Origin of the sequence: Mesorhizobium sp. M1142 (assembly GCF_040318565.1) — a bacterium.
In the GTDB taxonomy this organism is placed as follows: Bacteria; Pseudomonadota; Alphaproteobacteria; order Rhizobiales; family Rhizobiaceae; genus Mesorhizobium.
In genome coordinates this window covers 1-114,210 of the sequence record NZ_JAMYMK010000009.1, presented here as the reverse complement: position 1 = coordinate 114,210, position 114,210 = coordinate 1, and the positions used below count along the sequence as shown (strand labels likewise).

Here is a 114,210-nt window from a genome sequence, read left to right as displayed (position 1 = left end):
GAGGCCATCCTCCAGAACTTCAGTGAAGTTCCAGCGTACGATGCCCGCACGGTCGATTAGGAATTGACCGACAAGCTGCCCCTGGCCGGAAGCCATCGCCTGCTGATCGGCTCCCGTAATCTCATATCCTTCCTTCTTGTTAAGAAACTCGTACATGGCCATGACGTCCATAGGCTCGGGCAACTCGCCCGGGAGATGGATCCGGATCGCCATGACCGTGTCCATCCCGACCTCGCGCAAGCCGAAGGCACGGTGCGAGGCCCGCTCCGGGTCGGATGCAGCGATAAGATCGGGTGCCGGGTGGTAACGGAAATAGAGCCGCGCCCGCTCGACTGGCGTATTGACCACCGCCAGGCATTCGACGCCTTTCTCACGCAGGGCCGGCTTAAGTTGCGCCATCGCCGCGACATGGCGCCGGCAGAACGGACAGTGCAGGCCTCGGAACAAACCGATCAACAACGGGCTACGGCCTCGAAAATCATCGAGCGCGATCTTGCCTTCGCGTGAGATCGCATTGAGCACAACATTCGGTGCCCGGTCGCCCGGCTGCAGCGGGCGGTCAACACTACTGCTCGTGGACATGGACAACCTCCTCGCCCTGGGTCAGTCAGGGAAAGCAGCACACCCAGCGTTTCGGAGGCGATCAAGTTGCCGGGGGCGAAAGCTTCCTGTGCCAAGGCAATAGCTTTCGACCTCTGCCATATTGCCGAGGTCGAGATTACGCGTGTTGCAAGCTCATCATAACACGAAAAATTCATCTGCGGGTCGCCGCCAAATGTGGTGAATGACCTCACGCGAGCGCACTGCCAAATGCTCTTGCGCTGAAGGTCAGGTTCCCGACCTCGATTTGGAGGTTCAAGTCTGCAACGCACAAGGTCGTCAACGGGTCGGTTCCGGACGATAAGCGAAGGTCCGCTCCTGAAAAGCGTCGGGAATGTCTGGAAATGGCGCAACAACGATGTCCAAGATGGTCGCCGGCAACGTCCGCCATCGGGCAACAGCGAAGATCACCTCAACGGCCCATGGGGCGCGAAGCTGCCGATCATTAGTATTTCCGCGCGCTAGTCGCCAGTCCTGCGATCGCGGCTTGCGAAAGAATAGGCGGGGGCGGGCGAGGCCGCTATTCTGCGCTTGATTGCATCCGTCCTCGACGCTCTGACACAAGATCGAAGCGTAGGGAAAAATCGCACGCCGGCATGCAAAATCGCGACTTGGCGTAGAAATGAGCGGCCCGAGACATAGGTGACGATTTGTACCGGACACATAGGTAACACTTTTCGGTTTTTGCCGGGAGGTGTTGATGCCGTGGAGAGAGTGTTCGGTGATGGAGGAACGTCTTCGCTTTGTGGCTCGCCTGCTCGACGGAGAAGGCATGAGCGCGGTGTGCCGGGAGTTCGGGATCTCGCGCAAGACCGGCTACAAGATCTTCAACCGCTACAGGCAAGAGGGGTTGGAGGCGCTTTGCGACCGCTCGCGGCGGCCGGTACGCTATGCCAACCCACTGCCCAAGCAGATCGAGCGGCTGATCGTCGAGAGCAAGCGCGAGAAGGCGAACTGAGCGAGTGGACAAATTGTCCAGACGGCCCGCTGCCTCACGGTCGGTGGCGGGCTTTATCTTGTGGCAGAAAAGTCACGCAGCTTGAAAATGCCGAGCTTCAACCGCTGCGAGCTTTATTATCCAGCTGAGCGAGGCGTACCCTCGTCGAGGGGCAAAAAGGGGACGCTGCCTCTGAGACTCCTCCGAACTCGCGCCCGCTGCCTGCCTATTTCTTCTGTGAGCATGGCCACGCCGCGAGAAGCGCATTGTGGACGATGCCAGGACCGGCCATGTGACGGATTTCTGGGTGAGCAGCCAGGTAGTTGCAGGTAACATCCTCCACTTGTTTGGAGGAAGCACCAATTGGCACACAAATGAACCGCCTCGGGATAACGTTTGAGCCAGTGGCATCATCTATAACGCATACTGACACCTTGGACATCAGCGATTGCCATAGCGTAGCCCCGCACCAGGACACGACTCCCAGCCGATCCATTGGTGCAGAGCTCGTTCAATGCGTTGCCGTCTTCGAAGTATTCAGCAAGCGCTGAAGGTGCGTACGCACTTATCGCGAGAAGCGCCAATGCCAGCGTTGCTGAATAACCTACCATCGTCTTCATACTGGCACCGGTGTAAGACCGGCTGGGTATTCATTGTAGCCGTCTATCTTGAACTCGAACCCTGTGAGGGCCTCGAAGCCTTCCGCAGCATCGTCAACGTGCTCGAAGCCGCGGCCCAGCTCCTTCCACATGTCGCGGCCTAGTTGCCGCAGATCTGGATTGTTCGCGGACCGGACAGAGTGCAGCCACACAAAAAATCCGACGGCGAGCTCGGGTCGATTTTTGGCCTGGAGATCCCTGATCAGTTGCCCGATTTTCAGCGCAAGCGCGGGCTCCTGCATTTCGCACAGGGCTGGCTCAAGCAGGTTCCAACCTCTCGTTTGGGCTACCAAATTCCTGTGGTTGGTCGCGCAGGCCACGATCATACCGACCTCGGAACCATCCATGGCTCGAAGTCGGCCGACAAACTCCTCCAATTCACGCTTCTGAACGTTCGTCGACCAGCCAAGAACCTTGTTGCCCAACCAGCCCATGATCCCCTCCCAAAGTCCCGGGGCGATAGTGGCAGGAAGGCGCAGGAATGCAAGGAGTGCTCAAGCTTCTGGCGAATAGTCCTCGGGGTGCACCAATTTGGGTGAGGAGAACCACAGGTCTCTGAAGGCGACCAGGGGCAGCGTCCAAGGCTCCCATTTGTCCATGGCGCGCAAGATGAACAGGCCAGCTTCGAAGGCGACCAAAGCGCGCGTTTGTTCAGGCCTATCATGCTTGAGCCAGTCTCGCGTCTCGTTGAGACGCCGGATCCAGACTTTGTTTTCCTCGATAGGGCGAGATCGGTTATCCCGAATGGTCGTCCAAAGGCCGCCCGTCTTCTCAGGCCCCATGTCTTCAGCAGCTCCCGCCAGTGTGACAGTGACGGCAAACTGCCCAGCGTGGAACGCAGCAATCGCGGCTTCGATCTGTTGAACCGCTGCTTCGTGCTTGGTGACCGTGAAGACCCGGTAGAAAGGCCGCTTCTCTCGCATCTGTAGCCCTAGGTGTAGCCCAGTCAGCCAATCGCGCAAAACTGCGGAACTCGAAAACGCCTCTAAGCCTTTGAAATTATTGGCTCCCCGGGCCGGATTCGAACCAGCGACCAACCGGTTAACAGCCGGTTGCTCTACCACTGAGCTACCGGGGAACAGAGGCTCTTGCGTGAGTGGGGCAGCCTATAGCAAACCCGTTTCGGCTTTGCAAAGAAGCATTTCGCATTTTTTCGACGCTTTTTGGCGCGGGGCATCCTGGCAGTGGCCGGCAAGCGCCCTCATATGAGCTGTCTCTCGCCTGTCACGGAACGGAAAAGGCCGTTGCGGCTTTCTCCGGGTGATGGTGGTGCTACTGAAGCAAACGGATCGATATTTCACATGACGGCAATGAGCGACGACCAGCCACCGGCCCGGAAAATCTCGGTCTTCGGCCGCCAGTTCACCATGCCGCGCTCGCGCGGCCTCCGGATTGCGATCGGCGTCGTGCTGATCATCGGCGGCATTCTCGGCTTCTTGCCGATCCTGGGTTTCTGGATGGTGCCGATCGGATTGCTGGTGCTCTCCTACGAATTCGCGTTGGTGCGCCGTCACCGGCGCCGCTTCGTCGTCTGGTGGGAGCGACGCCGCCGGCCGGATTGAGGTTGCCCTGCTGACAGGCGGGAAACAGGGCAATTGTTTGAGAGCGGCGTGGTCATCACCGAGGCTGGTCGAAACAGCTTTCCAGGCGTTCGCAGAGCTCCTTGAGAACGGCGGTAGCCGATGCCAGCCGCGCCCGGTCGCGCGGCGGCAGGCTGTTTGCGCCTTCTATGCTGAGGCGATCGATGGCATAGCGCACAAGCTCTGCAGACTGCGACAATCCGCGCGGTGTGCCGTCTTTCGTAGCTGCTCGACCCATGGCGGAACCCTTCTTTCTGCCCAACGTGGCCGCCGGTTTCGGGTTCCTGTCGCCGAGGATCATCCTTAACGATAAGCTAATATGTTATTGCTAGCATGGCATTGCATTGATAAGCAGTGCCTCGATGTCGGAAGAACCGTTGGGAATGCATGGTGGCCGCTTGACGGCATTTTCGCCGCAACCTATTGGAGCCGGGTGGAACGCCGGGAGCAATGAGGCCTCGTGGCGGAGTGGTTACGCAGAGGACTGCAAATCCTTGCACCCCGGTTCGATTCCGGGCGAGGCCTCCAATGCCCGAGCTCCCGCGCGTCAGCGCCAGGGGGCTTCAGTTCCGGTCGAAACAGCCGCGGCCTTTGCGCGGCAAGCGGATGGTTGGAACATGAGCGCTGATTTTGCCGAACGCCGGGTGAAGATGGTCGACGGCCAGATCCGCACCACCGACGTGACCAGCGCACCGCTGCTCGAGGCTATGCTTGTCGTGCCGCGCGAGGCCTTTGTTGCCCCCGGCCAGCGTGACCTTGCCTATATCGACGAGGACATCCGCATTGCCGATACGGCCGATGGTCCGCGCTATCTGATGGAACCGTCGCCATTGGCCAAGCTGATGCAGCTGGCCGATATCGGCCCAAGCGATTCGGCACTCGATGTCGGCTGCGGCACCGGCTATGCGGCGGCGATCCTGTCGCGGCTGGCAAGGTCCGTCGTCGCGCTGGAAAGCGATCCGGCGCTGGCCGAGACCGCCACTTCGACGCTTGCTGCGCTGGGTTCCGGCAATGTCACCGTGGTCCAGGGACCGTTGCCGCAAGGCCATGCCGCCAATGGGCCTTACGACGTCATCTTGATCGGTGGCAGCGTCGGCGAGGTGCCGGCGGCGCTGTTCGACCAGCTTGCCGAAGGCGGCCGACTCGTCGCCGTTGAAGGGCAGGGCAATTCGGGCGTAGCCCGGCTTTTTTTTAAGACTGGGGGGGTTGTAACGGGAAGACGCGCATTTAATGCGGCAATTAAGCCACTACCGGGATTCGAACGCATTCCCGCCTTCGAATTCTGAGTGATTTTGCCTTGCAGCGAAGGCGTTGTCATGATCGCTTGCGTTTGAACAATCGTTGCTGATCTGCATAACCGGGCGTTTCTGGGGCTTTCAGCGGGGGAACGATAAAAAACGCGGCGCCGGCTGATCAGAAGGAGAAGCCAGCGTGGCGCAGTTCCCGTGCAAAACGAATGAGGGAATATAACGTGCCGTCTGTACGCAAGTTGCTTTTTACCGCCGTCCTCGTTTCGGCGACCGCGCTTTCTCCATTGGCCGCCTCGGCCGAAACCATTCTCGGGGCGCTGTCAAAAGCCTACCAGAACAATTCCTCGCTTAATTCTTCGCGCGCCGGCGCCCGCGTCACCGACGAGGGCGTTGCTATTGCCAAGTCCGGCTACCGCCCGACCATCACCGGTTCCGGAAGTATTGATTATACCGCCAGCCACAGCAACCGGTTGCACCGAAACATCTCGATAACCACCGGCAACTTCGGCGTCGAGATCGATCAGACGCTGTTTGACGGTTTTCAGACCAGGAACAATGTGGCGGCCGCCGAATCGCGGGTCCGCGCTTCGTTCGAAAGCCTGCGCAACGCCGAAGAAAACACTCTCTTCAACGCGGCAAGTGCCTATATGGACGTTATCCGCGACCGTCAGGTCGCCGTGCTGACCGAACAGAACCTGCAATTCCTGACCGAGCAGGCGCGTGCGGCGCGTTCGCGCTTCGAGGTCGGCGAAGGTACGCGCACCGACGTCGCGCAAGCCGACGCCCAGCGCGCCTCCGCGGTGGCGCAGTTGAGTGCCGCCCGCGCCACGGCGCTGGCAAGTGCTGCGACCTATCGCCAGGTCGTCGGCGACGAGCCGGGCAAGCTCAGGCCGGCTGCGCCGGTGTCGAAGCTGTTGCCGTCGAGCCTCGATGCGGCGATCGCGATCGCATCGGCCGAGCATCCGGCCATCCTCGCCACCGCGCATCTGGTCGACGCGGCGGCGTTTTCGGTGAAGTCTGCCGAAGGCGCGCTGCTGCCGCAGCTCTCGGCGTCGGCGGGTGTTTCGAGTGCCATTCGCGGCACCGCGCCGGGCTCGCTCTCCTCGACACAGGATGGCGTAACCAATTCGGCGAACATCGGCGCGACACTGACGATACCGATATATTCCGGCGGCCGCACTTCGGCACTGGTTCGCCAATCAAAGGAATCACTTAGCCAGGCCCGTATCGAGGTCGATGTCAGCCGCGACACCGTGCGCCAGGCTGTGACCTCCGCATGGTCGCAATACACTGCCGCGCAGCAAAGCGTCACGGCCAATCGGCAGGTGGTCGCAGCCGCACAGCTTGCCCTGAACGGCGTCATCGAGGAGCGCAATGTCGGCCAGCGCACCACGCTCGACGTGCTCAACGCGCAGGCGACCCTCATCACCGCCAAGATCAATCTTGTCAGCGCCGAACGCGATGTGGTGGTGGCAAGCTATGCCATCCTCTCGGCGGTTGGCCATTTGTCGGCAGACCGCCTTGCTCTCAACGTGACGAAGTACAGGCCGGAAGAGCATTACGACGCCGTCAAGGACAAGTGGATCGGCCTGCGCACGCCGGACGGCCGCTGATCGCCAGGCCGTGTCTTCAGCCCGCGCTCGAACGACGCGCGGGCTCCAACTCCCGACCCTAATCTGTTGAAATCCGAGATGTCGCCAGATTGGGGATTCTCGCAAGGCGTTCCGTCGGTTACGCTGTTGCCATGATTCGAATCCGGCATTGCCGGACAGGAAATCTGAGAACGAGTCACAAGGGCGGCGGATGTGACGATGGCGACGGCGAGCAGCGTACAGCGCGAACCTTCCATGGAAGAGATACTGGCTTCCATCAGAAGGATCATCGAGGACAGCGATACCGGCCGCAAGCAGCCGGGCGAAGCAGACGAGCTGCGCCAGGATCTGCAACCGGCACCGGCAGCCGGACGCACAGCGGAGGCGGATGCGTTCCGCTCCGAACTGCGCGGCGGACTGGAGATCGCCAAGCCGGCCACGCGGGCCGAGGTGCAGCCAACGGCCGCATCAGTTATTGAGCGCCTGGAAACGCCGCTCCGCCCCGGCCCGGTAAAAGCACCGGTGACGCTGGCTGAGGTGAACGCCGCTCCCGCACCGGCTGCAAAGCCGGATCGGCCTGCGATGGCCAACGCTGGCGAGACGACCGACACCATCATTGCCGATTGGCGGCGCGAGATCGCCGCGGTCGGCGACGCGATGGCCAAGCCGGAGCGCGCCGAGCCACCCCGGACGCCGGACGCCGAGCCGAAAGCCGAGGTTTTCGAGGACGAGGCGACTGCTGGACCTGCGCCGGAGCATTCGGAAATTGGGCCGGAGCTTTCGGAGGGCGGCCCGCAACCTTCGGAACTCGGCCCGGAACCTTCGAAAATCGACCTGGAATCTTCGAAAATCGGCCCGGAATCTTCGAAAGTCGGATTGGCGCGTCCGGCGGCGAGCGAGCCGCCGCCCGCACGCCCGGCGATCCTTTCGGAGCATACGGGCCGGCAGGTTGCCGCCGCCTTCGGCGAGCTTTCCGACGCGTTTGCCAGCCGCAGCAAGAAGACCTTCGACGAGATGGCTGAAGAGATGCTGCGGCCCATGCTGCAGGACTGGCTGGACAACAACCTGCCGACGCTGGTCGAGCGGCTGGTGCGCGAGGAAATCGAGCGCGTCGCGCGCGGCGCACAATAGCAGTTCGGAGGAAACGCCGCCGATAGGCGGCTCGACCGGCGAATTGTCGAAGTCGGCGCTGCCCCTCATCCGCCTTGCCGGCACCTTCTCCCCGCATAGTGAGCGGGAGAAGGGATTGGCCGCAACCTGGGGCGCCTTTTCCGCAACGTTTGTGATTGGCGAAAGCTTCGGTACAGGCGTCTTTCTCCCCGTCACCATACGAGGAGAAATGCCCGGCAGGGCAATGAGGGCGGCGCAAACCTGAAGCGATTGCCTTGCAACATTCAGTTGCGCGAGTTGCACCGAACCATCCCGGCGCTATCTATTGGCCATGCCGCCGTTGCGGTTGACTTGGCAACAACCTTCCGATTTACACCGGACCACAGATTCCGGACAGCGCGGACCGTTTTCCCATGCTCGAAAAGACCTACGACGCCAAAGCCGTCGAGCCGAAGATTGCCAGGATCTGGGAAGAGGCCGACGCGTTTCGGGCCGGCGCCGGGGCCGAGGAGGGGGCTGAAGCCTTCACGATCGTCATCCCGCCGCCGAACGTCACCGGCTCGCTGCATATGGGCCACGCGCTCAACAACACGCTGCAGGACATTCTGGTGCGCTTCGAGCGCATGCGCGGCAAGAACGTGCTGTGGCAGCCGGGGATGGATCATGCCGGCATCGCCACGCAGATGGTGGTCGAGCGCCAGCTGATGGAAAAGCAGATCCACCGCCGCGACCTGACGCGCGATGAGTTCATCGACAAGGTGTGGGAGTGGAAGGCAGAATCCGGCGGCGCCATCCTCAACCAGCTGAAGCGGCTCGGGGCCTCGGCCGACTGGAGCCGGGAGCGCTTCACCATGGACGAGGGCCTGTCCAAGGCCGTGCTCGAAGTGTTCGTGACGCTCTACAAGGAAGGGCTGATCTACAAGGACAAGCGCCTTGTGAACTGGGACCCGAAGCTGTTGACCGCCATCTCGGATCTCGAGGTCGAGCAGCAGGAAGTCAACGGCAACCTCTGGCACTTCCGCTATCCGGTCGAAGGCATGACCTTCGATCCGGAAAATCCGAAGACCTTCATCACCGTTGCGACGACCCGGCCGGAGACGATGCTGGGCGATACGGCTGTCGCAGTCCACCCCGACGACGAGCGTTTCCGGCATCTTGTCGGCAAGAAACTCATCCTGCCGATCGTCGGCCGCAGGATCCCGGTGGTCGCGGACGAGTATTCCGATCCTGAAAAAGGCAGCGGTGCGGTCAAGATCACGCCGGCGCATGACTTCAACGATTTCGAGGTCGGCAAGCGCCACCGGCTGCCGGCGGTCAACATCCTCGCCGTCAATGCGGCGGTGAGCCTCAAGGACAATGAGGACTTTCTCGCCGGGCTGGAAGTGACGCCGGAGCACCAGGCCGTATGGGACAGCCTCGACGGCCTGGACCGTTTCGATGCGCGCAAGAAGATCGTCGAGTTGATGGAGGCGGGCGGCTTTCTCGAGAAGGTCGAGCCGCATCGCCACACGGTGCCGCACGGCGACCGCGGCGGCGTGCCGATCGAGCCGTTTCTGACCGACCAATGGTATGTCAATGCGGCGGAACTGGCCAAGCCGGCGATCGCCTCGGTGCGCGAGAGCCGTACCAATTTCGTGCCCAAAAACTGGGAAAAGACCTATTTCGACTGGATGGAGAACATCCAGCCCTGGTGCATTTCGCGCCAGCTCTGGTGGGGCCACCAGATCCCTGCCTGGTATGGGCCGGACGGGCATGTCTTTGTCGAAAAGACCGAGGAAGAGGCACTCGGTGCCGCCGTCGAATATTATCTGGCGCTGGAAGGGCCGTGGAAGGCCTGGGTCGAGGACAAGCTCGAGAATTTCCAGCCTGGCGAGATCCTGACCCGCGACGAGGACGTGCTCGATACATGGTTCTCGTCGGCGCTGTGGCCGTTCTCGACGCTTGGCTGGCCGGATCAGACGCCGGAGCTGAAGACCTATTACCCGACCGACGTGCTGGTGACCGGTTTTGACATCATCTTCTTCTGGGTCGCCCGCATGATGATGATGGGCCTGCATTTCATGGATCAGGAGCCGTTTCATACCCTCTATGTCCATGCGTTGGTTCGCGACAAGAACGGGCAGAAGATGTCGAAGTCGAAAGGCAACGTCATCGATCCGCTCGAGCTCATCGACGAATACGGCGCCGATGCGCTGCGCTTCACCTTGACGGTGATGGCAGCGCAAGGGCGCGACGTTAAGCTCGATCCGGCCCGCATTGCAGGTTATCGCAATTTCGGCACCAAGCTGTGGAACGCGACGCGCTTCGCCGAGATGAACGAAGTGGCGCGCGACGACGATTTCTGGCTGCAGGACGCCAAGCTGGCGGTCAACCGCTGGATCCTGACGGAGCTGACGCGAGCCGCGCGCGACATAACCGACGGCATCACCTCGTATCGCTTCAACGAGGCGGCGGGTGCTGCCTACCGGTTCGTCTGGAACCAGTTCTGCGACTGGTATCTGGAACTGCTGAAGCCGGTGTTCATGGGCGCCGACGAGGCCGCCAAGGCCGAGAGCAGGGCATGCGTGGCCTTCGTGCTGGACGAGATCTACAAGCTGCTGCATCCGATGATGCCGTTCATGACCGAAGAACTGTGGGCCGAAACCGCCGGCGAGGGCAGGCAACGGCCGTCGCTGCTTTGTCATGCGGCTTGGCCGTCGCCCGACTTCGAGGACGAGGCGGCCGCCGCCGATATTAACTGGCTGGTCGATCTCGTCTCCGGCATCCGCTCGGTGCGTTCGGAGATGAACGTGCCGCCGGCGGCGATCGCACCGCTCGTGGTGATCGGCGCCAACGAAACGACGCGCGAAAGGCTCGAGCGTCAGGGCTCGGCCATCAAGCGTCTGGCGCGGGTCGGCGACATCTCGCTAGCGGAGGCGCCACCCAGGGGATCCGCCCAGATCGTCGTCAACGAGGCGACCATCTGCCTGCCGCTCGGCAGCCTGATCGACCTTGCCGCCGAGGCAGCGCGCCTGCACAAGGAGCTTGCCAAGGTGACCGAGGAAATAGCGCGGCTCTACAAGAAGCTGTCCAACGAGAAATTCGTCGCCAACGCGCCGGAAGAGGTAGTGGAGGCCGAGCGTGAAAAACTCGCCGAATATCGCGAGGCGCAAGAGAAGCTTTCGGTGGCATTGGCGCGGGTGCGCGATGCGGGCTGATCAAACAAACCGGGCCGGCTGGCCGCAATAGATTCGCCGGTCACGAATCTGCTTTCCAGCTAGGCCGCCTGCCACGAAAACAGGCATTCCGCAGCGTAAATCTTGAGGCAAACTGAATGTTTTTGCCCCATTGTTGCCATAATGTAACAATGGCCGGCTGGGCAGGCAAAATTCCCTGTTCCCTGGTGATTTAGGCGGTTTTACCAAGTTTTCTCGTCGATTTGCATTGAGGCGGCCATTTTCCTGCCTCGGTAAGAAGGCCGACACCTTGTCGGAAATGCGGTCCGCCAAGGTATACATGTACGCACGGCGAATTCGTTGTTGCGCCGTTAACCTGAATTGGTTCTAGCTTGATGCAAGGACATTTCGGGGAGGAGATTCATGTGTTGTTCGCGTCTGAAAGTGCTGCTGGGCGCGGGGGCTTTTTCGCTGGCTTTTGCTGGGACGGTGCAAGCCGGGGGCTTTGACCGGGGCGGCGTCAACATCGACCAGCTGTTCGACGCGGCGCCATATTCGTTCGATGCGGGCGTCACCTATGTTTCGCCACAGCGCAAACTCAAGAATGTGCAGCGTCTCGATGGCTCGGGTTTGTCGACATCGGCGGTGGACGTTGGTGGCGATTATGCGGTGCCGCATGTCGGTATCAAAGCCAACATCTTTGAGCCCGTAGACTGTCTTGCCACCTATACGAGACCGTATGGTGCGGACGCGAATTTCGGCCTGAACAACGCCTATTCGCCGACAGCGGTCAAATACGCCGTCGACACAGACGATTTCGGTCTCACCTGCTCCTATAAGGTGAACGTCGGCAAAGGCGCCATACGATTCATCGGCGGTGTCTCCTACCAGCAGGTAGACGCGTTTCTTTCCCGTCAGACACTGCTCGCCTTCGGCAATACCGGCCTCGGCGTCTTCAAACTATCCGACGAGGCATGGGGTTGGCGTGCAGGCGCAGCCTATGAGATCCCCGAGATCGCTCTGCGCGCCAGCCTAATGTACTCTTCGAGCTACAAATATGACGGGCTGTCGGGAACCGTCGACACGACCGGCTTCAGGGGCGCCTTTCCAGCGGATCTGATTCCCGGCTCTACCGGCGTGTACCCAGTCTCGGCGTCGGCTGAGATACCTCAAGCTCTGGAATTCAAGCTGCAGAGCGGCATAGCTCCTGGCTGGCTGGCCTTTGGTTCCGTCCGCTGGCAGGAGTGGAGCAAGCTTGGCGTCATTGCCATCAATGGCGTGCGCAGTCCGGTAACCGGTGCTCCCTCGCCCGTTTCATTCGATCTGCTTTATCGCGACGGCTGGACGGTCACCGGCGGCATCGGTCACAAGTTCACCGATCAATTGTCGGGCGTGGTTTCGCTGACCTGGGATCGCGGCACCTCGACGACCTCCGGCTATCAGTCGGATACCTGGGCCGTGGCCAGCGGCGTCTCCTATTCGCCGAACGACCAGATCGAGGTCAGGCTCGGCGGCTCGATCGGTGTGCTGACGAGCGGGTCATCGACTTTCAGCGGTGTCGGCGACGAGGCAAATGCCGTCACCTACACTTACGACAACGACCTGCTTCTCGCCGGTTCGGCTTCCGTTAAGATCAAGTTCTAACTACGGATTTTTAAAACGACAAAACGGCCGGGCACTGCCCGGTCGGTTCGTTCGGCGCTCGTCCGGCATTCGGCGGCGCAACAATTGCCCCCAAGATGTTCGCTCCTGTAATTGTGACGTTTTGGCAACAGTTTCTGAACAACCCTCGCGCCACCCGGCCGCCCGGGAACATTGCCCATTTCCCGCCATAAACGCGGCGCACCTCGAATTTGTCTCGGGACACGCGCCAAAAGGCTAGGCGAAGAGGCAGGCCGCACCGCCCGCGGCAAGGACGAGTATGGACACCAGAGCGATCTCCAAGGCCAAGCTGCCGAGCCGCCACGTGACCGTTGGTCCCGAGCGGGCGCCGCATCGCTCCTACCTCTATGCTATGGGGCTGTCGGCGGCCGAGATCGCGCAGCCGCTGGTCGGTGTCGCCAGCTGCTGGAACGAAGCCGCACCCTGCAACATCTCGCTGATGCGCCAGGCGCAAGTGGTCAAAAAGGGCGTGGCGGCGGCCAACGGCACGCCACGCGAATTCTGCACCATCACCGTCACCGACGGCATCGCCATGGGCCATCAGGGCATGAAGTCGTCGCTGGTGTCGCGCGAGGTCATCGCCGACTCGGTCGAACTCACCATGCGCGGCCATTGCTACGATGCGCTGGTTGGATTGGCCGGTTGCGACAAGTCGCTGCCCGGCATGATGATGGCCATGGTGCGCCTCAACGTACCGTCGATCTTCATCTATGGCGGCTCGATCCTGCCCGGCAGCTACCGTGGCCGGCAGATCACCGTGCAGGACGTGTTCGAGGCGGTGGGCCAGCACTCGGTCGGCACCATCAGCGACGCCGAGCTGCTCGAGATCGAGCAAGCCGCCTGTCCTTCGGCCGGCTCCTGCGGCGCCCAGTTCACCGCCAACACCATGGCCACCGTCGCTGAGGCCATCGGCCTGGCGCTGCCCTATTCCTGCGGCGCGCCTGCACCCTACGAGATGCGTGACCGCTTCAATTTCGCTTCCGGCGAAAAGATCATGGAGCTGATCGCAAGGAACATCCGCCCGCGCGACATCGTTACCATGGAAGCGTTGGAAAATGCCGCGACCGTGGTCTCGGCCACCGGCGGCTCGACCAACGCGGCGCTGCATCTGCCGGCGATCGCGCACGAGGCCGGGATAAAGTTCGATCTTTTCGACGTGGCCAGGATATTTGAGAAGACACCCTACATCGCCGACCTCAAGCCGGGCGGCAAGTACGTCGCCAAGGACATGTTCGAGGCCGGCGGCATTCCGCTCTTGATGAAGACGCTGCTCGACCATGGCTACCTTCATGGCGATTGCCTGACGGTGACTGGCCGCACTTTGGCCGAAAATATGGAACATGTTTCCTGGAATGACAGCCAGGATGTGGTCCGTCCCGCCAACAGGCCGATTACCCAGACCGGCGGGGTCGTGGGCTTGAAGGGTAACCTTGCCCCCGAAGGCGCGATCGTGAAGGTCGCCGGCATGACGGAGCTGAAATTCTCGGGTCCGGCGCGCTGCTTCGATTCGGAAGAGGAATGTTTCGAAGCGGTTACGCATCGCAACTATAGGGAAGGCGAGGTTCTCGTCATCCGCTACGAGGGTCCGCGCGGCGGCCCGGGCATGCGCGAAATGCTGTCGACGACGGCGGCTCTCTACGGCCAGGGCATGGGCGGCAAGGTGGCGCTCATCACCGACGGGCGTTTTTCGGGCGCAACGCGCGGTTTCTGCATCGGCCATGTCGGGCCGGAAGCGGCAGTGGGCGGCCCGATCGGGCTGCTTAGGGATGGCGACTTGATCTCGATCGATGCGGTGAACGGCACGATCGAGGTTGCATTGTCCAAAGCCGAACTGGCGTCGAGGGCAAAGGCATGGAAGGCGCGCACCACGGACTATCAGTCGGGCGCGATCTGGAAATACGCACAGACGGTCGGATCTGCCCGCGACGGCGCGGTCACCCATCCCGGCGGTGCCAAAGAAACACACTGCTATGCGGACATCTGAGTTGTTGAGGTCGTCTGTCCTTTCGGCACTGGTTGCGCTCGCCACGTTTGGCGCGACCTTGGGCGCCGTCGGCCAGGCCATGGCCTTCGACGACAAGGTGTTCGACGACAAGACCGGCGTGAAGCCGCAGTCGAGCCCGTGGGCGGTGTTCCAGTTCGGCTTTTCCGCCTACAAGAACGGCCATAAGGAGCAGGCCGCGGAAGCCTATAAATATGCCGCGGAGAACGGCCAGATCGGCGCCACCTGGAAGCTTGCGCGCATGTATGCCGAAGGCGATGGCGTGGCGCGAGACGACTACGCGGCGTTCAAGTTCTTCTCAGAGATCGTCGACCAGGATGTCGAGCCCGGTTCGCCCGAGGAAAGCTATGTTTCGGACGCACTGGTAGCGCTTGGCGACTATCTGAGGAAGGGCATTCCCGGCAGCCCCGTCGAGGAGAACGAGGTTGCGGCCCAGGAATATTACATGCGTGCCGCCGCCAACTACCGCAATCCGAACGCCCAGTTCGAGATGGGCCAGATGTTCCTCAAGGGTGAGGGCGGCGTCAAGGCCAGCGTCAAGCAGGCCGGACGCTGGTTCCAGCTGGCGGCCGAAAAGGGCCATGCGGGCGCGCAGGCGACGCTCGGCAACCTGCTTTTCCAAAGCGGCAAGATCGTGCGGGGGCTGGCGATGATGACCGCGGCGCTCGAACGAGCCTCACCTGCCGACCAGCCATGGATCCGCGGCATGCAGGAAGAAGCGTTTGCCGCCGCCGGCGAAGCCGACCGCCGCACCGCGATCTCGCTGGCCGACGACATCCTCACCAAGGGTGGCGGCGACCAGTAGGCCGGCAGAAAGATCAATTCTCGTTCGGTTCCGCCGGCATGCCGCTGGGCGCCGGCGTGTTCTCCGGGCAGCCATCCCGCTGCTTTGTCCAGGACGTGTTGTTGAGCACCATCTCGCAACGGGCGAGGTAGCTTTGGCCGGCAGGCGTCAGGCAGGCGACCCGGCCGATCTGGAATGATTTGCCGTTGGCAAGGCACTCTGCATCGGCAAAAGCCGGCGTCGCCACCGCCATCGCAAGCGCGCAGCCAATCGGGCAGAGTGCAAATCGAGTAGTCATGGGAACCCCAGCCACCATGATGATTTCCCATCAAGCGCGCGATTTGTGGCGATAAGAGGTCAACTTATCAATGTTTATCAATGTGCCGCCGGACAGCAGGTCCGGTCAGGCCGGCCGCAGCGCCAGATCGATCGCCACCGGCACGTGGTCGGAGGGTTTTTCCCAGGCGCGCACCTGCTTCTCGATCGAAGCCGAGGAAAACCAGTTGGCGGCTTCGGGCGACAGAAGCAAATGGTCGATGCGGATGCCGTTGTTCTTCTGCCAGGCGCCGGCCTGATAGTCCCAGAACGTAAAGACGTCCGCGGAGTCGGTGACGGCACGCACGGCTTCGGTGAAGCCGAGATTCTTCAGCCGCCGGAACGCCTGCCGCGTCGCGGGCTGGAACAGTGCATCGCTTAGCCAGTTTTCCGGATATTTCGCGTCGATTGGCTCGGGGATGACATTGTAGTCGCCGGCCAGGACCAGCGGCTCTTCCAGAGCAAGCCGCTCCTCAGCCCAGCGCTCAAGTCGCGACATCCAGGAAAGCTTGTAGGAGAACTTCTTCTCGTCGTCGATCGGGTTGCCGTTCGGCAGATAGATCGAGGCAACGCGCAAGGCGCCCTTGTCGGTCGAGAACACGCCCTCGATGAAACGCGCCTGTTCGTCGGCATCGTCGCCCGGCAAGCCGCGATTGACCTCATCGAAACGCAGCTTCGACAGGATGGCGACGCCGTTGAAGCCTTTTTGGCCGTAAGTCTCGACATTGTAACCGAGCGCCTCGATCTCGGCGCGAGGAAACTGCTCGTCGACCGTCTTGATCTCCTGCAGGCAGGCGATGTCGGGCGCGCTTTCCGTCAGCCAGTGGGTCAAATTGCCGATGCGGGCGCGAACGCCGTTGATGTTCCAGGTGACGATTTTCATGGCGGCCTCGATAGGCTGGTGATCCGGAGACTAGCGATCCGGTGGATGACGTTCGACAAGGCCGATCGTATTGCCTGCCGGGTCCTTTAGGAAGGCCATCCATTCGCTTTCCCCGGCCTGGCCGAACAGGCCTTCGGTGTCGCGATGAACGAGCGCCGGCGGCGCGGTGAAGGGGATGCCGGCGGCCTTTGCCGAAGCGTGGAATTCTTCGAGGCCCGATATATCGAGATAGACGGTGCCGGCCGACAGGCCGTCGGTGAAAAGCAGGCGCACGTCACCGGCCAGGATGAAGGCGATGCCCGGCGGGTCGAAACGCGCGTGCAGGCTCATGCCGAGCACTTCGCGCCAGAACGCCAGCGTCGCATCGAGGTCGCGCCCGGCGGAAAGCGCGACCTGACGGACCGCGCCGATGATCGGCATGATCTAGATGGAGAAGCTGGTGCCGCAGCCGCAAGAGGCGACCGCATTGGGGTTTCTGATCTGGAACGACTGGCCCATCAGATCGTCGACGAAATCGATCACCGAGCCGCCCATATAGACCAGCGACAGGTCGTCGATAAGTACGGTGGCGCCGTCCTTTTCGATGGCGACGTCGTCGTCATTGCGCCTGTCGACCAGATCGAACTTGTAGGAAAAGCCGGAACAGCCGCCGCCCTCGACCGAAACGCGCAGCGCCGTCTTACCGGCTTCGCTCGCCACGATCTTGGCGATCCGCCTGGCGGCGGCGTCGGTCATCTCGACTTTCATGGCGGTCTTGGCATCAGCGCCCATGGGCGTCACCTTGCTTTCGGTTTTGTATGATAGGTATGAAGCGCGACGGGGCAAGTCAACTGCGGCATACGCTATGACCAACGAGTTGGGCGACATCGGATTCGGCTATCGGCCGCGCGCGGCCTATGCCAGCGACCCGGCAAAGTCGCGCGGGCGGCTGTACGATGAGGTGGAAAGCCCGACGCGCACGCCGTTCCAGCGCGACCGCGACCGCATCATCCATTCGACGGCGTTCCGCCGGCTGAAGCACAAGACGCAAGTGTTCGTCGCGCACGAAGGCGACCATTACCGCACGAGGCTGACGCATTCGATCGAGGTCGCGCAAATCGCACGCGCTCTGGCGCGGGCACTGCGCGGCGACGAGGACCTGGCCGAGGCGGTGGCCCTGGTGCACGACTTCGGCCACACGCCCTTCGGCCATACCGGCGAGGACGCGCTGAATGAGAAGATGGCCGCCTGGGGCGGCTTCGACCACAATGCGCAGTCGCTGCGCGTGGTGACGCGGCTGGAGCGGCGCTATGCCGAGTTCGATGGGCTGAACCTCACCTGGGAAACGCTGGAGGGGCTGGTCAAGCACAATGGCCCACTGACCGATGCCAAGGGCAAAGGGCTGAAGGGGCCGGTGCCGCAGGCAATCCGCGACTATTCCGAACTGCACGACCTCGAGCTCGACCGCTTCGCCGGTATCGAGGCGCAGTGCGCGGCGATTGCCGACGACATCGCCTACAACACCCACGACATCGATGACGGCTTGAGGGCAGGGCTGTTGACGCTGGACATGCTGGAGGGCGTCTCGCTGCCGGGGTCGATCCTCAAGGGCGTGCGTCAGCGCTATCCGGCGCTCGATGACGTACGCACCGGCCACGAGCTGATGCGCCGGCAGATCACCATCATGGTCGAGGACGTGATCGTCTCGACGACGGCCAATCTGGCGCGCATCAAGCCCGACAGCGCCGAAGCGGTAAGGGCGGCCGGCGAGACGATGGTGAGCTTCTCCGCCGAAACGGCCGTATCGGAAAAGGAGCTGAAGGCCTTTCTTTACAAGCATCTCTACCGGCACGCGGACGTCATGCGGGTGCGCGCCGATGCCGACCAGATCGTCAGGGACCTGTTCGACGTCTATTTCGCCGATCCGCGCGCCATGCCGGATGGCTGGCGCGAAGGGCTCGACCGGGCAGAGGACCGCGTCAAGGCGCGCAGTGTTGCCGATTTCCTGGCCGGCATGACGGACACTTATGCGCTCAAGGAACACAGGCGTTTGTTTGACCATACGCCGGATTTGAGCTAGGGCGGGCTCGATTTTGCCGGCCAGCGAGCCGGATCCCTGCAAAACCGTCAGAGCCACAGCAATGAACATCTTCGCCGATTTCAACGCGCGAATCATAAAGGCCGTCGAAGCGCTTGATTTGAAAGACAAGGATGGCGCGTCGCCGGACCTGTCGCGCATCGCTGTCGAGCCGCCGCGCGATGCCAGCCATGGCGACCTCGCGACCAACGCTGCCATGGTGTTGGCCAAGCCGACCGGCCAGAATCCGCGCGCGCTGGCAGAAAGGCTGGCCGAGGGGCTGCGCGCCGACGAGGATATCGCGGCCGCCGAGATCGCCGGCCCGGGCTTCGTCAATCTCAGGCTCAAGGACGGCTTCTGGCAGGCGCATCTGACGGCGCTGCTCGGCGAAGGCCGCAATTACGGCCGCTCGACGATCGGCGGCGGCAAGAAAACCAATGTCGAATATGTCTCGGCCAACCCGACCGGGCCGATGCATGTCGGCCATTGCCGGGGTGCCGTGGTCGGCGACGCGCTGGCCAATCTGATGGCCTTCGCCGGTTACGACGTGACCAAGGAATACGTCATCAACGATGCCGGTTCGCAGATCGACGTGCTCGGACGCTCGGTCATCCTGCGCTACCGCGAAGCGCTCGGCGATGAGATCGGCGAGATTCCGGCCGGGCTTTATCCAGGCGACTATCTGATTCCCGTTGGTCAGGCGCTGGCCAGCGAATTCGGCCGCTCCCTGCTGCAGATGCCGGACGAAGAGGCGCTTGCCATCGTCAAGGACAGGACGATCGATGCGATGATGACGATGATCCGCGAGGATCTGGCGCTGCTCAACGTGCATCACGACGTCTTCTTCTCCGAGCGGACGCTGCATGCCAACAATGCGAAGAAGATCCGCTCGGCGATCAGCGACCTGACGCTGAAGGGCCACATCTATAAGGGCAAGCTGCCGCCGCCCAAGGGCGAGAAGCCGGAGGACTGGGAGGACCGCGAGCAGACGCTGTTTCGCTCGACCGCAGTCGGAGACGACATGGATCGGGCGCTGGTCAAGTCGGACGGCACCTTCACCTATTTCGCCGCCGATGTCGCTTACCTCAAGGACAAGGTCGATCGCGGTTTCGTCGATCTGATCTATGTGCTTGGCGCCGATCATGGCGGCTATGTGAAACGGCTGGAAGCGCTTGCCCGGGCGATTGCCGGCGACGAGGTCAAGCTTACCGTGCTGCTTTGCCAACTGGTGAGGCTGTTTCGCGCTGGCGAGCCGGTTCGTATGTCGAAGCGGTCGGGCGAGTTCGTGACCTTGCGCGAAGTGGTCGAGGAGGTCGGCCGCGACCCGATCCGCTTCATGATGCTCTATCGCAAGAACGACGCGCCGCTCGACTTCGACTTCGCCAAGGTGACCGAGCAGTCGAAGGATAATCCCGTATTCTACGTGCAGTATGCCTCGGCGCGCTGCCATTCGGTGTTCCGGCAGGCGAGCGAGCAATTGGGCGAGGCCATGTTCGACCGCAACCAGCTGGCCGCCGAAGTGGCTTTGCTGACCGACGAGGGTGAGATCGGCCTGATCAGGAAGCTCGCCGAATATCCTCGGCTGATCGAAGCCGCGGCCCTCGCGCTCGAGCCCCACCGGCTGGCATTTTACCTCTACGAACTCGCTTCCAGCTTCCACGGACACTGGAACCGCGGCACCGACAATCCCGACTTACGTTTTGTTAAGGTTAACGACCGACAATTGACGCATGCCAGACTAGGGCTGGTGCAGGCTGTTTCGGACGTTTTGACGTCCGGCCTGACGCTGATCGGAGCCAATGCGCCCACCGAAATGCGTTAGGTTTGAGTAAAAAACCTGTCACCTTTTGCCCACATTGCGCTGGTAAGGGCCAACCCTACGCGACGTCCATGGCGTCCGAATGAGTGCGAGTTCGGGAACAATAATGGCAGACAGAACCCAGCTGAGAGCAGCCGACCACAACGACATCGCCAACGATGATCCGTTCGCGGAACTGACCAGGATCATGGGGTTCGACCCGCGCCAGCCGGTCAAACCGCAAACGCCGGCCCAGCCGAAAACCGCTGCCGCCGAACCGTCGGTGGGCGAGGGCGATTTCGAGATCGATCTCGAGAAGGAGTTGATGGGCGAATTCGGCGCCGACGCCAAGGACAATGCTTTCTCTGTCGAGCTTCGCGAGCCGGCACCCGAACCGGCTACCACGGATGAGATGGAGGACGCGCTTGCCGCCTCGTTCGACCAGGATTTCGCGTTCGGCGACAGTGCGGCGGATGATGGTGCTGCTGTTGCGGCCGCTCCTGTTTCCCCCGACGAAATTGCCTCCGGCCCCGAAAGGGCATTCGCTCCCGCTGTCGAGCCGGAGTTCGACGAAGAGTTCGATAATGCCGTCGCCGGCTCGCTCGAAGACGTGTCGCCGTTCGAGGACGACCTTTCGAGTGACGACGACCCTGCCGCCTCGCTCGACCAGGAATTTCGGCTCGACGACGACGTGACGGGCGAGGACGCGGTGACGGGCGATGAACCGAGGACCGCAGCCGAGGCGATCGAGCCGGTCGACCAGCCCGCCTTCGACCCCGCCTTGGACCATGAGTTCGACGACGCCGTGGCAAGTTCACTCGAAGACGAGCTGATGCTCGAAGAGCATGAGCCGATGGAGCAGGCGGTCGCCGTTGAAACGGCGGCGCAAGCGGCCGCGCCTGCGTTCGATGCTGAGTTCGACGACGCGGTTGCAAGCTCGCTCGAAGACGAGCTGATGTTCGACGAGCAGGAGCCGGCTGATAACGCCGCCCCGGTATCGCCGGTTGAGGCGGCCGATGAGAATTTTGCCGGCCATGCCGATGATGATGTCGACATGGACTTCGACGTTCGTGCGAACGAGCCTGCCGAAATCGAAGAACCAGAGTTTATCGAAGAGCTGTCGATCGAAGAGCCAGAGGCCGCCCGGCTTTCCGGCACGGCCGCTGAAGCGGCGCTCGACGACGATTTCGATCTGAGCTTCGACGATGCGCCTGCCGAGCACGCCGAACAGCCCGTAGCGCAGGTCGTTGCAGCCGAACCAGCGGCCCAGGCCGCCGCCGTCGTCCCAACGGCCCCAGTGGCCGAGGAACGCAGCCTGGAGGACGAACTGAACGCGCTGTTGGGTGCGATGAGCACACGGCCGGCACAAGCGGTCAACGAACCTCAGACAAGCCAGCAGCCTGCTCAGCAGCCTGCCCAGAAGCCCGTGATGGCTGTTCAGCAGCCCATCGCGCCGGTAATTCAGAAGCCAGCAGTGGCTGCCGAACAGCCAATGGCGGCGGTCAAAGATGCCGCCAACGACCCGGTGCATGCTGTCGACGAGCTGGATTGGGAACTCGACGAGCACGAGCCCGCTGAGCCGCAGCAGTCCAGTGCCGCCGATGACGCCGATCTTGGCAGTGTCCTCCTCGATGAGCTTGAAGGCGAGGATTTCGGTGTTGAAGCCGCTACCGGACCTGCGGGTGATTTAGACAACGATGCGCTCGACGCCGACTTCGCCAGGAACATCGGCCTGGATCATGATTCGGCCGACAAGAGTGCGGCAGCTGCTGCCGAAGAAGACCCGCTCGATGCGCTGAACTGGCTGACGACACGCGCCACGCCGCCCGAGCCGGCCCGCTCGTGGAGCCGCGTGACGCCGGTCGCACAGCCTCAACCCGCTTTTGCAAGCCAGCCGGTGGCTTCGGCGCGTCCGGCACCACCGCCGCAGCCGGCTGCAACGCCGTCCTATCGGGCCGCACCGGTCGAAGAGAGGCCGTCCTATGAAGGCCAGGTATCCCGTGAAGATAGGTCATCCTATGAAGATCGGCCCGCCTACATGGAAGCTGCGCCAAGCTCGCATCAACAGCCTTCCGCCTATGACGAGATGCCCGATGTCGAGACGGTCGACGTGCCCGAGCGCGTCGTGGCGCTGGCGGACGATCTCGACATTCCGGAGCTCAACTTCGACGATGACGAGCCGGTGGCGCCCGCCTACGACGATCTCGATGCCGATTTTGCCAGCCTTCTCACCGAAATGAATGCCACGGATATAGCGCCGGCCCCGGTGCGCAGTGCTGGCTATGACGATGAATACGATGCCGGCTTCGCGTCTGGCTACAAGCAAGATCGCGGCGAGACGCGCGCCTATGGCACCAAGCCTGCGGAAGCCCCTGTCAGCCCGGCAGCCGCTTCCTATGCGGATGCAGCGGACGGTTTCGATCTGGGCTCGTTGCCCGGCGGCCAGCCGGTTTCGCAAGCCGACGATTTCACCTTCGATGAGCTCGACTACGATCCCGAACTGGACGAGGAGATGTCGGTTCCCGGCCTCGCCGAACGCGAGGCCGAAAGGCAGCCGCGCAGGCGCGGGCTGCTGATAGGTGCGGTGGTCGGCGCCGTTGCGATCGCCGGCGGCCTTGGCGCCTTTGCGTTGACCCTCGGCGGCAAGAGCGGCGGCGATGCGCCGGTCATCGTCAAAGCCGACAACAGGCCGATCAAGATCAAGCCGGAAAATCCAGGCGGCACTGTCGTGCCGAACCAGGACAACAAGGTTTATGACGCTGTGGCCAAGGGCGCCAAGCCCGCCGAGCCGGTTCAGCAGAAGCTGGTCACCAACACCGAAGAGCCTGTCGACCTGAAGGCCAACGAACCGGAGAGCCGCGTCGTCGATCTTTCGCCCAATGACCCCGATGCCGCAGACGATATCGACGCGCTCGGCACCGAGGCGTCTGATAGCAATGCGTCTGGCACCAACGCGCGTGACACCAGCGCGCCTGACACCAATGCGCTTGGCACCGCGGCTGGCGATACCGTAGCCGCCGCACCGGCGCCCAAGTCCGAGGATCGCATCGCGCAGGTTCTGCAGGAGGCCGAGAAGGGTGCCGAGACCGTCGCCGTTGCGCCGCGCAAGGTACGGACCATGGTCGTGAAACCTGACGGCTCGCTGGTGGCGCGCGAAGGTCCGGCGCCAGCCGCCCCGCAGATGGCTGCTGCCGAGCCGGCCGATCCGGCGCCGCAGCACGTGGCTCCGGCCGCCCAGGCCGACGCCGCTGCGCAGACCGGCACCGTGCCCCTGATCGACCAAATGACAAGCGACCCGAAGATTGGCGACCCGAAGATTGGCGACCAGCCGAGTGGCGATCAGGCGAGCGGCGATCAGGCCGAAACCTCCAAGCTGCGGCCGGCGCCCAAGCCCGAGACAAAGGCTGAAGCCCAGCCGTCAGCCAGCAAGCAGTCGGCCACCACCCCGGCCACGGTTCCGGTGGCGCCGCAGCGCCCGTCCGACCAGCCGGTCGACGTGGTCGGCGAGGTCAAGCCCGATCAGGTTGCTTCCATCGATCCGGCCGCGGCCGGCGCTGGTTCTTGGTCGATACAGATCGCTTCGCAGCCGACAGTCGAAAGCGCCCAGGCGACTTACCAGGATCTGCAGCGCCGCTACGGCAGCGTGCTTTCCGGCCGCACCGCCAACATCGTCAAGGCCGAGATTGCCGGCAAGGGCACCTTCTACCGCGTCCGCGTTCCGGCGCAGTCTCGCAACGAGGCGATCAAACTGTGCACCAGCTACAAGGCCGCCGGCGGCAATTGCTTCGTGTCCCACTAGCGGCACCAAAGCCCCTCGAAAAGCCGGCGCCCGCGCCGGCTTTTTTGCGTGAACGGAAACCTTTGGAGGCAATTGCGGGCGATTCCCTTTGTCGTCGCGAAGCTCTAAACTGTTCCGCATGACCGAATCAAAATCCATGATCCTCGGCTGCGCCGGGAAATCACTGAGCCGCGACGAGATCCGATTCTACCGCAACGAATGCCCGTGGGGCTTCATCCTGTTTGCGCGCAATATCGGCGAGACCGAGCAGATCCGCGATCTGGTCGCCGCCATGCGCGACTGCGTCGGGCGTGCGGACGCGCCGGTATTCATCGACCAGGAGGGCGGCCGCGTGCAGCGCCTGCGGCCGCCGCTGGCGCCAAACTATCCGGCTGCCGGTGCACTCGGCGCCTTGTGGCGCGACGACCATGACGCCGGCACCCGTGCCGCATGGCTAATGGCGCGGCTGCATGCCTTCGACCTGCTGCGCTACGGCATCACGGCGGATTGCCTGCCGGTGCTCGATGTGCCGATCGAGGGCGCCAGCGACGTCATCGGCGCGCGCGCCTATGGCAAGGAGCCGCGCGCCGTCATCGAATTGGGTCGCGCCGCGGCGGAAGGCCTGATGGCAGGCGGCGTGCTGCCGGTGATGAAGCATATTCCCGGTCATGGAAGGGCCTTCGCCGATACGCATTTCGAACTGCCCACCGTCGATGCCTCGATCGGCGACCTGCAGCGGCATGATTTTGCGCCATTCAGGGAGCTCAACCATTTACCGATGGCGATGACGGCGCATGTCGTCTATAGCGCGATCGACCCGAAGAACCCGGCCACCACATCCGGCAAGGTCATCGAAAAGATCATCCGCGGCGAAATCGGCTTCGACGGTCTGTTGATGAGCGACGACACTTCGATGAAGGCACTTTCTGGGGATTTCCCGTCAAAGGCGGCCGCTATCCTTGCGGCGGGCTGCGATCTGGTCCTTCACTGCAACGGCGTGTTCGAGGAGATGGCCGGCATTGCATCGCGAACGACCGGCCTTGAAGGCAAGTCGTTTGAGCGCGCGGAGCGGGCGCTGACCTATACCAGGAACCGTGACGTTGCGGACGAGACCGAGATTCGGGCCGAATTTGCCAGTTATTTCGACGCGGTAGCCTAGCATCAAAGGAAGCTAAGTGGCGGAAGCATTGGACCTGAAGGCCGGCAAGGCCGCACCGATGGACCGCTTGTGGGCCGAGAACGACGATTCCCGGCTGACCGGCGATCCCGCGTTGGTCGTCGATGTGGCCGGTTTCGAAGGTCCGCTCGATCTTCTGCTGCATCTTGCCCGCAATCAGAAGGTCGACCTGTCGCGCATCTCGATCCTGGCGCTGGCCGAACAGTATCTGGCATTCGTCGAGAAGGTGAGGGCGCTCAGGCTGGAGCTTGCCGCCGACTATCTGGTGATGGCAGCGTGGCTGGCGTTTCTCAAGTCGAAGCTCCTGATCCCCAAGCAGCCCGGCGACGAAGGCGAAAGCGGCGAGGAACTGGCGGCGGTGCTGCAGTTCCGGCTGAAGCGGCTGGAGGCGATGCGCGACGCGGCGGCACGGCTGGTCAACCGCAACCGGCTCGGACGCGACGTGTTTGCACGCGGCATGCCGGAGATGGTGATCGTCGAGAGGCGCAATGCCTATTCGGCCTCGCTCTATGACCTGTTGACCGCCTATGCCCAGCAGCGCCAGAAGCAGGCGATCACCAATGTGACGATTGCCAGGCGCGGCGTGTGGTCGCTCAAGGATGCGCGCGACGTGCTGACCAGGCTGATCGGGTCGCTGCGCGACTGGACGGCGCTCGACAGTTTCCTGGTCGAATATCTGGCCGGCCCGGAAGACCGGCGCACCGCGGTTGCCAGCTCGTTTGCCGCGACACTGGAACTGGTGCGCGAAGGCAAGATGGAAATGCGGCAGGACCAGGTGTTCGCGCCGCTTTATCTGCGCGGCCGCGCCCAGGCCATCAAGATAGTCGAGGTGACATCATGAGCGAACGCGCCAACGCTTCGATCATTCCGTTCAAGGTCGAGGACGACGCCGAGCAAGGCGCGGTCGCCGAGAATCCGGCACAAAATCAGGGGCAAAATTTGTCGCGGAATCCTGGCGAGCGGCTGCATATGGCGGAGGCCGTACGGATGGCCGAGGCGATCGTATTCGCCAGCGCCGAGCCGGTCAGCGAAAAACAGCTCACTTCGCGACTGCCCGACGGCATCAACATTGCCGCGGCAATGGCCGAACTGCAGCAGATCTATGCGCGGCGCGGCGTCAATCTGGTGCGCGTCGGCGATGCGTGGGCGTTTCGCACCGCCGGCGACCTCGCCTTCCTGATGAGCCGTGACACGGTGCAGCAGCGCAAACTGTCCCGCGCTGCCCTCGAAGTGCTGGCGATCATCGCCTACCACCAGCCGGTAACGCGCGCCGAGATCGAGGACATCCGCGGCGTCGAGACGTCAAAGGGGACGCTCGACACGCTGATGGAGACCGAATGGGTGAGGATGCGCGGCCGGCGCCGCACGCCCGGCCGTCCCGTCACCTATGGCACGACCGATATTTTCCTCGACCATTTCGCGCTGGAGGAGATACGCGATCTCCCCGGCATGGAGGAATTGAAGGGTGCGGGGCTGCTGTCCGGCCGTATGCCGTCGAATTTCTCGGTGCCGCTGCCGCCGGCCGATCCCGATGCGCTCACCGACGACGAGGATCCGCTGACCGATATCGACCTCGAGGAACTCGGTCTTTTGACGCCGCGCGTCACGGAAGATTGAGCCGAGCGCCATCTTAAAGCCACAGGCAGGATGGAACTGCGCCGATTGGTAGCGGGCCGCCGTGCCGAAAGTGCGTGACTTCGGCGACTCATTCATGAACTCTGTCGCAGTTCTGTTTGAATCCGAACCCGAAAGCGCATAGATCAGCGTCTGGGAAACCGTTCGAGAGAGATTTGCTATGGGTTCATTTTCGATTTGGCACTGGATGATCGTTCTGGTGATCGTGCTGCTGGTCTTCGGCCGCGGCAAGATCCCCGAGCTGATGGGCGACATGGCCAAGGGCATCAAGAGCTTCAAGAAGGGCATGGCGGACGACGAGACTGCCGACGACAAGCGCACCGTCGAACACCGTGCCGACGAAACCGTTTCGGTACCGAAGGAAAAGGCCAGCAAAAGCTGAGCCCAAACTTTAGTCGGAACGTATAGCCATGTTCGAAGTCGGCTGGACCGAGATGCTGGTGATCGCGATCGTCATGATCGTGGTCGTCGGGCCCAAGGATTTGCCCAACATGCTGCGCACCTTCGGTCGCACGACGGCGAAGCTGCGCGCCATGGCTTCCGATTTCCAGCGGCAGTTCAACGACGCGTTAAAGGAAGCCGAACTCGACGACGTCAAGAAGTCGGTCGATTCGCTGAGAAGTCTCAATCCGGCAGCCGAGATCAGGAAGCAGCTCAATCCATTCGAACAGGCCGCCGCCGACGTCCGTTCCGGGGTCGATGCCGTGATGAAACCCAAGCCGGCCGTCGATGCCGCCGCTTCGACGGAGCAGGCAGCCGAGCCGCTGAACAACGGCGCAACGACGATGCCGGGCGTCAGCCCGCCGGAGCCGACGCCGGCCACGCCGATTTTTCCGGCGATGACGGACGAGTCCGTCGTGGCGCCGGCCGTGCAGGCGCAAACGGCTGCAGCGGCAGTGCCGCAAAAAGCATCTGCGGCAAAGAAGAAGCCGGCGCCCGTGAAAGCCGCGGCCGCCGCGCCGGCCAAGCCGGCAAAGACCGCTGCGCCAAAGGCCGCCGCAAAAGCTGAGCCGAAACCGCAGTCGTCAGCAGCGAAGAAGCCGGCGGCAGCAGCGAAGAAGCCGGCCGCCAGGAAAACGGCGGGAGCCGCCAAGTGAGCGTTTCGGACAAGGAAAAGGACGAGATCGAAAAATCGTCGGCTCCGCTGATGGAGCACCTGATCGAGCTGCGCCGGCGGTTGATCTGGTCGATCGGCGGTTTTTTCGTCGCCTTCCTGGTCTGCTTCTTTTTCGCCAAGCGGCTGTTCAACCTTCTGGTCATTCCGTTCAAATGGGCCACGCAATGGGCCGGGCTCGACCCGCACAAGGTCGAGCTGATCTATACGGCGCCACAGGAATTCTTCTTTACCCAGGTCAAGCTCGCCATGTTCGGCGGCATGGTCATAGCGTTTCCGCTGATCGCCACGCAGATCTACAAATTCATCGCGCCCGGCCTCTACAAGAACGAACGCAATGCCTTCCTGCCGTTCCTGATCGCCTCGCCGATCCTGTTCCTGATGGGCGCGTCGCTGGTCTATTTCTTCTTCACGCCGATGGTAATGTGGTTCTTCCTCGCAATGCAGCAGACCGGCACCAATGACCAGGTGCAGATTTCGCTGCTGCCGAAAGTGTCCGAATATCTCAGTCTGATCATGACGCTGATCTTCTCCTTCGGCCTGGTGTTCCAGTTGCCGGTGGTGACAAGCCTGATGACGCGGGTCGGCATGCTGTCGTCCACGGCCCTTGCCGAGAAGCGTAAATGGGCGATCGTCATCGCCTTCGTCGTGGCGGCGGTGCTGACGCCGCCCGACCCGATGAGCCAGATCGGCCTCGCCATTCCGACGATCCTGCTCTACGAGGTCTCGATCTGGTCGGCCCGGTTGATCGAGCGCAGCAAGGAGCGCGACCGTGTGGCCCGCGAGAAACAGGACGCCACCGAAGAGGTGGCCGACAAGCCGGCGGACGCGTCATCGACGTAGGTTCGGTTGAAGCGGACAGCATCTTTCTTCCAGCCGCTGCAACTTTGTTCTTGCTTTGTGCCGGCAGCTATGCTACTAATTTGGCTATGGTGCCAATTGGCTCCAAAAACCCGCCCACTCAGGGCGGGTTTTTTGTTTCTTCCTTTTGAAGTTCCGGTGTTGCCGCCTGAGGTCGGCGGGACAGCGCCCCCCTCTGTCCTGCCGGACATCTCCCCCACTTGGGGGGAGATTGGCAACTTCGCCGATGGCTTGCTTTTTCAGCGCCGGAGATTGGCGAAAGCCGCAGTGACGGCCGATCTCCCCACCCGTGGGGGAGATGTCCGGCAGGACAGAGGGGGGCGCGAAGGAACTCTGCCTTGACGCCTTGCATCGATGCGGTTTACCCCCTCTGGCCTACTCAAGGACGAACAGACCATGCTTGACATCAAATGGATTCGCGACAACCCGAAGGCCCTTGTCGAAGCGCTCCAGAAGCGCTCGTGGTCGGCTGAGGATGCGCGGTCCACGGTCGACGACTTGATCGCGGCGGATGAGGCGCGGCGCGAGCATCTGACCGAGCTGCAGGCCAGACAAGAACGCCGCAACGCCGCCTCGAAGGAGATCGGCAATGCCATGCGCTCGGGCGACGCCGCTCTTGCCGAAAGGCTGAAGGCCGAGGTCGGCGAGATCAAGGCCTTCATCCAGAATGGCGAGGCGCGCGAGCGCGAGCTCGACAAGGCGCTGAACGATGTGTTGTCTGTGCTGCCAAACGTGCCGTTCGACGACGTGCCGGTCGGCAAGGACGAGCACGACAACGTCGTCAAGCGCGTCGTCGGCGAGGTGCCGACGCGGCCGAACTGGGTGAAGGAGCATTTCGAGATCGGCGAAGCGCTCGGCATGATGGATTTCGAGCGGGCAGCACGGCTTTCCGGCTCGCGCTTCACCGTACTCAAAAGCGGCCTGGCGCGGATGGAACGCGCGCTCGGCCAGTTCATGCTGGATCTGCACACCACCGAGCACGGCTATGTAGAGATCCAGCCGCCGTTGATGGTGCGCGACGAGGTGCTTTTCGGAACCGGGCAACTGCCGAAATTCGAGGAGGATTTATTCTTCGTTCGGCACGGGGACGGCAGGCTTGGCCTGATCCCAACCGCCGAAGTGCCGCTCACCAATCTCGTTCGCGACGAGATCACGCCGCACGAAAAACTGCCGCTGCGCTATACGGCGCTGACGCCGTGCTTCCGCTCCGAGGCGGGCTCGGCCGGGCGCGACACGCGCGGCATGCTGCGCCAGCACCAGTTCTACAAGGTCGAACTGGTGTCGATCACCGACCAGGAGACTTCGGTTGCCGAGCATGAGCGCATGACCGAATGCGCCGAGGAGGTGCTGAAGCGGCTCGGCCTGCCGTTCCGCACCGTGACGCTGTGCACCGGCGACATGGGCTTTGGTGCGCGCAAGACCTACGACATCGAGGTCTGGCTGCCCGGCCAGAATGCCTATCGCGAGATATCGTCGTGCTCGGTATGCGGCGATTTCCAGGCGCGGCGCATGGACGCCCGCTACAAGGACAAGGACGGCAAGGGCAACCGCTTCGTCCACACGCTGAACGGTTCGGGCACCGCCGTCGGCCGCGCTCTCATTGCCGTCATCGAAAATTACCAGAACGAGGACGGCAGCGTAACCATTCCTGAAGCGCTTCGGCCTTACATGGGCGGTCTGGAAAAGATCGAATCGACATAATGCGCATCCTTCTGACCAACGACGACGGCATCCATGCCGAGGGCCTTGCATCACTCGAACGCATCGCGCACACGCTGTCGGACGACGTCTGGGTGGTGGCACCGGAACAGGATCAGTCCGGCTATGCGCATTCGCTGTCGATCTCGGAGCCGCTGCGGCTCAGGAAAATCGGCGAAAAGCACTTTGCGGTGCGCGGCACGCCGACCGACTGCGTCATCATGGGCGTGAAGAAGATCCTGCCCGAAGCGCCTGACCTGATCCTGTCCGGCGTCAATTCCGGGGCCAACATCGCCGACGACGTCACCTATTCGGGCACGGTCGCCGGCGCCATGGAAGGCGCGCTGCTCGGCGTGCGCTCGATCGCCATCAGCCAGGCCTATTCCTATGTCGGCGAGGACCGCGTCGTTCCCTACGAGACCGCCGAAGCGCTGGCGCCGGCGCTGCTCGAAAAGCTCGTCGCCATGCCGTTGCCGGACGGCGTGCTGCTCAACGTCAATTTTCCGAATTGTACGCCGGAAGAGATCGCCGGAACTGTGGTTACTTCGCAGGGCAAGCTGGTCCACAGCCTGTGGGTCGACGAGCGGCGCGACGGGCGCGGCTTGCCTTACTACTGGCTGCGCTTCGGCCGCGAGCCGGTCGAGGGCAAGCAAGGCACCGACCTCCATGCCTTGCGCAATCGGCTGGTGTCGGTGACGCCGCTGCAGCTCGATCTCACCGCGCATGAAATCCGCGATCAACTGGCCAAGGCGCTCGCATGAACTCAAACCACGCTGCAACGGTCGACGAGCGCGAAGGTTTCGCTGCCTTCCTGCTTCGCCTGCGCGGCAGGGGCACGGTGCCGAAGGCGCTGATCGCCGCCTTTGAGGCGACGCCGCGGCGCGGCTTTCTGTCTCCGCATTTTCACTCCATAGCCTGGTCGGACCGTATGCTGCCGATCGAATGCGGCGAGGCCATCGAAGGCGCCGACCTGCAGGCGGCGGTGATCGCGGCACTTGCGATCGAGCCGGGCAACCGCGTGCTCGAGATCGGCACCGGGTCGGGCTACACGGCGGCGGTGATGTCGCGGCTTGCCGCGCGGATCGTCACCATCGACCGTTACAAGACGCTGGCCGAACAGGCCCGGCAGCGCCTTGAGGCACTCGCCATCGGCAATGTCATCGTGCGTCAGGCGGACGGTTCCAACGGACTGGCCAACGAAGCGCCGTTCGACCGCATCGTTGCCTGGGCGGCCTTCGACAGCCTGCCGCGCTTTCTCCTCGATCAATTGTCGAGCGGCGGCATCGTCATCGCGCCGATCGGACCCGACGAGGGCGAGCAGGTGCTGGCCAAGCTTACCAAGGTCGGCAGCCGCTTCGAACGCGAGGATATCGGCCTGGTGCGCCTGCAGCCGATCCTGCACGGTGTCGCCGCAGTGATCTAGGCTGTGTCGATATTCAGGTGAGGTCGGCCTGCAAATGGCGGTTTCCTCCGCTTCCGGTGCTCATGTACCCAAAAGTACGCTCCGCTCCGGTTCTCGGAACCTACCATTTTCGGCTCGGCCTGACCTGAATCTCGGCACACCCGGCGCCCGGATCCTGGAATATTTTAAGAAAATTTGCGCCTGATTCTACAGGTTTAACCGACCGGTAACATTAACGCGCTTTAATCACACTCAGTTGTACCGGGTCTGTGCGGGTTAGTGCGATGCAATTCAGTGTTTTGAAGGCAAACGGACGCAATCTGGCGCGTGGCTGCGCCGTCCTCATGATCGCAGGCGCTGCGACGGGGTGTAGTTCCCAGGTGGCGCGGTTCAACAGCGTCGACGACGTGTTCACCGCCTCGACCAACAACCAGCGCGCCATCATCGACAAGCAGGATGCTGCCCAGCCCTATCCGGGCGATGTTGCGGCCGCGCCGATCGACGGCAGCCACACCCAGTCGGTCAGCCGCTCAAGCCTCGAACCGGTCACGGCGCAGCAATTGCCACCGCCGGCTCCCGCCCTGGCACCTGCCGCCCGGCCGGTGCGTACCGCTGCCGCGCCGGCCCTGGCGCCTGCCGCTCCTCGTGTCGACAGGACGGCAACCGGCACCGTCGCTCCGGCGGCAAGGCCGTTCAAGAACGCCGAGCCCGACGCGCCGCGCATGGCGACGGCCGCCGGCGCGCCGCATGCAACCGAGATCGTCGTCAAGGACGGCGAGACCATTTCCGGCCTGTCACGGCGCTACGGCGTGCCGGCCGATGCCATCATGAAAGTCAACGGGCTGAGCGCGACCAAGGGGCTGAAGACCGGCCAGAAGCTCGTCATCCCGGCCTATGCGTATTCGAGCAACGGCGCCGCGCCGAAAGTCGCCGACGCCAAGCCCGCGAACGGCACCAGGCACGACCAGCCGGCCGAGGCGCCGGCGAAGGTGGCCGTGCTGCCGCAGCAACCGAAGCTCAGGGAAGGCAAGTCTGCCGCGCAGGTGGACGCCTCGGCTGCCGCGAGCCAGCCGAAGGATGGAAAGACTGCGGCGAAGGTGGCTTCGGCGACGGCCAAACCGGCCGGTACCGGCGGCACTTACACGGTTCAGCAAGGCGATACGCTGTCCGCCATTGCCAGAAAGACCGGCGTCGGCGTCGTTGCGCTGAAGCAGGCGAACGGCATGCAGGATGGACTGCTCAAGATCGGCCAGACCCTGAAAGTGCCGGCAGGCGGAACCGCTGTCGTCGCCGGCGTGAAGCCGGCAAAGGTCGATCCGGTGACGACGGCTACCACCCAGCCGCCGGCCAAGGCCACGCCGACGCAGACGCTCGCCTCCTACACGCCGCCGAAGAAGGATGCGAAAGTCATCCAGCAGGCCGAGGACGACGATGCGGTGGCGCCGGACGCGACCGGCATCGGCAAGATGCGTTGGCCGGTGCGCGGCCGCGTGATCTCAAGCTTCGGCGGCGGCAAGGACGGCGTCGACATTGCCGTGCCCGAGGGGACGCCGGTCAAGGCGGCTGAAAACGGTGTCGTCATCTATGCCGGTGACGGCCTCAAGGAATTCGGCAACACGGTGCTGGTGCGGCACGAAAACGGTCTGGTCACTGTCTACGGCCACGCCAGCTCGATCGAGGTGCAGCGCGGCCAGAAGGTCAAGCGCGGCCAGGAAATCGCCCTGTCCGGCATGAGCGGCACCACCGACTCGCCGAAACTGCATTTCGAAGTGCGCAAGAACTCGGCGCCGGTCGATCCTTCGACCTATCTCGAATAGACGACGAAAAGCGATTTGCGGGCCACCTGACCTTCAGCCCGCCGAGGAAGTCCGCTTCGCAAGGTGCGGGCTTCTTCTGCTGTTAGCCCTTGAGCGGCTAATCCTTCAGCGGCTTGCCGAGCCTGCCAGCCAGGTCCTGGGTGAACTGCCAGGCGACGCGGCCCGAACGGCTGCCGCGCGTCGTCGCCCATTCCAGCGCCTCGGCGCGCAGCGTCTCGGGATCGATGGCGAGATCGTGATGGCGGACATAGCCGTCGATCATGTCGAGATATTCGTCCTGCGAACATTTGTGGAAGCCAAGCCACAGGCCGAAGCGGTCCGACAGCGAAACCTTCTCCTCGACCGCTTCGGACGGATTGATCGCCGTCGAGCGCTCATTGTCGATCATGTCGCGCGGCAACAAATGCCGCCGGTTCGAGGTGGCGTAGAAGATGACGTTGGCCGGGCGGCCCTCGACGCCGCCTTCAAGCGCTGCCTTCAGCGATTTATAGGACGTGTCGTCATGGTCGAATGACAGGTCGTCGCAAAACAGGATAAAGCGGAAGGGCGCTGCCTTCAGCAGGCTCATCAGCTTCGGAAGCGTGTCGATGTCTTCGCGATGGATCTCGATGAGCTTGAGCGGCAGGTCGAGCTTGGTCGAAGCGTTGACCGCGGCGTGCACGGCCTTGACCAGCGACGATTTGCCCATGCCGCGCGCGCCCCACAACAGCACGTTGTTGGCGGCATAGCCGGAGGCGAAGCGCTCGGTGTTGTCGACCAATATGTCGCGGACGCGGTCGACCCCGCGGATCAGGCCGATGTCGACGCGGTTGACCTTGAGCACCGGCTCCAGATAGCCGGGATCGGCCTGCCAGACGAAGCAATCGGCGTCGCCGAGGTCGGTTTGCGGCACCGGCGGCGGCGCGAGGCGGGCGATCGCCTCGATCAGACGGTCGAGCTTCTGGCTCAGGATATCGATGGTGCTGTCGGTCATCTCTTGTCTTTTTGTTCGCATTCGGGACGGTGCGGCAGGCCAACCTACCTGATTTCAGCGGTTTCGAAACTCGTCCCAAGCATTTGTTCGGGCATCATCTTTTGCGAAAACCGAGCGTCGCTTTTCGGGATCACCCTCTAACACGGCTCACCAGGCCGGAAAAGCAGCCGATTTGCCCGGCCGCGCAGTTGCATTGGCAACGTTACCGACTATATTCCGGCCAAATTTGGCGGGGCCGTCAAATTCCCAGAACGGTTTGCGGCTGTTTTTAAAATTCAGGAGTACCTCGATGTTCGTGACACCGGCATACGCCCAAGGCATCGGCGGGGACTCGTCCGCAATGTTTATCCAGATCGTGCCGTTTGCTCTGATTTTCGTGATCATGTATTTTCTGATCATCCGGCCGCAGCGCACGCAGCTGAAGAAGCGCGGCGAGATGCTGGCGGCGGTTCGCCGTGGCGACACCGTCGTCACCGGCGGCGGCTTTGTCGGCAAGGTGACCAAGGTCATCGACGACAACGAGCTCGAGATCGATCTCGGCGGTGGCACCAAGGTGACGGCGCTGCGATCGACGATCGCCGACGTGCGCGTCAAGGGCGAGCCGGTGGCGAACCAGAACGCCAAGAAATAACCGAATTGTCGGCGGAACGATCCGCGGGCAGGGCTCTGACGAACGACGGCATATGTTCCACCTTTGGCGCCTGAAGATGATCCTGAAGTGGCTTGCCTTGGCCGGCACGGTTGTCTTCCACGCGACTAATATCTTCGCCGCCGGTTTGCATACCACGCGACCCGAATGGCTTGCCGAAAGCCAGTCAATAGTTGAAGCAAGCCAGCAAGATGGTCCACACATCCTGCTCAGGTTGGATGTGACCGACGTGATCGAGGGCCGGCTGAAAGCGACACGCGACGAGGTCCGGTCGCTGCTACGCGAAGCAAGGATCGGCTATACCGGCCTTGCCAGTTCGGCTCGGACCGTTCAGGTGCACATAACAGATCCGGCTCAGCTTGACCTCGCCAAGGCGGCAATCAAAACGGTGACCGATCCTGTCGCGGACAGCGGCGTCCAGGAAATGACCCTGGACGACAGTGAGCCCGGCCTGCTCAAATTCACCGTAACGGATGCAGGTTTGAAGTATCGAACTTCGGCCGCGCTTGCACAGTCGGTTGAAGTCATCAAAGATCGTATCCGCGACCTGGGCGCCACCCACCCGGTGGTTCGGTCAACGAATGAAGACGGCATATTGGTCCGCACGTCGGGCGTTGCCGATCCGCAAAGGCTAGGACAAATTCTCACCCGGCCCGGTCACCTGAGCTTCCAACTCGTTGATCTGTCGATGCCAGTCGACGAGGCAATCAGCGGCCGCCCGCTCGTCGGCTCGGCGGTTTTTTATTCGATGGACGATCCTCCGGTTCCCTACTTGATCGAAAATCGGGTTATCCTTTCAGGTAAAAATGTGCTGGATGCGCAAGCAACCCGCAATTTGGCGACCGATGAACGCGTCGTCTCATTCCGGCTTGATTCCCGGGGTACGGCGCGTTTCAAATGGGCTACGACGCAATATATCGGCAAGCCGTTTGCGGTTATATTAGACGATAAGGTTATTTCGGCGCCTGTTATCCGAGAGCCCATTGAAGGCGGCACCGGTCAGATATCGGGAAATTTCACCGCTGAAAGCGCCAATGACCTCGCCCTGCTGCTGCGCACCGGCCCCTTGCCAGCAAGATTGACAATCGCCGAGGAAGCACGATAGGGCCGGCCGTGGTCAGAATTAGAAATATGCCCGCAAACCGACCGATGGCGGAATGCTGCCGCTTGTACGCCTGAACGGATAAGAACTGATGCTTTATTTTTCGCGCTTCAAGATGATCCTGATCTGGCTGGCCGTGGCCGCCACAGTGGTCCTCGCTGCGCCCAACCTTTTTTCCGCCAGCACGCTGGCCAAGTTGCCCGACTGGGTGCCGAAGCGGCAGATGACGCTCGGCCTCGACTTGCAGGGCGGCTCGCACATCCTGCTCAGGATGGATCCGAACGATCTGATCAAGGATCGGCTGGAGACGACGCGCGACGAAATCAGGACGCTGCTGCGCGATGCCAAGATCGGCTATACCGGCCTTTCCGGAACGGGCCGCACGGTGCAGGTCCGCATCACCGATCCCGCACAGATCGACGCTGCCAAGACAGCCTTGAAACCATTGACCAATCCGGTGGCCGCAGGCCTGTTCAGCGGCGGCTCCATCCAGGAGATGACGCTGGATGATTCCGAGCCCGGCCTGCTCAAATTCTCCGTCACCGATGCGGGAATCAAATATCGCACCTCGACGGCGCTGACGCAGGCGATCCAGGTTGTCGAGCGTCGTGTCAACGAACTCGGCACCACCGAGCCGATCGTGCAGCGCCAAGGCGACGACCGTATCCTGGTGCAGGTGCCTGGTCTGCAGGATCCGCAACGGCTGAAGGAAATTCTTGGCCAGACTGCCAAGCTGACCTTCCAGATGGTCGACCAGTCGATGCCGGTGCAGGATGCGCTGAACGGCCGCCCGCCGCCGGGATCCTCGGTGCTGTATTCGCAGGACGACCCGCCGGTTCCGTACCTGATCGAGAACCGCGTCATCGTTTCCGGCGAAAACCTGGTCGATGCCCAGGCGACGTTCAATTCCCAGACCAACGAGCCGGTTGTTTCGTTCCGGTTCGATTCGAAAGGGGCGCAGCGGTTCGGCCAGGCGACGGCACAGAATGTTGGCAAGCTGTTTGCCATCATCCTCGACAATCAGGTGATTTCGGCGCCGCAGATCCGTGAACCGATCCCGGGCGGCACCGGACAGATATCGGGGAATTTCACCGCCGAGAGCGCCAACGATCTCGCCGTGCTGCTGCGCGCCGGCGCCTTGCCAGCGACGCTGACGGTAATCGAAGAGCGGACGGTGGGGCCGGGACTTGGCCAGGACTCCATCCATGCCGGCAAGGTCGCCGGCATCATCGGGTCGATCCTGGTGGTGGCATTCATGTTCGTCGCCTACGGTTTCCTCGGCTTCCTCGCCAACATCGCGCTGGCGGTGCATGTGGCGATGATCGTCGGGCTGCTGTCGCTGCTTGGAGCGACACTGACCCTACCCGGTATCGCCGGTATCGTGCTGACCATCGGCATGGCGGTCGATTCGAACGTTCTCATCTATGAACGCATCCGCGAGGAGCGACGTGCCGGCCGCTCGGTCATTCAGGCAATCGATACCGGTTTCAGCAAGGCGCTGGCGACCATCGTCGATTCCAACGTGACCTCACTGATCGCGACCGTGGTGCTGTTCTGGCTCGGAACCGGGCCGGTGAAGGGCTTTGCCGTCACCTATGCCATCGGCATCCTGACCACGGTCTTCACCGCCTTCACCTTCACACGCCTGCTCGTGTCGATCTGGCTTCGCCGCGCCCGTCCGAAGGAGTTGCCGCGGGCGCCTGTGACGTTCATTCCACCAGGCACGAAAATTCCGTTCATGGGTATCCGGCGCTGGACGTTCACACTGTCCAGCGTGCTTTCGGTGCTGTCGGTCATCGGCTTCATGACCATCGACATAAATTACGGCATCGATTTCAAGGGCGGCTCACTGATCGAGGTGCAGTCCAAGGTCGGCAATGCCGATCTGGCCGACATCCGCGGCAGGCTGACGGAACTTAATATCGGCGAGGTGCAGGTTCAGCAGTTCGGCGAACCGAACGACGTGCTGATCCGCGTCGGCACGCAGGCGGGCGGCGAGAACGCTGAGCAGACCGTCATCGACAAGGTGCGCGGCGAGCTGCAGGATCAGTATGATTTCCGCCGCGTCGAAGTGGTGGGGCCGACGGTCTCGGGCGAGCTTGCCAAGCAAGGCACCATCGCCATGCTTATCGCGCTGCTCGGCATCCTGATCTATGTCTGGTTCCGCTTCGAATGGCAGTTCGCGGTCGGCGCCATCGTTGCGACCGTGCACGACGTGGTCATGACGATCGGCTTCTTCGTTATCACCGGCCTGGAATTCAACCAGTCGTCGCTGGCGGCGATCCTTACCATCATCGGTTATTCGCTCAACGACACCATCGTCGTCTATGACCGCGTTCGCGAGGATCTGCGAAAATACAAGCGAATGCCGCTGCCGCAACTGCTGAACAACGCCATCAACGAGACGCTGTCGAGGACGACGCTGACCTCGGTGACGACGATCCTGGCGTTGCTGGCGCTGGTGCTGTTCGGCGGCGAGGTGATCCGCTCGTTCACCATGGCGATGCTGTTCGGCGTCGTGTTCGGCACCTATTCGTCGATCTTTATCGCCGCGCCACTGCTTATCCTGTTCAAGCTGCGGCCGCAGGCCACAGCGTCCGATGAGGAAAAGCCGGTGGGCGGCGGCAAAGCCATAGCTACCTGACGGCTTGCCTCAAAAGTGGCCAAGGGCATCGTCATCCGCGAGGCGCATTTCCCGGGCCGCGCACCGATCGAGGCTTACGGCAATGGCGGTTTCCGCTTTGCCGACATGTCGCATCGCGGCTCGCTGCTGTGCCTGCCTTCGGGCATCTATGGCTGGGAGCCGGCCGATCCGTTGGCGCTGACGGCAGCGGATTTCGCCAAGCTGTTCAACGAGGCCGCCAAGGTTGAGATCCTGCTGGTTGGCAGCGGCAAGGATCTGAGACCATTGCCTGCCGCGCTGCGTACGGCACTGAAAGAAGCGGGCATTTCCGCCGATCCGATGTCGACGGGGGCGGCGGTGCGGACCTATAATGTGCTGCTGGCGGAAGATCGCGCCGTGGCCGCAGCGCTCATCGCCGTCGACTGACGTGGCCGAAAACACCAAACTCGTCATGGAGACGGTGCGTGCCGCCGACCATGACCGCTATCTCAGCGTGCTCTATGCGCCCGAGAACAAGCGTGACGCGCTGTTTTCGCTCTATGCCTTCAACGCCGAAATCGCCGGCGTACGCGATCGCATCCACGAGGCGCTGCCGGGCGAGGTGCGGCTGCAATGGTGGCGCGACGTCATCGCCGCCGAAGAGGATCGGACTCAGATCGGCCATCCCGTGGCGGACGCGCTGAGGACGGCGATTTCCGCTCACCGCCTGCCTAAGGCCGCTTTCGACAATATGCTCGAAGCGCGCATCTTCGATCTCTATGACGATCCGATGCCGTCACGCACCGACCTCGAAGGCTATTGCGGCGAGACTGCCGCAGCACTCATCCAGCTTGCGGCGATGGTGCTCGATCCGGTCCAAGCGCCGCGCTTTGCCGATCTTGCCGGCAGGGCAGGTTGTGCGCAGGCGATGACCGGTCTCCTGCTTCTGCTGCCGCTGCATCGCAAGCGGGGACAGTGCTTTGTCCCGGCCGATATTTTGGCTGCGGCGGGATCGTCGCCGCAAGAGTTCGTTACAGGTGACGGCGGGCCGGGCGCGGAACGCGCGGTCGCCGCGATGATCGCGCTGGCACGCGAGCATCTTTCCGCTTTCGAGCAGGGGGCGTTCGCTCTGCCGGTTTCACTGCGCCCGGCCTTTCTGCCGCTGGCTCTGACGCGCGCCTATCTCGACCAGATGGACGGCTCCCGCCATTCACCGCTTGATGGCGCGGTACGGCTTTCGGCCTTGCGCCGGCATTGGCTCTTGTTCCGGCGTGCGACGCAAGGCTGGCCGGCTGTGTGAAGGCTGATTGCTAATGAGGAAATCCGGCCTGCGGCGAGCATCGGCCCGGCTGAGTAGTTTCCATCATGATGGATCACTTGATCCGCCATCGCGCATCAGCATTTCATAGTCGCGACCGCCATAGAAGATGTTGACGATGCGGACGACATCATCGTCGACAACATAGGCGGGTGATAGCCGAGTGCTCGAACGGCACCGTTCGCAATCCTGGCGCAATGTCGCCGCGCGGCTGGCCGCCACGCGGTGCATTGCCGATGTTTTGACATCGATCTTCGATGCGCAGGACGATTTCAATGCAACGTCAGGATTTCCACCAGTCTCAACAATATGCCGGAAAATATCGGCCAAATTATTTTGGGCGTCTTCGCGATATTCGACCTCAAGGCGCCGAATCATCGGCGCGGCTCGAATACTGCGCGACGAATTCCCTAAGACGGGCACGAACTTCTTCGCCTGAAAGGTTTGGCCTTGTGTCCTCGATCGAGGCCTTCACGCGCGCCCGGATCGAGGCCATGCGCTCGGCATGTTCTTCCTCTTCGCGCTGGAAGGCGCGAAGAGCCGCGCGGACGACCTCGCTCGCCGATCCGTAGGAGCCGTCCTCGACCTTTTCGCGGATCATTCGCGCCATGGCGGGTGTTACGGTGACGGACGGTTTCTCAGCGGATTCCATGGGATTTGGCTCGCGATACAAAGTAGGATATTATCCTACTTCTCCGCCGCGAAATCCGCAAAAACCGAGATCTATTCCGCAGCTTGCGCTGTTGCAGGCAGCCCCAGCCATTCGCGGCAGTCGGCGAGCGCGCGCGATGTCACCGCGTGCCGCTTGGCGACCGTCTTGTCCTTGCCGCGCAGCCGCTTGCCTTCGATCTTTGGCGCCTCCACGGGCGGGAACAGGCCGAAATTGACATTCATTGGCTGGAAAGAGCGCTTTCCCGGCTCGTCGTCAGAGACAATATGGCCACCAGTGATGTGGTTGAGCAGCGCGCCGAAAGCGGTGGTCAAGGGCGGCAGGGACGGCGCATGGCCAAGCCTTTCGGCGGCGGCGAAACGCCCGGCGAGCAGGCCGATGGCGGCACTCTCGACATAGCCCTCACAGCCGGTGATCTGGCCGGCAAAACGCAAGCCGGGCCGCGACTTCAACTGCAGCGAAGCGTCGAGCAGCGTCGGCGAATTGATGTAGGTGTTGCGGTGCAGGCCACCGAGGCGGGCGAATTCGGCGTGTTCCAGCCCGGGAATGGTGCGGAATATGCGCACCTGCTCGGCGTGCTTCAGCTTGGTCTGGAAGCCGACCATGTTATAGAGCGTGCCCAGCGCATTGTCCTGGCGAAGCTGAACGACGGCATACGCCTTTACAGACGGATTATGCGCATCGGTCAGTCCCATCGGCTTCATCGGCCCGTAGCGCAACGTCTCGACGCCGCGCTCGGCCATCACCTCGATCGGCAGGCAGCCGTCGAAATAGGGCGTGCCTTCCCACTGCTTGAATTCGGTTTTCTGGCCGTCGACCAGCGCCTGCACGAAGGCAAGGTACTGCTCCTTGTCCATCGGGCAGTTGATGTAATCCTTGCCGGTGCCGCCGGGGCCGACCTTGTCGTAGCGCGACTGGAACCAGCAGATGTCCATGTCAATCGTGTCGAAATGGACGATCGGCGCGATGGCGTCGAAAAAGGCGAGCGCGTCGGCGCCGGTCGCTTCCGCGATCGACTGGGCGAGCGACGGCGCGGTCAGTGGACCGGTGGCAACGATCGCCTGGTCCCACTCCGCCGGCGGCAGGCCGGGCACTTCCTCACGCTGGATGGTGATGAGCGGGTGGGCTTCGAGCGTTCTGGTCACCGCTTCGGAAAACCCGTCGCGGTCAACGGCAAGCGCACCGCCGGCCGGCACCTGATGCGCGTCGCCGGCGCTCATGATCAGCGAACCGGCGAGCCGCATTTCGGCATGCAGCAGGCCGACGGCATTGGTTTGCGCATCGTCGGAGCGGAAGGAATTGGAACAGACGAGCTCGGCCAGCCCGTCGGTCTTGTGCGCGTCGGTACCGCGGACGGGACGCATTTCATGCAGGACAACGGGAACGCCGGCTTCGGCCGCCTGCCAGGCGGCTTCGGAGCCGGCGAGACCGCCGCCGATGACGTGAATGGGATTTTTGCTCATGAGCGCCGAAATAGTCGCTTGGCGCAAGGATTGCAATTGCATGGCTGACGGGGGAAGCCGCCCCAAAAACAACAACACCCGCCGGGGGAGGAGGTCCGGCGGGTGTCGTTTTGTTGGTCGATCCTCGGGAGGAGGTGAAGATCGACCGTATTCGTCATTGCCGGGGAGGAGGTCGGCTTTGACGAAATTCTTTTCGCCATTTGAAGGGCGCGAAACCCTTTTAGAAACAACCTGGAAACAGCGCCCGCCGGGGGAGGAGGTCCGGCGGGCGCCGTTTTTGTGGTCAACCCTCGGGAGGAGGTGAAGGCTGACCGTATCCGTCAGGGTCGGGGAGGAGGTCGACCCTGGCGAAATTCTTGTGGTTAGATCGCCCTGCGGGCGACCATCTTGATCTCGTCGCGGACGATGCCGAGATCGTTGAGCTGGCGGTTCGACAGGCGACCCAGCTCGGTAACCGTCTCGCGGTAGACGCGCCAGTTACGATAGTTGCGGATCAGGTTCATTGTCGTTCTCTTTTCAAAACTGGTTCGGACCATTTGCGGCCCGAAGGATTAGACCGACTTGCGGGCGACGTAGTGAATGTCGCTGCGGCTGATGCCGAGATCGGTCAGTTCACGGGTGCTCAGGCGGCTCAGCTCGGACACGGTGTCCCTATAGCGGCGCCAGTTGCGATAGTTGCGGATCAGGTTCATGGTAGTCTCGTTTCGTCTTTCTTTCGGATCATTCCGTCTTTGTGTGCACCGTGAAAATAGGTGGGGTCATATCGATTTAAAAGCGCTATTGGTGCATGGCAGCAATGCAATTTGTGCAATGCAACATTAACGCGCGTCCGGTTTTCCGCCCAGATCGGAAAAATGCCGTTAGGTCAAACGCTTGGCCGGACAAGCTAAAAGGACCAAGCAGAGGGGAGGGGCATGGCGGGCTATTCGTCACGGGTCAGGTCGGATATCGCACGATGGCAACAGGCCGGCCTGATCGATGCGCCGACAGCCGTTGCGCTGACGCGCGACGTCGAGGCAAACGAACGCAAATCGCTGAGTTTCGGCTCGATCCTGGCGATGATGGCGGCGCTGCTGTTCGGCGCCGCTATCCTCATCTTCATCGCCGCCAACTGGGAAGTCATCCCGCGGTTGGTGCGGGTCGCGGCACTTTTTGCCGTTATCCTTGCCGGCTATGTCGGCGGGGCGGTGCTGAAGATGCGCGACCATGCGGCGATCGGCGAGGCGCTGTGGATCGTCGCGGCAGCAGCGTTCGGCGGATCGATCGCGCTGATCGGCCAGATGTATCATTTGTCGGGCGACGAGGCCTCGGCCTTGATCACCTGGGGCGCCGGTACGGCGCTGGCGGCGGTGGCGCTGCGTTCAAACCCGCTGACCGTCGCTGCCGTCGGCATCGCCGATGCCTGGCTGTTCCTGAGAGGGTTCGACTACTTCCGGCGCACGGAATTTCCGCATCTCTTCGTGGTCATGGCGCTAATTCTGTTCGCCGTTTCGTTCTGGACGCGCAGCCAGGCGGCGCGCCACCTGATCATCCTGTCGGTCCTTTTCTACCTCGTGCTGTTGGCCATGGAATATGACACGCTGCACGTCGCCATCCCGCTCGTTGCCGCATCGGTGCTGCTTTTTACCGCTGCGATCTTTGCTGCCGGGCCGGTCGAGAGGGTTTTGCAACTCGGCGGCAGGTTGCCCTTGCACGCGCTGATCGGCTTTCTCACCGGCCTGGCGATGATCCAATTCGAACTGGCGGATGAAAGCAGCTACAATGGCGGCTTCGCCATTGCCTCGGCTGTTGCGCTGGCCGGCATCGTCGCGGCGATCGTGCTGGGCGGCCGCGAGAGCCGGGGACTGCGCTGGGTTGCTTATGCGGGCTTCGCCTTCGAACTCGCCATCATTTATGTGGTGATGCTGCAATCAATGCTCGACACGGCAGGCTTCTTGCTTGCGGCGGCGGTACTTCTCGCCGTTCTTGCTTTCATTATCATCCGCATAGAAAAGCGCATGAACGCCTCGAACATGACAGGAGCGGCGGCATGATGACCGGCAAAAGACTGATCATCTCGGCGCTGGTCCTGGCGCTCGTCCAGATCGGCTTTCTGAGCTGGATCATCGCCGGACGCGCGGCGATCCTGCGCGATGGCAAGCAGGTCCTGCTCAGGGTCGAGCCGATCGATCCGCGCGATCTCTTGCGCGGTGACTACATTCTGCTCGGCTACGATATTTCGCGCATACCGGTGAAACTGATCGGCAACATTCCGGCCGGCAAGCTTTCCAGCGAGGAAACGTCGATCGTGGTCAGGCTGAAGCAGGGCGCCGATGGCTATTGGGGGCCGACCGCGGCTTGGTTCGGGCAAGCGCCGGCGCCGGCAGCATCCGGTGAAGCCGATATCGTCGGACACGTCTCCGAGGGCTGGGATATCAGCCAGGGAGCAACGACGATCGCGCCGGAGTACGGCATCGAGCGCTTCTATCTGCCGAAAGGCGAGGGGATAGCGATCCAGAACGACATGCGGGTGCGGCCGTTCGGCATCCGCGTGGCGATCGCGGCCAACGGCACGGCGCAGATCAAGGCGCTGGTGGACGGCGACAAGACACTGTTCGAGGAGCCGCTTTATTAGATCGCTACTGCCTTGCCAATGACCCTCCTTCGCCAGGGCTTCGGAGGAGCTTCGAGTGGCCTGCCACCCGAAGCTCGAAGAGCGAAGGGTGGTGCGGATGAAGGGACCAACTGGACCAATAAAATCAATCACCTGAGCGCGAACGCTGTAAAACGGTACTGTAAATCGACCCGCTGATATAACCGTTGCTATATTTCATAGTCTGACGTTTTCACCCTAAAAGTGAAAGCAATATCAAAGGCTTACGGGAATCTCTTCCTAGACTTTCGGGCGGCGCGCCAGTATGATGATGTCGCGGCCCTAAAAGCAAAAGGCCGCCCGGCTCGCAACCGGACGACCTTGATTTTTCAACACAAGAAAGAATAGCCGTGACTATACATCATAGCATCTCGCAAGTGCAAGCCCTAAATCTCGACCTTTCCGACATCCTGGGCGATGTCGTCCCGCAAATCACGACCAATTTTGAAGCCGCACTCGACCTTGCAAGGCGAGGCTTAAACGTCTTTCCAATCACGTTGAAGGAGCATGGCGGCTGGACGCCAATCCTAGGCTGGCAAGAGGCAGCAACGTGCGACCTGGCCAAAGTGCGCGCTTGGTGGCAGCGCGAATATCCAGGCGCCCGTGTCGGGCTGCCAACGGGCAAGAAAAACGGCATTGTCGCATTAGATATCGACCGCAAGAACGGCAAGGATGGCTTCGCGGCGCTTCGCGCATTGGGTTTCGATTCCGATGCGTTATCGCCTGTCACGACGCGCACACCCAGCGGCGGCGCGCATTTGTTTTTTGCTTATAGTGACGGCCTGAAAAATTCCGTCAGCAAGATCGCGACCGGTCTCGACGTACGATCTGAAGGCGGGTTTGTCGTCGCGCCCGGCAGTTTCAAGGACGGGACGCGTTACGATCCTATCGGCGCGACTTTGGGCGAAGCTGATCTTCCCGCATTCCCTGACACGCTGCGACCGGTTGCCGAGCGCGAGCGCGATCCTGTCGACGTGATAAAGACCGCCAGTGAGCAACAGCGGGCATGGGCCGAATCCCACCTAGCGAAGCTAGTTGACGACCTGGGCGAGATGGGCGACGGCGACGGCCGCAACACGACCTTGAATGACGCTGCCATGTGGGCAGGCGGTGCAGCTGCGCATGGTATGATCGATCGCGAGTCCGCTTCTGCCGCCCTATGGGCCGCGTGTGAGCGCAACGGCCTGCGGCGGCGGGAATTCGAAAGCACGTTCGAAAGCGGATGGGAGGCCGGCTTACGCAAGCCCATTGGCGATTTCCCGCGCGAAGTTTTGGCCGATGATTTTGACGACTTGCCCGACGATCCTAACAACCTCTCCGACATCCTGGGCGACGATCGGAAGCCGGAATCATATGCGCTGGACGAAGATGGAGTCATTCGCGCCTTCACCACTCGCCACAAGGGTGAACTGCTTTTCGATCACCACGCTGGCCGCTGGTTTCGATTCGACGGCAACGTGTGGCGCCGTGAAGAAACAAAGTTGGCGCATCACTATGCGCGCGCACTGTCGACCAAGTTCGCAAAGGCTGATCCCAAGGCAAAGGCGCTGAATCGCGTATCGACATGGGAAGCGATTGAACGCGGCGCGCGGACGGTGCGGGAATTCGCTTGCACGTCCGACATCTGGAATCGTGATCACTGGCTGCTAGGCACACCGGGCGGTACTGTCGACCTGCGCACCGGGCGCTTGCGTCCAGGCAGGCCAGATGACCGCATCAGCCGCCTTACTGCCGCCGCGCCTGTCGATCTGGCATCATTCGACCCGACGCGCCACTGCCCGCTATGGATGAGCTTCCTCGACCAGGCGCTAGGCGGCGACGCGGCGGCTATCCGCTTCCTTCAGCAATGGGGCGGCTACAGCCTAACCGGTGACACGCGGGAGCAAGTCTTGCTCTTTGTTTATGGGCCGGGCGGATCAGGCAAAGGAACGGCGATCAACACCATTGGCGACGTGCTGAGCGAATATGCCGTCAACATCGCAATGGAAACGCTCACGGCCGCGAAACACGATCGCCATCCTACTGAGATCGCGCGGCTTCACGGCGCACGCATGGCGCGTGCCTCCGAGACTGAAAAAGGCCGCGCTTGGGCTGAAAACAGGATCAAGACGCTAACCGGGCAAGACACGGTGACGGCGCGATTCATGCGCCAAGACGATTTCGAATTCATGCCCGAATTCAAGCTGACGATCTTCGGCAACAACCGCCCAAGTTTGCGAGATGTGGACGCGGCTATCCGTCGCCGCTTTATGGTGCTGCCGTTCGATCACCCGCCCGCAAAAAAGGACGTGACTCTACCTGAGCGGCTTAGGGGCGAATGGTCGGGCATTCTCTCGTGGCTGATACAAGGCTGCCTCGATTGGCAGCGCAATGGCCTTGTGCGACCCGCTATCGTAGATCGTGCGACCGACGACTATTTCGCCGAACAGGACACGTTCGGGCAGTGGGTAGCCGAGTGCTGCGAGACTGGCCCACGCGTGGCCGATAGCGCGTCAAGCCTGTGGGATTCGTGGCGCATGTATGCTGCGAGCAACAGCGAAGACCCGGGCAGCAAGAAACGGACATTCCCCGAGACGCTACAACAGCGCGGCTTTGAGAAGCTGGACGGTGAGCACGGCATTCGCGGAAAAGGTTATCGCGGCATCCGCGTGATCGAACGTGATCCATTTACGGAGGCTTGAAACATGGGAAATGCGATCATTCCTAATCTGCCTCTACTGCCTCTACTGATCCGGTTAACGCGCTACGCGGGCGCGCACACACATAAGGCCCTCATACGGATGACTGGAGGCAGTAGAGGCAGAATCGATCCTGTCCCATTTCCCTCGGCGCGGGTCCCTCCCATGGGCGGCCCGGTGCGGGGGTCTCAGACCGCGAAAGAAATCTCTCTGCAGAAATTTTCACAATTGGATTGCCGAAATGGAATACGATCTAACTGACCTCTTGGGCGACGACCCGCCCACATCTGCCGGCCTTCCGGTGACGGTTCACGAAAGTCAACTTGCCGGCTTGCTCGGGATTTCCCGGCAGCGCCTGGCGGACCTCGCTCGCTCAGAGATCGTCATTAAGACAGGTCGTGCGGAATACGATCTGCCGGCTTCAATCAAAGCCTATTGCGCGCATCTGCGCTTGCACGCTGGCAGGGCCGGCCGCCCGAGCGAAGGCGGCGACGTGCTGAAGGCTGAGCGCTTGCGGCTGACCAAGGCACAGGCGGAAGCGCAAGAGGCGAAGAACCGGCTAGCAGCCGGCGAGACGGTCAGCGCCGCAGCCGTCAACCGCGAATGGCAAACGATCCTGCGGGACATCCGGGCTGCCGTCCTGGCAGTCCCTAGCCGCTACGGCGCAACCATGCCGCACCTGACGGCAAACGATGTTGCCGCGCTCGATCGTGAGATACGGGCCGCGCTGGAAGGTCTCGCCAATGGAAACGCTTGATCGCATCCGGCGCGAGGCGCTGGAAGTCCTGCGGCCGCCCGTGCACATGCCGCTGGCCGACTGGATCGAAAGCAACATCTTCCTGCCGTCGACCGCTTCCGCCACGCCTGGCAGGATGCGCTTGTACGCCTATCAGCGCGGCATTTGCGAGGCGCTGGACGATCCCGAGACATCGGAGATCGTGATCCAGAAATCAGCCCGTATCGGCTTTACGGCGCTGCTAGCTGGCTACGTCGGGCACGTCGTCTCGACTGCACCCGCGCCAATTCTCGCAACGCAACCGACGACCGACGACTCCCGCGCTTTCAGCGTCGACATCGAAGCACTGTTTGAAGCTTCGCCCGCAATCCGGGGGCTAATTTCCGACGACGCGGACGAGTCGGGCCGCTCGACCATGATGCGGCGGCTGTATCCAGGCGGGAGTCTGGAATTCCTGTCAGCCTCCAGCCCGCGCGCTTTTCGCCGCAAGCTGGGCAAGGTGATTATCGCAGACGAGGTGGACGCCTATGCTCCGACCGAAGAAGGTTCAGTGTTGGACCTCTTGCGGATGCGCAGCCAAACCTACCGCGACCGGAAGATGGTTTTCGGTGGCACCCCGATTTTCGATCATGGGCCGGTCACACGGCTTTATGACGCGTCCGACAAGCGCATTTTCGAAATTCGTTGCCTGTCCTGCCGAGAGCACTTCGAACTGAAATGGCAGCATGTGTGGTGGGATGAGGGTAAGCCGGAAACGGCTCATGTTATCTGCCCGGAAAATGGATGCATCATCGAAGAAAAACACAAGATGCAGGCGGTACAGGGAGGCCGCTGGCGCGCAACGGCGCCGGAAGTGACAGGACGGGCCGGCTTTCGCATCAACTCGCTTGTGAGCCCGCATTTCAACGCTCGCTGGTCGACGCTGGCAGCGGAATTCCTGCAAGCCAAGCGGACACCCGAAACGCTGCAGACGTTCACCAACCTTGTCTTGGGCGAGCCGTGGCGCACGGAAGGCGAGGACTTTGACGAGCATGAACTATTTGGCCGGCGCGAAGCCTTCAGTCTCGAAAGCCTGCCCGATGACGTTTTGTGGATCACTGCCGGCATTGACTGTCAGGACGATCGGCTGGAAGCCGTCATTTGCGGCCATGGGCAGACCGATCTGCACATACTCGACCATCGCGTTTTTTGGGGCAATATCGACAGCGATGCGGTTTGGTCAGAACTGGACTCGATGTTGCGCGAGACTTGGAAGCATCCGCGCGGTGCAACGATCGGAATCAGCGCGGCTTGCGTCGACTCGGGTGACGGCGGGCATACTGAGCTAGTGAACGCCTTCACACGGCCGCGCTTCGGCCGGCGCGTCGTGTCGATCAAGGGCGTTTCAGGCTTCTCCCGTTCCTTCCTGCAAAAGTCTGGCAGTCAGCACCTTTGGCTGGTCGGATCGGATGCCATCAAATCGAATTTGTTTGCCCGGCTATCACGCGCTACGGGAGTACGATTCGGCGAAGACCTGCAGCCGATCTATTTCGAGCAATTGACTTCGGAAAGGCGCGTTGTGCGCTATACCAGGGGGCAGCCGGTGGCGCGCTTTGAGCGCAACAAAGGCGCCCGAGCCGAGTCCTTGGATGCGACCGTCTACGCATGGGCCGCGCGACTGCTGATAAATCAGAATGCCGAGCGGCGCGGCGAGGAATTGCGTTCTCTTGCCGCGCCGAAGAAAATGGTATCCGTGATTCGAAGCAAATGGTTGAACGGCGAATAAAATTCGTCGGCGAAAGAGGAGTAAAATCTATGGGAACCACGACCTACTTTGACAAAACAGTCGCTGACTGTGCCACCGACGACAAAGTATCAATTGACGTTGGAACATGGAACTTTGCAGGCAATGGTCCCCAAATGTACTTGAATTTGGACGGGAAAAGCATCACTTTTTCCCATAAGGATGCTGAAGAATTTTGCGACGCTATCTCACGTATTGCATCATACCTAACATACCCGAGATGATCTTGGGACCAATCTCCCGGAAATCTCGAACATAAACCCGACAGAAAAGCCATCTTCGGCAGCAGCGGCCACGCGGATTTCTCGCACCAAGCGCGGCAAGTCGCCTGTCGCGGCGCAATCTTCGATCAACCGGGCCGCGCGCTGGCAACCAAGTTTGTTTTCGTCTGCATAAGTGATCATGGAAGTAACTCCGTTTCAGTTGTTTCAACGGAGATACGCTTAGCAAATCGAATTGTTACAATGAAATCAAATATTTATCACGTTTGACGTGAGATTCACGTTTGAAACGTGAAATTTAGTGCACCGTATTGCGGATATATCGCCCGCTTGCACCAAGCCATTCAACTAGGCTTTTCGGCGCCTCGTAACCGTGCATCACGAAGAAATAGGCAATTGCTTTCGTGATTATTTCATCCGACGCCTGCATTGCCTTACCTTGGCGATAGATGCTCATCACTTCGTCGCGCTGTTGATCTTCGCTAAGCATTTCCAATCTTCCTGGTTTGAGGGGGAAGCCGGCTTGGAGCAGAAGGACTCCGGCCGGCTTCCTTGTCAGCGTCCGACTTCTCAGGATCGTCGCCGACCGCGCCAAGCGGGAGATGAAACCAACCCGGCGCCACTACTGAATTCGATAGGCGGGCAAAAGCTCGACCCCTTTGCCCGCCCTGGCTCATCAAACCGGTTGGACGCCGGTTCGACTGTGAACTTAAGTATAACTGCCGAACTTGTCAACAGTTATACTTTGCACATTAAAATTGAAACCGTTCACATTAAAGTAGTAATTCAAAATCTATTGTGCAAATCTATAGTTGTGTCTATATGACTCAATTATGAACTTGACCATCAAAGACCTTGCAAGCGATATCGCTTTGGCCGGCGTGCATGTCGAGACCGCCCGGCATCGTATAAGCAGTTACGCCAAGGACGGCCTTATCTGCGGCCGGCGCGAAAAGCCGAATACATCACCGACGATCTACAAGCCGGTTGATGCTGCTGTGGCTGTAATCCTCTCAGCACTTCAAGATTGCGGTGTTGCCGACCTCGACCTGCAACGCGACGTGGCAATCACGGCTTATCCTGGTATGGAACGCTGTCTATCGGGCTTGGCGCGCGGCGAAAGCTGGTCGCTGGTCGTCAACGTCCTCCGCTGTTCGCTGGGGATTTTCCGAGACGTTCACCTCATCCGACACGACCAACCTGCCGGACTCGCATTGCCCGTGGAATTCACCCCGCGCGGTGCAATCGTCATCGTCCTGGACGAGATGGTTAGCCCTGTGGTCCGACGCCTATCTACCCAGAAAGGTCATTAGTAGTGCTCGCGCTCACCTACGAGGAATATCGGGCCACACAGCCCTGCTCGAATGGCTTTCGAACAGTTGTGCAAGCAATGGGCGGCAAAGATCATTGGGGAAGCAATCGGCGCACTTTGCGGGACATGAAGGATGCAGGAGTCCCTCTCGATAATGTACTTTGGTTGATTTCCAGGTGTGCTATTATCAAAAGAAACATAGATGTGAGGTTGCGTTATATTGGGTGGATAACGGATTTTGTCGAACAAGAAATAGAGCCCTTTAGGGGCGATATGTCTGAAATTATCTACTTGGCACGCGCGTACGCTAACAATCATAAACTGTGCATACCGCTTCTCAGGCGCGTGGCGCCGTTTGCTCACAAACCTCGCATCTTTTTGAGCGGGTCCCCCTCTGTCCCAGAGGCGCGCTTCTATCTGGCTGCTAGGGGGATGCTGGCAATGTGGCAGCGTATCTCTCGCGAGTCCGTAGAGCGGCAAGCCTACGACCGTCTGATCTTGTGGTTTGAAGATGATCTGACGAATTGTACGCGCGTAGACACCTTGGAGGCGTGTCTATGAGCTTTTTTGATCGCTTCAGGAAACGCACGACCGCGTCAACGGCTGTCCGCATGTATGAAGCCGTCACCGGCGCGAAGAACCGCTTTGACACCGGCCGTGCGACGTTCAGCACCTATGCGAGCGAAGTCAGCGCAGCACGTGGCACTGTTCAAGGCCGCGCCCGTCACAAGGCGCAAAACAACGCGCTTGCCCGCGCCGCGAAAGAGGCTTGGAAGACTGCCGTTGTCGGGCCTGGCTTGATCCCAACAAGCCAACATCCTGACCCTGCAGTGCGGGCCGCGCTGGACGCATCTTTCGCGAAATGGGCCAAGCGGGCTGACGTGACGGGCCGCAGCAATTTCGGCACGCTTACGGCTAACGCTGTCGGCGACGAGTTCATTGACGGCGAGGCGTTCGCGCGCTGGGTCGGCGACCAGCTTCAGGCAATCCCGGCCGAGCAAGTGGCGATGGATTTGACCACGATGCTTTCCGATGGCCGGCAAATCGTCAACGGCATCGAAATTGACGGCGACGGGCGAGTCCTCGCCTATCATATTCACCCGGCGCGCCCGACTGATGTTTTCGCAACCTATGCGCCGCCTGTTCGTGTCGATGCCGAAGACGTGTTGCACCTGGGCCAGTTTGCAACCGGCTCTTATCGGGCCATATCGAAATTCGCCCCGGTCTTGCTTCGCCTCGATGCGCTCGACTCGCTCGAAGACGCTCAGGCGATGAATGTCAGAATGGCTGCGCTCTTGTCCGTCATCTTGACGAATGAGAACGACACCAGCGCCGACGATCCGCTGCAGGAAGGAGCCGGGCTTGCCCCCGGTGCAATCCTGAAAATTCCAGGCGGTTGGAAGGTCAACAGCACGGCGCCGCAGCAAGCCCAACAGTCGGCCGAGCTTGTGCAGCACATGATCCGCACCATTGCGGCCGGCCTGGGCATTCCGGTTCATCTGGTCGACGGCAATCTGACCCAAGCCAATTATTCGAGCCTGCGCGCCGCGCTGGTGAGCTTCCGGCAGACGATCGACGCCTACCAATTCAATGTGCTGCAGCCTTGCTGGCTTGATCCCGTCTGGCGTCGTGTCGCAACCGCAGCCGTCTTGTCTGGCGAGATCGCCGCAAAGATCGACGACGACCTTTTCGCGGTGGAATGGATTCCGCCCGCTCAGCCTTGGGTCGATCCTGAAAAGGATCTGAAGGCGCAAGTTCTCGCGATCGACAACGGCTTGATGAGTCGGAAACAGGCTGTAGCAGCCCAGGGCTACAGCATCGAAAAGCTGGACGCGGAAATTGCCGCTCATCCCGCGATCACCAGCCCCAAGCCCCAAAAGGAAACTCAACAGTGACCGTGCAGCTTACAGGCGACCCGCGCAAAGCGGCGCGCATCATCCTACCGCCTCGCAACATTCGCGACGATGGCGAGAAATTCAGCCGTTCAATCACCTTCGACGGCTCGACTCTGAACGAAGATACTTTGACCGTTCCGGTTGTCTTCGCGACCTCGACTCCCGTCATGCGCCGCGACGCAAAAGGGCCGTACCGCGAAGTTCTTTCAATGCGTGGGCTGCGCATTCAGGACGGCGAAGATTATCCCCTTCAGTTGGATCACGATACGTCATCCCGTTCGACGGTCGGGCGCGTTCACAGCGTGAAGATCGAAGGCGACAAGGCGCTGGCGCAAGCCCGCTTTTCCGCTGCCGACGACCTGAAGCCCATTCGCCAGCGCGTGGCAGACGGGACGCTGCCGCACCTTTCGGCCGGTTACATCGTTCATCGCTGGGCCGAGTCCGTGGACGCCAAAGGCGTTCGAACCAAAACCGCCGTCGACTGGTCACTGATCGAAGTCTCTCTAACGCCAATCCCGGCAGACCCAAATTCCAGAATCCAAAGGAGCACTGAAGAAATGGAAGACGACATCATTGAACTGACCCCGGCTCAGCGTCGGACCGAAATCCGCGTCATCGGCCGCGCGGCCGGTATGAAAGCGGAAGAGATCGACGACATGATTGATCGTGATCTTGATCCCGTTGCGGCCCGCGCCGAGGCGTTCGAACATATGCAGACGCGCCAGGCGCCGCGCATTCGCGTCGTCGCTTCCCATGACGACCCGGCGGCGATCACGACTCGCGCGTCGGACGCCTTGGCTTTCCGCATGGGCGGCGTTGCTGAACTGCCGGCAGCTTCCCGCGAATTTGCCAATATGTCGATGCTCGACATGGCACGCGACTCGCTCACTCGTGCCGGCGTATCCGTTCGCGGTCTCTCGACCGACGAAGTTTTGCAGCGCGCCTCGCACGGCACATCTGATTTCCCACTCGTGGTTTCGAACGCTGCCAACAAGACCCTCATGGGCGCCTATCAGGCGGCCGAAAGCCCTCTGAAGACGGTTGCACGGCAGCGCACGCTTCCGAACTTCAAGGAGTCGACCTCGATCCGCCTGGGCGGCATGGGCCGCCTGGAGGAACTGAGCGAGCACGGGGAAATCAAGGCAACGTCGCGTGGTGAGACGGGCGAAAAGATCAGCCTTGCCACCTATGCCCGTCGCTTCGATCTGACTCGCAAGCTCATGATCGATGATGATACCGGCGCTTTCGGCGACATCGTTGCGGCTCTTGGGCAGGCAGCGGCGCAGACCGAAGCCGATTTGCTTGTCAGCCTGCTTCTCGACAATCCGGCGATGGCTGACGGCGTGGCAGTCTTCCATGCAAACCATGGGAACCTGTCGACCGGCGCCGCGCTCGCTGAAGCTTCACTCTCGGTTGCTCGCCTCGCCCTTCGCCAGCGCAAAGACCTGGATGGCAAGACGCTGATTTCGGCCACTCCGAAATACCTGGTTGTCGGGCCGGAAATCGAAACGGCCGCTGAAAAGCTGCTTTCGGCAATTCAGGCAACCAAGACCGACGACGTGAACCCGTTCGCCGGCAAGGTGAGCTTGCTTGTGGAGCCGCGCATTGCAGACGACCAATGGTATGTCTTCGCCGATCCCGCGCGCCTTGCCGGCCTGCAGTACGCCTATCTCAGCGGCGCTCAGGGGCCGCAGATTCAGCGACAGGAAATGTGGGACACGCTGGGCGTATCGTTCCGCGTCTTCGAAGACTTCGGCGGCGGCTGGGTTGACTACCGGGCAGCGCAGAAGAATCCGGGCGTCTGATCATGTCGGTTCTGGCGAATCTAGGGGAGTGGCGCGACCGGCTGAAGGAAGCCCGTTACTCGGGCATCCGGAGCGTTCGCGACTCCAACGGCGAGGAAATCACCTACCGCAGCGACGGTGAAATGAAAGCCGCGCTGGCGGCTCTCGAACGCGAATGCGAACTGGCATCGGGTAAGCGCCCCGCATCGATCGTCTATCCAACTATGTCGAAAGGAATCTGACATGAAAAACTACATTCAGCCTGGTCACGTGCTGACCATTCCGGCCGCTGCCGTCACTGTTTCCGGTGACGTTGTTGTCGCCGGCTCGATCGTCGGCATTGCTGCCGGCGCCGCCGCCATCGGCGACGACCTCGACCTTGCCTTGGGTGGAGTCTATGAACTGCCCAAGGTCTCAGCGCTCGCAATCGCTGTCGGCGACAAGGTGTACTTCGACGCGGCAACCAAACTGGTCAACAAGACGGCAGCCGGTAACACGCTGCTTGGCGTTGTCGTCGCGGCGGCTGCCAATCCGAGCGCTACCGCGCGCGTTCGGTTCAACGCTTCTTTCTGATTTCAAGCCAGAAGGTCGGACAAGTCATTGGCGAGTCCGGCCTTCTCATGCTTGCCCAGCAAATCGCTATACCATTGCATCATGCTGACGCGAGTCGTCCATCGTTCGCCTCGGTCATAGGCTGATCGTATGGCGTCGTCGGGCGCATGGGCCAGTTGGTGCTCAATCGCTTGCCCATCCCAAACCGGGCTTTCGCTTTCATTCAGGATCGTTGAAGCCGTAGCACGGAAGCCGTGAACGGTTGCGCGTCCGTGGTATCCGCAGCGGTAAAGAGCAAAGAGCAGGCAATTTTCGCTTACTGGTTTCTTAGGGTAGGGGCCGGGTAGCACCCATTCGCTGCCGTTAGCCAGTTCGCGCAACCGCAGGAAGATTGCCTTGGCCTGCTGGCTGAGCGGCACCTTAAATTCCCGCTTCATTTTCATGCGGTCGGCAGGGATAGTCCAAACGTCTTTCTTGAAATCGAATTCCGACCATTTGCCGAAACGTATCTCGTCTGTTCGAACAAAGGTGTGAGCGACGGCTTTGAGGCCGAGCCGCGTCGACTCTTCCATGGGCGTCTTGGTCAGTCTGACAAAAAATTCTGGCAGTTCTGCTTCCTTAAGCGCTGAGCGATTGTTGCCCTTGGGAACTGGCTTCAAGACGATGCCAAGGCTGGCAGCGGGGTTTAACTCGATATGTTCTGAGGCAATCGCAAACTCAAAGATGGACCGCACCATTTGGTGAATGCGCCGCGCCGTGTAGGTGGCGTCCCGAGCTTCGATTGCCTTTAGAGGTTCAAGGACGGCTTTGGGCTTGATGTCGGCAATGGCCGTGTCACCTAGCGCCGGCAGTATGTCATCTTCAATGCGTTTCCAAATGCGCCGTGAGTAACTAGTTTTCCAGCCTGGCAGCTTCGCTTTGAACCATTCCCGTGCGACCGCTTCAAAGGTGGGGCGGCTATCTCCCGGCTTCGCGGCGGGGTCAATCCTGCTTTCAATTTTCCGCTTCAATTCGTCCCGCAAGTCGCGCGCACGGGCGAGGCTGATATCGGGGTAGGGGCCGAAATTGGCCGTCTGTCTCTTGCCGTTAAAGGCGTAGTCTTGGCGCCATAATTTTGAACCGTTGGGCTTAACGAGCAGAAATAAACCTTGCCCATCGGTCAGATTCCATGGCCTTTCGCGAGGCTTCGCCTGTCGGCACTGATTGTCTGTCAGTTTCATATCGAGTCCCCAAAATACAGCGTCGACCGCAGATTTACAGCACTTGACGCTGTAATCAACCGGGACGCATGGGGATGCATGGTTCCCTGTTCGTTCACCTGTGATCCACTTAAGCGTTGAAAATATTCACGTTTTCTGTGAATTTCAGGGGAGGAAATAGGACAGAAAAGAGTTGCTGGTGCGGATGAAGGGACTCGAACCCCCACGCCTTTCGGCACTGGAACCTAAATCCAGGGCGTCTACCAATTCCGCCACATCCGCATTGCCCGGCCAATCCCATGTAGCCATCATTCTGTCAATGTCAGAGCCCACATCGGCATCATTGGCCGGAATGCAAAGATGGTTGAAAATCGGCCGCGCCTGTGACAAAAGGCGTGTCGAATGTGACGGGACGCGACGATCCGCTTCTGCAGAATGTGATAAGAAGTAGGAAAAACAAAGACTTATTCACATTTTGGAGCGTATTTCTGGAGGATTTGTGCCGCGCTGAGCGGACAGATCGCCAAGTCCCGCACCAAAAGCCATTCCCGGCAAGATCATACCGGCAGGCTGTAAACGGCAGGGGCCGTTTGACGGCCTCATTGGTGGAACAAAGGTTTTATGATGCAGGTCACCGAAACGCTCAACTCCGGTCTCAAGCGCGAGATCAAGATCACCGTGCCGGCTGGTGACATGGAAGCCAAGCTGATGGCGCGGCTCTCCGATGCCAGGAACAAGGTCCGCATCAACGGCTTCCGCCCCGGCAAGGTGCCGGTGCAGCATCTGCGCAAGGTCTACGGCAAATCGTTCATGGCCGAAGTGGTCAACGAGATCCTCAATGACTCGACCCGTTCGATCATCACCGGGCGCGGCGAAAAGGCTGCCATGCAGCCCGAAGTGATCATGACCGAGGACGAGAAGGAAGCCGAGAAGATCCTGGCAGGCGGTGCCGACTTCGAGTTCCGCCTGAACTATGAGGTCATTCCGCCGATCGAGATCAAGGATTTCTCCGACATCAAGGTGACGCGCCAGGTGTTCGACGTGCCGGATGAAGAGATCGACGAGCAGGTCAAGCGTGTCGCTGAATCCGCCCGCACTTACGAGCCGAAGACCGGCAAGGCCGCCGAGGGCGACCGCGTGACCATCGATTACGTCGGCAAGATCGACGGCGAAGCCTTCAACGGCGGCGCCGGCACCGATCAGCCGCTGGTGCTCGGCTCGAAGGAATTCATCCCCGGCTTCGAGGACCAGCTGGTCGGCAGCAAGGCCGGCGACGAGAAGCAGGTCACGGTTACCTTCCCGGAAAACTACCAGGCGACGCATCTGGCCGGCAAGGAAGCCACTTTCGACGTGACCGTCAAGGAAGTGTCGAAGCCCGGCGAACTTGAGATCAACGACGAGATGGCCAAAAACCTTGGCCTGGAATCTCTGGAGCGCCTCCGCGAGGTGGTGCGCGGTCAGATCGAGAACCAGTTCGGCTCGATAACGCGCCAGAAAGTCAAGCGGCAGTTGCTCGACCAGCTCGACGCTGCCTACTCGTTCGAGGCGCCGTCCAAGCTCGTCGAGGCCGAGTTCAACAACATCTGGAACCAGGTCAATCGCGATCTCGAAGCTGCCGGGCGCACCTTTGCCGACGAAGAGACGACGGAAGAAGAAGCGCGTGCCGAATATATGCGGCTTGCCGAGCGCCGCGTGCGTCTCGGCCTGGTTCTCGCCGAAATCGGCGAGAAGGCCGGCGTCACCGTGACGGACGAGGAACTGCAGCGCGGCCTGTTCGAGCAGGTACGCCGCTATCCGGCCAACCAGCAGCAGGAAGCCTTCGAATTCTATCGCAACAATCCCGAAGCGCTGAACACGTTGCGCGCGCCGATGTTCGAAGAGAAGGTGGTCGACCATCTGCTCGGCCAGATTTCGGTCACCGATGTCAAGGTCAGCAAGGAAGAGCTGCTGGCCGACGACGAGGATACGGAGACAACCAAGGCCAAGCCGGCGAAGAAGGCGGCTGCGAAAAAAGCGGACGCAAAGAAGGCCGACGACGACGCCGAAGAACCGAAGAAAAAGGCCGCGCCGAAGAAGAAGGCCGCCAAGGACGCTGAATAACGTTCCTGCTGAATTCCGAAAGGCCGCCTTCTCGAGGCGGCCTTTTTCGTTGTGGCGCAGACGCAACGGATTTCACGTATCTGGCGGTCGAGGTAGCGATACGAAACTTTGATGATTATCTGCGCTGGGTTGCGAAATCGCAGCGGTTGTTGGAGGCATCGTTGAGACAGTTCTTCGGTATCGGAAGCGTGGCGGCGGCGTTCCTGCTTGCGTCGGTCTGCGGCAGTGCCCAGGCTGATACGGTTCTCGCCAACTGGCGGTTCGACAAGAGCAGCGATGGCCTTGTCACCGCCTCGCTTTACGCGACCAACAAGCTCATCACCGGCGGCGGCGCATTGAGCTACAGCCCGGTTTTGACGATCGCCTGCCGGACAGCCGGCGAACCGCGTTGGAGCGAATGGCTGCAGCTGAGCGACACCGTTTCCGCCAGCCGAACCATCGCCATGTCGGTGACTGTCGACCAATCCGCCAAGCTCAACGAAAGCTGGTCGGTCGGGCCGCACAGCAAGATGCTGGTCCGCGACGGTGCTGACGGCATCAGGCGACTGATTTCCGCGGACCGGCTGCTGCTGTCCTGGCGGTTCGGGCTGCTGTCGGGGCGCGGCAAAGCCGAGTTTGACCTCGCCGGAGTTGAAGAGGCGGTCGGCCGGATCGCCGCCACCTGCAACACCAAATTGCCTTGAGCGGATTGTCCGCATTAATCCATTGCATGATCGAACTCTACCTGCCGGCCGGGTTCCGTGGTATGTAGGTGCCGCAACTCCAGGCAGTGGATATCCGTTCTGCCATTCAAGAGCGCATGCCAGCGGACTAAAGGTGGGCCTGCGCAGGTCAGCCAGGGCAAATTGGCGATCAGGGAGGAAATGCCATGCGTGCCATTGTGTTTTTTATCGTAATGTCCGTCGCCACCGTCATTGCCGGCCCCTCGCGGGCACAGGATGCGGCGGCGGGTGAGAAGGTCTTCGCCAAATGCAAGGTCTGCCACGTCGCAGACAAGGACCAGAACAAGGTCGGTCCGTCGTTGAACGGCGTCATCGGCCGAACGGCCGGCACGCATCCAGGGTTCAGCTATTCCAAGGCCATGACCGAGGCCGGCAAGTCGGGCGTCAAATGGGACGAAGCCACGCTGACGACCTACCTTCGCGATCCCAAGGCGATGGTCAAAGGAACGAAGATGGCGTTCGCCGGCCTCAAGAAAGACGAGGACATCGCCAATGTCATCGCCTACCTGAAGCAATTCTCCAAATAGCGCGGCTCTTCCGCCGGATCTTGGTATCGCAAACAGGTCGAGGCATAGCCTCGGCCGCAATCTGCCGGCAGTGTCGGTGGTGAGGGCGGCTCGTTGCAAAAAAGACATTGGCCGGCTAGGCTGCCGTTCCCATCGGTGGTCGTCTGAATGTCGACTGAAGAAAGCCGTCTCAAGGATACCGGCATCCGCCTCTCGGAGGCGACGGCGGGCGATTTCATTGCGCTCTTGAAACCGCGGGTCATGGCGCTTGCCGTGTTTACTGCCTTCGTCGGCCTGATGATGGCGCCCGGCGTGATGAATCCAGTTATCGCCGTAATCGCCATCGGCGCAATCGCGGTTGGAGCGGGAGCCGCCGGCGCGCTCAATATGTGGTACGACGCAGACATAGACGCCTTGATGTCTCGCACGTCCAAGCGACCAATTCCGTCCGGTCGCGTCACGCCTGGCGAAGCTCTCGGCTTCGGTCTGGTGCTTTCCGCACTGTCGGTCATGACGCTCGGCGTGTTGGTGGGGTGGCTCGCCGCATCGTTGTTGGCGTTCACCATCTTTTTCTATGTCGTTATCTACACAATGTGGCTGAAGCGCTCGACGCCACAGAATATCGTCATAGGCGGCGCGGCAGGTGCCCTTCCTCCGGTGATCGGGTGGGCGGCCGCAACAGGCGCAATAGGCATTGAAAGTCTCATTCTGTTTCTGATCATTTTCCTTTGGACGCCGCCTCATTTCTGGGCGCTGGCCCTTTTCAAGGTCGGCGACTATGCCGCGGCGGGCATCCCGATGATGCCGAATGTGGCCGGCCAGCACTCGACCAGAAAACAAATCTTCGCCTATTCGTTGCTCTTGGCGCCAATCGGCGTGCTGCCTTGGGGCTTCGGCTTCGCGAGCGGATATTACGGCACTGCTTCAGCCGCGTTGGGTGCAGGTTTCATTTGGCAGGCTTGGAAGGTTCTCGTCGCCGACAAGGAGATGAAGCCGGCAAAGGCGCTGTTTGCGTATTCGATTGTCTATCTTTTCGCAATATTTGCGGCGTTGCTTGCCGACACCATTGTAATGCGAGTGATCGCTTCAGCCGGCTATTGACTCCGGCTCAAAAAATCACGTTGGCAGAGCACAAAATCCCAGCAACAGCAGAATAACGACGCCAAGGCCGAGTATGAGAACTGTCCTTCCGTCCATGACCTTCACCTTCGACTAGAAGAGCATATCGAAGAACCACGTCCGTAGCTAGTCGGGCTACCCGGGACCTCCTACTCCCGGGCCTTCCTACAAAGCGCGACAAGTCCCCCGCATGAGAGTATATTGATCATGGTGCAGGTCGCGGTTTGCGTGGGCCAATCATGCAGAACGGCAGCACCGTAAAACGCGACCTTACCGGACCTGGTCTGGAGGAATGGTCATGGCAAGCTTTCACGTGATAGCAGGCGCCAGCGAGACGCTGGAACACACCAGAATTCGAAAAATCGGTGTCTCCGATCTTTTTGATGCGCTCAGGCGTGGCGTCGATGATTTCATGGTCAAGCCGTCGCACATCGTATTTCTCTGCCTGATCTATCCGATTGCCGGAGTCGTGCTTGCTGTCTGGACATCAGGCAACAACACGCTGCCGTTGCTGTTTCCGCTTGTGTCCGGCTTTGCGCTGATTGGTCCGTTCGCGGCGATCGGCCTCTATGAGATCAGTCGGCGGCGGGAAGCCGGGCTCGACGCCTCGTGGAGACACGCCTTTGAGGTCAGGAGTTCTCCAGCGCTGCCGGCTATTGCAGCGGTCGGTGTCATGCTGCTTGCGATCTTCATCGCCTGGCTTTTGACGGCCCAGATATTTTACCAGACCCTGTTCGGACCGGCGCCGCCGCAATCGCTGTCCAGCTTCATCAGTGAAATATTCGCCACGGGACGCGGCTGGACGCTCATCATCCTGGGTCACGCCATCGGCTTCGTGTTCGCGGCGGTTGTGTTGTGCACCACGGTCGTCGCATTCCCGTTGTTGCTCGACCGCGATGTCGGCGCCTACGAAGCCATCCACACCTCGGTGCGCGTTGTGCTGGCCAACCCGATCGTGATGGCGGTGTGGGGCCTTATTGTCGCCGTCGCCCTGATCATCGGATCGCTGCCAGTGTTCGCCGGGTTGGCAGTCGTGCTGCCGATCCTTGGCCATGCCACCTGGCATGTTTACCGGAAAGTTGTGGAATCGCCGCCGGCGACCAGACCGTGAGCTGAAAAAATGCACTCTGCCCGCACCGGCGAAAGTGCCGGTGCGGGCAGGGTGAGGCAGAGCTTTCAATAGGCGGGGTGGCTGAAACGGGCTTGGCGCGCGTCCTTTGTCAGGTCGCGGAAATCTTTGCCGCTCACATGCACAAGCGTCTTGTGGTCGCCGCCCTCGAAATAGATTTCGGGAGCGTCGCCGAGGCTTTCATCGAGAACCACCGGCACATCATAGGCAGCGCCGATCGGCGGCACAGCGCCGACGTCGCAATCGCCGAACAACGAGACCACCTCGTCTTCGGAGGCAAGTCCAAGAGGCTTCTCCATGACATCCTGCAATGTCGCGAGTTCTATCCTGTGCGTGCTTGGAACCACGGCGAGCGCGTAGCCACGGTCGTGGTGAACGACCACCGATTTGGCCATTATGCTGCCGGGCACATGTGCCGCAATGGCGGATTGTCTGCTTGTCGCGGTGCGGTGATGCTCGACGGTGTCGTAGGAAATTCCTTTCCTATCGATGAAGTCCTTCAGTCTGTTTGCGATGGTCATCTTGGGCGCCCCTTGCTCGTGTTCGCGACGCATGTGGAAACGCCGGCATCGCCTGTCGTTTCCGATATCAACAGAAATGGACCAGCCATGGATTGTTTCAAGGCTAAGCCTCAAGGACCGGACCGCGTGGATCCGGACTGCATGTCAGGGCCCGGCCCCGAAAAACGCCATTCGGGTGAGCAGCGTGTAGTCCGCTTCGAAGACCATCATCGTCACGAACACCAGCACCAGCACGGGCGGCAGGATGATCGCATATGTCAGCGCCAGCCGTTCCCAGGCCATGTGCATGAAGATGGCGACGATCAGTCCGGCCTTGAGCATCATGAAGATCAGGATCAGCGACCATCTGAGATAGCCATGGAGACCGAAATAGTCGACCAGATAGGAGCAGGTGCTGAGGATGAACAGCCATGCCCACACCACCAGATAGAGCTTGATCGGGTGCTCCTGATGAACCTCCGCCGGGGTAACGCCGGTCGTCGTCGCATCATGCCCATGGGCGCTGTCCAGTGCGTGTTGTCCCAGGCCGTTTGCGGTTGCTTCAGCCATGTCCTGCCTCTCACCAAAGATAGAAAAATGCGAAAATGAACACCCAGACCAGGTCGACGAAATGCCAGTAGAGCCCCATGATTTCGACGTTCTCGTAGCGCCCCCTCCGGCTGGTGAAGAAGCCGGGCCGTCCGACGTCGAAATCCCCGCGCCAGACCTTTCGCGCCACGATGATCAGGAAGATCACCCCGATCGTCACATGCGTGCCGTGGAAGCCGGTAATCATGAAAAAGGATGCGCCGAACTGTGCAGCGCCCCAGGGATTGCCCCAAGGCCGCACGCCCTCGGTGATCAGCTTGGTCCATTCGAAGGCCTGCATGCCGACGAAGGTCGCGCCGAGTGCTGCGGTCAAGAGCATCAGGACTGCCGTCTTGCGGCGGTCGCGGCGGTAGCCGAAATTGACCGCCATGGCCATCGTTCCGCTGCTCGAGATCAGCACGAAGGTCATGATGGCGATAAGGATCAGTGGAATGTCGGAGCCGCCGATGCGCAGGGCGAAAACCTCGCTCGGATTGGGCCACGGCACGCGTGTTGAGATACGCGCGGTCATGTAGGAGAGCAGGAAGCAGCCGAAGATGAACGTGTCGCTGAGCAGGAAGATCCACATCATGGCCTTGCCCCAGGACACGTTTTTGAACGCCCGCTGATCCGAGGACCAGTCGGCGGCGATGCCTTGCCAGCCTGCGGGCCGCGGCTCTGTTCGGCCGATGTGGGCCAGTGTCGTCTCTGCCATCCGCCCGTTCCTCCTAGGTCAGCAACCCTCGGCAAATGTCGATTAAAGTCGAAGCCCAGCCGGCCAGAAGCGCAAAGATGGCGAGCCAGACGAAAAGCAGGAAATGCCAGTACATCGCGCACAGCTCGACACTGAGGCGAAGCCGCTGCGGCTGCGCTCCGTTCCAGGCACCGACGCTCGTTCTGCCCAGCCCGACCAGTCCTCCCAGTATATGCAGGCCATGCATTCCCGTTAGCAGGTAGAAGAAGCTGTTGGCCGGATTGGATGCCAGAAAATAGCCGTCCGCACTCAGTTCCCGCCATGCCACAAGCTGTCCAATCAGGAAGACGAGCGCCGTGAGTCCAGCTGTGGCGAGGCCGAGCCTGACCATGTCCACTTGACCCTTGCGCGCCGCGAGCGAAGCGCACTGTATCGCAATGCTGCTCAAGACCAGTACGCCGGTGTTAAGCCAGAGCAGGGGCGGGATGGGCAGAGGCCGCCAATCCGACAGCGCCATGCGCATGAAGTAAGCACTGGTGAACAGCGCGAACAGGCAGCCGACGACGGCAAGGAAGACGCCGAGACCGATCTTTGCGGTCGGCAGCGCCGATCGGTCCAGAGCGACAAAATCCCCGGCCATGCTTTGCTCGAGCCACGGCTTCGTCATTAGCCGCTGATGGGAAAGCCACCACCCAGCAATACCGGCGATCACGAGCAGGAAGACCAGGATTACGCTCATGCCGGCTCCCTGGAGGGCGCGAAGGAGCCCGGAACGTTTTGTGGTATGAAGTCCTCCTTGGCTCCCGGTACGCTGTAGTCATAGGCCCAGCGATAGACGATCGGCAAATCCTTGCCGAAATTGCCGTGGGCGGGCGGTGTTTGCGGCGTCTGCCACTCGAGCGTCGTTGCCCGCCACGGATTGCCGCCAGCCTCACGGCCATGGCGGATGCTCCAGATGAGGTTGAACAGAAACACAATCTGGGCAAAACCGACCATAAAAGCCATGATGCTGATAAACGAGTTCAGGTGGTGGGCCGATTCCGTCATGATCGTCATGTCGGTCAATTCGTTGTAGCGCCGCGGCACGCCCATCAAGCCGAGATAGTGCATGGGAAAGAAAATCAGATAGGCGCCGAGAAAGGTGATCCAGAAGTGGAACCGGCCCAGTGTCTCGTTCAGCATCCGGCCGGTGACCTTTGGGTACCAGTGGTAGATCGCCCCGAAAATCACGAGGATCGGCGCAACCCCCATGACCATATGGAAATGGGCGACGACGAACATCGTGTCCGACAGCGGAACGTCGACGACGACATTGCCGAGAAACAAGCCGGTCAGCCCGCCATTGACGAAGGTAACAATGAAGGCGAGGGCGAAAAGCATTGGAATGGTGAGGTGGATATCGCCGCGCCACAGCGTCAGCACCCAATTGTAGACCTTGATGGCGGTCGGAACGGCGATGATCAGTGTCGTGGTGGCGAAGAAGAAGCCGAAATAGGGATGCATGCCGCTGACATACATATGGTGCGCCCAGACTACGAAGCTCAACGCGCCGATGCCGACGATGGCCCAGACCATCATGCGGTAGCCGAAGATGTTCTTGCGCGCATGGGTGCTGATCAGGTCGGACACGATGCCGAAGGCCGGAAGCGCAACGATGTAGACCTCCGGGTGGCCGAAGAACCAGAACAGATGCTGGAACAGGATCGGGCTGCCGCCGCCGTGCTGCAACTGTTCGCCCATCTCGACGATCGCCGGCATGAAGAAGCTGGTGCCGAGCGCCCGGTCGAGAAGCATCATCACGCAGGCGACGAACAGCGCCGGGAAGGCGAGCAGCGCCATGACGGTGGCGGTGAAAATACCCCAGACAGTGAGCGGAAGGCGCATCAGCGTCATGCCGCGCGTGCGGCCCTGCAGCACCGTCACGACATAGTTCAGGCCGCCCATGGTAAAGCCGACGATGAACAGGATCAGCGAGACGAGCATCAGGATGATGCCCCAGTCCTGGCCGCCTGGCGTACCGGTCATGATCGCCTGCGGCGGATAAAGCGTCCAGCCGGCACCCGTCGGTCCGCCGGGCGCGAAAAAGCTCGACACCAGAACCAGCACGGCCAGCAGATAGATCCAGTAGCTCAGCATGTTGACATAGGGAAAGACCATGTCGCGAGCGCCAACCATCAGCGGGATCAGGTAGTTGCCGAAGCCGCCGAGGAAGAGTGCGGTGAGCAGGTAGATCACCATGATCATGCCGTGCATGGTGATGAACTGGTAGTAGGCTTCCGGGGTGATGAAATCGAATGTGCCGGGGAAACCGAGTTGCAGCCGCATCAGCCAGGAAAGCACCAGCGCGACCATGCCGATCGCTGTCGCCGTCGCCGAATACTGGATGGCAATGACCTTGGCGTCCTGCGAGAAAACGTATTTCGTCCACCAGCTGTGCGGATGGTAGAGTTCCATTTCCGCGACTTCGGCCGGCGGTACCGCATCTGCAGGTGTGATATCGACCATAGGAACACCTCCGTGCCCTTTTCGGCCAAGCCCGACAGTTCGGGCCTGCCGCACATTTTCAATCCCGACGGCGCACCGTCGTTTCGGTTTCCTACTCTGCCGAGCCCATCTGTTGGGGCGCGGACAGCTGCGCAAAAGTCTGCTGCTGGCCAAGCCACGCCAGATAGTCTTCCTGCGTATCGACCATGACCACGCCATGCATCATCGGATGTCCCTGGCCGCAGAGTTCGGCACACAGGACCTGGAAGGTTCCGGTCTTGGTCGGAGTGAACCAGAAATAGGTGACCGAGCCCGGGATCATGTCCATCTTGGCGCGGAATTCCGGCACGTAGAAATCGTGCAGCACATCGATCGAGCGGAGCAGCATCTTGACCGGTTTGCCAACCGGGAGGTGCAGGTCGGCCGCTTCCACTACGACATCGTCCTGGCCGTTGGCATCGGTGGCGATGACGCCGAGTGGATTTTCAGCGTTGACGTCGCGAGTGTCGGATGTGCCGAGCTTGCCGTCCTTGCCGGGCAGGCGGAAACTCCATTGCCACTGCTGGCCGACGACTTCGACCTCTGTTGCGTCGCTTGGAACGTTAACGAACCGGCTCCAGACGAACAGGCCTGGAACGAGCAAAGCCGTGACGCCAACCGCGGTGACAACCGTCAGCCAGGATTCGAGCCGCCTGTTCTCAGGTTCATACGCCGCCTGATTGCCTTCCCGATGACGGAAGCGGAAGACGCAATAGGCCATGAAAAGAACCACGGCGGCGAAGACGACGCCGGTGATCCAGAAAGTTATGATAATGGTGTTGTCGATATAGTCCCAGTTCGAGGCAATCGGCGTCCACCACCATGGGCTCAGGAAGTGGAACAACACCGAGCCCACGACTATCAGAACGAGTACAAGCGCAACGGCCATGTCCCGGTTCCTCCCGGTATTCCAAGCGGCGCAAGCCGTCCCGGGAAATACCAAGTGCATCATAACTTGATTTGCGATGAAAATTCTAGAGCCGGCTGTGGGAAGGGCAAAAATACCATTTCGCGGCGCTGGCGGTCCTTCGGTCGAAGCGGCAGGCAATGGCGAGCACACCGAATGCGCTTGGCAGAACCACGGAACGGCGATCGTCGGGGATCCCTTCCACCTGCTCGACCGACAGCTCGACGAAGGGAGCGGGCCACTTTATTGGCCGGCAGATGTCATCCGCCAAACTGTGTTGCCGACATCGTCGGCTATGAGCAGGGCCCCGGTTTTGTCGACAGCCAGGCCGACAGGCCGGCCGCGCGCCTTGTTGTCCTTGTCCAGGAAGTCGGTCACCACGTCGGTAGCGACGCCGCTAGGATGGCCGCCGCTGAATGGTACGAACACCACCTTGTAGCCATTGAAGCGCGTGCGGTTCCAGCTGCCGTGTTCGCCAACGAAAGCGCCGCCGCGATATGCCTCGGGGAGGCTGTTTGCCGTATAGAAGGCCAGTCCCAGAGGGGCGACGTGGGAACTCAGCGCATAGTCCGGAACGATCGCTTTCGCGACCAGGTCCGGACGCTGGGGCATGACGCGGGGATCGAGATGCTGGCCATAATAGCTGTATGGCCATCCGTAGAAGCCGCCATCCTTTACCGACGTCAGATAATCCGGCACGAGATTGGGGCCGAGCTCGTCGCGCTCATTGATCACTGCCCAGAGCGCCCCGGTCTGCGGCTCCCAGCTCAGGCCGTTTGGATTGCGCAAACCGCTGGCGAAAATGCGCGACTGGCCGGTGGCCCTGTCCACCTGCCAGATGGCGGCGCGGTTCTTCTCGGCCTCGATGCCGTTTTCGGCGACGTTGCTGTTCGAGCCGATGCCGACATAGAGCAGCGAGCCGTCGGGGCTTGCCACCAGGCTCTTCGTCCAATGGTGGTCGATCGGGCCGCCGGGCAGGGCGGTTAGCGGCGTTCCGGGCGCGGTGATCTTTGTGTCACCAGTGTTGTAGGGATAGCGGACGATGGAATCGGTATTGGCGACGTAGAGATCGCTTCCCACCAGCGCCACGCCGAAGGGCGAGTTGAGGTGGTCGAGGAATACGCTGGTCAGCTCCGGCTTGCCATCGCCGTCGGCGTCGCGCAGCAGCGTAATGCGGTTGCTCGGGCCGCTGTCGCCGCCCGAGGTGACCCAGGACTCGATCCAGCCCATCACCAAATCCTTGGGCCGTTTGATCGGTTCGCCGCCAGGCGCCTTGGACTCAACCACCAGGACATCGCCGTTGGGCAGCACATAAAGCGACCGCGGATGCTGCAAGCCGTTGACAAAGGCCTGGATCTGCAGCCCCTGCGCGACTGTCGGCTTTTCGTCGTTCTTCCATCCGACCACGGAAGCGAGATGCATGGGCGGGAAGAAATATTGGACCGGCTCCGGCAGTTTTGGATTCGGCCCTATCTGACTGCTGGGGTCCGGGTCGTTGCCGCTGCACGCTGCAAGAGTGATCGCCGCAGTGCAAATGAGCACGGACACCGTGATGCGCCTGGTCTGACTGATGGAGCTTGCTGCGCGTATCAATCCGCCACTCCGACGTGATGCCGGTAAACCATGGACCAGCCCAGCCAACCGGTGAAGATAAGGATGAGCACGACAACCGCCGAGAGGATCAAGCCGGTAGGAACGATGGAGGTCCATGCATCGCGGGTGTGCACGAGCATGTTGATGATGGACAATGCCAGCGCCAGCAGATTGCCTAGCACGTGCGGCAAGGCGGGGGGCTGTGCTCTTACCAGCGGATTGGCCAGGAAATCGATCAGCCCCGCGATCGCTGCAAGGCAGCCCATGATCACGCCGACGGTAACCAGCCAAGCGGAGAAGTCAGCCCACATCATCTCCGCTGTTCGCCAGTAGGCCAGATCCGTCAGCAGGGTGCCGACGAAGCAGGCGATCGGAAACGGCACCAGCATCGGATGAACGGGATGTCCTGCAATCCTGGCCGTCGAACGCGGATTGTCACCGACCATGATGCGCCATCCTTCTTGGTTCTCGTCCAGACAACCGCCTACCCGGCCTCCGGCGGCTGTTGCCGAGAGGCCGGCAGACGACCGATCGATCTGTCAGGCCCAAAAAGGGCGCTGGCTGGCTGCGCCTGCTAGGCGGCCGACTGGGTCGGCGGGTTCTGATACATCATCCAGAGCTCGATCGCCGCCAGCACCGCGACCAGAATGCCGATCACGACATGCACGGTCATCGCCGTTGTCGCCTGGAATCCAAGCACCCAGGGCGATACGAGAACCCACAGCCCGACGACCAGGTTCACCCACTCTTCCCACACGGCAAATGCTGCGAGGGCGGCAACCGACAGCACGACGATCAAGATTCCGCTGCCGAGGGCGTTCTGCGTCTGCGGGCCTGCCGCAAACGTGAAGATCCAGGGAGAGAAGAACAGAATTGCCCCAAGGATCAGGTTGGCTACGTCACAGAGCCTGGCGTTTGTCCACTGGTTCATGGCATCCTCCATAGGGAGCGTTTATGGCTCCCGAGTTCGGCAAGGTGGTGCCTGAGTTCGGCGAGATGCGCCCGAAGCCGCTCACTCCGTGTCACGGTAGTGCCCTGCCCAGCTGGAATTCGCATCTGGCGGTACTCCAGCCAAATCCGGCTATCTAACTGAATTCCGGGCTTTATGTTCCATTCGGCACCGGCACGCCTGGATCACTTGGTGGTGATCGAGCGATCCAAAGCTGCCTGTCAGGGGGCGGCGGGGCGGCGGCGCGTAGCTCATTCTGTCTTTTTATCGAGCCGGTGAAACATTTCTTATGGATCGCAGTTCTTGGATCCAGAGGAGTTGAATAAGGGCAACCTGCTTGCACGGGAGGAGCACGGAAGGCACAACTATAAATACGCTCTGCATAGAATACTTCGCAACGAGAAGCTCTCGCTTGTCTTGGTTGCCGCCGAAGCTTGTTTGAAAGACGGCGGTCGCCGCCGAAAAGATTTTCTAAATGAAAATAGCCCAGATCGCGCCACTAACCGAATCCGTGCCGCCCCGAACCTACGGTGGAACGGAGCGAATTGTTTCGTATCTGACCGAAGAACTTGTCCGACAGGGCCACGAGGTGACGTTGTTCGCCAGCGCCGATTCTCGTACCTCAGCCGAGCTGGTGCCGTGTTGCGACGTCGCGCTGCGCCTGAATCCCAGGGTCCAGGACGGTGGTCCGCACCACGTCATGATGCTTGAACGGGTGCGCCGGCGAGCCGATGAATTCGACGTTTTGCATTTCCACGTCGATGTTCTGCACTTCCCCATCATTCGGGATTTTGCCAGACGAACGGTTACCACGCTTCACGGCAGGCTCGACCTGCCCGATCTGGCGCAACTTTATGCTATGTTCGACGATGTTCCCCTGGTCTCGATCTCCTTCGACCAGCGCCGGCCCGTGCCGCCAGTCAATTGGATTGGAACCGTGCATCATGGCCTGCCACGCGATCTTCTGCCATTCCACCCGAACACCTCTGGCTATCTTGCGTTTCTCGGTCGCATCTCGCCGGAAAAGGGGCCGGAAGCGGCCATAGAAATAGCAGTGCGGGCGGGGTTTCCCCTGAAGATCGCCGCCAAGATCGACAAGGTGGACCAGTCGTTCTGGAAGGAAAGGGTCGAGCCGCAAGTGCTGCGGCATTCGAACGTGGAGTTCATTGGCGAAATCGATGAGCGGCAAAAGGCGGATTTTCTGGGCAATGCGAAAGCGCTTTTGTTCCCGATCGACTGGCCGGAACCCTTCGGGCTCGTGACGATCGAAGCAATGGCCTGCGGTACGCCGGTGATTGCGTTCCGGCGTGGCGCCGTCCCGGAGATCATCGATGACGGTGTGTCCGGATGGATCGTGGATACGGTGGAGGAAGCTGTGGGCGCGCTCCGGCGCATAGACTGCCTCGATCGCGCACGAGTGCGGCAGACGTTCGAGAAGCGGTTCACGGTCGAGCGCATGTGCAGCGATTATGTGGCACTCTACCGAGCACTCACGAACGGCACGGCGGGCGCAGGTGCCCCCACAAACGAACTCTCCCGAAATGTCGCGATGGTGGCTGTGCCGGGCTGAGGAACCGACAATCCACATGCAGACCACGAGGATGGCGTCAGGTGCGCCTGCAGGGTCTTATTGCCAAGCGCGGCGACTGCGCCAGAAGCCTTTGATCTGCGGCAAGCGTTCCAGAAGCTATGGTGTCCGCGAATGGTGGCAAACTGCCGCCCGGTCCGGATTGACGCGCGATACTTTCGCTGCAAAGGTAGTTTAACGACTTGTTTACCATGCGTCAGTCAGGGGTGGGGGGAATTTGGAACGGTTTTTGGGTGCGAACCGCCTTAATTGGGATGATCGGGCCGAACTGCACTCGACCGACACAACGGGCAGCTACCACATCGAGAATGTGCTGGCCGGCGGATCCAATCTCTACGAGCTGGAAACGCGCGAGGTCGGCGATATTGCCGGCAAGGATATCGTCCACCTGCAGTGTCACATCGGCCTCGACACGATCAGCCTGAAGAATCTCGGCGCAGGCAGTGTGACGGGGCTCGACTTTTCACCGGCGGCGATCGCGGCGGCGCGGGATTTTGCTGCGAAGGCAGGCACCGACGTGCGCTTCGTGGAAGCGCCACTGTTCGAAGCGGTGGAAGCGCTCGGTCGGACCTTTGACATCGCTTACGTTACATGGGGCTCGGTAAACTGGCTGGACGACGTTTTCCGTTGGGCGCGGGTGGTTGCCGACCTCCTGAGACCCGGCGGCCGTCTCTACATGGCCGAGGGCCATCCATTGATGTTTCAGTGCGATCGAAAGGCCGCGGCCCTGGAATTGAAGCACGACTGGCGAACGCCGATAGCTCGACCGCTCGCCTGGAACGAGGAACTGACCTACACCGGCGATGACCGCATCTTGAAGCATCCTCGCTATTATGAATGGATCCACCCGATCAGTGACGTGGTGAATGCGCTGATTTCAGCTGGTCTGACGCTCGATTTTCTCAATGAGCATGACACTGTTTCGTGGCAGCACTTTTCATTTGCCGTGCGGGCCGGCAAGGATATGTACGGCCTGCCAGAGAACTCTCCCAAGATACCGATGGCCTATTCCATTGGCGCGACGAAGCGCAGCATCGGCAAGATACCATACCTTGTGTCTCCCAAGGCGATCGAGGGGCACTAGTCCAGGTCGACGCTCCTGAGTACTCGGGTCGGAGCGTCGAAGTTTGCAATCGCTCGCGCTCCTCGATCTTCCGAAGGATCGCCGGCGCCAGCGCATCTCAACTCAATCAGTGGGACCATGTCAGTGGAAGTCGGCAGCTGGCTCCAACCGCTCGGGCCTGCAGCATCAGCAACGGGTCGGAAAGCGCAAAGCTCTAAGGAGCGTGAAGGTGACATTAAACATTGAAAGCTAATGTTTCCTCATCGGGTCGACCCGGGAACCTGAAATGGCACTTGAGGAATCGCCTATTGGCTTTTTTCCGCGCTAAGTTCGGCGGCATCAAGGAGGTCGTCTTTTCGTCGGCAAATATTCCGGCGGCGATCGCGCTTGTCGTCATACTTATCAGCGCCGCGTTCGCGGAGCACCAGAACAAAGTCGTCTCGGACCAGGCCGTCCGTGCGGACGTGTTGACCAAGGTCAATCTCATCCGCGCCAAGCTCGAAGGCAATATCAACGGAAACCTTCAACTCGTGCGTGGATTGGTCGCCGCCGTCGTGACCGAGCCTTATATGGGACAGCAACGCTTCGCCTCGCTGGCGAGCAATCTATTTGGCGCCGACTCGCAATTGAACAATATTGCCGGCGCGCCCGATCTGGTCGTTTCCCTGATGTACCCGATGGAGGGTAATGAGCAGGCGATGGGCCTGGACTACCGCAAGAACGAGCGGCAGCGTGCGGCTGCGCTGAGGGCGCGAGATGAACGCAAGCTGGTGCTTGCCGGTCCCGTCGAGCTGAAGCAGGGGGGACAAGGCTTCATCGGCCGCTTTCCGGTTTTCGTGCCCAGCGCGGGCAACACGGAAAGGTTCTGGGGCATTATTTCAGCCGTTGTCGACGTGCAGCGCCTTTACAAAGCGAGCGGCATGCTTGACGACGATCTCGGGATCGACGTAGCGCTGATCGGCAGGGACGCCCTCGGTCACCGAGGTGGTCAATTCTACGGCAATGAGGAGATCAGCAAAAGCGATCCGGTGACGGCTGACGTTTTGCTTCCTTCCGGCTCGTGGCAGCTCGCTGCCATTCCCGAGAACGGCTGGCCTTCGACGCCAAGTAACGCATGGTTGTTGCGCGCGATCATGGCGACGGCCGGGGCCTTGGTTGTGTTCCCTTTCCTGGTCACTGGTCGTCTGATAGGCGAAAGACAGCGCAATTATGCGGAATTGCGCCGATTGTCACGACGCCTCGAACTCGCTCTGGAAGCTTCGGCTATCGGGGTTTGGGAACACGATCTCGCGACCAACGAGCTTACATGGGATGAACGCGTCAATGAAATATATGGCAAACCAGCGGGGGAGCACCGGGGCTACACAGACTGGGCGGGAGCGATCCATCCAGATGATCTGGCTGGCGCCAACGCAGATTTCGATACGGCGGTGGCCAGCGGACGACCATATTTGTCGGAGTACCGGATTGTGCGCCCGAATGGCGAGGTCCGTCATGTCCGGTCCAAGGCGATCCTTTACCGGGCCACAAACGACACCCCAAAAATGATCGGCGCGGAATGGGACGTGACTGCCGACGTCCTGCTGAACAAGGATCTGGTTCGCGCAAAACAGCTGTCGGAGTCGAAAAATGCAGAACTCGAGTCGGCCAAGGCGCGCATAGAGCACATTGCGCTTCATGACTCGCTGACCGGCTTGCCCAACCGGCGTTACCTCGACCAGGTACTGGAAGACTACGCGGCAAACGCCAGGCGCTCAGGCGGGCGTGCGGCACTGCTTCACATCGATCTGGATCGGTTCAAGCACATCAACGATACGCTGGGCCACGCCGCCGGTGACGCGATGCTGGTTCACGCGTCGACAGTCCTCAGATCGAAGGTCGGCGACGAAGGATTCGTCGCCCGCATTGGAGGAGACGAATTCATCGTTCTGTGCGTGGTACGCGACGATACCAAGCAACTGGCGCTGCTTGCCGATCGGGTCATCAGCCAGATGCGCGAGCCCGTCTATTATCAGGGCCACCGGTGCCGTTTTGGCGTCAGCGTGGGTATAGCTGTCGACAACGGAAAAGATGTCGAAGCCAAACACCTGCTGGTGAACGCAGATATCGCGCTTTACCGAGCAAAGAGCCGAGGGCGCAATCGATACGAATTCTTCACTGACGCGATGCAAAGCGAAATCGTCGATACAAAACGGATTGCCGACGAAATTCTCGGCGGCCTCGAGCGCAACGAGTTCATCCCGTTCTACCAGCCCCAATTTGACGCAAAGACGCTCGAAATCGTTGGGGTTGAGGCGCTGGCGAGGTGGCAACATCCAGTAAAGGGTATTTTGGCGCCCGACATCTTCCTGAGGATTGCGGAAGAACTGAACGTCGTCTCGATCATCGACCAAGCCATATTGAAGCAATCGCTTTCGGATTTCGAAGAGTGGTCCGCTGCAAAACTTAACATTCCACGGGTGTCGGTCAATGTCTCGGCGAGGCGCCTTCAAGACGAGGAGCTTATCAAGAGCCTGCGAGAACAAGATATCAAGAGAGGAACAGTTTCGTTCGAGCTTGTTGAGTCGATTTTCCTGGACGAGAACGACGATCTTGTCACGTGGAACATCGAGCAAATAAAAGAACTGGGGATTGACATCGAAATAGACGATTTTGGTACCGGCTACGCTTCGATGGTCAGTTTGCTGAAGTTGCAGCCGCGCCGGCTGAAGATAGATCGGCAGCTGGTCACCCCAATCGTCAAATCGCCGCAGAGAAGGCAGGTTGTCTCGTCGATCATCGAAATCGGCAAATCGCTGGGTATCGAGGTCGTGGCGGAAGGCGTCGAGACGATGCAGCACGCACGGCTACTCAAGGGCCTGGGCTGCGACATATTGCAGGGTTATGCCTTCGGCCACCCGTTAGACTCCGAGGGACTTAAGACATTTGTCCGATCGCGGCGCCTGCGCACGGCCAGCTGAGCCTCGGCGCCAGAATTTATCGAGCCGACCGCCTTGAGGTTGCGGTACATAGGCGCACAGCGGACAAAGCTGAAAACAACGCCAAACCTCAGATCAGCAGCAGGCCCTTCATGCTGGAGTGGCCTTTCCTGCCGATGATGATGTGGTCGTGAACGGCAATGCCAAGCGGTTTGGCCGTCTCTATGATCAGCTTGGTCATCTCGATGTCGGCGCGCGACGGCGTCGGGTCTCCCGACGGATGATTATGCGCCAGAATGATCGCCGTGGCAGAGAGCTCCAGGGCGCGCCTGACCACCTCGCGCGGATAGACCGGTGTGTGGTCGACGGTGCCGACCTGCTGCACTTCGTCGGCGATCAGCGCGTTTTTCTTGTCGAGGAACAGGATGCGGAACTGCTCGCGCTCCTCGAAGGCCATCACCGACCGACAGTATTCGAGAACCTGCGTCCAGGTCGACAACAGCTCGCGGCCGGCGATCTCGCCGCGCGCCATGCGTTGCGCCGTTGCCGCAACCACCTTGAGGTCGAGCGCCACCATCGGGCCGATGCCCTTCACTTCCTGCAGGCGCTCGACGGGCGCGCCGAGGACCTCGGCCAATGTACCGAAGCGTGCCAGCAAGGCCTTGGCGACCGGCTTGGTGTCGGCGCGCGGGATCAGCCGGAACAATAGAAGCTCGAGCAGTTCGTAGTCGGGGAGGGTGTTAGGACTGGCGGCGAAGCGCTCGCGCAAGCGGTCGCGATGGCCGAGATAATGCGGCTTGTCGGCGGCCACCGCCTTCGCGGGCGATCGCACCGGCCTTTCGGGAAAGAAGGCCCGCTCGTCGTCGTCACCGTTCATGGCTGCCCCACCCAGCATTTGCCGGGCACGGTAACGCCCCGATCTGCCAGACACTAGGCCCGCAGGCCGGGGCGGTCGAGGTTTTTTGGCGACAGCGTGAAGATCTCGCAGCCGGTCTCGGTGACGCCGATCGTGTGTTCGTACTGCGCCGACAGCGAACGGTCGCGCGTCACCGCGGTCCAGCCGTCCGACAGCACTTTCACATGCGGCCGGCCGAGATTGATCATTGGCTCGACGGTGAAGATCATGCCCGGCCGCATCTCGACGCCTTCGCTGGCGCTGCCGTAATGCAGGATATTCGGCGCGTCGTGAAACAGCCGGCCGACGCCGTGGCCGCAGAAATCGCGCACCACCGAGCAACGCTCGGCTTCGGCGTAGGTCTGGATGGCGGCGCCGATGGCGCCGGTGCGGGCGCCCGGGTTGATTGCCGCGATGCCGCGCATCAGGCACTCATACGTGACTTCGAGCAGCCGCTCCGCGGCACGCTTGATCGTGCCCACCGGATACATGCGTGAGGAGTCGCCATGCCAGCCGTCGAGTATATAGGTGACGTCGATATTGACGATATCGCCATCCTTCAACGGCTTGCTGTCGGGTATGCCGTGACAGACGACGTGGTTGATCGAGGTGCAGGATGATTTCGTGTAGCCGCGGTAGTTGAGTGTCGCCGGAAGCGCGCCATGGTCCATGCCGAACTCGAAGACGAAGCGATCGATCGCTTCGGTGGTGACGCCGGGCGCCACCATCGATACCAGTTCGTCGAGGCAGCGCGCGGTGAGATCGCAAGCCTTGCGCATGCCGACAAAGCCTTCCTCGTCGTAAAGACGGATCTGGCCGGTGTTTCTGAGCGGTGCCGTGGCGGCGTCGAGATAGGTGACCATTTTTGTCCGTCTTGCAGGGATGCGAGGGCTGGATGAGCCCCCGCCAGAGAAATCTCCCCAGATTTGGCACTGGAAGGCGCAAGGTTCAAGGACGAACTGCCGGCGACGACCGAAGACCGGCGATATTCAGGTCTTTGGGGCACTCTCCTTGCCTGTAGCTGCCCATGCTCCCGACCGGTTCATTTGGCTACCGCAGTGACGACACATTTCTAGGCGAGAAGTCGGCCCAAGCATGAAGCCGCCACGGCAACTTTTTATGCCGAACGATGTTGCTGCGGGGGTGTCGGTTCGGGAGAGGTCGAATGGACAGACTGCAATTTGCGGTGCCGGTGCGTATCGCGCCTGTGCCCAGCCAGCCGGTCGAGGAAATCTACAGTGTCGAGCAGGCGCTCGATTTCCTGCAAACGTGGCCGGTTCGCCGGAAGGGGCCAACCTACCAGGCTGCGTTCAATGCCTGTTTTGGCGCCACGGTGGACATCGTCGAGACCGAAGACGCATGGCGGGCCTTCATGGCCTTTTGCCGGGTGAGCGGCCTGCTTGCCAGGGACATGATGGTTCCTCCGCGCAAGCGCGGCGGCGAGGCGAGGGGACTGCGGGCGTAGGGAGCCCTCGGCACATCCGCAGTTTGTCTTCGCCCCTTTGCTGACACCCCCATCAGAGTGGGTGGGGTCCGGCCAGGTTTGCCAGCATCACGCTGGCGATAGACATATGCCAAGTTGAAATTGCTGGTACGCCCAAGGGGAATCGAACCCCTGTTACCGCCGTGAAAGGGCGGTGTCCTGACCGCTAGACGATGGGCGCGCTCAGATGTGAGCGCTTATAGTTGCGTCGCGACAAACCGGCAACCCGTCTGCCGCCGGCTGCGACAACTTTTTTCCTTTGGCTCCAAACCGCGTCTTTCCGACAGCCAAGCTGGTTTTGCAGCATGCTGCAACGTCGCCGAGGGGACTTCGCTGTGGCCGAAGAACGTCTCCCTAACCGCGCCTGCGGCAACGCCAGTTCCAGTCGCGCTCGGGGCCGACATCGACATGGACGGATTCGGTGTGGCAGTAGGTGCCGACGCCGCCGCGGCCCGGCATGGTGCGGATGTAGCTCGCCAGTTCCCACTTCGAGACGCCGGGGACCTGGATGTCGGCAGCGGCGCAGTACATGTGCAGCGAATTCTTGGCGCCGTTGGCGCGGCGGTTGCGGGCCGGGTCGCGATAGCCGGAGGTGACCGTCATCTTGCGGCCGTAATGGCCTTCGATCGTCTTCAGCACGCGAACCAGCGACGGCTTCAAGCAGGCGACATCGACGCTTTCGTTCTGTTTCAGGAGGCCGTTGGGCGCGAGCCTGGCGAGGCCGGCGGCGGAGGCGACCTGGTAGGCACCACCCGAACCTTCGTCTTCGTTGAGATCGACGTCGCTCTCATCGTCGAGGCCGGATTTGCGCTTGATCTCGAACAACGCCGTCTGGCGCACGCCCGGCAGCGCATCGGCCGTGAAATGGCTGGTATCGCCGGTCGACACCAACTGCACCGGCTTTTCAGCCGGATTGGCCGAGGCCAAGGTAACGGTGGGTTTCGCCGCAGGCGTCGCCTTGGCCTGCACGGCCGTTGGCTGCCCGCCCGATCTGCTGTTGGCCGGCGATGCTGCCGAAGCGGGGGTGGCGCTGAACAGCGAGGCTAGGAAGTTTTTCTTCGGTGCGTAGGCCTGTGGCTGCGGCATCTCGCCGGCGGTTACATAGACCGGGTTGTTCATCGCCGGCGCGGCGGCCTTGGCGTCGGGCTTCGATGCATCAGCACTGTTTTGTGCCACGGCCTGTTCGGCCGTCTGGGCGTTTGGTTGCAGCGGCTGCGGCGTGTGTCCCGCGATCGTCTCGGCTGCCGTTGGAACGGCGATCGGGAAGCCGGCATCGGGCTTGGCCCCTGGCTTGGCTATTGGCACATAGGCGACCTGCTCGGGAAGGTTGGCGTCACCGTCGGCATTCATCGTCATTTGTGCGGTTGTCATCTGCGACGATAATGCGGCCGTGCTGGCCTGGGGCGCACCGGCGGCCGTGCTGATTTCGGTAGCCGAGGTATTGTAGCCTGGCATGCCGACCGACATGGTCGGGTCGCCGGCCGAGGTGCAGGACGCCAGGAGCACCGAGAAAAGCGCCGCCACAATGGCGCGGCTTTCTCCCTTCGCGAGGCGCGATCCTGCTGATCTCAAAACAAAATTCCCCCTCGATATCCGACCGGTTCGTCATTGGCGCGGCGCCGAAACGTCTCGTCGAAATGACCCTTGTTCCCCGAACCGGAAACGAGACCTGTGTCAAATCTGCAAGCCTCAAAGTAATTTGGCGGCTAGAGGATGAATCAAGGCTGCTCAGGGTTGACGGCACCATTTCGCCCGCTTTTGGCGGCGCGTCAACTCACCACACATTACAGATGGTTACACGCGCACCTTGACATAGGTGCCGGGGGCTTCGCCTAGAACTTGCATGTGCTCGCCCGGTTTGCGGGCCGGAACGCGGGTATTGTCCTTGGCTTCGATCCAGCGTTGCCAGTGCGGCCACCAGGAACCGGGGTGGGCTGTGGCCCCGGCGAGCCATTTGTCAAAGTCGCCGGCCGGCTTGCCGCCGGTCCAGTATTGATATTTCTGCGCCGCCGGCGGATTGACGACCCCGGCGATGTGGCCGGAGCCGGCCATGACGTAGTCGACCTCGCCGCCGAAATATTTCGAGCCGAGGAATACCGATAGCGCCGGCGCGATGTGGTCCTCCTTAGAGGCGAGGTTGTAGACCGGAATGGTAACGTCCTTCAGCGAAACCGTGCGGCCCGCCAGTTCCATCATGCCTTGCGAGAGCCTGTTCTCGAGATAGCAATTGCGCAAATAGAAGGAATGGTTGGCAGCGCCCATGCGGGTCGAATCGGCATTCCAGTAGAGCAGGTCGAAGGGCAGGGGATCCTTGCCGCGCATGTAGTTGTTGACGACATAGGGCCAGATCAGGTCGCCCGAGCGCAGCATGTTGAAGGCGGTCGCCATCTTGGTGCCGTCGAGATAGCCTTTCTCGTTCATCGCCTTCTCGACGGCCGCGACCTGCTCCTCGTCGACGAACACTTTTAGATCGCCGGCATAGGTGAAATCGACCTGGGTGGTGAAGAAGGTGGCGGATTTGATGCGGTGGTCGCCTTCCTGCGCCATCAGCGCCAGGGCCGCCGCCAGAAGCGTGCCGCCGACGCAATAGCCGATGGCGTTGACCTGCCTTTCGCCGGTTGCCTTCTCGATCGTGTCGAGGCCGTATTGCAGGCCCTCCCTGATATAGGCCTCCCAACTCTTGGCGCCGTGCCGCTCGTCCGGGTTGATCCAGGAGATTACGAACACGGTGTGGCCTTGCTCGACCGCCCAGCGAATGAAGGATTTTTGCGGGTTGAGATCGAGGATGTAGTACTTGTTGATCCATGGCGGGCAGATCAGCAGCGGCCGTTTGAGCACGGTGTCGGTAGTCGGCTCGTATTGCAGGATTTCGGCGACGTCGCTGCGGCCGACCACCTTACCCGGCGTGGCGGCGAGATTCTTGCCGATCTCGAAGGGCGAATAATCTGCCTGCCGCAGCTTCAGGTCACCCTTGCCCGCGGCGATGTCCTCGGCGAGCATCTTCATGCCGCGCACCAGGTTTTCACCGTTCGAGGCGACAGTCTCGCGAAACAATTCCGGATTGGTCAGGATGAAATTCGACGGCGAGATGGCATTGGACACCTGCTTGACATAAAAGCCGGCCTTGTGGCGGGTATGCTCGTCCAGGCCGTCGGCGTGCTCGACCAGTTCGGCCGCCCAGCGCGAGGTGACCAGATACGCCTGTTTGAGGAAATCGAAGAAGGCGTTGCGGCCCCATTCCGGGTCCTGGAAACGCTTGTCGCCGCGCTCGGGCTTGACCGCGTCCTCGGCGCCGGCGCCGACGCGCTGGACAGCATTGGCCCAGACGGTCATGTAGCCGGAAAACAGCCGCGTTTGCGCCTCCAGCGCGCGCTGCGGGTCGGAGAGCCAGTACTCGGTGAGCTTGGAGAACGTCTTCACCATGTCGACGACCGGCTCGGCGACGTGATCGCGTACCTCGCCCTTTTCCCGCGGCTCGGCCCATGCCGAGGCGGCTTTGCCGGCCTGCTCGATCATGCGGGCCATGTTCAGAGCGAAGCGTTCCGGGTCCTTCACCAGATATTGCTCGACGGTCGAAGGTTGGTCATCTTCCGCTTTGCCCGAATCGGGTGTTTTGGCCATGGTTCGCGGGGTTCCTCCCGAAGCGTTTTGTTGACATATTACCATGGGATATCGAACAGGGTCCAATGTGCTCTAACCCGGCCGCCAGGAAAACAATATGACGATTAATATTGGCAAGAACGTTTTTTCCGGCACTGGTCGTTTTTGCCGCATGGCGCTCGTCATGTTGACGATGGCCGGTTGCACGAGCAGCAACATGGAAGGTGCGGCGCCCGCCACCGGCCTTGTCGGCGCGAAGGACACCGGTTCCTATCCAAACCTGAACATCCGGCCGCAGGTGGCGGCCGAGCAATTCACCGACGAGGAAAAGAACGCCAAGCTCGCCCAACTGAAGGCCGAGAAGCAGAGCCAGGCCGCCAAGGGCGGCGGCGTCAAGGTTGCGGACCAGGCAGCGCTGGACCAGCTGGCAAAAAAACACGGCGCCGAGGCGCTGAAGCAGATCGAAGGCAAATGCGACCCCGCTCTCGACCCTAGTTGCAAATAAGCTTATACGCGCGACCGCAACCTCACTGTCTGGAACTGCCATGGAAGAATTTCACAAGGTCCGCCGGCTTCCGCCCTATGTCTTCGAACAGGTCAACCGGCTGAAGGCCAGCGCCCGTTCGCGCGGCGCCGACATCATCGATCTTGGCATGGGCAATCCGGACCTGCCGACGCCCAAGGCCATCGTCGACAAATTATGCGAGGTGGTGCGCGATCCGCGCACGCACCGATATTCGTCGTCGCGCGGCATTCCGGGTCTGCGCCGTGCACAGGCCAACTACTATGCCCGCCGCTTCGGCGTGAAGCTCGACCCGGACAGCCAGGTGGTGGCGACGCTCGGCTCGAAGGAGGGCTTCGCCAATATGGCGCAGGCGATCACCGCCCCCGGCGACGTGATCCTGTGCCCCAATCCGACCTATCCGATCCACGCCTTCGGCTTCATTATGTCGGGCGGCGTCATCCGCTCGCTGCAGGTCGAGCCGGACGACGGCTTTATCCCGGCCCTGGAGCGCGGCATCCGCCATTCGATCCCGAAGCCGCTGGCACTAATCCTCAATTATCCGTCCAACCCGACGGCACTGGTCGCTTCGCTCGATTTCTACAAGGAGGTGGTGGCCTTCGCCAGGAAGAACGACATCATCATCCTGTCGGACCTTGCCTATTCGGAAATCTATTTCGACGGCAATCCGCCGCCTTCGGTGCTGCAGGTGCCGGGCGCCATAGACGTCGCCGTCGAGTTCACCTCGATGTCGAAGACCTTTTCGATGCCGGGCTGGCGCATGGGTTTTGCGGTCGGCAATGAACGGCTGATCTCGGCGCTGACGCGGGTGAAATCCTATCTCGACTACGGCGCCTTCACGCCGATCCAGGTGGCGGCGGCGCATGCGCTTAACGGCGACAGCGCCGACATCGCCGAAGTGCGCGACGTCTACCGCAAACGCCGCGATGTCATGGTCGACTCCTTCAGCCGTGCCGGCTGGACCATTCCCGCACCGGCGGCATCGATGTTCGCCTGGGCGCCGATCCCGGAGCCGTTCAAGCACCTTGGCTCGCTTGAGTTCTCCAAGCTCCTGATCGAGCACGCCGACGTCGCGGTGGCGCCGGGCGTCGGCTTCGGCGAGCATGGCGACGATCACGTGCGCATCGCGCTGGTCGAAAACGAGCATCGGATCCGGCAAGCGGCGCGCAACATTAAGCGCTTCCTCGCATCCAGCGCCAAGCAGCCGAATAATGTCGTACCGCTCGCCGCGCATCGCTGATCTTATACACATCGACCGAATTGTTGAGGGGCGTCGCCGGACATGGCTGAAGCGTTGCGTGTTGGAATTGCCGGCCTCGGCACCGTCGGTGCGTCTGTGGCCCGTGTGCTGCGCGACAAGGCGGCCGAACTGACGCGGCAGTGCGGACGCGACATCGTGGTGTCGGCGGTTTCGGCCCGCGATCCCAAACGCGACCGCGGCGTCGATCTTGGTACGGCACAGTGGTTCGACGATGCCGTCAAGATGGCGCAGATCGCCGAGATAGATGTCTTCGTCGAGTTGATCGGCGGCGACGAAGGCCCGTCGCGCTCGTCCGTCAAAGCGGCGCTCGAGGCCGGCCGACATGTCGTTACCGCAAACAAGGCATTGCTTGCCAAGCACGGCGTCTCACTGGCCGAGATCGCAGAAAAGAGGGGTGTGCTGCTCAACTACGAAGCGGCGGTGGCAGGCGGCATTCCGGTCATCAAGACGATGCGCGAGGCGATGGCCGGCAATTCGGTGACCCGCGTTTTCGGCATTCTCAACGGTACCTGCAATTATATTTTGACGCGCATGGAAGCCGAGGGCCTGTCCTTTGATGCCTGCCTGAAGGATGCGCAACGGTTGGGCTATGCCGAAGCCGACCCGACCTTCGACATCGAGGGCCACGACACCGCACACAAGCTGTCGATCCTGACCAGCCTTGCCTTCGGCACGAAGATCGCCGCCAACGATATCTACATGGAAGGCATCTCCAACATCAGCCAGGCCGACATCCGCGCGGCCGGCGATCTCGGCTACCGGATCAAGCTGCTTGGCGTCGCCCAACGCACCGAAAGCGGCATCGAGCAGCGCGTGCATCCGACCATGGTGCCGACGGCCTCGGTCATCGCGCAGGTGCACGGCGTCACCAATGCGGTGGCCATCGAGACCGACATCCTCGGCGAATTGCTGCTCTCCGGCCCCGGTGCCGGCGGCAACGCCACCGCATCGGCGGTGATCGGCGACATTGCCGACATCGCTAAGAGCCGGCCTGGGTTCCAGCATGGTCCGGTCTTCGGCCGGCCGGCGAAGGAGCTCAAGCCCTACAAGAAGGCGCAGATGCGCAGCCATGCCGGGGGTTATTTCATCCGGCTGACCGTGCACGACCGCCTCGGCGTCTTCGCGGCAATAGCCAAGCGCATGGCTGACAACGACATTTCGCTGGAATCGATCGTCCAGCATGCCGCCGGTCCGGAAACCGAGGCACAGAAGACCGTCATCCTGGTGACCCACGAGACGACCGAGGCGGCGGTGCGTAAGGCCGTCGACGGCATCACCAGGGACAGCCTTCTGACCGACAAGCCGCAAGTCATCCGCATCGAGCGGGCCGGATAGCAGTCTCACATTTTGCGTTTAATCGATTGATATTGCTGCGCTTTCAAAAAGGTCCAGCGCAGGTCTTGCTGTTGTCACGGGGCTTTGACACAAGGAGCGCGTCTCTGGCGGGAGGCTAATGCATGTCGCCCAAACGTGTGCGGCGGTTTTTGGGACGACGACATGCATAAAAACAAAGTGCCAACGAGGATTGTCCATCGATGAATGTGGCCCAGAACATTGTCGCCGGCCTCGACCGGATACTGACCATGGAATTGGTGCGCGTCACCGAACGCGCCGCGGTCGCGGCCGCCAGATTGCGCGGACGCGGCGACGAGAAAGCCGCCGACCAGGTTGCGGTCGATGCCATGCGGCAGGAACTCAACCGTCTTGCCATCAACGGCACGGTAGTGATCGGCGAGGGCGAGCGCGACGAGGCGCCGATGCTTTATATCGGCGAGGAAGTCGGTACCGGCAAAGGCCCGGCTGTCGACATCGCGCTCGATCCGCTCGAAGGCACGACGATCTGCGCCAAGAACCTGCCCAACGCATTGGCCGTTATCGCCATTGCCGAAAAAGGCAGCCTTTTGTTCGCGCCGGATGTCTATATGGACAAGATCGCGATCGGCCCGGGCTATGCCGACGGCATCATCGACATCGATGCCTCGCCGGCCGAAAACATCGCCAGCCTCGCCAGGGCCAAGGGCGTGCCGGTGGCGGAGATCACCGCCTGTATTCTCGACCGGCCACGCCATGGCGCGTTGATCGAAGCCGTGCGGGCGACCGGCGCCGCGATCCGTCTGATCGGCGACGGTGATGTCGCCGGGGTCATCCACACCACCGATCCGGACGAGACCGGTATCGACATTTATCTCGGCACCGGAGGCGCGCCGGAAGGCGTGCTTGCAGCTGCCGCCTTGCGCTGCACCGGTGGCCAGATGCAGGGCAGGTTGATCCTCGATACGCCGGAAAAGCTGGCGCGCGCCGCCAAGATGGGCATCTCCGACCCCAAACGGATCTACCACACGCAAGACATGGCACGCGGCGACGTGCTGTTTGCCGCGACCGGCGTCACCGACGGCAATATGCTGGCCGGCGTCAAGTTCGGCCACAATTTCATCACCACGCACACGATCGTGCTGCGCTCGTCATCGCGGACCGTGCGCGAGATCAAGGCCAGGCACCAGGATCTGGAAAAGTTTTGATTTCGACTCAGTTAGCCGTTGCATATTGTGCGCAATGACAAATTGCAGACGGCGCATCACGTGACGGGGGAAAGACGCTTTTTCCTCGATGTCAGGCAATCGGCCACCGGCGTTTCCTGGGAACACCGGCTGACCGAGCGCCAGGACATGGCCGCGCTCGCCATCGCGCAAGGTTATGGCGTGCCCGACATCGTGGCGCGCGTGCTGGCCGGGCGCGGCGTCACCGCCGAGCAGACCGAGCGGTTTCTCGATCCGACCATCCGCAACCTGCTGCCCGACCCGGCATCGCTGACCGACATGGACAAGGCCGCCTCTCGTATCGCCCAGGCGGTGACGGCCAGGGAAAAGGTAGCGATCTTTGGCGATTACGATGTCGACGGCGCCGCCTCGTCGGCGCTGCTCAAGCGCTTTCTCGCGCATTTCTCGGTGCCGTCGGAGATCTACATACCGGACCGCATCTTCGAGGGTTACGGCCCCAATCCGGAAGCGATGCGCGAACTCGTCTCGCGCGGCGCGACGCTGATCGTCACCGTCGATTGCGGCACCAATAGTGCTGCTTCCATCGATGCGGCGAAGGCCGCCGGCGCCGACGTCGTGGTGCTCGATCACCATCAGGTCGGCGGGCCGTTGCCGGCGGCGGCTGCGGTCGTTAACCCAAATCGCGAGGACGACCTTTCCGGCCAAGGTCATCTTTGTGCCGCCGGCGTCGTCTTCCTTTGCCTGGTGCAGACCGCGAAGATCCTGCGCGGCCGCTTGCCGGATGCCGCACCGCCGGACCTGCTTGCCCTGCTCGACCTGGTGGCGCTGGGCACAGTCTGCGACGTGGTGCCGCTCACCGGCGTCAACCGCGCCTTCGTGATCAAGGGGCTGCAGGTGGCGCGGCAGCAGAGAAACGAAGGGCTGGCGGCGTTGGCGCGGGTCTCGCGTATAGGCGAGCCGATCAGCACGTTCCATCTGGCCTTTCTGATCGGTCCGCGCATCAACGCCGGCGGGCGCATCGGCGACGCAGCACTTGGCAGCCGCCTGCTTGCAACCGACGACCCGGTCGAAGCCCGCACCATCGCCGAGACGCTGGATCGGCTCAACCAGGAGCGGCAGTCGATGGAGCAGGAGATGCTGGCCGCGGCGCGCTCAGAGGCCGACGCCGAGCTTGCCGGCGGCAATGGTCCGGCCATCGTGGTCACAGCCAGCAGCAACTGGCACCCGGGCATTGTCGGCCTGCTTGCCTCGCGGCTCAAGGACCATGCGCGCCGGCCCGCATTTGCCATTGCCTTCAACGCCAACGGTGTCGGTACGGGTTCAGGCCGTTCAGTGTCTGGCTTCGACCTCGGCCGGCTGGTGCGCGAGGCTGCCGATGCCGGACTTATCGTCAAGGGCGGCGGCCACGGAATGGCGGCCGGCATCACTGTCGAGCGGGCGAAGCTCGGCGAACTCAGGGCTTTCTTCGAAGAGCGCGCGGCGGTGGACGTGTTCCGCCTGCAAGGGCAGGAGAGCCTGGCGATCGACGGTGCGCTTGCCGCCGAGGGCGCGACGCTCGCGCTGCTCGATGCACTTGAGAGGGCAGGGCCGTTCGGCGCAGGGCATGTCGCGCCGGTGTTCGCGCTGCCGCGCCACCGGCTTGTCGATGCGCGGGCGGTCGGCACCAACCACATCCGCGCCGACCTGCAGTCGGAAAGCGGCGGCCGCATCCAGGCGATCGCCTTTCGCGCCGTCGATACCGCGCTCGGCGAATTCCTGTTCAAGAACAGGGGTAAGCCGGTGCATGTAGCCGGCTCGCTGTCGGGCAACCACTGGAACGGCAACCGCACGGTGCAATTTCGTATCGTCGACGCGGCGCTTGCCTGAGAAGCTCGCCGTCCGCTCTGCCTAAGCGAGGACGGTCTGCAGCCGGGTCAGGTCGCCGATCTGCGCCATCGTTGCCTGGTAGCCGATACGGATTGCTTCGTCGGCGCGGTGGAATTCGGTCAGGCCGATATGGCTGAGCTTCGGCTGCAGCGATATGTCCGGCGGGTCGCCGGCCAGCCTGGCGCGCGAAATGCGATCCTGAATGATGTTGAAGGCCTCGACCATGACGCCGGTAATGCCGAGCCGCGTCTCGCGCGACTGGCGTTCGGGATCGGCCTGGCCGGCCCGCGGCGCGTCTTTCTCGATGACCAACTCGCCGGCATTGTGCTTGATCACCGCGGCGCGGCCGAACAGATCGTAGTGAAGGTTCACCGCGACCACGAGCGGCTGCTCGTAGGCACGGCAAACCGAGACCGGCACCGGATTGACCAGGGCGCCGTCAACCAGCACACGCCCGTTGCAGGCGACCGGCTCGAACACGCCGGGCAGCGCGTAGGAGGCGCGCATTGCGGTGCTCAACGAGCCGCTCGACAGCCAGATCTCATGGCCGGTGCGGATTTCCGAAGCGACGCAGACGAATGGTTTTGGCAGGTCCTCGAAGCGGATGCCGGCTATGTGCTCGCGTAGCCGCGCATCGAGCTTCATGCCACCGAACAGGCCGCTGCCGCGTAGATTGAGGTCGAGAAGGCCAAAAATGCGCCGCCTGGTCAGGCTGCGCGCGAATTCTTCCAGCTCGTCGAGCTTGCCGGCAACATAGCAGCCGCCGACCAGCGCGCCGATCGAGGTGCCGGCGATCATCGACACTTCGATGCCGGCTTCGTCAAGCGCGCGCAGCACGCCGATATGCGCCCAGCCGCGCGCACAGCCGCCACCCAATGCCAGCGAAATCCCTGTTTTGCCCGGAGATATGGTTTCGGATGCGCCCGCGGCCGAGGAGAGGCCATTCGCCTCCCGAACGTCAGGTCTGTTGCGCAATGACGCCCAGTCGAGCATCACAATCTCCCTTGTCCCACGGTCATCCTACAGGCGGGCCGTATCGAAATCATGAATACACGTGGCTGAAGTGCTGCGAATGGTTCATATTGATGGTGTATTGGGCTTTCGATAGGTTTTTTCCGCATCGAACAGCGGCTTGCTGCCGTCGCTGGCAAGCGTCCCTTTGCCATCGCTCAGCCCCACCGTCCGATAAAAGCATGAACGTCGGCCGGTGTGACAAGTTGCTTCATGACCCAGCACTTTGACGCGCAACCATATCGCGTCCTGGTCACAATCCGTGAGCATCTCGACGACCTGCTGGACATTGCCCGAGGTTTCGCCCTTCTTCCACAGCGCGTTGCGCGAACGCGACCAGTAGTGCGCGATGCCGGTCTCGAGCGTTAGCGCCAGCGCCTCGGCATTCATATGCGCGACCATCAGCAGCATGCCGTCTTCGGCATCGGTGACGACGGCGGTGACGAGGCCGCCGGCATCGAAGCGCGGCGAAAGGACCGTGCCTTCCTCAAGCGCCTTCTTGTCTGAGGGAGCTTTCGGGAATTCCAATGCCGACATTCGCCGGTCCTTATTTAACGAAGGTGGGGCGGGTCTGATCAGTTCCGCCGCCGCGCACCATGGTGACGAAGCGGACCTGCTCTTCGGGTGTATCCTTGAAGGCGCCGGTGAAGGTCGAGGTCAGCGTGGTGGAGCCCTGCTTGCGGATGCCCCGCATGGCCATGCACATATGCTCGGCTTCAAGCATGACCGCCACGCCGCGCGGATTGAGGACGTCCTGGATGACGCCGGCAATCTGCGCCGTCATCGCTTCCTGGGTCTGCAGGCGATGGGCGAAGATGTCGACGACGCGGGCGATCTTGGACAGGCCGACAACCTTGCCGTCAGGCAGATAGCCGACATGCGCCTTGCCGATGATCGGCACCATGTGATGCTCGCAATGCGAGTGGAAGGATATGTCCTTGACGAGGACGAGGTCGTCATAGCCGGCGACTTCCTCGAAGGTGCGGCCAAGTTCCTCGGCTGGGCACATATCATAACCGTTGAACATTTCGCGGAATGCCTTGGTGACGCGCTTCGGCGTGTCGATCAGGCCCTCGCGGTCAGGGTTGTCGCCGGTCCAGCGCAGCAAGATGCGCACAGCGGCTTCGACTTCGGCCTCGCTCGGCCGGTCGGTGACCGGCTTTTCCATATAGGCGGACCGCGGCATGAGTTTCTTGATAACGGCGTCCATAAAGGCGTCTCCCGTAGTTCCTCTCTCAGGAGGAACGAGTTGAACGGACCACGACCTTTCGGGTGTCAGAAACTCGCCCGGTTTCCAGCCCGTAAGTGGCGTGAACAGAATTGGGCACGACGAGGTTTGTGGTCGCCTTGTCGATACCCGACTACCGCCATTATATATGTTCGTGCCGAGCGAAAGGAAGACGCCAGAGCGGCAATGACTGTTCGCTGGGCGGCGACGGATTGGAAAAATATGATCGACGATGTCTACAATGCGAAAATTCTGGGTTTTGCCGGAAACATCGCACGGATCGGCCGGCTCGACCGGCCCGACGCAACCGCACGAGCACATTCCAAGCTGTGCGGCTCGACGGTGACCGTCGATCTGAAGATGGATGATGGGGTCGTCAGCGATTTCGCGCATGACGTGAAGGCCTGTGCGCTTGGCCAGGCGTCCTCTTCGATCATGGCGCAGCATGTCGTCGGCGCCAGCGCCGAAGAATTGCGCAGCGTGCGCGAGACGATGCTGAAGATGCTGAAGGAAAATGGTCCGCCGCCCGAAGGCCGCTTCGCCGACCTGAAATATCTGGAACCGGTGCGCGACTATAAGGCGCGCCACGCCTCGACCATGCTGACCTTCGACGCAGTGGTCGACGCCATCGGTCAGATTGAGAAGAAGCGGGCCGAGGAGGCGGCCTAGATCTCGGCAAGGAAACGCCGGCTTTCGGCGAATTCCGCCCGGACCCAGTCGGCAAAAGCCCTGGCCGGCTCTGAAAGGTCATTCAGCCTTCTGGCCACCAGCCAATAGGCGCCGGACGCGACGTCGATGTCGAAAGGCTTGATCAGCGCGCCGGACGCAAGTTCTTCGCCGATCTGCAGAAGATCGCCCAGCGCGACACCATGTCCAAGCAAAGCTGCCTGCTTCGAAAGCGAAGCATCCGCCAGCATCGGGCCGCGCGCAGGCACGGCCTCAGCCGTCACGCCAGCCGCTTCGAACCAGCGCGCCCAAGCCTGACGGTTTTCTTCGTGCAGCAATGCGTAGCGACCAAGGTCGATCGGTTTTTCCAGAGCTGGCCCGGATGCAAGAAGCGCCGGCGACAGGACTGGTGAATCGACGACCGCGGCAAGCTGTTCGGCTTCGCTGCGTGGCCATGAGGTGGCGTGCGCACTGAAGCGCAGGGCAAGTTCGGGCTGATCGCTGCGAAACTCTATCAACCTCGGGTCGACCTCAAGGGAAACGTCGATATCGGGTCGCAACTCGCGAAAGCGGTTGAGCCGCGGGACCAGCCATACGGATGCAAGCGATGGCTCGACGCTGACACGGACCACGGACTGCGTCTGGGCCGCCGTCAACTCCGAAAGCAGCCTGTCGATGCCCTCGAAACTTCTGACCAACTGGTCGAGCAGCCGCCGGCCGGTGTCGGTCAACTCGACGCGGCGATGATGGCGGAAGAACAGAGGTTGGCGCAGGAAGGCTTCGAGCTCGCGGATCTGGCGGCTGATCGCTGCCTGCGAGACGTAAAGCTCCGCGGCCGCACGGCTGAAGCTCAGGTGACGACCGGCTGCTTCGAAGCTTCTGAGAGCCGTCAGGGGGAGGTGTCCGCGCTTCATTCGCATAACTCAGAGTTATCTGACGTGGACGTTATACTCGTTTGAAGGGCAAGGCCAGCGGCGCTCTAATCGGCGCTCAAGGAGTGCTGCCATGATCCAGTTTCTCAACGTTCTGGGCGATGTCGTACGGATCGCGACGTTTCAATGGCATGACGAGAAACCCATAGGGATTGGTGCGAGGAGAGGCCGCCGACCAGCGTCGCCGTATGCCGGAAGCCGACGCCCGACCGCTACCCGACTCGCCGTGCCAGGCCATGACGGGATTGCCGAAACGCCATTGCGTTTCTGGCCCGATGCGCACATCTATCGTGTTGAAAAACGTGATGTGGAGACTGCGGTGGTTGGCCAATATCGGCATGCGCGCGGTGCCAGGCCGATTCGACAAGGACGCAACTGGCCCGGCCCGTGGCGCAAGACGCCGGGCCGCCTCTTCGGTACCGCGCTTGTCCGACTCTACCAGCTGACGCTGTCTGGCTTTGTCGGCAATTCCTGCCGGCATTTGCCGACCTGTTCCGAATACGCGCACGAAGCGATCGCCCGCCACGGGCTGTGGGCCGGTGGCTGGATGGGGTTTTTCCGGGTGCTGCGCTGCGGACCGTTCGGAACGCACGGCATCGACCGCGTACCGGAGATCCTGGCTGATCGTTACCGTTGGTTCACGCCATGGCGGTACTGGCGGATCGGGAAAAAACGTGGCGACCTGGACAGTTGACCGCAACTGTTCGGTGCACAACCGGACCGCTTTTACGATCTGGTAGGGTTAACCGCAGCTTGCGCGGACATAGCGCATTTAAGACAAAATCGAGACAAGACGTCTGGCTAAGCCGCTCCTGACACCCTTCAGGAGAGATTGCCAAATGCGCCGGATAGATCGTCTTCCCTTCGTTTTCGCCGTGGTTCTCTATGTCCTGGCGTGGCTGTTGGGTTTTCCGATCCGTGCGCAATCGGCGCCGCTCGGGGACGTCGAATGCACGCTGATCGTCGACGCCGCAGGCGGCGAGACGCTGTATCGCGAAGGGACCTGCGATCAGCGCGTCAGCCCCGCCTCCACGTTCAAGGTTCCGCTGGCGCTGATCGGCTACGATGCTGGAATCCTGAGCGACGAGCACACGCCAAGCTGGGAGTACAAGGCAGAGTTCAATGCGCCGAAACGGGACCGCAAGACCGTCGACCCGACGATCTGGGAAAGGGATTCGGTCATATGGTTCTCACGCGAGATTACGCGCCGGCTCGGCAGCAAACAATTTGCCGGCTATGTGTCGAAATTCGAGTATGGCAACACGGACGTTTCCGGAACTCCCGGCAAGAATGATGGACTCACCCATTCCTGGGTGAATTCTTCGCTCGAGATATCGCCCGTCGAGCAGGTCGATTTCCTGCGCAGGCTGCTGGCGCGAAAACTGCCGGTTTCGAACAAGGCCCACGCCATGACCGGTGCGATCATACCGACGTTTCGAGCGGGCGATTGGACGGTGCAGGGCAAGACTGGAACGACCAGGCTCGGCGACAGCGCCGACAAGCGCTCGCTTGGCTGGTTTGTCGGCTGGGCGCAGACCGATGCTCGCAAGATCGTCTTTGCCCGCCTGGTAATCGATACGGAACGTTCCGACACGCCCAAGGGACCCAAGACGCGGGCGATGTTCCTGAACGAGCTGCCGAATCTCGTCAGGTGACCTATATCCGGCTTTACGGCGCCGAAAACTGTCCATAAAAGACCGCTCGCCGCCGGACGCATCCGGCTCTTACTGATGCATGTCGTAGCCCCAAAACCGCTAGGCAGTTTTGGGCGACATGCATTTCACCACCCGCGCTCGTTTGCGGGACTGGATAGGAGAATCTTATGCTGAATTCCGTTTCCCTGACATTTCCCGATGGCTCCGTCCGCGACTACGACGCGGCGATGACCGGCGCCGACCTGGCGGAATCGATCTCGAAGTCGCTGGCCAAGAAGGCCGTTGCCTATTCGATCGACGGCACGCTGCGCGATCTTTCCGACCCGATCGGCAAGCCGGGCAAGGTCGAGATCATCACTCGCGAGGACCCGCGCGCGCTGGAGCTCATCCGTCACGATGCAGCCCATGTGCTGGCCGAGGCCGTGCAGGAACTTTGGCCGGGTACGCAGGTGACTATCGGGCCGGTGATCGAAAACGGATTCTACTACGATTTTGCTCGCAACGAGCCGTTCACGCCCGACGATTTCCCGGTGATCGAGAAGAAAATGCGCGAGATCATTGCGCGCAACAAGCCGTTCACCAAAGAGGTATGGTCGCGTGAAAAGGCGAAAAGGATCTTTGCCGACAAGGGCGAGCGCTACAAACTGGAGCTGATCGACGCCATTCCCGAGGATCAGGATCTCAAGATCTATGCGCAGGGCGACTGGTTAGACCTTTGCCGCGGCCCGCATATGGCCTCGACCGGCCAGATCGGCAGCGCCTTCAAGCTGATGAAGGTCGCCGGCGCCTATTGGCGCGGCGATTCGAACAACCCGATGCTGACGCGCATCTACGGCACGGCCTGGGCCGACCAGGCGCAGCTCGAAGCCTACCAGACGATGCTGGAGGAGGCCGAGAAGCGCGACCACAGGAAGCTCGGCCGTGAGATGGACCTGTTCCATTTCCAGGAGGAGGGGCCGGGCGTCGTGTTCTGGCACGCCAAAGGCTGGAGGATGTTCCAGAACCTGGCCAATTACATGCGTCGCCGCCTCGACGAGCAGGGCTATCAGGAAGTCAACGCGCCGCAGGTGCTCGACAAGAGCCTGTGGGAGACGTCCGGGCACTGGGGCTGGTACCGGGACAACATGTTCAAGGTGACGGTTGCTGGCGACGACACCGACGACGACCGGGTGTTTGCGCTGAAGCCGATGAACTGCCCCGGCCACGTCCAAATCTTCAAGCACGGGCTGAAGTCCTACCGCGATCTGCCGGTAAAACTTGCGGAATTCGGCAATGTGCATCGCTATGAGCCGTCCGGCGCGCTGCACGGGTTGATGCGCGTGCGCGGCTTTACCCAGGACGATGCCCACATCTTCTGCACCGAGGAACAGCTCGCCGACGAGTGCATCAAGATCAACGATCTGATCCTCTCGACCTATGCGGATTTCGGCTTCGACGAAATCACCGTCAAGCTGGCGACCCGCCCCGAAAAACGGGTCGGCACCGACGCGATGTGGGATCATGCTGAGGGCGTGCTGCAGGACGTGCTCGACAAGATCGCGGCGCGGTCGGGCAACCGGATCAAGACGGGCGTCAATCCGGGTGAGGGCACGTTCTACGGGCCGAAGTTCGAATATGTGCTGAAGGACGCCATCGGCCGCGAATGGCAGTGCGGCACCACACAGGTCGACTTCAACCTGCCGGAGCGTTTTGGCGCCTTCTACATCGGCTCCGATTCGGAAAAGAAGCAGCCGGTGATGGTGCATCGTGCCATCTGCGGTTCCATGGAGCGGTTTCTAGGCATCCTGATCGAGAATTATTCGGGCCATTTCCCGCTCTGGTTCGCACCGCTGCAGGTGGTGGTGGCGACGATCACTTCCGATGCCGACGATTACGCCCAAAAGGTCGTTGCGCAGCTGAAGGCGGCCGGGCTGATTGCCGAAGCCGACCTGCGCAACGAGAAGATCAACTACAAGGTCCGGGAGCATTCGCTGGCCAAGGTCCCGGTCATCCTCGTCTGTGGCAAGCGCGAGGCCGAGGAAGAAACGGTCAATATCCGCCGTCTCGGTTCGCGCGACCAGGAATCGCTTGGTCTCGCAGCTGCCGTGAAGCTGCTTGTCGACGAGGCGGTGACACCCGACCGCAAGCGCCGCGCGGCCTGAACCAGCCGACCTGCAATGAATGCCGGTGGAGCGATCCACCGCCATTTTCATATGCCTGTCACGCCGCGCGCCTATCCGGCTATCCGGTTGGCGCGACGCATGCGCAAGGCAGCTTAGAGAGGCAGGGCTTAGTCGGCGCCTTCCTCGGAATCGATGGCCGAAGCCTCTGTGGCCAGAACCTCGATGTCCTGGTTGTGCCCAGCCACCACCGTAAAATCCTTCTGGTAGATGCGGTCGCGGTTCTTGGCGATGATGGTGTAGTCGCCCTCGGCCAGCACCATCGAGGCAAAGGCACCGACGGTTTCCTTGATCGGATCGCCGGATTCGTTCAGCAGCGACCAGGAGGTGTCGGCGATCGCCTCGCCGCCCGGTTCGCGCACCAGCTTCATGGTCATCTCGGCCGCACGGTGCTCGACGGTCGCTTCAGTCAGCTTGCCGGCCTCGACGCGGATGTCGGAGCGGATGACCGCGTTCACAGCGCCATAGGTCGAAACAACGTGGTAGGTGCCGGCATTGAGCCGCACGACGCTGTTCGGCTCGACATCGGGTATGATCAGGGCGCGATCGCCGTCGGCCGCGGCGTGGCTCTCATAGATCGAGAAGCGCAGCTTCTTCGGCGGTATGCGCACCCCACCGGACAGCACGGCATCGAGCTTGAGGCCGCCGGCATCGAGCACGAGGCTCTCGCGCTTGGCTTCCTTGCCGACGGTGATGCGCTTGGTGGCGCCGGCCCGCCCGTAGGAGGCGTGGACCAGATAGGAACCCGGCTCGAGCTGGAATACGGCGGTACCGCCATGAGCGGAGGCGACCATCGGCAACTTGCCGTCGCTGGCCGATTCGGGCTTGAAGACGCGCCAGACGATGCCGCGCGTGATGTCGGCGCCCTTGTCTGTCAATTGCGCCGACAGCGTGATTGCCCCGCTGCTCCCCAACACCAGCGATGTCTCGCTTTTCGGAGGCGCATAGCCCGAAATTCCGGGAAGTTCCAGTTCGCCGAGGCCGTCCACATCCTGGGCGACGGCGAGCGAAACCGGCACCATCAACAGTGCGGCAGCGAGCCATATCAGGAAAAGACGCAATGTCCCCTCAAACATGCCTTGCGTTGAAGCCCAAGGCGGTGGCAATTTCAAGGCTTAAGAGTCCGGTCGGCTTCTGCTACAGGGCTCTTTGTCCGGCGCGCTGCGCCAATGCCCAAGCCGCCCGATGTCCCGATGGTGCGCTTCAGCTCAAATTCCAGGAGACTTGCGCCCATGGCGTCGCCGATCATCGATTTTCTGCTGACCCGAAATTCCGCGCCGATCCCAGATTTGAAAGAGCCGGCACCGGGCGATACGGAGATCGCGACGATGATCGCCGCCGCCTCGCGGGTGCCGGACCACGGCCGGCTGGAGCCCTGGCGTTTCATCCTCTATCGCGGCGAGTCTCGCATCGAGATCGGCAAGAAGCTGGCGGCACTTGCCGAGCAGCGTGAAGGACCGCTGCCGGAAGGCCGCCGCAACCAGGAATTGGCGCGCTTTTCGCGGGCGCCGCTGGTTATCGGCGTGATCTCGATCCCCAGGGAAAATCCAAAGATCCCGCAATGGGAGATGTTCCTGTCCGGCGGCATGGCGGCGATGAACCTGATGCTTGCCGCCAATGCGCTGGGCTACGGCACCAACATGATCAGTAACTGGTATTCCGACGTGCCCGAGGGCAGGGCGATCCTTGGCCTGGCGCCGCATGAACGGGTCGTCGGTTTTGTCCATATCGGCTCCTACCAGGGGCCGGCACCGGAGCGGCCACGGCCCGATCCCGCAAAGCTCTCTGCCGATTATTCAGGGCCGTGGCTGGGATAATTTCGGCGCGGAACAGACCTAAGCGCCAAGCCCAGCTACCCTGGCCCGCGCCAGGAGCCGCTCGGCCAGTTTTAGATGCGGCCGGTCGTACATCTTGCCGTCGATTCCGACGACGCCGGGGTTTCCCGCCGCCTTAAATGCCTCGACGATCGCCAGGGCGCTTTTCACCGCTTGCGCCGAAGGCGCGAAGGCGGCGTTGATGACCGGCACCTGCGCCGGATGGATCGCCATCTTGCCGGTGAAACCGTCGCGCTCGGCCTCGGCGCATTCGGCCTCGAAGCCCGCCATGTCGCGAAAGTCCGGAAAGACGGTGTCGATTGCCGCGACTTCCGCGGCACTTGCGGTAAGCATGGTCATGGTGCGGGCGAGGCGGAACACATCCGTGTAGCGGCCATTCGCGTCGCGCGTCGCGCGCGCGCCGATCGCCGCCGACAAATCTTCCGCCCCCCAGGTGACGCCGACAAGCCGCGCGCTTGCACGGGCGTAGGTCGCTGCGGCCAAGACGCCTGCGGCCGTTTCTGTGATGATCGGCAGGATCTTTATAGCTCCATCCGGCAGGCCGCTTTCAGCTTCGTGCACCCTGAGCTTGGCCGAGAGATGCTGGACATCCAGTCCGCTGTTCGACTTAGGCAGCATGATGCCGTCTGGTTTTGCCGGCACGAGCGCCGCCAGATCGTCGTCGGTCAGTCCGGTCGAAAGATCGTTGACGCGCACATAGATCACGGAGCTGGTTCGGTGCCTGTGCCCGGCGATGAAACGCGCCGCTGTGTCGCGCGCCAGATCCTTGTTCTGCGCGGCAATCGAATCCTCGAGGTCGACGATGACCATGTCGGCGCCCACGCCAAAGCCCTTCTCCAGCTTTTTTTCCGAGTCGCCGGGGACGAAGAGCAGAGAACGCATCGGCTACGCCTTTTTCATCATCATGGCTTGCCTCGTGCATTTGGCAACCAGCATGTCGTTCTGGTTATAGGCGCGATGCTCGAACTCGACGATACCGCGGTCCGGTTTGGACCTGGAGTCGCGCACCGAAACCACCGTGGTCTCGACGCGAATGGTGTCGCCGTGGAAGACGGGGTGCGGAAACACTGTCTCCTTCATGCCGAGATTGGCGATGGTGGTGCCGACGGTGATGTCGTTGACCGAGATGCCGATCATCAGGCCAAGCGTGAACAGCGAATTGACCAGCGGCTTGCCCCATTCGCTCTTCGCCGCGAAGTCGAAATCGATGTGCAGCGGCTGCGGGTTCAGCGTCATCACCGAAAACAGCATATTGTCGCTTTCGGTCACGGTCTTGCGCAGCGTGTGCTTGAACACATGGCCGACAGCGAACTCCTCAAGATAAAGCCCGGCCATGGTCGATCTCCTCTGCTGCTTAAGGGTTGATAGGCGTTGCGTACCGGGCTCGCAAGCCAGTTAACGAACATGGTGAACCGTTCGTAAACCATTTGTGCCTACGGTCGCGACAGGGGCCAGAAGCGTTCTGGCAAAGGGCGTAAGCAGGCGACATGGTCGTTTCGCATTTCCTGAAATGGATCCACACGGCGAAGGTGTCGGAGCGCGTTGCAGCGGCAAGCGCACTTGCTCGCGCCTATGTCGATTCGGACCTGCCTTTCGAGGACCGCTGCGCTGCTGAGGCGGCGCTGACATTGCTGCTCGATGACGCATCCTCGAAGGTGCGACTGGCGATCGCCGACGCGCTTTCCATGAGCCATCATGCGCCGCCGCAGATCGTCAGCGCGCTGGCGTCGGACCAGCCGGAAGTCGCAGCCCTGGTGCTGGCGCGGTCGCCGCTGCTTACTGATGCCGACCTGATCGATCGGGTTGCCGGCGGCCAGAAAGCGACGCAGAGGGTGATCGCCGACCGGCCGCGCGTGTCGATGTCGGTTGCGGCGGCAATCGCCGAGATCGGCGAGCCGGAGGCCTGCATCACGCTGCTCGCCAACAGCGGCGCCGACATCGCATCGATCAGCTTTCGGCGCATGGCCGAGCGGCATGGCCATCTGCCTCTGGTGCGCGAGGCGCTGATTGCCGATGCGCGCCTGCCCGCCGATTGTCGGCATTTGCTGCTGGTCAAAGTGGGCGAGACGCTCAAGGGCTCGCCGCTGGTGCTGGCGCTGATGGGCGCCGCAAGAGCCGAGCGCGTCACGCGCGATGCCTGCGTCAAAGCTTCCGTGACATTGATCGAAGGCACGCGTGCCGAGGAACATACAGCGCTTGTCGAACATCTGCGTCTGCGCGGCGACCTGACCGCAAGCTTCGTCATCCGCACCATCGCGCACGGCAAGGTCGATTTCTTTGGTTCGGCCCTGGTCGCGCTCAGCCAGCAATCCGAACAACGGGTGAGAGCACTGCTGGCCGGCGGCCATGACGTGGCGCTGCAGGCACTGTTCCGCAGCGCCGGGCTTGCCGCCGCCACCCACGCCATCATCCTGCGCGCGCTGAAGGTCTGGCGCGAGGTCGCCAATGGCAAACGCCTCGCCGGCGTGCAGGAAGTCAGCTGGTTGATGCTGAAGGAATTGGGCGGGCAGTCCGCCGCGGGCGATCTCGCCGGGCTGATCAAGTCGATCCATCTCGACGCGTTGCGCGAGAACGCGCGCGGGCACGCGCTGGCGATCGCGGCTGCCTAAAGTGAAGCGGTTTTCCCTCCGGAATTGCTTTAGAACAAAGGAAAGAGCGGTTCGGCGTTTCCGTGAACGCTGAACCGTTCCAGGCCTCGTCCTTCGCGAAAATATCCGGGTAGCAACAACCGCCGTCTGTGGCTCACCTGGCAGAAGACGCTCAGATATCCAGCACTTCCGTCTCGGCGAATTCCGCGCGTTCCTGGATGAAGCGGAAACGGGCCTCGGGCTTGGTGCCCATCAGTGCGTCGACAGCATCCTTGGTCGCCGCCTCGGCGTCGATCACATCGACCCTGAGCAGCGTGCGCTTTCTCGGGTCCATGGTGGTTTCCTTGAGCTGGGCGGCCATCATTTCGCCCAGCCCCTTGAAGCGGCCGATTTCGACCTTGCCGCGCCCGGTGAATTCGGTGCGCAGGAGTTCGTCCTTATGCGCGTCGTTGCGGGCATAGCCGACCTTGCCGCCTTGGCGGATCGAATAAAGCGGCGGCACCGCCAGGTAGAGATGGCCGCCGCGGACCAGGTTTGGCATCTCCTGGTAGAAAAAGGTGATCAGCAGCGAGGCGATATGGGCGCCGTCGACATCGGCATCGGTCATGATGATGACCCGGTCGTAACGCAGGTCCTCGTCGCGGTATTTCGAGCGCGTGCCACAGCCCAAGGCCTGGATCAGGTCGGATATCTGCTGGTTGCCGGCAAGCTTGTCGCTGCCGGCACTGGCGACGTTGAGGATCTTGCCGCGCAGCGGCAGCACCGCCTGGCTGGCGCGGTCGCGCGCCTGCTTTGCCGAACCGCCGGCCGAATCGCCCTCGACGATGAAGAGCTCGGCGCCGGCGGCGGCATTCTGTGTGCAGTCGGCGAGCTTGCCGGGCAGGCGCAGCTTGCGCACCGCACTCTTGCGCGACACTTCCTTTTCCTGGCGGCGGCGCACCCGTTCGTCGGCGCGCGCGATCACCCATTCGAGCAGTTTCGAGGCCTCCTGCGGATTGTCCGCCAGCCAGTGGTCGAACGGGTCGCGGATGGCGGTTTCGACGATGCGGATCGCCTCGATCGTCGCCAGCCTGTCCTTGGTCTGGCCGACGAATTCCGGTTCGCGGATGAACACCGACAGCATGCCCGCCGCCGAGATCATCACATCCTCGGAAGTGACGATCGAGGCGCGCTTGTTGCCGACCAGATCGGCGTAGGCGCGCAAGCCGCGCGTCAGCACGTTGCGGAAGCCGGCCTCATGCGTGCCGCCTTCGGCGGTCGGAATGGTGTTGCAATAGGAATTGATAAAACCGTCGCCGCCGAACCAGGTCACGGCCCATTCGAGCGAGCCGTGACCGCCCTGCTTCTCGCTCTTGCCGGCGAACATTTCACGGGTCACCTGGAATTCGTCGCCGAGCGAGGCTTTCAGATAGTCCTTGAGGCCGCCCGGAAAATGGAATTCTGCCTTGGCCGGCGTCGTGTCCTTTTCCTTGATCAGCGAGGGATCGCAGGTCCAGCGGATTTCGACGCCGCCGAACAGATAGGCCTTTGACCGCGCCATGCGGTAGAGCCGCGCCGGCTCGAAAGCAGCACCCTTGCCGAAAATCTGCTCGTCTGGATGGAAGCGGATCTTCGTGCCGCGCCGGTTATGCACGTCGCCGAGCTGCTCAAGGCCGGTCACCGGAACGCCTCGTGAGAAGCGCTGGCGATAGAGCTTGCGCCCAATCGCGACCTCGACCTCGAGATGGTCGGACAGCGCGTTGACGACGGAAACGCCGACACCGTGCAGGCCGCCGGACGTCTCGTAAACCTTACTGTCGAACTTGCCGCCTGAATGCAGCGTCGTCATGATGAGTTCGAGCGCCGGCTTCTTGAATTTCGGGTGCGGATCGACCGGAATGCCGCGGCCGTTGTCGGTGACTGACAGGTATCCGTCGGCGGAAAGCTCGACATCGATGAAGGTCGCATGGCCGGCGACCGCCTCGTCCATCGAATTGTCGATGACCTCGGCAAACAGATGGTGCATCGCCTTGTCGTCGGTGCCGCCAATGTACATGCCCGGGCGGCGGCGCACCGGCTCCAGCCCCTCCAGCACCTCGATGTCGGCGGCACTGTAACTCTCGCTGGCGTCGCGGGGCGCCGGCCGCTTCGCCGCCTGCACCAGCGGATCGGCCGGGCGCGCGGCGGCGCGAGCAGGCTGAGGCTGCTTGTCCAATTTGGCGAAAAGATCGTTGTTGTCGTCCATGCCGGTCCTGGATTCCGATGCTGCGAATCACCACCCGATACTGCCACGCTTTTCGCGGGCAGGCGACGGAGGTTCCTGTTACGTTCGAGGATAGAGCCTCTTACTGCAAAACCATTCGACAGCCAAGCGGCGGAAATGGGGTCGAAGCTTGGAGCATCGACGCTTTGTAAACCTTGTCCGAAGGTTACGCCGGAAGACTGGCTGAAAAAACGGTATTTGCGGACTGTCGCTGACCTAGAATGCAGCGGAACGCTCACGAGGCTGTCGCTTACGCATGTTGGATTACAGTTCGCTCCTGCTCGCGGCGGCGCTGTCGGGCACGTGCCTTAGCATCACAATGTTTGCGATCTGGTTCACCGCGCCACAGGCACGCTTTGTGCTGACGGTGGCGTGCGGCATTCTCGTGCTCGTCGCACATGTGGTGCTGTTCTGGCATTACACCAGGGATCCAAGCGCCTGGCTCTGCCAGATCGTGCTTGCGCTTCTCAGCCTCGGTTTCCTGATTATCTGCCTGTCGGCCATGCAATATCTCGGCATAGGCGATTACAGGCGCGCCATCTTGCCGACCTTGGTTGCGACGGCTGTTTGCGCGGGCGCGACGTATCTCGGGTTTGATGGTGTCGGCTTCATCGTCACCTACGCGACGGTAACGGCGCTGCTCTCGCTCATCGGGGTGATGTTCTGGATTGAGGGTGGTCACGATCGCCGGATATTGCTGGTCGTCTCGTTCCTGAGCGGCGTCTGTGCGCTGTCGTTCGGACTTTGCGGCGCGGTCCTGCTGGTCAAGGGGCAATGGGTGCTGGGTGTTGCGCCCGACAATTGGGCCGAGCGGGTGAATTCCGTCGTAGCCGTCGCCTGCATGACCGGGCTCGGCGCATTGACGCTCTCCCTGCACCATTTGCAGGCGCAGATCGAATTGAAGGCCGAGACGATGACCGATCCATTGACCGGGCTGATGAACCGGCGGGCGTTGACGGCACTCTACGGCGAGCGGGTCTTCGGCCCGTTCATGTCCGTCGCCATGTTCGACCTCGACCATTTCAAGAGAACGAACGACGTTTTCGGTCATCCGGTCGGCGACCAGGTTCTGCGCCGCTTTGCCGCTGTCATCAGGAAATACGCCAGGACCGGCGTCGACGCGTTCCGGTTGGGCGGCGAGGAGTTCGTGCTCGTCATGTCGCGGATGACGGAAGAGAAGGCCTATGACATTGCGAGCAAGATCAGCGTCGCCTTCGGCACAGAAGTCGTGGCCACACAACTTGGTCCGTTGCGAAGCACAGTCAGCGGCGGCATCGGCTTTGGCGGAACAAACGGCACCGGTCTCGACGATGTGCTGGCCGAAGCCGACGCAGCACTCTATGCGGCAAAGCGCGCCGGGCGAAATCGCGTCGTCGTTCGGGACCGGGCGAGCAAGGCCGACGGGCCGGCCTTGCGTTCTGCCTGATTGGGGTTTCTATCTTCTTGTTAGACCCATGATCTTGTCGGAAAACCGGATTCCACTTTTCGGAATCATGATCTATTCCGCCGCACCCAGATATTCCGACAGCGGCGGGCAGGAGCAGACAAGGTTGCGGTCGCCGGCGACATTGTCGATGCGTGACACCGGCGGCCAGTATTTTGCTGCCGTATCGGCATCGCCGGCGGGGTAGGCCGCCTCCAGACGCGAATAGGGATGTGTCCACTGGCCGGCCAATGCCTCGGCGGCGGTGTGCGGAGCGTTGACCAGAGGATTGTCGGCCAACGGCCATTCGCCCTTCGCCACCTTGGCTGCCTCGCCGGCTATGGCGATCATCGCTTCGCAGAAACGATCCAACTCGCGCTTGGGCTCGGATTCGGTCGGCTCCACCATCAGCGTGCCAGCGACCGGGAACGACATGGTCGGCGCGTGGAAGCCATAGTCGATCAGCCGCTTGGCGATATCGTCGACGCTGATGCCGGCGCTGTCCTTGAGCACGCGGGTGTCGAGGATGCATTCATGCGCGACGCGTCCGTTGCGCCCCTTGTAAAGCAGGGGGAAATGCTCGCCAAGCCGCGTCGACACATAGTTGGCGGAGATGATCGCCGTCTCGGTCGCCTGCTTCAGGCCGGAAGCGCCCATCATGCGAATATACATCCAGGTGATCGGCAGGATCGAGGCGCTGCCGAACGGTGCCGCCGCCACGGCATGGACCGAGCCTTCGGTGACGTGGCCGGGCAGATGCGGCTTCAGATGCGCCTTGACGCCGATCGGGCCGACGCCGGGGCCGCCGCCGCCATGCGGGATGCAGAAGGTCTTGTGCAGGTTCATGTGGCAGACGTCGGCGCCGATATCGCCGGGACGGGCGAGGCCGACCAGCGCGTTGAGGTTGGCGCCGTCGAAATAGACCTGGCCGCCATGGCTGTGGACGAGGGCGCAAAGGTCGCGCGCGCCTTCCTCGAAGACGCCATGCGTCGAGGGATAGGTGAACATCAGCGCCGCGAGATTATGCGCATGCTCGGCCGCCTTGGCCTGCAGGTCGTCGATGTCGATATTGCCGTCCTCGGTGCAGCGCACGACGACGACGCTCATGCCGGCCATGGCCGCACTTGCCGGATTGGTGCCATGCGCCGAGGAGGGGATCAGGCAGACGGTGCGATGGCCTTCGCCGCGTGACAGATGATAGCGGCGAATGGCGAGCAGCCCGGCATATTCGCCCTGGCTGCCAGCATTGGGCTGCAGGGTCACCGCGTCGAAGCCGGTGATCTCCGCCAGCCAGCCTTCCAGCTCGTCGATCATGGCGCGATAGCCTATCGAATGGTTTGCCGGGGCGAAGGGATGCAGGTTGGCGACATCAGGCCAGCTCACCGGCATCATTTCGGCGGCGGCGTTGAGCTTCATGGTGCAGGAGCCGAGCGGGATCATGGCGCGGTCAAGCGCCAGGTCCTTGTCGGCCAGCCGGCGCAGGAAGCGCATCATGTCGGTTTCCGAGTGGTTTTCGCGGAAGACGGGCTGGGTGAGGAACTCCTTGCCGCGCGGTTTTCCGGGCGTGGAACTGCCGGCGGCAACGCCGGCCTTAGCGCCGAAAAGTGCTGCGATCGCCTCCAGATCGGCTTCGGTGGAGGTCTCGTCGAAGCTGATGCCGACATGGTCGGCGTCGATGACGCGCAGCAGGCGGCCCGTCTTTTCTGCGGCGGCGGCAATCGCGCCGGCTCTGCCCTTCACTTCCGCAGTCACCGTGTCGAAGCGGCTTTCGCCGATCACCGAAACGCCCGCTGCCTTGAGGCCGACGGCCAGGCAGTTGGCCAGCGTGTGGACGCGGCCGGCAATCGCCTGCAGCCCGGCAGGGCCATGCCAGATCGCGTAGGCCGTCGCCATATTGGCGAGCAACGCCTGTGCGGTGCAGATGTTGGAGGTCGCCTTGTCGCGGCGGATATGCTGTTCGCGTGTCTGCAAAGCCAGGCGATAACCGGGACGGCCCTTGCTATCCGTCGACTGGCCAACAAGCCGGCCGGGCATCAGCCGCGTCAGCCTGTCGGAGACGGCGCAATAGGCGGCGTGCGGCCCGCCAAAGCCCATCGGCACGCCAAAACGCTGCATCGGGCCGACGGCGATGTCGGCGCCAAGCCTGGCCGGCGCATCGGTCAGCGTCAAGCCAAGCGGGTCGGCGATGAAGACGACCAGCGCGCCGGCGGCACGGGCCTTGTCGATCGCTGCCTTGTGATTGCCGTAGACGCCGAATGTATCGGGCCAGGAGACCAGCAGGGCGGCGGTGTTGTCGTCGATCACCTCGCCGTCCACCTCGATGCCGAGGGGCTCGGCGCGGGTGCGCACGACGTCCAGCGTCTGCGGGTGCGGCGTGCCGGCCAGTGCCACCTTGGTGCGCTTGTCGCGATGATGGCGCAGCGCAATGCCGACCGCTTCGGCCACCGCCGTCGCCTCGTCGAGCAGCGAGGCCGATGCCACCGGCAGGCCGGTCAATTCTGTCACCAGCGTCTGGAAGTTGAACAGCATTTCCAGCCGGCCCTGGCTGATCTCGGCCTGGTAAGGCGTGTAGGCGGTATACCAGGCCGGGTTCTCGAACAGGTTGCGCTGGATCACCGGCGGCACATGGACGCCATGATAGCCGGCACCGATAAAGCTCTTCAGCACCGTGTTCTTTGCCATCGTCGCCGCGAGCTCGGCCAGCGCTTCCGCTTCGCTTGCGGGGGCGGGCAGGGCCAGCGGCCGGTCGAGCCGGATCGACTTCGGCACTGCCTGACTGATCAGGGTCTCGACCGAAGGGACGCCGATCGTCGCCAGCATGGCTCTGACGTCATGGAGGCCCGGGCCGATATGGCGAGCCGAGAAGGGGTAGGGTGCTGCGGTCATCTTCCTGGTCCTGCTATCAACCAATATGGGCTTTGTAAGCGGCTTCATCGAGGAGCCCATCGAGCTGGCTCTCATTGGCCAGCTTCATCTTCCACAGCCAGCCGTCGCCGGTTGCCGCCGAATTGACGAGCGAAGGATCGGCCGACAGCGCGGTATTGGCCTCGGTGATCTCGCCGTCGACCGGCGCGTAGACATCCGATGCGGCCTTGACCGATTCGACCACCACGGCGGTGTCGCCCTTGGCTAGCTTTCTGCCCAATTCCGGCAGCTCGACAAAGACGAGGTCGCCGAGCTGCTGCTGTGCGTAGTCGGTGATGCCGACCGTGGCGACGCCGCCCTCGACGCGAAGCCATTCGTGATCTTCGGTGAAATAGGTCTTTGCCATTGAAATCATCCTTTGCGGTAGCGATGGGGCGTGAAGGGCAAGGGGTGGATGTCGACCGGGATTTTCGTCCCGCGGACATCGGCGAACAGTTTTGCGCCGGATTTGGCAAGCGGCGTCTGGACGTAGCCCATGGCGACCGGATGACCGGCCGAGGGGCCGAAGCCGCCAGAGGTGACATGGCCGGCAGGGTTGCCGTCGGCATCGAAAAGGGCAGCACCGGCGCGCACCGGCTGGCGGCCTTCCGGCTTCAGGCCGACGCGTTTTTGCGCTGGACCACGCTCCAGGATGGCACGCAGCGCATCGGCGCCGATGAAGGCGCCCGAGGCGCGAACCTCCTTGGGGATGGCCCACATCAGCCCGGCGCTGGCCGGATCGATCTCCGGCGTGATGTCCAGCCCGTGCAGGCACAGTCCGGCTTCAAGCCGCAGGCTGTCGCGGGCGGCAAGGCCGACCCACATCACCCGCTCGTCCTCGAGCAGCCTGGCGACGAGGTTTCTTGCATCCGCTTCCGGCAGGCCGATCTCGAAGCCGTCTTCGCCGGTATAGCCGGACCGGCTCATGAACCATTTTTCGCGCGGCTCGATACCGTGCATGAACACCAGCGAACCCGTCTCGATGCCGGCGCGGGAAAGGGCAGCCCATGCTTCGGGGCCCTGGATGGCAAGGAAGACGCGGTCGAGTGCGTCCACCTTCACGTCGAAATCGCCCTCTGCTTCGAAATTTTTGGCCAATGCGCGCAGATGCTTTTCGTCGGCGGCGGCATTGCCGGCATTGGCGACCATCATGAAGCGCTCGGCGCCAAGCCTGGTGACGATCAGATCGTCCAGAATGCCGGCGGCCTCGTTGAGGAAGAACGTATATTTGGACAGGGAAACCTCAAGCGCGCCGGCATCGAACGGGCAGGCGCGGTTCAGAAGCGCTGCTGCCCCCGAACCGCTGATTTCGAACAGCTTCATGTGCGAGATGTCGAACAGGCCGGCATGCTCGCGGCTGTGCAGATGCTCTTTCATCACACCGGCCGGATAGGTCAGCGGCATCGACCAGCCGGCGAAGGCGCCAAAGCGCGCACCGCCTGCCACATGCAGATCTTCGAGGGGAAGGTGTTTGGTGTCGTCGCCCGTCATGTCATCTCCAGAGTCGCACGCAAGCGGCCGCGAATGGCGACCAGTCCGTGCCCCTCTGTCTGAAGCCTGAGAGACTCGCGCCCCGTAACTCTGTCGGCAGCGCTTACACCTTCGGCGCGGGGGCAAGCCCCGACTTTCCAGAGTGTCTTTCCCGTCTACGGTTCTTTTGCCTGAGAGATTTCGGGCGATTTCCCCTTCGGCGGCAGCTCTCGCTGCTCTCTCCCGCAAACAGGTAGGACTCGGTCAGGAGCCCTCGACTCGTCATCCATAGCCCGTGGACGACACCTTGTCACCTGCCAGCGACATTTTTACTGGACAGGTCGCGACCCTATTGTTTTGCGGGCTCGGGCTTGGCTGTCTCGAAGCGCGACATCCATTTGAAGCTGCCGAACCAGTAGCGGCGAACGCCGCCTATGGTGCCGTCGGCGGTGCGCGCGCCGATCCAGTTGTTGACGTATTGGATGAGGCGGACATCGTCCGGCCGCATCGCAAACGCTTCCGGCGTCCGCAACAGCGGGCCGCCCACCAGCTTGAGCTTGGCGTCATAAAGCCTGGCGGCCATTTGCGGCGTCGGCGATGTCGCCACCATCGCCTGTGCTTGCCCGCTGATGACGGCGGCGAAAACATCGGCCGCATTGTCGAATGACACGATGGCCGCTTTCGGGAATGCTTCCCTCGCGGCGGCTTCGTCCGTCGAGTTGGAGAGCACGGCGATCTTGTAGCCCGGCGCCGCCAGTACCTTGCCCGGCCTTTTCCCAAGACTGGCGATCGTCGCCACCATTCGGATATCGGCGGTACCGGTCTGGTCGGAGAACACCACCTCGCGTGCGCGTTCCGGCGTGCTGGCGTAGCCCGCCGCGATCATGTCGAAATCACCCTTGAGCAATCGCGTCTTGAGGTCGTTCCATGGCACCTCGACCAGCTTCAGGTCGACGCCGAGATCGGACGCCAGCGCACTGGTCAGGTCGACATCATAGCCGGCGAACTTCCCGTCGGCCTTCTTGAGGATCCATGGCGGGTTGAGCGCGACGCCGACTGTCAGTGTCTTCTGATCGATGATGCGCTTGAGGCTGTCGTCCGCCCGGGCTGGCAGCAGCGACAAAGCCAACCATGCAGAAAGGGCAAGTATAATAGTGGCGATAATCTTAGCGCGCATTAATATAACCTCACTGAGCCCGTCCGGTTGTCAGACTTACACAGAGGTGCCATTCTGTCGATAGCGGACCCTGATGGAGAGTTGCAATGTCGGCACGGATGGCGGTTACCGGTTCGATGATGTTCCTGGGTTGCATCCTGGGCAACCCGGCGAAGCTTTCGTTGCTGCCGGCGGCAGCGCAGGCTGCGGGGGCAAAACGCGTGGTCTGCTCCAGCGCCGATTACCGTTATTCCTATTGCGGGGTCGATACGCGACGTGGCGTGCAGTTGACCTCCCGTCTATCGAAGGCACGTTGCGTATACGGTAGAAGCTGGGGCTATGACGGCGGCGGCATCTGGGTCGACAATGGTTGCTCGGCCGAATTCGCAGTCGCCGGCCCCGACCGTAACCCCTCTGCTGGCGACCTCGCCGCAGCCATTATCGTCGGCGGCGTGGTAGGCGCCATTCTCGACAACAGCAATTCGCATCGCCATCATTCCGATAATTACTATCCGAAGCCGCGCCCGCGCCGTTACGACCAATCGATCGATCCGACGCCGCAATTCGACAATCAGGGCAATCCCAACTTCGATACCCACGGCAACTACCAAGGACCGCACGGGCTTGGGAAGCTCGTCACCCCGGACGATAATCCCGACCTGAATCCGGCCCTGCGGAGCGACGGCGACGACGGCGACGACGACAGTTAATGCATGTCGCGCAAAAGTGCGCAGCGGTTTTGCGACAACGACATGCATGAAAAGAAGAGCCTACAGCGCGTCGCATGAGGCCGATCGAACGCGGCGCGCTCTAGGTGAAACTGAGATCAGGTTTCAGTCAGATGCCGCCGTACCAGTCGTAGCCATTGTCCTCCCAATAGCCGCCTCTGCCGCCGCCGATATTGGCGAAGCCGTCGACCAGCTCGATCTTGTAGAGGTATTTCGGCATCTTGTAGCCGAGCTGGCGCTCGACGCGGACGCGCAGCGGCGCGCCGTTCTCGACCGGCAACGGCTTGCCGTTGAGGCCATAGGCAAGGATCGTCTGCGGATGACGGGCATCGATCAGGTCAATCGAGCCGTAATATTTGATATCGCCGGCAAGGCTGCGGTCGATCGTATCGAGGCAGTGGAACATGACATAGCGCGCCTGCGGCTTGACCACGGCCTGGTCGAGCACCAGCGACAGCGGCGTGCCGGTCCATTTGGCAATGCAACTCCAGCCTTCGACGCAGTCGTGGCGGGTGATCTGGGTGCGGCTCGGCATGTTCATCAGCTGCTCGCGGGTCAGCGACAGCGGCTTTTCGACAAGGCCGGAAACCTCCAGCCGCCAGTCGGCGAAATCGCTGGCGAGCAGGCCCTTGTAGAAATCGTCGTCGGGTGCGGTGACGCCGTTCGGCCGCTGCGGCTGGCGAATGTCGGCCTCGGTGAATTCCGGCGCCAGCGCATCAGCGCCGGCAAGCAGTCGCTGCGCCCGCCAGGTCAGGCCATTGGCGCTTTCGAGGAAGCTGCGCAGGCTGTCGCCGACGCCAAGCTGGCTGTCGAAGGCGTCGCAGCCCGACAGCATGATGCCGGAAAGGCCGAGGCTGGCCGAGGTCAGGAACTTTCTTCGGCTTATCTGTAGCTTGGGGCTGATCTCGAATTTCGCCATGTCAGGCACTCCTCTCTGGCGCATTGTCGGCATGCGCCGGCGGGTCGGTTCGATACCAGCCGGTGATGATTGAGCGCAGCTCGTTGATCGGACCGGCGGCCAGGATCATCAGGATGTGGATAATGAAGAAGGCGACGAGCAGCAGCATCACCGTGAAATGAATGGTGCGCGCCGTCTGTCGGCCGCCGAGCAAATCGTTCAGGAACGGCAGGACCGAATCCATGCTCGGCGACATGGCAAGGCCGGTGATGATCATCAGCGGCAGCAGCACGAACAGCACGCCGCCATAAGCCATCTTCTGCAAGGTGTTGTATTCGCGCCTGTGGTGAAACCTGAACCTGGCGTGGTCGACAATGTCTTGCGGCAGCCGCCTGATGTCATCGAGGCGCGGGGCAAGATCGCGGCGCAAATGGCCGTTGATGAGGCTGGCGACCAGCCAGACCAGCAGCGTGGTGGTCAGCACCCAGGCAAAGAAGAAATGAACGACGCGCGCGGTGCCGAGATCGTAGTAGGAAGGAATCGTAGCCCAGGACGGGAAGGCCCGGGAAGTCTCCTGGCCGGCCGGACCCGACCAGCCGAGCACACCAGTGGTATCGAAGCGCTTGCCGAAGATTTCGGTGTAGCCGCGCGGGCCAGCCGCGGTATTCTCGGCGCCAATGGCGAAGATGGTGTTGTTGTAGCCAAAGCCCGACTCCTTGCCGATGTAGAGCTGCGGGCGGGCGTTGAAGATCTGCAGGCCGGAAAGCAGCATGAAGAACAGCGCGATCGCCCATAGCCAATGCGTCAGCCGCGTCCAGCGCGACTGGCGATAGATCAGCGTCACATCGCTCGGCGCGGCGGTATCTGCTCCGGCGGCTTGGTTTCTGGCAAGCGATTCCATCTGTTGTTCCTCCGGCCGCGCGTTCGCCGCGGCCTGTCAGATATCTTCTCCTCCCAATACGTCGCCAGCCTAAGCGATGTTTCACCCGATCACGGATTTATTACGGACTGCCGAGGCTGACGGCTAGGTTGACTGCGGCTGCGACGATGACTGTATTGAAGAAGAACGACAGGATCGAATGCACAAGCACGACACGGCGCATTTGCGAGGTCGTGATGTTGGTGTCGGCGGTTTGCGCCGTCATGCCGATCACTGTCGAAAAATAGAGGAAATCCGAGCCCTCCGGCCGCTTGCCGCCCGGGAAGTCGAGGCCGCCGACTGGAATCCTCTTTTTGGTGTCGCCATCCATCGCATCGCCGTCCAACCAATAGAGATGCGCGTAGTGAAGTGCCGCCATGGCATGGATGGTCAACCAGCCAAGCGGGATAGACAATAGCGCGACCGTAAGCTCGACGGGATCCGCGCTCTTCTCCCTGTTGATCAATTGAAACAACGAAATGATGGCAATAGCGACCACAACCAGAGTGACCGCGAAGATCGCCAGTACCGGCAGGTCCGTCTCGCCTGCATTCTTGCGCAGATAGCTGCCGGTAAGCCGAGGCATGTGGGCGATGACAAGAACGAGATAGGCGGCAAAGAACACGTTGGCGCCGATCGAATAGGCAAGCGGCGCACGCCAGATCAGCGCGGCGCCAAAGGCTGCCACGCCGATGCAGGCCGACACCGCGAACAGCGTGTGGCGTCGCATGGGCATCTTGGTCGGGGTACCAGCCGCCATGGCCTTCAGTTCGCTAACGCGGATTTCAGCGCTCGCCGTAGGATGCGGTCAAGCTCGCCTAGGAACCGCGAGCGATCCTGCGGCGCGAAGCTCGAATTGTAGCCCTTGCTCTCGCCGGTTTCGCGCAGGTGCTGCTTGAGGTCGCGCATCGCCACCGCCATGCCGATCGTTTCGGGCGTAAACGGGCGTCCGGTGGGACCAAGTACGTGGGCGCCAAGCGCCACCGCGCGCGCGGCAAGCGGGATATCGGCGGTCACCACAATGTCGTTGGACCGGGCATTTTCGACGATCCAGTCGTCGGCGGCATCGGCGCCCTTGGGGACGACGACATTGCGGATCATCGGATCGCGCGACGGACGCAAGCCGCCATTGGAGACGAAGGTGACGACGATGCCGTGCCGCTCGGCGACTTTTTCGACCTCGGCCTTCACCGGGCAAGCGTCGGCGTCGACGAGAATAGCAGGTGCGGGCATCGTTGTTCCAAATGGGAAAGTGCCGGGCGGCGTCGCCCGGCTCGATCGATGATAGTCGAGCGGCTACTAGGCCGGCAATGCGCCGGATCTCTTGGCCGTCCAGGTGGCGATATAGTCCATCAGGCCAGGATTGAGGCAATCATAAGGTTCGAGCCCGATCGACTTCAGCTGTGACCTTATGCCGTCCATGCGGCTCGGATCGACACCGGATTCAATGATCGACGAGACAAAGGCGGTGAAGCCCGGCGGCGACCAGCCATCCTCCTGGAAGCGTTCCGGATGGATGAAGGACAGCCCCTTGAAAGCGTGGTCGCGCTCGACCGGGCCGTGCATGTGGACGCCGCAGCCGGTGCAGGCATGGCGCAGGATCAGCGCGCCCGGATCGACCACCTTCAGCTTGTCGCCGTTTTCGGTCACCGTCACGTCGTTTGTACCGGCAACCGCCACGATCGAGAACAGCGCGCCTTCCGGCTTCCAGCATTTGGTGCAGCCGCAGGCATGGTTGTGGGCGATCTGGCCCTTGACCTTCACCTTGACCGGGTTGCTGGTGCAGGCGCAGACCAGCGTGCCGCCGGCAAAGTCAGGCTTTTCCCGTGGCAATCCATTGTCGATTTTAGGATGCAGTTTTTCCGGCATTTTTGTCTCCTCCCGTGTTGAACATGTGCATTTTCGGCCGCTGGCTGGTTAGCCGGCGGCTTTCTCCT

The 114,210-nt window shown here is 61.7% G+C and carries 104 protein-coding genes, 4 tRNA genes, 1 pseudogene and 1 riboswitch (1 of these 110 only partly in view); of the genes and pseudogenes, 60 read left to right on the top strand and 49 right to left on the bottom strand.

Annotated features, from left to right (window positions below):
• On the bottom strand, window positions 1-582 hold the 5' portion of the coding sequence (locus NKH42_RS16770) for a peroxiredoxin-like family protein (RefSeq protein WP_352704556.1). The gene continues 63 nt to the left of window position 1, outside the view; only the first 582 of its 645 coding nucleotides appear in the window; it begins with the start codon at window positions 580-582; its stop codon lies off the left edge, out of view.
• A 718-nt stretch (window positions 583-1,300) separates the two neighbouring features.
• Here NKH42_RS16770 and NKH42_RS16765 point away from each other — a divergent pair.
• Window positions 1,301-1,549, top strand: a pseudogene (locus NKH42_RS16765) (helix-turn-helix domain-containing protein); the annotation flags it as partial.
• A 214-nt stretch (window positions 1,550-1,763) separates the two neighbouring features.
• Here NKH42_RS16765 and NKH42_RS16760 read toward each other — a convergent pair.
• From NKH42_RS16760 to NKH42_RS16745, 4 genes are all read right to left on the bottom strand, one after another.
• Window positions 1,764-1,979: a Rap1a/Tai family immunity protein gene (locus NKH42_RS16760; RefSeq protein WP_352704554.1), complete on the bottom strand. Its 216-nt coding sequence runs from the start codon at window positions 1,977-1,979 to the stop codon at window positions 1,764-1,766.
• A 174-nt stretch (window positions 1,980-2,153) separates the two neighbouring features.
• Window positions 2,154-2,630: a hypothetical protein gene (locus NKH42_RS16755; protein ID WP_352689940.1), complete on the bottom strand. Its 477-nt coding sequence runs from the start codon at window positions 2,628-2,630 to the stop codon at window positions 2,154-2,156.
• A gap of 60 nt (window positions 2,631-2,690) precedes the next feature.
• A complete protein-coding gene (locus NKH42_RS16750; protein ID WP_352689941.1) occupies window positions 2,691-3,119 on the bottom strand; it encodes a hypothetical protein in 429 nt (142 codons plus the stop codon).
• Window positions 3,120-3,199: 80 nt separating this feature from the next.
• Window positions 3,200-3,274, bottom strand: a tRNA-Asn gene (locus tag NKH42_RS16745).
• Window positions 3,275-3,497: 223 nt separating this feature from the next.
• Between NKH42_RS16745 and NKH42_RS16740 the strand changes: the two genes are divergently transcribed.
• From NKH42_RS16740 to NKH42_RS16700, 9 genes are all read left to right on the top strand, one after another.
• The gene (locus tag NKH42_RS16740) at window positions 3,498-3,758 is read left to right on the top strand and encodes a hypothetical protein (protein WP_254818304.1); all 261 of its coding nucleotides are present in this window, start codon (window positions 3,498-3,500) and stop codon (window positions 3,756-3,758) included.
• A 472-nt stretch (window positions 3,759-4,230) separates the two neighbouring features.
• Window positions 4,231-4,304 (top strand) — tRNA-Cys (locus tag NKH42_RS16735).
• Window positions 4,305-4,393: 89 nt separating this feature from the next.
• The gene (locus tag NKH42_RS16730; protein WP_352689942.1) at window positions 4,394-5,062 is read left to right on the top strand and encodes a protein-L-isoaspartate O-methyltransferase family protein; all 669 of its coding nucleotides are present in this window, start codon (window positions 4,394-4,396) and stop codon (window positions 5,060-5,062) included.
• A gap of 185 nt (window positions 5,063-5,247) precedes the next feature.
• The gene (locus NKH42_RS16725; RefSeq protein ID WP_352505833.1) at window positions 5,248-6,639 is read left to right on the top strand and encodes a TolC family outer membrane protein; all 1,392 of its coding nucleotides are present in this window, start codon (window positions 5,248-5,250) and stop codon (window positions 6,637-6,639) included.
• Between the two features lie 198 nt (window positions 6,640-6,837).
• Window positions 6,838-7,749: a DUF2497 domain-containing protein gene (locus NKH42_RS16720; protein WP_352689943.1), complete on the top strand. Its 912-nt coding sequence runs from the start codon at window positions 6,838-6,840 to the stop codon at window positions 7,747-7,749.
• 392 nt (window positions 7,750-8,141) lie between these two features.
• On the top strand, window positions 8,142-10,925 hold the full coding sequence (locus tag NKH42_RS16715) for a valine--tRNA ligase (protein ID WP_352751315.1): 2,784 nt from the start codon (window positions 8,142-8,144) through the stop codon (window positions 10,923-10,925).
• Window positions 10,926-11,306: 381 nt separating this feature from the next.
• Window positions 11,307-12,527, top strand: coding sequence for an OmpP1/FadL family transporter (locus NKH42_RS16710; protein WP_352505836.1), 1,221 nt, complete (start codon window positions 11,307-11,309; stop codon window positions 12,525-12,527).
• 277 nt (window positions 12,528-12,804) lie between these two features.
• A complete protein-coding gene (gene ilvD / locus NKH42_RS16705) occupies window positions 12,805-14,529 on the top strand; it encodes a dihydroxy-acid dehydratase (RefSeq protein ID WP_352751313.1) in 1,725 nt (574 codons plus the stop codon).
• Window positions 14,516-15,352 (top strand): tetratricopeptide repeat protein, encoded by an 837-nt coding sequence (locus tag NKH42_RS16700; protein WP_023678939.1) that lies wholly within the window; start codon window positions 14,516-14,518, stop codon window positions 15,350-15,352. Before ilvD ends, NKH42_RS16700 begins: the two co-directional genes overlap by 14 nt.
• 13 nt (window positions 15,353-15,365) lie before the next feature.
• On the opposite strand, the gene NKH42_RS16695 is transcribed toward NKH42_RS16700, so the two are convergent.
• The 4 genes from NKH42_RS16695 to erpA form a co-directional block, all read right to left on the bottom strand.
• Complete coding sequence (locus NKH42_RS16695) at window positions 15,366-15,647, bottom strand: hypothetical protein (RefSeq protein ID WP_352751312.1); 282 nt, start codon at window positions 15,645-15,647, stop codon at window positions 15,366-15,368.
• An 87-nt stretch (window positions 15,648-15,734) separates the two neighbouring features.
• Window positions 15,735-16,529 (bottom strand): exodeoxyribonuclease III, encoded by a 795-nt coding sequence (xth, locus tag NKH42_RS16690; protein WP_352751310.1) that lies wholly within the window; start codon window positions 16,527-16,529, stop codon window positions 15,735-15,737.
• Window positions 16,530-16,559: 30 nt separating this feature from the next.
• On the bottom strand, window positions 16,560-16,949 hold the full coding sequence (locus NKH42_RS16685) for a VOC family protein (protein WP_352704543.1): 390 nt from the start codon (window positions 16,947-16,949) through the stop codon (window positions 16,560-16,562).
• Window positions 16,950-16,952: 3 nt separating this feature from the next.
• A complete protein-coding gene (erpA, locus tag NKH42_RS16680) occupies window positions 16,953-17,300 on the bottom strand; it encodes an iron-sulfur cluster insertion protein ErpA (protein ID WP_254818314.1) in 348 nt (115 codons plus the stop codon).
• A 73-nt stretch (window positions 17,301-17,373) separates the two neighbouring features.
• On the opposite strand from erpA, the gene NKH42_RS16675 reads away from it, so the two are divergent.
• The 13 genes from NKH42_RS16675 (at window position 17,374) to NKH42_RS16615 (ending at window position 33,865) form a co-directional block, all read left to right on the top strand.
• Window positions 17,374-18,588, top strand: coding sequence for a deoxyguanosinetriphosphate triphosphohydrolase (locus NKH42_RS16675; RefSeq protein ID WP_352751309.1), 1,215 nt, complete (start codon window positions 17,374-17,376; stop codon window positions 18,586-18,588).
• A 61-nt stretch (window positions 18,589-18,649) separates the two neighbouring features.
• Entirely contained in the window at window positions 18,650-20,407 is a 1,758-nt protein-coding gene (argS, locus tag NKH42_RS16670; protein ID WP_352737149.1) for an arginine--tRNA ligase, read from the top strand.
• Window positions 20,408-20,510: 103 nt separating this feature from the next.
• On the top strand, window positions 20,511-24,182 hold the full coding sequence (locus NKH42_RS16665) for an SPOR domain-containing protein (protein WP_352751307.1): 3,672 nt from the start codon (window positions 20,511-20,513) through the stop codon (window positions 24,180-24,182).
• Window positions 24,183-24,300: 118 nt separating this feature from the next.
• Entirely contained in the window at window positions 24,301-25,320 is a 1,020-nt protein-coding gene (nagZ, locus tag NKH42_RS16660; protein WP_352751305.1) for a beta-N-acetylhexosaminidase, read from the top strand.
• 58 nt (window positions 25,321-25,378) lie between these two features.
• Window positions 25,379-26,179 (top strand): segregation and condensation protein A, encoded by an 801-nt coding sequence (locus tag NKH42_RS16655; RefSeq protein ID WP_352689972.1) that lies wholly within the window; start codon window positions 25,379-25,381, stop codon window positions 26,177-26,179.
• A complete protein-coding gene (scpB, locus tag NKH42_RS16650; RefSeq protein WP_352737146.1) occupies window positions 26,176-26,955 on the top strand; it encodes an SMC-Scp complex subunit ScpB in 780 nt (259 codons plus the stop codon). The genes NKH42_RS16655 and scpB overlap by 4 nt, the downstream gene beginning before the upstream one ends.
• A gap of 178 nt (window positions 26,956-27,133) precedes the next feature.
• Window positions 27,134-27,355: a twin-arginine translocase TatA/TatE family subunit gene (locus NKH42_RS16645; protein ID WP_292664900.1), complete on the top strand. Its 222-nt coding sequence runs from the start codon at window positions 27,134-27,136 to the stop codon at window positions 27,353-27,355.
• A 28-nt stretch (window positions 27,356-27,383) separates the two neighbouring features.
• Window positions 27,384-28,070, top strand: a complete 687-nt coding sequence (tatB, locus tag NKH42_RS16640; protein WP_352689948.1) for a Sec-independent protein translocase protein TatB — start codon at window positions 27,384-27,386, stop codon at window positions 28,068-28,070.
• Complete coding sequence (gene tatC / locus NKH42_RS16635; RefSeq protein ID WP_254818322.1) at window positions 28,067-28,930, top strand: twin-arginine translocase subunit TatC; 864 nt, start codon at window positions 28,067-28,069, stop codon at window positions 28,928-28,930. Before tatB ends, tatC begins: the two co-directional genes overlap by 4 nt.
• Window positions 28,931-29,344: 414 nt before the next feature.
• Entirely contained in the window at window positions 29,345-30,649 is a 1,305-nt protein-coding gene (serS, locus tag NKH42_RS16630; RefSeq protein WP_352751301.1) for a serine--tRNA ligase, read from the top strand.
• On the top strand, window positions 30,649-31,407 hold the full coding sequence (gene surE, locus NKH42_RS16625) for a 5'/3'-nucleotidase SurE (protein ID WP_352505850.1): 759 nt from the start codon (window positions 30,649-30,651) through the stop codon (window positions 31,405-31,407). Before serS ends, surE begins: the two co-directional genes overlap by 1 nt.
• A complete protein-coding gene (locus NKH42_RS16620) occupies window positions 31,404-32,069 on the top strand; it encodes a protein-L-isoaspartate(D-aspartate) O-methyltransferase (protein ID WP_352479785.1) in 666 nt (221 codons plus the stop codon). The genes surE and NKH42_RS16620 overlap by 4 nt, the downstream gene beginning before the upstream one ends.
• A gap of 263 nt (window positions 32,070-32,332) precedes the next feature.
• The gene (locus NKH42_RS16615) at window positions 32,333-33,865 is read left to right on the top strand and encodes a peptidoglycan DD-metalloendopeptidase family protein (protein ID WP_352505852.1); all 1,533 of its coding nucleotides are present in this window, start codon (window positions 32,333-32,335) and stop codon (window positions 33,863-33,865) included.
• A 97-nt stretch (window positions 33,866-33,962) separates the two neighbouring features.
• Here NKH42_RS16615 and NKH42_RS16610 read toward each other — a convergent pair whose 3' ends face one another.
• On the bottom strand, window positions 33,963-34,838 hold the full coding sequence (locus NKH42_RS16610; RefSeq protein WP_254818327.1) for an ATP-binding protein: 876 nt from the start codon (window positions 34,836-34,838) through the stop codon (window positions 33,963-33,965).
• A gap of 289 nt (window positions 34,839-35,127) precedes the next feature.
• Between NKH42_RS16610 and yajC the strand changes: the two genes are divergently transcribed.
• From yajC to NKH42_RS16585, 5 genes are all read left to right on the top strand, one after another.
• On the top strand, window positions 35,128-35,469 hold the full coding sequence (gene yajC, locus NKH42_RS16605; protein ID WP_254818328.1) for a preprotein translocase subunit YajC: 342 nt from the start codon (window positions 35,128-35,130) through the stop codon (window positions 35,467-35,469).
• A gap of 76 nt (window positions 35,470-35,545) precedes the next feature.
• Window positions 35,546-36,592, top strand: coding sequence for a SecDF P1 head subdomain-containing protein (locus NKH42_RS16600; RefSeq protein WP_352751299.1), 1,047 nt, complete (start codon window positions 35,546-35,548; stop codon window positions 36,590-36,592).
• A gap of 88 nt (window positions 36,593-36,680) precedes the next feature.
• Window positions 36,681-39,233: a protein translocase subunit SecDF gene (gene secDF, locus NKH42_RS16595; protein ID WP_352505853.1), complete on the top strand. Its 2,553-nt coding sequence runs from the start codon at window positions 36,681-36,683 to the stop codon at window positions 39,231-39,233.
• Between the two features lie 15 nt (window positions 39,234-39,248).
• Entirely contained in the window at window positions 39,249-39,638 is a 390-nt protein-coding gene (locus NKH42_RS16590) for an Mth938-like domain-containing protein (RefSeq protein WP_352505854.1), read from the top strand.
• Window positions 39,639-39,663: 25 nt separating this feature from the next.
• A complete protein-coding gene (locus NKH42_RS16585; RefSeq protein WP_502896052.1) occupies window positions 39,664-40,491 on the top strand; it encodes a phytoene/squalene synthase family protein in 828 nt (275 codons plus the stop codon).
• A 63-nt stretch (window positions 40,492-40,554) separates the two neighbouring features.
• On the opposite strand, the gene NKH42_RS16580 is transcribed toward NKH42_RS16585, so the two are convergent.
• The 5 genes from NKH42_RS16580 to NKH42_RS16560 all read right to left on the bottom strand — a co-directional run bounded on the left by NKH42_RS16580 (window position 40,555) and on the right by NKH42_RS16560 (window position 43,334).
• A complete protein-coding gene (locus NKH42_RS16580) occupies window positions 40,555-40,887 on the bottom strand; it encodes a type II toxin-antitoxin system RelE/ParE family toxin (RefSeq protein WP_352505856.1) in 333 nt (110 codons plus the stop codon).
• Window positions 40,871-41,161: a type II toxin-antitoxin system ParD family antitoxin gene (locus tag NKH42_RS16575; protein ID WP_352974319.1), complete on the bottom strand. Its 291-nt coding sequence runs from the start codon at window positions 41,159-41,161 to the stop codon at window positions 40,871-40,873. Before NKH42_RS16575 ends, NKH42_RS16580 begins: the two co-directional genes overlap by 17 nt.
• 71 nt (window positions 41,162-41,232) lie before the next feature.
• A complete protein-coding gene (gene trmFO, locus NKH42_RS16570; RefSeq protein ID WP_352689951.1) occupies window positions 41,233-42,642 on the bottom strand; it encodes a methylenetetrahydrofolate--tRNA-(uracil(54)-C(5))-methyltransferase (FADH(2)-oxidizing) TrmFO in 1,410 nt (469 codons plus the stop codon).
• A 362-nt stretch (window positions 42,643-43,004) separates the two neighbouring features.
• Window positions 43,005-43,145, bottom strand: coding sequence for a DUF1127 domain-containing protein (locus tag NKH42_RS16565; protein WP_023678914.1), 141 nt, complete (start codon window positions 43,143-43,145; stop codon window positions 43,005-43,007).
• Window positions 43,146-43,193: 48 nt separating this feature from the next.
• Window positions 43,194-43,334, bottom strand: coding sequence for a DUF1127 domain-containing protein (locus NKH42_RS16560; protein ID WP_254818335.1), 141 nt, complete (start codon window positions 43,332-43,334; stop codon window positions 43,194-43,196).
• 222 nt (window positions 43,335-43,556) lie between these two features.
• Between NKH42_RS16560 and NKH42_RS16555 the strand changes: the two genes are divergently transcribed.
• From NKH42_RS16555 to NKH42_RS16535, 5 genes are all read left to right on the top strand, one after another.
• Window positions 43,557-44,675, top strand: coding sequence for a DUF2157 domain-containing protein (locus NKH42_RS16555; protein WP_352689952.1), 1,119 nt, complete (start codon window positions 43,557-43,559; stop codon window positions 44,673-44,675).
• A complete protein-coding gene (locus tag NKH42_RS16550; RefSeq protein WP_352689953.1) occupies window positions 44,672-45,256 on the top strand; it encodes a GDYXXLXY domain-containing protein in 585 nt (194 codons plus the stop codon). The genes NKH42_RS16555 and NKH42_RS16550 overlap by 4 nt, the downstream gene beginning before the upstream one ends.
• A gap of 395 nt (window positions 45,257-45,651) precedes the next feature.
• Window positions 45,652-47,955 (top strand): phage/plasmid primase, P4 family, encoded by a 2,304-nt coding sequence (locus NKH42_RS16545; RefSeq protein WP_352974317.1) that lies wholly within the window; start codon window positions 45,652-45,654, stop codon window positions 47,953-47,955.
• A 238-nt stretch (window positions 47,956-48,193) separates the two neighbouring features.
• Window positions 48,194-48,709, top strand: coding sequence for a hypothetical protein (locus NKH42_RS16540; protein WP_352974316.1), 516 nt, complete (start codon window positions 48,194-48,196; stop codon window positions 48,707-48,709).
• Complete coding sequence (locus NKH42_RS16535; protein WP_352974314.1) at window positions 48,696-50,453, top strand: phage terminase large subunit family protein; 1,758 nt, start codon at window positions 48,696-48,698, stop codon at window positions 50,451-50,453. Before NKH42_RS16540 ends, NKH42_RS16535 begins: the two co-directional genes overlap by 14 nt.
• 537 nt (window positions 50,454-50,990) lie before the next feature.
• On the opposite strand, the gene NKH42_RS16530 is transcribed toward NKH42_RS16535, so the two are convergent.
• Window positions 50,991-51,182: a hypothetical protein gene (locus NKH42_RS16530; protein WP_352974313.1), complete on the bottom strand. Its 192-nt coding sequence runs from the start codon at window positions 51,180-51,182 to the stop codon at window positions 50,991-50,993.
• Window positions 51,183-51,525: 343 nt separating this feature from the next.
• Between NKH42_RS16530 and NKH42_RS16525 the strand changes: the two genes are divergently transcribed.
• From NKH42_RS16525 to NKH42_RS16505, 5 genes are all read left to right on the top strand, one after another.
• On the top strand, window positions 51,526-52,005 hold the full coding sequence (locus NKH42_RS16525) for a hypothetical protein (protein ID WP_352974312.1): 480 nt from the start codon (window positions 51,526-51,528) through the stop codon (window positions 52,003-52,005).
• Between the two features lie 556 nt (window positions 52,006-52,561).
• Complete coding sequence (locus NKH42_RS16520; protein ID WP_352974310.1) at window positions 52,562-53,899, top strand: phage portal protein; 1,338 nt, start codon at window positions 52,562-52,564, stop codon at window positions 53,897-53,899.
• Entirely contained in the window at window positions 53,896-55,704 is a 1,809-nt protein-coding gene (locus NKH42_RS16515) for a prohead protease/major capsid protein fusion protein (protein WP_352974309.1), read from the top strand. The genes NKH42_RS16520 and NKH42_RS16515 overlap by 4 nt, the downstream gene beginning before the upstream one ends.
• A 2-nt stretch (window positions 55,705-55,706) precedes the next feature.
• Window positions 55,707-55,925 (top strand): phage head-tail joining protein, encoded by a 219-nt coding sequence (locus NKH42_RS16510; RefSeq protein WP_352454477.1) that lies wholly within the window; start codon window positions 55,707-55,709, stop codon window positions 55,923-55,925.
• Between the two features lies 1 nt (window position 55,926).
• A complete protein-coding gene (locus NKH42_RS16505) occupies window positions 55,927-56,256 on the top strand; it encodes a DUF2190 family protein (RefSeq protein WP_352778182.1) in 330 nt (109 codons plus the stop codon).
• A 2-nt stretch (window positions 56,257-56,258) separates the two neighbouring features.
• On the opposite strand, the gene NKH42_RS16500 is transcribed toward NKH42_RS16505, so the two are convergent.
• Together NKH42_RS16500 and NKH42_RS16495 are read right to left on the bottom strand one after the other, a co-directional pair.
• Window positions 56,259-57,455 carry a tyrosine-type recombinase/integrase gene (locus NKH42_RS16500; RefSeq protein WP_352974307.1) on the bottom strand — a complete coding sequence of 399 codons (1,197 nt, stop codon included), beginning with the start codon at window positions 57,453-57,455 and terminating at the stop codon, window positions 56,259-56,261.
• Between the two features lie 176 nt (window positions 57,456-57,631).
• Window positions 57,632-57,716 (bottom strand) — tRNA-Leu (locus tag NKH42_RS16495).
• A 342-nt stretch (window positions 57,717-58,058) separates the two neighbouring features.
• On the opposite strand from NKH42_RS16495, the gene tig reads away from it, so the two are divergent.
• The 5 genes from tig (at window position 58,059) to NKH42_RS16470 (ending at window position 62,992) form a co-directional block, all read left to right on the top strand.
• Window positions 58,059-59,534 carry a trigger factor gene (gene tig / locus NKH42_RS16490; protein WP_352689973.1) on the top strand — a complete coding sequence of 492 codons (1,476 nt, stop codon included), beginning with the start codon at window positions 58,059-58,061 and terminating at the stop codon, window positions 59,532-59,534.
• 161 nt (window positions 59,535-59,695) lie between these two features.
• Window positions 59,696-60,217, top strand: coding sequence for a hypothetical protein (locus tag NKH42_RS16485; RefSeq protein WP_352689954.1), 522 nt, complete (start codon window positions 59,696-59,698; stop codon window positions 60,215-60,217).
• A 212-nt stretch (window positions 60,218-60,429) separates the two neighbouring features.
• Complete coding sequence (locus NKH42_RS16480) at window positions 60,430-60,783, top strand: c-type cytochrome (protein WP_502896050.1); 354 nt, start codon at window positions 60,430-60,432, stop codon at window positions 60,781-60,783.
• A 147-nt stretch (window positions 60,784-60,930) separates the two neighbouring features.
• Window positions 60,931-61,863 carry a heme o synthase gene (locus tag NKH42_RS16475; RefSeq protein WP_352479773.1) on the top strand — a complete coding sequence of 311 codons (933 nt, stop codon included), beginning with the start codon at window positions 60,931-60,933 and terminating at the stop codon, window positions 61,861-61,863.
• 316 nt (window positions 61,864-62,179) lie between these two features.
• Window positions 62,180-62,992 carry a DUF2189 domain-containing protein gene (locus NKH42_RS16470; RefSeq protein WP_254818341.1) on the top strand — a complete coding sequence of 271 codons (813 nt, stop codon included), beginning with the start codon at window positions 62,180-62,182 and terminating at the stop codon, window positions 62,990-62,992.
• A 65-nt stretch (window positions 62,993-63,057) separates the two neighbouring features.
• Here the strand turns inward: NKH42_RS16470 and NKH42_RS16465 are convergent, their stop codons facing one another.
• The 9 genes from NKH42_RS16465 to NKH42_RS16425 form a co-directional block, all read right to left on the bottom strand.
• A complete protein-coding gene (locus tag NKH42_RS16465; protein ID WP_254818342.1) occupies window positions 63,058-63,531 on the bottom strand; it encodes an aminoacyl-tRNA deacylase in 474 nt (157 codons plus the stop codon).
• Between the two features lie 144 nt (window positions 63,532-63,675).
• On the bottom strand, window positions 63,676-64,080 hold the full coding sequence (locus tag NKH42_RS16460; protein WP_352689955.1) for a cytochrome C oxidase subunit IV family protein: 405 nt from the start codon (window positions 64,078-64,080) through the stop codon (window positions 63,676-63,678).
• Between the two features lie 10 nt (window positions 64,081-64,090).
• Window positions 64,091-64,813 (bottom strand): heme-copper oxidase subunit III family protein, encoded by a 723-nt coding sequence (locus NKH42_RS16455; protein WP_254818344.1) that lies wholly within the window; start codon window positions 64,811-64,813, stop codon window positions 64,091-64,093.
• Window positions 64,814-64,826: 13 nt separating this feature from the next.
• The gene (locus tag NKH42_RS16450) at window positions 64,827-65,531 is read right to left on the bottom strand and encodes a cytochrome c oxidase subunit 3 (RefSeq protein WP_352508764.1); all 705 of its coding nucleotides are present in this window, start codon (window positions 65,529-65,531) and stop codon (window positions 64,827-64,829) included.
• Entirely contained in the window at window positions 65,528-67,297 is a 1,770-nt protein-coding gene (gene ctaD / locus NKH42_RS16445) for a cytochrome c oxidase subunit I (RefSeq protein ID WP_352689956.1), read from the bottom strand. The genes NKH42_RS16450 and ctaD overlap by 4 nt, the downstream gene beginning before the upstream one ends.
• Before the next feature lie 91 nt (window positions 67,298-67,388).
• Window positions 67,389-68,204: a cytochrome c oxidase subunit II gene (coxB, locus tag NKH42_RS16440; protein WP_254818347.1), complete on the bottom strand. Its 816-nt coding sequence runs from the start codon at window positions 68,202-68,204 to the stop codon at window positions 67,389-67,391.
• Window positions 68,205-68,465: 261 nt separating this feature from the next.
• Window positions 68,466-69,743, bottom strand: coding sequence for a PQQ-dependent sugar dehydrogenase (locus tag NKH42_RS16435; protein WP_502896049.1), 1,278 nt, complete (start codon window positions 69,741-69,743; stop codon window positions 68,466-68,468).
• 68 nt (window positions 69,744-69,811) lie between these two features.
• A complete protein-coding gene (locus tag NKH42_RS16430) occupies window positions 69,812-70,261 on the bottom strand; it encodes a DUF2231 domain-containing protein (RefSeq protein ID WP_352689959.1) in 450 nt (149 codons plus the stop codon).
• A 128-nt stretch (window positions 70,262-70,389) separates the two neighbouring features.
• The gene (locus tag NKH42_RS16425; RefSeq protein WP_254818350.1) at window positions 70,390-70,746 is read right to left on the bottom strand and encodes an SPW repeat protein; all 357 of its coding nucleotides are present in this window, start codon (window positions 70,744-70,746) and stop codon (window positions 70,390-70,392) included.
• A 493-nt stretch (window positions 70,747-71,239) separates the two neighbouring features.
• On the opposite strand from NKH42_RS16425, the gene NKH42_RS16420 reads away from it, so the two are divergent.
• From NKH42_RS16420 to NKH42_RS16410, 3 genes are all read left to right on the top strand, one after another.
• Complete coding sequence (locus NKH42_RS16420; RefSeq protein ID WP_352508760.1) at window positions 71,240-72,334, top strand: glycosyltransferase family 4 protein; 1,095 nt, start codon at window positions 71,240-71,242, stop codon at window positions 72,332-72,334.
• A 247-nt stretch (window positions 72,335-72,581) separates the two neighbouring features.
• A complete protein-coding gene (locus tag NKH42_RS16415) occupies window positions 72,582-73,436 on the top strand; it encodes a class I SAM-dependent methyltransferase (RefSeq protein ID WP_352479767.1) in 855 nt (284 codons plus the stop codon).
• Between the two features lie 359 nt (window positions 73,437-73,795).
• The gene (locus tag NKH42_RS16410; RefSeq protein ID WP_352508769.1) at window positions 73,796-76,375 is read left to right on the top strand and encodes a bifunctional diguanylate cyclase/phosphodiesterase; all 2,580 of its coding nucleotides are present in this window, start codon (window positions 73,796-73,798) and stop codon (window positions 76,373-76,375) included.
• An 88-nt stretch (window positions 76,376-76,463) separates the two neighbouring features.
• On the opposite strand, the gene radC is transcribed toward NKH42_RS16410, so the two are convergent.
• Together radC and map are read right to left on the bottom strand one after the other, a co-directional pair.
• Window positions 76,464-77,210: a RadC family protein gene (radC, locus tag NKH42_RS16405; RefSeq protein ID WP_254818353.1), complete on the bottom strand. Its 747-nt coding sequence runs from the start codon at window positions 77,208-77,210 to the stop codon at window positions 76,464-76,466.
• 53 nt (window positions 77,211-77,263) lie between these two features.
• Window positions 77,264-78,091: a type I methionyl aminopeptidase gene (map, locus tag NKH42_RS16400; protein ID WP_352751297.1), complete on the bottom strand. Its 828-nt coding sequence runs from the start codon at window positions 78,089-78,091 to the stop codon at window positions 77,264-77,266.
• A gap of 302 nt (window positions 78,092-78,393) precedes the next feature.
• On the opposite strand from map, the gene NKH42_RS16395 reads away from it, so the two are divergent.
• The gene (locus NKH42_RS16395; protein WP_254818355.1) at window positions 78,394-78,693 is read left to right on the top strand and encodes a DUF982 domain-containing protein; all 300 of its coding nucleotides are present in this window, start codon (window positions 78,394-78,396) and stop codon (window positions 78,691-78,693) included.
• 124 nt (window positions 78,694-78,817) lie between these two features.
• Here NKH42_RS16395 and NKH42_RS16390 read toward each other — a convergent pair.
• The 3 genes from NKH42_RS16390 to phaC form a co-directional block, all read right to left on the bottom strand.
• Window positions 78,818-78,892, bottom strand: a tRNA-Glu gene (locus NKH42_RS16390).
• 173 nt (window positions 78,893-79,065) lie between these two features.
• Window positions 79,066-80,178 (bottom strand): YcbK family protein, encoded by a 1,113-nt coding sequence (locus NKH42_RS16385; RefSeq protein WP_352508768.1) that lies wholly within the window; start codon window positions 80,176-80,178, stop codon window positions 79,066-79,068.
• Window positions 80,179-80,505: 327 nt separating this feature from the next.
• Window positions 80,506-82,332: a class I poly(R)-hydroxyalkanoic acid synthase gene (phaC, locus tag NKH42_RS16380; RefSeq protein WP_352508758.1), complete on the bottom strand. Its 1,827-nt coding sequence runs from the start codon at window positions 82,330-82,332 to the stop codon at window positions 80,506-80,508.
• Between the two features lie 97 nt (window positions 82,333-82,429).
• Here phaC and NKH42_RS16375 point away from each other — a divergent pair, with 97 nt between their 5' ends.
• The 5 genes from NKH42_RS16375 to recJ all read left to right on the top strand — a co-directional run bounded on the left by NKH42_RS16375 (window position 82,430) and on the right by recJ (window position 88,459).
• A complete protein-coding gene (locus tag NKH42_RS16375; RefSeq protein WP_254818357.1) occupies window positions 82,430-82,816 on the top strand; it encodes a hypothetical protein in 387 nt (128 codons plus the stop codon).
• A gap of 40 nt (window positions 82,817-82,856) precedes the next feature.
• On the top strand, window positions 82,857-84,074 hold the full coding sequence (locus tag NKH42_RS16370; RefSeq protein ID WP_352751295.1) for an LL-diaminopimelate aminotransferase: 1,218 nt from the start codon (window positions 82,857-82,859) through the stop codon (window positions 84,072-84,074).
• Between the two features lie 42 nt (window positions 84,075-84,116).
• Window positions 84,117-85,430, top strand: a complete 1,314-nt coding sequence (locus NKH42_RS16365) for a homoserine dehydrogenase (RefSeq protein ID WP_352508757.1) — start codon at window positions 84,117-84,119, stop codon at window positions 85,428-85,430.
• A gap of 200 nt (window positions 85,431-85,630) precedes the next feature.
• Window positions 85,631-86,614 carry a class II fructose-bisphosphatase gene (gene glpX, locus NKH42_RS16360; RefSeq protein WP_352689960.1) on the top strand — a complete coding sequence of 328 codons (984 nt, stop codon included), beginning with the start codon at window positions 85,631-85,633 and terminating at the stop codon, window positions 86,612-86,614.
• Window positions 86,615-86,674: 60 nt separating this feature from the next.
• Complete coding sequence (recJ, locus tag NKH42_RS16355; protein WP_352751291.1) at window positions 86,675-88,459, top strand: single-stranded-DNA-specific exonuclease RecJ; 1,785 nt, start codon at window positions 86,675-86,677, stop codon at window positions 88,457-88,459.
• A 21-nt stretch (window positions 88,460-88,480) separates the two neighbouring features.
• Here the strand turns inward: recJ and NKH42_RS16350 are convergent, their stop codons facing one another.
• From NKH42_RS16350 to folE, 3 genes are all read right to left on the bottom strand, one after another.
• The gene (locus tag NKH42_RS16350) at window positions 88,481-89,452 is read right to left on the bottom strand and encodes a patatin family protein (RefSeq protein ID WP_352751289.1); all 972 of its coding nucleotides are present in this window, start codon (window positions 89,450-89,452) and stop codon (window positions 88,481-88,483) included.
• A gap of 84 nt (window positions 89,453-89,536) precedes the next feature.
• Window positions 89,537-90,007, bottom strand: coding sequence for a phosphoribosyl-AMP cyclohydrolase (gene hisI, locus NKH42_RS16345; RefSeq protein WP_352479758.1), 471 nt, complete (start codon window positions 90,005-90,007; stop codon window positions 89,537-89,539).
• A gap of 10 nt (window positions 90,008-90,017) precedes the next feature.
• The gene (folE, locus tag NKH42_RS16340) at window positions 90,018-90,680 is read right to left on the bottom strand and encodes a GTP cyclohydrolase I FolE (RefSeq protein WP_254818364.1); all 663 of its coding nucleotides are present in this window, start codon (window positions 90,678-90,680) and stop codon (window positions 90,018-90,020) included.
• Window positions 90,681-90,920: 240 nt separating this feature from the next.
• Between folE and NKH42_RS16335 the strand changes: the two genes are divergently transcribed.
• Window positions 90,921-91,367: an iron-sulfur cluster assembly scaffold protein gene (locus NKH42_RS16335; RefSeq protein ID WP_023678879.1), complete on the top strand. Its 447-nt coding sequence runs from the start codon at window positions 90,921-90,923 to the stop codon at window positions 91,365-91,367.
• Here the strand turns inward: NKH42_RS16335 and NKH42_RS16330 are convergent.
• Window positions 91,364-92,278 (bottom strand): LysR substrate-binding domain-containing protein, encoded by a 915-nt coding sequence (locus NKH42_RS16330; protein ID WP_352689963.1) that lies wholly within the window; start codon window positions 92,276-92,278, stop codon window positions 91,364-91,366. The genes NKH42_RS16335 and NKH42_RS16330 overlap by 4 nt on opposite strands.
• 337 nt (window positions 92,279-92,615) lie before the next feature.
• Between NKH42_RS16330 and yidD the strand changes: the two genes are divergently transcribed.
• From yidD to thrS, 3 genes are all read left to right on the top strand, one after another.
• Window positions 92,616-92,990 carry a membrane protein insertion efficiency factor YidD gene (gene yidD / locus NKH42_RS16325; RefSeq protein WP_352689975.1) on the top strand — a complete coding sequence of 125 codons (375 nt, stop codon included), beginning with the start codon at window positions 92,616-92,618 and terminating at the stop codon, window positions 92,988-92,990.
• 145 nt (window positions 92,991-93,135) lie between these two features.
• Window positions 93,136-93,951: a class D beta-lactamase gene (blaOXA, locus tag NKH42_RS16320; protein ID WP_352689964.1), complete on the top strand. Its 816-nt coding sequence runs from the start codon at window positions 93,136-93,138 to the stop codon at window positions 93,949-93,951.
• A 167-nt stretch (window positions 93,952-94,118) separates the two neighbouring features.
• Window positions 94,119-96,092: a threonine--tRNA ligase gene (gene thrS / locus NKH42_RS16315; protein ID WP_352751287.1), complete on the top strand. Its 1,974-nt coding sequence runs from the start codon at window positions 94,119-94,121 to the stop codon at window positions 96,090-96,092.
• A 128-nt stretch (window positions 96,093-96,220) separates the two neighbouring features.
• On the opposite strand, the gene NKH42_RS16310 is transcribed toward thrS, so the two are convergent.
• Complete coding sequence (locus tag NKH42_RS16310; protein ID WP_352508766.1) at window positions 96,221-97,186, bottom strand: RgsD C-terminal domain-containing protein; 966 nt, start codon at window positions 97,184-97,186, stop codon at window positions 96,221-96,223.
• Between the two features lie 156 nt (window positions 97,187-97,342).
• Between NKH42_RS16310 and NKH42_RS16305 the strand changes: the two genes are divergently transcribed.
• Complete coding sequence (locus NKH42_RS16305; protein ID WP_352508748.1) at window positions 97,343-97,927, top strand: nitroreductase family protein; 585 nt, start codon at window positions 97,343-97,345, stop codon at window positions 97,925-97,927.
• Between the two features lie 18 nt (window positions 97,928-97,945).
• Here NKH42_RS16305 and NKH42_RS16300 read toward each other — a convergent pair whose 3' ends face one another.
• Both NKH42_RS16300 and NKH42_RS16295 read right to left on the bottom strand, forming a co-directional pair.
• A complete protein-coding gene (locus NKH42_RS16300) occupies window positions 97,946-98,827 on the bottom strand; it encodes an HpcH/HpaI aldolase/citrate lyase family protein (protein WP_352751283.1) in 882 nt (293 codons plus the stop codon).
• A 3-nt stretch (window positions 98,828-98,830) separates the two neighbouring features.
• The gene (locus NKH42_RS16295; RefSeq protein WP_352508746.1) at window positions 98,831-99,280 is read right to left on the bottom strand and encodes a MaoC family dehydratase; all 450 of its coding nucleotides are present in this window, start codon (window positions 99,278-99,280) and stop codon (window positions 98,831-98,833) included.
• A gap of 152 nt (window positions 99,281-99,432) precedes the next feature.
• Here NKH42_RS16295 and NKH42_RS16290 point away from each other — a divergent pair, with 152 nt between their 5' ends.
• On the top strand, window positions 99,433-100,554 hold the full coding sequence (locus NKH42_RS16290; RefSeq protein WP_352508745.1) for a DUF2336 domain-containing protein: 1,122 nt from the start codon (window positions 99,433-99,435) through the stop codon (window positions 100,552-100,554).
• Between the two features lie 151 nt (window positions 100,555-100,705).
• On the opposite strand, the gene parE is transcribed toward NKH42_RS16290, so the two are convergent.
• Window positions 100,706-102,757: a DNA topoisomerase IV subunit B gene (gene parE / locus NKH42_RS16285; protein ID WP_352508744.1), complete on the bottom strand. Its 2,052-nt coding sequence runs from the start codon at window positions 102,755-102,757 to the stop codon at window positions 100,706-100,708.
• A 274-nt stretch (window positions 102,758-103,031) separates the two neighbouring features.
• On the opposite strand from parE, the gene NKH42_RS16280 reads away from it, so the two are divergent.
• On the top strand, window positions 103,032-104,201 hold the full coding sequence (locus NKH42_RS16280; RefSeq protein WP_352508743.1) for a GGDEF domain-containing protein: 1,170 nt from the start codon (window positions 103,032-103,034) through the stop codon (window positions 104,199-104,201).
• 72 nt (window positions 104,202-104,273) lie between these two features.
• Here the strand turns inward: NKH42_RS16280 and gcvP are convergent, their stop codons facing one another.
• From gcvP to NKH42_RS16260, 4 genes are all read right to left on the bottom strand, one after another.
• On the bottom strand, window positions 104,274-107,084 hold the full coding sequence (gene gcvP / locus NKH42_RS16275; RefSeq protein ID WP_352974305.1) for an aminomethyl-transferring glycine dehydrogenase: 2,811 nt from the start codon (window positions 107,082-107,084) through the stop codon (window positions 104,274-104,276).
• Between the two features lie 16 nt (window positions 107,085-107,100).
• The gene (gene gcvH / locus NKH42_RS16270; RefSeq protein WP_352508741.1) at window positions 107,101-107,469 is read right to left on the bottom strand and encodes a glycine cleavage system protein GcvH; all 369 of its coding nucleotides are present in this window, start codon (window positions 107,467-107,469) and stop codon (window positions 107,101-107,103) included.
• Window positions 107,470-107,474: 5 nt separating this feature from the next.
• On the bottom strand, window positions 107,475-108,593 hold the full coding sequence (gene gcvT / locus NKH42_RS16265) for a glycine cleavage system aminomethyltransferase GcvT (RefSeq protein WP_352689967.1): 1,119 nt from the start codon (window positions 108,591-108,593) through the stop codon (window positions 107,475-107,477).
• A 148-nt stretch (window positions 108,594-108,741) separates the two neighbouring features.
• A riboswitch (glycine riboswitch) is annotated at window positions 108,742-108,828 on the bottom strand.
• A 93-nt stretch (window positions 108,829-108,921) separates the two neighbouring features.
• A complete protein-coding gene (locus NKH42_RS16260) occupies window positions 108,922-109,749 on the bottom strand; it encodes a transporter substrate-binding domain-containing protein (protein WP_352689968.1) in 828 nt (275 codons plus the stop codon).
• A gap of 86 nt (window positions 109,750-109,835) precedes the next feature.
• Here NKH42_RS16260 and NKH42_RS16255 point away from each other — a divergent pair, with 86 nt between their 5' ends.
• Window positions 109,836-110,438 (top strand): DUF3011 domain-containing protein, encoded by a 603-nt coding sequence (locus tag NKH42_RS16255; protein ID WP_352689969.1) that lies wholly within the window; start codon window positions 109,836-109,838, stop codon window positions 110,436-110,438.
• 127 nt (window positions 110,439-110,565) lie between these two features.
• Here the strand turns inward: NKH42_RS16255 and NKH42_RS16250 are convergent, their stop codons facing one another.
• The 5 genes from NKH42_RS16250 to gfa all read right to left on the bottom strand — a co-directional run bounded on the left by NKH42_RS16250 (window position 110,566) and on the right by gfa (window position 114,142).
• Window positions 110,566-111,375, bottom strand: coding sequence for a molybdopterin-binding protein (locus tag NKH42_RS16250; RefSeq protein ID WP_254818381.1), 810 nt, complete (start codon window positions 111,373-111,375; stop codon window positions 110,566-110,568).
• 1 nt (window position 111,376) lies between these two features.
• Complete coding sequence (locus NKH42_RS16245; protein WP_352751282.1) at window positions 111,377-112,255, bottom strand: cytochrome b/b6 domain-containing protein; 879 nt, start codon at window positions 112,253-112,255, stop codon at window positions 111,377-111,379.
• Between the two features lie 100 nt (window positions 112,256-112,355).
• Window positions 112,356-113,033 (bottom strand): DUF1345 domain-containing protein, encoded by a 678-nt coding sequence (locus tag NKH42_RS16240; RefSeq protein ID WP_352751281.1) that lies wholly within the window; start codon window positions 113,031-113,033, stop codon window positions 112,356-112,358.
• Between the two features lie 5 nt (window positions 113,034-113,038).
• On the bottom strand, window positions 113,039-113,506 hold the full coding sequence (locus NKH42_RS16235; RefSeq protein ID WP_352751280.1) for a YaiI/YqxD family protein: 468 nt from the start codon (window positions 113,504-113,506) through the stop codon (window positions 113,039-113,041).
• Window positions 113,507-113,572: 66 nt separating this feature from the next.
• The gene (gene gfa, locus NKH42_RS16230) at window positions 113,573-114,142 is read right to left on the bottom strand and encodes an S-(hydroxymethyl)glutathione synthase (protein WP_352751279.1); all 570 of its coding nucleotides are present in this window, start codon (window positions 114,140-114,142) and stop codon (window positions 113,573-113,575) included.
• Window positions 114,143-114,210 lie beyond the last annotated feature (68 nt).

Bases quoted from the DNA above. Each gene is read 5' to 3' on its own strand.
- NKH42_RS16555 (WP_352689952.1), top strand. From the start codon at position 43,557: ATGGCGGGCTATTCGTCACGGGTCAGGTCGGATATCGCACGATGGCAA.
- NKH42_RS16585 (WP_502896052.1), top strand. From the start codon at position 39,664: ATGGAGACGGTGCGTGCCGCCGACCATGACCGCTATCTCAGCGTGCTC.
- radC (WP_254818353.1), bottom strand. From the start codon at position 77,210: ATGAACGGTGACGACGACGAGCGGGCCTTCTTTCCCGAAAGGCCGGTG.
- NKH42_RS16710 (WP_352505836.1), top strand. From the start codon at position 11,307: ATGTGTTGTTCGCGTCTGAAAGTGCTGCTGGGCGCGGGGGCTTTTTCG.
- NKH42_RS16530 (WP_352974313.1), bottom strand. From the start codon at position 51,182: ATGCTTAGCGAAGATCAACAGCGCGACGAAGTGATGAGCATCTATCGC.
- argS (WP_352737149.1), top strand. From the start codon at position 18,650: ATGAACATCTTCGCCGATTTCAACGCGCGAATCATAAAGGCCGTCGAA.
- NKH42_RS16280 (WP_352508743.1), top strand. From the start codon at position 103,032: ATGTTGGATTACAGTTCGCTCCTGCTCGCGGCGGCGCTGTCGGGCACG.
- folE (WP_254818364.1), bottom strand. From the start codon at position 90,680: ATGGACGCCGTTATCAAGAAACTCATGCCGCGGTCCGCCTATATGGAA.
- NKH42_RS16500 (WP_352974307.1), bottom strand. From the start codon at position 57,455: ATGAAACTGACAGACAATCAGTGCCGACAGGCGAAGCCTCGCGAAAGG.
- NKH42_RS16505 (WP_352778182.1), top strand. From the start codon at position 55,927: ATGAAAAACTACATTCAGCCTGGTCACGTGCTGACCATTCCGGCCGCT.
- NKH42_RS16525 (WP_352974312.1), top strand. From the start codon at position 51,526: ATGAACTTGACCATCAAAGACCTTGCAAGCGATATCGCTTTGGCCGGC.
- NKH42_RS16645 (WP_292664900.1), top strand. From the start codon at position 27,134: ATGGGTTCATTTTCGATTTGGCACTGGATGATCGTTCTGGTGATCGTG.
- glpX (WP_352689960.1), top strand. From the start codon at position 85,631: ATGAATGTGGCCCAGAACATTGTCGCCGGCCTCGACCGGATACTGACC.
- NKH42_RS16305 (WP_352508748.1), top strand. From the start codon at position 97,343: ATGGCGTCGCCGATCATCGATTTTCTGCTGACCCGAAATTCCGCGCCG.
- NKH42_RS16750 (WP_352689941.1), bottom strand. From the start codon at position 3,119: ATGCGAGAGAAGCGGCCTTTCTACCGGGTCTTCACGGTCACCAAGCAC.
- NKH42_RS16250 (WP_254818381.1), bottom strand. From the start codon at position 111,375: ATGGCGAAATTCGAGATCAGCCCCAAGCTACAGATAAGCCGAAGAAAG.
- NKH42_RS16685 (WP_352704543.1), bottom strand. From the start codon at position 16,949: ATGCCGATCATCGGCGCGGTCCGTCAGGTCGCGCTTTCCGCCGGGCGC.
- NKH42_RS16715 (WP_352751315.1), top strand. From the start codon at position 8,142: ATGCTCGAAAAGACCTACGACGCCAAAGCCGTCGAGCCGAAGATTGCC.
- gcvH (WP_352508741.1), bottom strand. From the start codon at position 107,469: ATGGCAAAGACCTATTTCACCGAAGATCACGAATGGCTTCGCGTCGAG.
- blaOXA (WP_352689964.1), top strand. From the start codon at position 93,136: ATGCGCCGGATAGATCGTCTTCCCTTCGTTTTCGCCGTGGTTCTCTAT.
- NKH42_RS16540 (WP_352974316.1), top strand. From the start codon at position 48,194: ATGGAATACGATCTAACTGACCTCTTGGGCGACGACCCGCCCACATCT.
- NKH42_RS16465 (WP_254818342.1), bottom strand. From the start codon at position 63,531: ATGACCATCGCAAACAGACTGAAGGACTTCATCGATAGGAAAGGAATT.
- NKH42_RS16335 (WP_023678879.1), top strand. From the start codon at position 90,921: ATGATCGACGATGTCTACAATGCGAAAATTCTGGGTTTTGCCGGAAAC.
- thrS (WP_352751287.1), top strand. From the start codon at position 94,119: ATGCTGAATTCCGTTTCCCTGACATTTCCCGATGGCTCCGTCCGCGAC.
- NKH42_RS16520 (WP_352974310.1), top strand. From the start codon at position 52,562: ATGAGCTTTTTTGATCGCTTCAGGAAACGCACGACCGCGTCAACGGCT.
- NKH42_RS16740 (WP_254818304.1), top strand. From the start codon at position 3,498: ATGACGGCAATGAGCGACGACCAGCCACCGGCCCGGAAAATCTCGGTC.
- NKH42_RS16695 (WP_352751312.1), bottom strand. From the start codon at position 15,647: ATGGTGGCTGGGGTTCCCATGACTACTCGATTTGCACTCTGCCCGATT.
- parE (WP_352508744.1), bottom strand. From the start codon at position 102,757: ATGGACGACAACAACGATCTTTTCGCCAAATTGGACAAGCAGCCTCAG.
- NKH42_RS16655 (WP_352689972.1), top strand. From the start codon at position 25,379: ATGGACCGCTTGTGGGCCGAGAACGACGATTCCCGGCTGACCGGCGAT.
- NKH42_RS16460 (WP_352689955.1), bottom strand. From the start codon at position 64,080: ATGGCTGAAGCAACCGCAAACGGCCTGGGACAACACGCACTGGACAGC.
- NKH42_RS16385 (WP_352508768.1), bottom strand. From the start codon at position 80,178: ATGTCGGTCGGCATGCCAGGCTACAATACCTCGGCTACCGAAATCAGC.
- NKH42_RS16575 (WP_352974319.1), bottom strand. From the start codon at position 41,161: ATGGAATCCGCTGAGAAACCGTCCGTCACCGTAACACCCGCCATGGCG.
- gcvP (WP_352974305.1), bottom strand. From the start codon at position 107,084: ATGACCGCAGCACCCTACCCCTTCTCGGCTCGCCATATCGGCCCGGGC.
- NKH42_RS16475 (WP_352479773.1), top strand. From the start codon at position 60,931: ATGTCGACTGAAGAAAGCCGTCTCAAGGATACCGGCATCCGCCTCTCG.
- NKH42_RS16240 (WP_352751281.1), bottom strand. From the start codon at position 113,033: ATGGCGGCTGGTACCCCGACCAAGATGCCCATGCGACGCCACACGCTG.
- NKH42_RS16450 (WP_352508764.1), bottom strand. From the start codon at position 65,531: ATGAGCGTAATCCTGGTCTTCCTGCTCGTGATCGCCGGTATTGCTGGG.
- gfa (WP_352751279.1), bottom strand. From the start codon at position 114,142: ATGCCGGAAAAACTGCATCCTAAAATCGACAATGGATTGCCACGGGAA.
- NKH42_RS16730 (WP_352689942.1), top strand. From the start codon at position 4,394: ATGAGCGCTGATTTTGCCGAACGCCGGGTGAAGATGGTCGACGGCCAG.
- NKH42_RS16700 (WP_023678939.1), top strand. From the start codon at position 14,516: ATGCGGACATCTGAGTTGTTGAGGTCGTCTGTCCTTTCGGCACTGGTT.
- gcvT (WP_352689967.1), bottom strand. From the start codon at position 108,593: ATGACGGGCGACGACACCAAACACCTTCCCCTCGAAGATCTGCATGTG.
- xth (WP_352751310.1), bottom strand. From the start codon at position 16,529: ATGAAAATCGTCACCTGGAACATCAACGGCGTTCGCGCCCGCATCGGC.
- secDF (WP_352505853.1), top strand. From the start codon at position 36,681: ATGCTTTATTTTTCGCGCTTCAAGATGATCCTGATCTGGCTGGCCGTG.
- NKH42_RS16720 (WP_352689943.1), top strand. From the start codon at position 6,838: ATGGCGACGGCGAGCAGCGTACAGCGCGAACCTTCCATGGAAGAGATA.
- NKH42_RS16600 (WP_352751299.1), top strand. From the start codon at position 35,546: ATGATCCTGAAGTGGCTTGCCTTGGCCGGCACGGTTGTCTTCCACGCG.
- NKH42_RS16760 (WP_352704554.1), bottom strand. From the start codon at position 1,979: ATGTCCAAGGTGTCAGTATGCGTTATAGATGATGCCACTGGCTCAAAC.
- map (WP_352751297.1), bottom strand. From the start codon at position 78,091: ATGGTCACCTATCTCGACGCCGCCACGGCACCGCTCAGAAACACCGGC.
- scpB (WP_352737146.1), top strand. From the start codon at position 26,176: ATGAGCGAACGCGCCAACGCTTCGATCATTCCGTTCAAGGTCGAGGAC.
- NKH42_RS16470 (WP_254818341.1), top strand. From the start codon at position 62,180: ATGGCAAGCTTTCACGTGATAGCAGGCGCCAGCGAGACGCTGGAACAC.
- ctaD (WP_352689956.1), bottom strand. From the start codon at position 67,297: ATGGTCGATATCACACCTGCAGATGCGGTACCGCCGGCCGAAGTCGCG.
- NKH42_RS16290 (WP_352508745.1), top strand. From the start codon at position 99,433: ATGGTCGTTTCGCATTTCCTGAAATGGATCCACACGGCGAAGGTGTCG.
- NKH42_RS16365 (WP_352508757.1), top strand. From the start codon at position 84,117: ATGGCTGAAGCGTTGCGTGTTGGAATTGCCGGCCTCGGCACCGTCGGT.
- NKH42_RS16420 (WP_352508760.1), top strand. From the start codon at position 71,240: ATGAAAATAGCCCAGATCGCGCCACTAACCGAATCCGTGCCGCCCCGA.
- NKH42_RS16480 (WP_502896050.1), top strand. From the start codon at position 60,430: ATGTCCGTCGCCACCGTCATTGCCGGCCCCTCGCGGGCACAGGATGCG.
- ilvD (WP_352751313.1), top strand. From the start codon at position 12,805: ATGGACACCAGAGCGATCTCCAAGGCCAAGCTGCCGAGCCGCCACGTG.
- NKH42_RS16255 (WP_352689969.1), top strand. From the start codon at position 109,836: ATGTCGGCACGGATGGCGGTTACCGGTTCGATGATGTTCCTGGGTTGC.
- NKH42_RS16330 (WP_352689963.1), bottom strand. From the start codon at position 92,278: ATGAAGCGCGGACACCTCCCCCTGACGGCTCTCAGAAGCTTCGAAGCA.
- serS (WP_352751301.1), top strand. From the start codon at position 29,345: ATGCTTGACATCAAATGGATTCGCGACAACCCGAAGGCCCTTGTCGAA.
- NKH42_RS16565 (WP_023678914.1), bottom strand. From the start codon at position 43,145: ATGAACCTGATCCGCAACTATCGTAACTGGCGCGTCTACCGCGAGACG.
- trmFO (WP_352689951.1), bottom strand. From the start codon at position 42,642: ATGAGCAAAAATCCCATTCACGTCATCGGCGGCGGTCTCGCCGGCTCC.
- NKH42_RS16535 (WP_352974314.1), top strand. From the start codon at position 48,696: ATGGAAACGCTTGATCGCATCCGGCGCGAGGCGCTGGAAGTCCTGCGG.
- NKH42_RS16455 (WP_254818344.1), bottom strand. From the start codon at position 64,813: ATGGCAGAGACGACACTGGCCCACATCGGCCGAACAGAGCCGCGGCCC.
- NKH42_RS16375 (WP_254818357.1), top strand. From the start codon at position 82,430: ATGACGATTAATATTGGCAAGAACGTTTTTTCCGGCACTGGTCGTTTT.
- tig (WP_352689973.1), top strand. From the start codon at position 58,059: ATGCAGGTCACCGAAACGCTCAACTCCGGTCTCAAGCGCGAGATCAAG.
- NKH42_RS16370 (WP_352751295.1), top strand. From the start codon at position 82,857: ATGGAAGAATTTCACAAGGTCCGCCGGCTTCCGCCCTATGTCTTCGAA.
- NKH42_RS16245 (WP_352751282.1), bottom strand. From the start codon at position 112,255: ATGGAATCGCTTGCCAGAAACCAAGCCGCCGGAGCAGATACCGCCGCG.
- NKH42_RS16580 (WP_352505856.1), bottom strand. From the start codon at position 40,887: ATGATTCGGCGCCTTGAGGTCGAATATCGCGAAGACGCCCAAAATAAT.
- coxB (WP_254818347.1), bottom strand. From the start codon at position 68,204: ATGGCCGTTGCGCTTGTACTCGTTCTGATAGTCGTGGGCTCGGTGTTG.
- hisI (WP_352479758.1), bottom strand. From the start codon at position 90,007: ATGTCGGCATTGGAATTCCCGAAAGCTCCCTCAGACAAGAAGGCGCTT.
- NKH42_RS16350 (WP_352751289.1), bottom strand. From the start codon at position 89,452: ATGCTCGACTGGGCGTCATTGCGCAACAGACCTGACGTTCGGGAGGCG.
- NKH42_RS16675 (WP_352751309.1), top strand. From the start codon at position 17,374: ATGACCAACGAGTTGGGCGACATCGGATTCGGCTATCGGCCGCGCGCG.
- surE (WP_352505850.1), top strand. From the start codon at position 30,649: ATGCGCATCCTTCTGACCAACGACGACGGCATCCATGCCGAGGGCCTT.
- tatB (WP_352689948.1), top strand. From the start codon at position 27,384: ATGTTCGAAGTCGGCTGGACCGAGATGCTGGTGATCGCGATCGTCATG.
- NKH42_RS16430 (WP_352689959.1), bottom strand. From the start codon at position 70,261: ATGGTCGGTGACAATCCGCGTTCGACGGCCAGGATTGCAGGACATCCC.
- NKH42_RS16665 (WP_352751307.1), top strand. From the start codon at position 20,511: ATGGCAGACAGAACCCAGCTGAGAGCAGCCGACCACAACGACATCGCC.
- NKH42_RS16755 (WP_352689940.1), bottom strand. From the start codon at position 2,630: ATGGGCTGGTTGGGCAACAAGGTTCTTGGCTGGTCGACGAACGTTCAG.
- phaC (WP_352508758.1), bottom strand. From the start codon at position 82,332: ATGGCCAAAACACCCGATTCGGGCAAAGCGGAAGATGACCAACCTTCG.
- NKH42_RS16560 (WP_254818335.1), bottom strand. From the start codon at position 43,334: ATGAACCTGATCCGCAACTATCGCAACTGGCGCCGCTATAGGGACACC.
- NKH42_RS16235 (WP_352751280.1), bottom strand. From the start codon at position 113,506: ATGCCCGCACCTGCTATTCTCGTCGACGCCGACGCTTGCCCGGTGAAG.
- NKH42_RS16425 (WP_254818350.1), bottom strand. From the start codon at position 70,746: ATGAACCAGTGGACAAACGCCAGGCTCTGTGACGTAGCCAACCTGATC.
- NKH42_RS16550 (WP_352689953.1), top strand. From the start codon at position 44,672: ATGATGACCGGCAAAAGACTGATCATCTCGGCGCTGGTCCTGGCGCTC.
- NKH42_RS16310 (WP_352508766.1), bottom strand. From the start codon at position 97,186: ATGTTTGAGGGGACATTGCGTCTTTTCCTGATATGGCTCGCTGCCGCA.
- NKH42_RS16615 (WP_352505852.1), top strand. From the start codon at position 32,333: ATGCAATTCAGTGTTTTGAAGGCAAACGGACGCAATCTGGCGCGTGGC.
- NKH42_RS16610 (WP_254818327.1), bottom strand. From the start codon at position 34,838: ATGACCGACAGCACCATCGATATCCTGAGCCAGAAGCTCGACCGTCTG.
- NKH42_RS16395 (WP_254818355.1), top strand. From the start codon at position 78,394: ATGGACAGACTGCAATTTGCGGTGCCGGTGCGTATCGCGCCTGTGCCC.
- NKH42_RS16260 (WP_352689968.1), bottom strand. From the start codon at position 109,749: ATGCGCGCTAAGATTATCGCCACTATTATACTTGCCCTTTCTGCATGG.
- erpA (WP_254818314.1), bottom strand. From the start codon at position 17,300: ATGGGCGCTGATGCCAAGACCGCCATGAAAGTCGAGATGACCGACGCC.
- NKH42_RS16300 (WP_352751283.1), bottom strand. From the start codon at position 98,827: ATGCGTTCTCTGCTCTTCGTCCCCGGCGACTCGGAAAAAAAGCTGGAG.
- NKH42_RS16510 (WP_352454477.1), top strand. From the start codon at position 55,707: ATGTCGGTTCTGGCGAATCTAGGGGAGTGGCGCGACCGGCTGAAGGAA.
- NKH42_RS16295 (WP_352508746.1), bottom strand. From the start codon at position 99,280: ATGGCCGGGCTTTATCTTGAGGAGTTCGCTGTCGGCCATGTGTTCAAG.
- nagZ (WP_352751305.1), top strand. From the start codon at position 24,301: ATGACCGAATCAAAATCCATGATCCTCGGCTGCGCCGGGAAATCACTG.
- NKH42_RS16620 (WP_352479785.1), top strand. From the start codon at position 31,404: ATGAACTCAAACCACGCTGCAACGGTCGACGAGCGCGAAGGTTTCGCT.
- yajC (WP_254818328.1), top strand. From the start codon at position 35,128: ATGTTCGTGACACCGGCATACGCCCAAGGCATCGGCGGGGACTCGTCC.